This is a genomic window from Algoriphagus lacus, from assembly GCF_003583985.1.
GTDB lineage: Bacteria > Bacteroidota > Bacteroidia > Cytophagales > Cyclobacteriaceae > Algoriphagus > Algoriphagus lacus.
This window is the reverse complement of sequence record NZ_QXML01000003.1, coordinates 57,672-173,014: the sequence shown is the minus strand read 5'-3', so window position 1 is coordinate 173,014 and position 115,343 is coordinate 57,672. Positions and strand designations below refer to the sequence as shown.

At 44.0% G+C, this 115,343-nt stretch carries 102 protein-coding genes (1 of these 102 only partly in view); 50 read left to right on the top strand and 52 right to left on the bottom strand.

Translation table 11 applies throughout. The annotated features are described in order from the left end of the window. From D0X99_RS07855 to D0X99_RS07845, 3 genes are all read left to right on the top strand, one after another. Positions 1-427 carry the 3' portion of a DUF4252 domain-containing protein gene (locus tag D0X99_RS07855; protein WP_119477128.1) on the top strand. Its footprint begins 119 nt before the window's first position, so 427 of the gene's 546 nt are visible here — the last part of the coding sequence; the start codon falls outside the window, past its left edge; its stop codon occupies positions 425-427. Between the two features lie 56 nt (positions 428-483). After that, positions 484-963, top strand: a complete 480-nt coding sequence (locus D0X99_RS07850) for a DUF4252 domain-containing protein (protein ID WP_119477127.1) — start codon at positions 484-486, stop codon at positions 961-963. Between the two features lie 443 nt (positions 964-1,406). Then, on the top strand, positions 1,407-1,976 hold the full coding sequence (locus D0X99_RS07845; protein ID WP_147392205.1) for a hypothetical protein: 570 nt from the start codon (positions 1,407-1,409) through the stop codon (positions 1,974-1,976). An 82-nt stretch (positions 1,977-2,058) separates the two neighbouring features. Here D0X99_RS07845 and D0X99_RS07840 read toward each other — a convergent pair whose 3' ends face one another. From D0X99_RS07840 to D0X99_RS07830, 3 genes are all read right to left on the bottom strand, one after another. Beyond that, positions 2,059-3,045, bottom strand: coding sequence for an SAM-dependent methyltransferase (locus D0X99_RS07840; RefSeq protein ID WP_119477125.1), 987 nt, complete (start codon positions 3,043-3,045; stop codon positions 2,059-2,061). Positions 3,046-3,227: 182 nt separating this feature from the next. After that, positions 3,228-4,973: a M14 family metallopeptidase gene (locus D0X99_RS07835; RefSeq protein ID WP_119477124.1), complete on the bottom strand. Its 1,746-nt coding sequence runs from the start codon at positions 4,971-4,973 to the stop codon at positions 3,228-3,230. A gap of 3 nt (positions 4,974-4,976) precedes the next feature. Further along, positions 4,977-6,563 (bottom strand): M14 family metallopeptidase, encoded by a 1,587-nt coding sequence (locus D0X99_RS07830; RefSeq protein ID WP_119477123.1) that lies wholly within the window; start codon positions 6,561-6,563, stop codon positions 4,977-4,979. A gap of 330 nt (positions 6,564-6,893) precedes the next feature. Between D0X99_RS07830 and D0X99_RS07825 the strand changes: the two genes are divergently transcribed. From D0X99_RS07825 to D0X99_RS07810, 4 genes are all read left to right on the top strand, one after another. Continuing rightward, positions 6,894-7,721: a universal stress protein gene (locus D0X99_RS07825; protein ID WP_119477122.1), complete on the top strand. Its 828-nt coding sequence runs from the start codon at positions 6,894-6,896 to the stop codon at positions 7,719-7,721. 7 nt (positions 7,722-7,728) lie between these two features. Then, positions 7,729-8,976: a cation:proton antiporter gene (locus D0X99_RS07820; protein WP_119477121.1), complete on the top strand. Its 1,248-nt coding sequence runs from the start codon at positions 7,729-7,731 to the stop codon at positions 8,974-8,976. 137 nt (positions 8,977-9,113) lie between these two features. After that, positions 9,114-10,145, top strand: a complete 1,032-nt coding sequence (gene hemH / locus D0X99_RS07815; RefSeq protein WP_119477120.1) for a ferrochelatase — start codon at positions 9,114-9,116, stop codon at positions 10,143-10,145. A gap of 195 nt (positions 10,146-10,340) precedes the next feature. After that, entirely contained in the window at positions 10,341-11,507 is a 1,167-nt protein-coding gene (locus D0X99_RS07810; protein WP_119477332.1) for a CynX/NimT family MFS transporter, read from the top strand. A 239-nt stretch (positions 11,508-11,746) separates the two neighbouring features. Here the strand turns inward: D0X99_RS07810 and D0X99_RS20690 are convergent, their stop codons facing one another. Next, on the bottom strand, positions 11,747-15,838 hold the full coding sequence (locus D0X99_RS20690; protein WP_119477119.1) for a LamG-like jellyroll fold domain-containing protein: 4,092 nt from the start codon (positions 15,836-15,838) through the stop codon (positions 11,747-11,749). Positions 15,839-16,266: 428 nt separating this feature from the next. Here D0X99_RS20690 and D0X99_RS07800 point away from each other — a divergent pair, with 428 nt between their 5' ends. The 5 genes from D0X99_RS07800 to D0X99_RS07780 all read left to right on the top strand — a co-directional run bounded on the left by D0X99_RS07800 (position 16,267) and on the right by D0X99_RS07780 (position 22,632). Then, complete coding sequence (locus D0X99_RS07800) at positions 16,267-16,869, top strand: DUF2179 domain-containing protein (RefSeq protein WP_119477118.1); 603 nt, start codon at positions 16,267-16,269, stop codon at positions 16,867-16,869. Beyond that, the gene (locus tag D0X99_RS07795; protein ID WP_119477117.1) at positions 16,869-17,576 is read left to right on the top strand and encodes a tRNA1(Val) (adenine(37)-N6)-methyltransferase; all 708 of its coding nucleotides are present in this window, start codon (positions 16,869-16,871) and stop codon (positions 17,574-17,576) included. Before D0X99_RS07800 ends, D0X99_RS07795 begins: the two co-directional genes overlap by 1 nt. 116 nt (positions 17,577-17,692) lie before the next feature. Then, positions 17,693-19,153, top strand: a complete 1,461-nt coding sequence (locus D0X99_RS07790; RefSeq protein ID WP_119477116.1) for an IPT/TIG domain-containing protein — start codon at positions 17,693-17,695, stop codon at positions 19,151-19,153. Between the two features lie 10 nt (positions 19,154-19,163). After that, positions 19,164-21,566 (top strand): TonB-dependent receptor, encoded by a 2,403-nt coding sequence (locus tag D0X99_RS07785; RefSeq protein WP_119477331.1) that lies wholly within the window; start codon positions 19,164-19,166, stop codon positions 21,564-21,566. A 4-nt stretch (positions 21,567-21,570) separates the two neighbouring features. Beyond that, positions 21,571-22,632 carry a DUF4249 domain-containing protein gene (locus D0X99_RS07780; protein ID WP_119477330.1) on the top strand — a complete coding sequence of 354 codons (1,062 nt, stop codon included), beginning with the start codon at positions 21,571-21,573 and terminating at the stop codon, positions 22,630-22,632. Positions 22,633-22,704: 72 nt separating this feature from the next. On the opposite strand, the gene D0X99_RS07775 is transcribed toward D0X99_RS07780, so the two are convergent. Continuing rightward, positions 22,705-24,036, bottom strand: a complete 1,332-nt coding sequence (locus D0X99_RS07775; protein ID WP_119477115.1) for a saccharopine dehydrogenase C-terminal domain-containing protein — start codon at positions 24,034-24,036, stop codon at positions 22,705-22,707. Positions 24,037-24,155: 119 nt separating this feature from the next. Between D0X99_RS07775 and D0X99_RS07770 the strand changes: the two genes are divergently transcribed. The 4 genes from D0X99_RS07770 to D0X99_RS07755 all read left to right on the top strand — a co-directional run bounded on the left by D0X99_RS07770 (position 24,156) and on the right by D0X99_RS07755 (position 27,471). Next, positions 24,156-24,635 (top strand): cytidine deaminase, encoded by a 480-nt coding sequence (locus D0X99_RS07770; RefSeq protein ID WP_119477329.1) that lies wholly within the window; start codon positions 24,156-24,158, stop codon positions 24,633-24,635. A gap of 3 nt (positions 24,636-24,638) precedes the next feature. Then, on the top strand, positions 24,639-25,286 hold the full coding sequence (locus D0X99_RS07765) for an alpha/beta hydrolase (protein WP_119477114.1): 648 nt from the start codon (positions 24,639-24,641) through the stop codon (positions 25,284-25,286). A gap of 90 nt (positions 25,287-25,376) precedes the next feature. After that, the gene (locus tag D0X99_RS07760) at positions 25,377-25,814 is read left to right on the top strand and encodes a UPF0158 family protein (RefSeq protein ID WP_119477113.1); all 438 of its coding nucleotides are present in this window, start codon (positions 25,377-25,379) and stop codon (positions 25,812-25,814) included. A gap of 79 nt (positions 25,815-25,893) precedes the next feature. Next, the gene (locus D0X99_RS07755) at positions 25,894-27,471 is read left to right on the top strand and encodes a M1 family metallopeptidase (protein WP_119477112.1); all 1,578 of its coding nucleotides are present in this window, start codon (positions 25,894-25,896) and stop codon (positions 27,469-27,471) included. 116 nt (positions 27,472-27,587) lie between these two features. On the opposite strand, the gene metK is transcribed toward D0X99_RS07755, so the two are convergent. Continuing rightward, the gene (gene metK, locus D0X99_RS07750) at positions 27,588-28,841 is read right to left on the bottom strand and encodes a methionine adenosyltransferase (protein WP_119477111.1); all 1,254 of its coding nucleotides are present in this window, start codon (positions 28,839-28,841) and stop codon (positions 27,588-27,590) included. Between the two features lie 205 nt (positions 28,842-29,046). On the opposite strand from metK, the gene D0X99_RS07745 reads away from it, so the two are divergent. Beyond that, positions 29,047-30,705, top strand: a complete 1,659-nt coding sequence (locus D0X99_RS07745) for a hypothetical protein (RefSeq protein WP_119477110.1) — start codon at positions 29,047-29,049, stop codon at positions 30,703-30,705. Positions 30,706-30,740: 35 nt separating this feature from the next. Here D0X99_RS07745 and D0X99_RS07740 read toward each other — a convergent pair whose 3' ends face one another. The 12 genes from D0X99_RS07740 to bshA form a co-directional block, all read right to left on the bottom strand. After that, positions 30,741-31,322, bottom strand: a complete 582-nt coding sequence (locus D0X99_RS07740) for a precorrin-2 dehydrogenase/sirohydrochlorin ferrochelatase family protein (RefSeq protein ID WP_119477109.1) — start codon at positions 31,320-31,322, stop codon at positions 30,741-30,743. A 168-nt stretch (positions 31,323-31,490) separates the two neighbouring features. Beyond that, entirely contained in the window at positions 31,491-32,273 is a 783-nt protein-coding gene (cobA, locus tag D0X99_RS07735; protein ID WP_119477108.1) for a uroporphyrinogen-III C-methyltransferase, read from the bottom strand. Then, positions 32,270-34,369 carry a HEPN domain-containing protein gene (locus tag D0X99_RS07730; RefSeq protein ID WP_119477107.1) on the bottom strand — a complete coding sequence of 700 codons (2,100 nt, stop codon included), beginning with the start codon at positions 34,367-34,369 and terminating at the stop codon, positions 32,270-32,272. Before D0X99_RS07730 ends, cobA begins: the two co-directional genes overlap by 4 nt. 171 nt (positions 34,370-34,540) lie before the next feature. Continuing rightward, a complete protein-coding gene (locus tag D0X99_RS07725) occupies positions 34,541-35,800 on the bottom strand; it encodes a sulfate adenylyltransferase subunit 1 (RefSeq protein WP_119477106.1) in 1,260 nt (419 codons plus the stop codon). An 84-nt stretch (positions 35,801-35,884) separates the two neighbouring features. Beyond that, positions 35,885-36,781 carry a sulfate adenylyltransferase subunit CysD gene (gene cysD / locus D0X99_RS07720; RefSeq protein WP_119477105.1) on the bottom strand — a complete coding sequence of 299 codons (897 nt, stop codon included), beginning with the start codon at positions 36,779-36,781 and terminating at the stop codon, positions 35,885-35,887. Between the two features lie 203 nt (positions 36,782-36,984). Continuing rightward, positions 36,985-37,689, bottom strand: a complete 705-nt coding sequence (locus D0X99_RS07715) for a phosphoadenylyl-sulfate reductase (RefSeq protein WP_119477104.1) — start codon at positions 37,687-37,689, stop codon at positions 36,985-36,987. Next, positions 37,658-37,936: a DUF2061 domain-containing protein gene (locus D0X99_RS07710; RefSeq protein ID WP_119477103.1), complete on the bottom strand. Its 279-nt coding sequence runs from the start codon at positions 37,934-37,936 to the stop codon at positions 37,658-37,660. Before D0X99_RS07710 ends, D0X99_RS07715 begins: the two co-directional genes overlap by 32 nt. A gap of 74 nt (positions 37,937-38,010) precedes the next feature. Then, positions 38,011-38,427 (bottom strand): RrF2 family transcriptional regulator, encoded by a 417-nt coding sequence (locus D0X99_RS07705; protein ID WP_119477102.1) that lies wholly within the window; start codon positions 38,425-38,427, stop codon positions 38,011-38,013. Positions 38,428-38,550: 123 nt separating this feature from the next. Further along, on the bottom strand, positions 38,551-40,437 hold the full coding sequence (htpG, locus tag D0X99_RS07700; RefSeq protein WP_119477101.1) for a molecular chaperone HtpG: 1,887 nt from the start codon (positions 40,435-40,437) through the stop codon (positions 38,551-38,553). Positions 40,438-40,690: 253 nt separating this feature from the next. Continuing rightward, positions 40,691-41,515 (bottom strand): Rossmann-fold NAD(P)-binding domain-containing protein, encoded by an 825-nt coding sequence (locus D0X99_RS07695; RefSeq protein ID WP_119477100.1) that lies wholly within the window; start codon positions 41,513-41,515, stop codon positions 40,691-40,693. Between the two features lie 216 nt (positions 41,516-41,731). Further along, positions 41,732-42,358, bottom strand: a complete 627-nt coding sequence (locus D0X99_RS07690) for a sterol desaturase family protein (protein ID WP_119477099.1) — start codon at positions 42,356-42,358, stop codon at positions 41,732-41,734. Positions 42,359-42,483: 125 nt separating this feature from the next. Then, positions 42,484-43,620, bottom strand: coding sequence for an N-acetyl-alpha-D-glucosaminyl L-malate synthase BshA (bshA, locus tag D0X99_RS07685; RefSeq protein ID WP_119477098.1), 1,137 nt, complete (start codon positions 43,618-43,620; stop codon positions 42,484-42,486). Between the two features lie 174 nt (positions 43,621-43,794). Between bshA and D0X99_RS07680 the strand changes: the two genes are divergently transcribed. The 3 genes from D0X99_RS07680 to D0X99_RS07670 all read left to right on the top strand — a co-directional run bounded on the left by D0X99_RS07680 (position 43,795) and on the right by D0X99_RS07670 (position 48,073). Then, a complete protein-coding gene (locus D0X99_RS07680) occupies positions 43,795-45,129 on the top strand; it encodes a M24 family metallopeptidase (RefSeq protein WP_119477328.1) in 1,335 nt (444 codons plus the stop codon). A 291-nt stretch (positions 45,130-45,420) separates the two neighbouring features. Continuing rightward, complete coding sequence (locus D0X99_RS07675) at positions 45,421-46,584, top strand: AIR synthase related protein (protein WP_119477097.1); 1,164 nt, start codon at positions 45,421-45,423, stop codon at positions 46,582-46,584. Between the two features lie 157 nt (positions 46,585-46,741). Further along, positions 46,742-48,073 carry a neutral/alkaline non-lysosomal ceramidase N-terminal domain-containing protein gene (locus D0X99_RS07670; protein ID WP_119477096.1) on the top strand — a complete coding sequence of 444 codons (1,332 nt, stop codon included), beginning with the start codon at positions 46,742-46,744 and terminating at the stop codon, positions 48,071-48,073. Here D0X99_RS07670 and D0X99_RS07665 read toward each other — a convergent pair. Both D0X99_RS07665 and D0X99_RS07660 read right to left on the bottom strand, forming a co-directional pair. Then, entirely contained in the window at positions 48,070-48,681 is a 612-nt protein-coding gene (locus D0X99_RS07665; RefSeq protein WP_158587687.1) for a methyltransferase domain-containing protein, read from the bottom strand. The genes D0X99_RS07670 and D0X99_RS07665 overlap by 4 nt on opposite strands. Next, positions 48,660-49,496, bottom strand: coding sequence for a hypothetical protein (locus D0X99_RS07660; protein ID WP_119477094.1), 837 nt, complete (start codon positions 49,494-49,496; stop codon positions 48,660-48,662). The genes D0X99_RS07665 and D0X99_RS07660 overlap by 22 nt, the downstream gene beginning before the upstream one ends. A gap of 144 nt (positions 49,497-49,640) precedes the next feature. On the opposite strand from D0X99_RS07660, the gene D0X99_RS07655 reads away from it, so the two are divergent. Continuing rightward, positions 49,641-50,276: a GDSL-type esterase/lipase family protein gene (locus tag D0X99_RS07655; RefSeq protein WP_119477093.1), complete on the top strand. Its 636-nt coding sequence runs from the start codon at positions 49,641-49,643 to the stop codon at positions 50,274-50,276. Between the two features lie 126 nt (positions 50,277-50,402). Here D0X99_RS07655 and D0X99_RS07650 read toward each other — a convergent pair whose 3' ends face one another. The 9 genes from D0X99_RS07650 to D0X99_RS07610 form a co-directional block, all read right to left on the bottom strand. Next, entirely contained in the window at positions 50,403-50,939 is a 537-nt protein-coding gene (locus D0X99_RS07650) for a pyridoxamine 5'-phosphate oxidase family protein (RefSeq protein ID WP_119477092.1), read from the bottom strand. 103 nt (positions 50,940-51,042) lie between these two features. Further along, a complete protein-coding gene (gene atpG / locus D0X99_RS07645) occupies positions 51,043-51,915 on the bottom strand; it encodes an ATP synthase F1 subunit gamma (protein WP_119477091.1) in 873 nt (290 codons plus the stop codon). A 59-nt stretch (positions 51,916-51,974) separates the two neighbouring features. Then, the gene (gene atpA / locus D0X99_RS07640) at positions 51,975-53,552 is read right to left on the bottom strand and encodes a F0F1 ATP synthase subunit alpha (RefSeq protein WP_119477090.1); all 1,578 of its coding nucleotides are present in this window, start codon (positions 53,550-53,552) and stop codon (positions 51,975-51,977) included. Positions 53,553-53,575: 23 nt separating this feature from the next. Then, positions 53,576-54,139, bottom strand: a complete 564-nt coding sequence (gene atpH, locus D0X99_RS07635) for an ATP synthase F1 subunit delta (protein WP_119477089.1) — start codon at positions 54,137-54,139, stop codon at positions 53,576-53,578. A 6-nt stretch (positions 54,140-54,145) separates the two neighbouring features. Beyond that, positions 54,146-54,640: a F0F1 ATP synthase subunit B gene (locus D0X99_RS07630; protein ID WP_119477088.1), complete on the bottom strand. Its 495-nt coding sequence runs from the start codon at positions 54,638-54,640 to the stop codon at positions 54,146-54,148. 82 nt (positions 54,641-54,722) lie between these two features. Beyond that, complete coding sequence (gene atpE, locus D0X99_RS07625) at positions 54,723-54,980, bottom strand: ATP synthase F0 subunit C (protein ID WP_103924583.1); 258 nt, start codon at positions 54,978-54,980, stop codon at positions 54,723-54,725. 38 nt (positions 54,981-55,018) lie between these two features. Then, entirely contained in the window at positions 55,019-56,047 is a 1,029-nt protein-coding gene (atpB, locus tag D0X99_RS07620; protein ID WP_119477087.1) for a F0F1 ATP synthase subunit A, read from the bottom strand. Between the two features lie 19 nt (positions 56,048-56,066). After that, a complete protein-coding gene (locus D0X99_RS07615; RefSeq protein ID WP_119477086.1) occupies positions 56,067-56,450 on the bottom strand; it encodes a hypothetical protein in 384 nt (127 codons plus the stop codon). A 142-nt stretch (positions 56,451-56,592) separates the two neighbouring features. After that, positions 56,593-56,826 carry an AtpZ/AtpI family protein gene (locus tag D0X99_RS07610; RefSeq protein ID WP_119477085.1) on the bottom strand — a complete coding sequence of 78 codons (234 nt, stop codon included), beginning with the start codon at positions 56,824-56,826 and terminating at the stop codon, positions 56,593-56,595. Between the two features lie 133 nt (positions 56,827-56,959). Here D0X99_RS07610 and porW point away from each other — a divergent pair, with 133 nt between their 5' ends. The 3 genes from porW (at position 56,960) to uvrC (ending at position 63,766) form a co-directional block, all read left to right on the top strand. After that, positions 56,960-59,581, top strand: a complete 2,622-nt coding sequence (porW, locus tag D0X99_RS07605; protein ID WP_119477084.1) for a type IX secretion system periplasmic lipoprotein PorW/SprE — start codon at positions 56,960-56,962, stop codon at positions 59,579-59,581. Between the two features lie 6 nt (positions 59,582-59,587). Then, positions 59,588-61,891, top strand: coding sequence for a penicillin-binding protein 1A (locus tag D0X99_RS07600; RefSeq protein WP_119477083.1), 2,304 nt, complete (start codon positions 59,588-59,590; stop codon positions 61,889-61,891). A gap of 69 nt (positions 61,892-61,960) precedes the next feature. After that, a complete protein-coding gene (gene uvrC, locus D0X99_RS07595) occupies positions 61,961-63,766 on the top strand; it encodes an excinuclease ABC subunit UvrC (protein WP_119477082.1) in 1,806 nt (601 codons plus the stop codon). Between the two features lie 13 nt (positions 63,767-63,779). Here the strand turns inward: uvrC and porN are convergent, their stop codons facing one another. From porN to D0X99_RS07555, 8 genes are all read right to left on the bottom strand, one after another. Further along, on the bottom strand, positions 63,780-64,595 hold the full coding sequence (gene porN, locus D0X99_RS07590) for a type IX secretion system ring subunit PorN/GldN (protein WP_119477081.1): 816 nt from the start codon (positions 64,593-64,595) through the stop codon (positions 63,780-63,782). Positions 64,596-64,623: 28 nt separating this feature from the next. Continuing rightward, the gene (porM, locus tag D0X99_RS07585; protein WP_119477080.1) at positions 64,624-66,222 is read right to left on the bottom strand and encodes a type IX secretion system motor protein PorM/GldM; all 1,599 of its coding nucleotides are present in this window, start codon (positions 66,220-66,222) and stop codon (positions 64,624-64,626) included. A gap of 38 nt (positions 66,223-66,260) precedes the next feature. After that, complete coding sequence (gene porL, locus D0X99_RS07580) at positions 66,261-67,043, bottom strand: type IX secretion system motor protein PorL/GldL (RefSeq protein ID WP_119477079.1); 783 nt, start codon at positions 67,041-67,043, stop codon at positions 66,261-66,263. Between the two features lie 47 nt (positions 67,044-67,090). Next, positions 67,091-68,185, bottom strand: a complete 1,095-nt coding sequence (gene porK, locus D0X99_RS07575; protein ID WP_119477078.1) for a T9SS ring complex lipoprotein PorK/GldK — start codon at positions 68,183-68,185, stop codon at positions 67,091-67,093. Positions 68,186-68,352: 167 nt separating this feature from the next. Beyond that, positions 68,353-69,333 (bottom strand): PorP/SprF family type IX secretion system membrane protein, encoded by a 981-nt coding sequence (locus D0X99_RS07570; RefSeq protein WP_119477077.1) that lies wholly within the window; start codon positions 69,331-69,333, stop codon positions 68,353-68,355. A gap of 74 nt (positions 69,334-69,407) precedes the next feature. Then, on the bottom strand, positions 69,408-70,181 hold the full coding sequence (locus D0X99_RS07565) for a uroporphyrinogen-III synthase (protein WP_119477076.1): 774 nt from the start codon (positions 70,179-70,181) through the stop codon (positions 69,408-69,410). A gap of 33 nt (positions 70,182-70,214) precedes the next feature. Further along, entirely contained in the window at positions 70,215-71,324 is a 1,110-nt protein-coding gene (locus tag D0X99_RS07560; RefSeq protein ID WP_119477075.1) for a DUF4271 domain-containing protein, read from the bottom strand. A gap of 15 nt (positions 71,325-71,339) precedes the next feature. Continuing rightward, complete coding sequence (locus tag D0X99_RS07555; RefSeq protein WP_147392204.1) at positions 71,340-73,040, bottom strand: POTRA domain-containing protein; 1,701 nt, start codon at positions 73,038-73,040, stop codon at positions 71,340-71,342. 45 nt (positions 73,041-73,085) lie between these two features. On the opposite strand from D0X99_RS07555, the gene hemW reads away from it, so the two are divergent. The 7 genes from hemW (at position 73,086) to D0X99_RS07520 (ending at position 81,051) form a co-directional block, all read left to right on the top strand. Continuing rightward, complete coding sequence (gene hemW, locus D0X99_RS07550; protein WP_119477073.1) at positions 73,086-74,207, top strand: radical SAM family heme chaperone HemW; 1,122 nt, start codon at positions 73,086-73,088, stop codon at positions 74,205-74,207. Between the two features lie 93 nt (positions 74,208-74,300). Beyond that, positions 74,301-74,612, top strand: a complete 312-nt coding sequence (locus D0X99_RS07545; protein ID WP_119477072.1) for a DUF721 domain-containing protein — start codon at positions 74,301-74,303, stop codon at positions 74,610-74,612. Between the two features lie 96 nt (positions 74,613-74,708). Further along, complete coding sequence (locus D0X99_RS07540; RefSeq protein WP_119477071.1) at positions 74,709-76,781, top strand: GAF domain-containing SpoIIE family protein phosphatase; 2,073 nt, start codon at positions 74,709-74,711, stop codon at positions 76,779-76,781. Between the two features lie 27 nt (positions 76,782-76,808). Beyond that, the gene (locus D0X99_RS07535; RefSeq protein WP_119477070.1) at positions 76,809-77,141 is read left to right on the top strand and encodes an STAS domain-containing protein; all 333 of its coding nucleotides are present in this window, start codon (positions 76,809-76,811) and stop codon (positions 77,139-77,141) included. Position 77,142: 1 nt separating this feature from the next. After that, positions 77,143-77,556, top strand: coding sequence for an ATP-binding protein (locus D0X99_RS07530; RefSeq protein ID WP_119477069.1), 414 nt, complete (start codon positions 77,143-77,145; stop codon positions 77,554-77,556). A gap of 87 nt (positions 77,557-77,643) precedes the next feature. After that, positions 77,644-79,638 carry a foldase protein PrsA gene (locus tag D0X99_RS07525; protein WP_119477068.1) on the top strand — a complete coding sequence of 665 codons (1,995 nt, stop codon included), beginning with the start codon at positions 77,644-77,646 and terminating at the stop codon, positions 79,636-79,638. Positions 79,639-79,686: 48 nt separating this feature from the next. Then, positions 79,687-81,051: a peptidylprolyl isomerase gene (locus D0X99_RS07520; protein ID WP_119477067.1), complete on the top strand. Its 1,365-nt coding sequence runs from the start codon at positions 79,687-79,689 to the stop codon at positions 81,049-81,051. A gap of 58 nt (positions 81,052-81,109) precedes the next feature. On the opposite strand, the gene D0X99_RS07515 is transcribed toward D0X99_RS07520, so the two are convergent. Both D0X99_RS07515 and D0X99_RS07510 read right to left on the bottom strand, forming a co-directional pair. Continuing rightward, complete coding sequence (locus D0X99_RS07515) at positions 81,110-81,427, bottom strand: hypothetical protein (protein ID WP_119477066.1); 318 nt, start codon at positions 81,425-81,427, stop codon at positions 81,110-81,112. A 71-nt stretch (positions 81,428-81,498) separates the two neighbouring features. Then, positions 81,499-83,289 (bottom strand): ABC transporter ATP-binding protein, encoded by a 1,791-nt coding sequence (locus D0X99_RS07510; protein WP_119477327.1) that lies wholly within the window; start codon positions 83,287-83,289, stop codon positions 81,499-81,501. Between the two features lie 147 nt (positions 83,290-83,436). Here D0X99_RS07510 and D0X99_RS07505 point away from each other — a divergent pair, with 147 nt between their 5' ends. The 8 genes from D0X99_RS07505 (at position 83,437) to D0X99_RS07470 (ending at position 89,562) form a co-directional block, all read left to right on the top strand. Beyond that, positions 83,437-84,537: a Glu/Leu/Phe/Val dehydrogenase dimerization domain-containing protein gene (locus D0X99_RS07505; protein ID WP_119477065.1), complete on the top strand. Its 1,101-nt coding sequence runs from the start codon at positions 83,437-83,439 to the stop codon at positions 84,535-84,537. A gap of 118 nt (positions 84,538-84,655) precedes the next feature. Then, positions 84,656-85,840, top strand: coding sequence for a transcription antitermination factor NusB (gene nusB, locus D0X99_RS07500; protein WP_119477064.1), 1,185 nt, complete (start codon positions 84,656-84,658; stop codon positions 85,838-85,840). Between the two features lie 7 nt (positions 85,841-85,847). Then, positions 85,848-86,150, top strand: a complete 303-nt coding sequence (locus tag D0X99_RS07495) for a YtxH domain-containing protein (protein ID WP_119477063.1) — start codon at positions 85,848-85,850, stop codon at positions 86,148-86,150. Between the two features lies 1 nt (position 86,151). Further along, positions 86,152-86,688 (top strand): DUF1573 domain-containing protein, encoded by a 537-nt coding sequence (locus D0X99_RS07490; protein WP_119477062.1) that lies wholly within the window; start codon positions 86,152-86,154, stop codon positions 86,686-86,688. Positions 86,689-86,690: 2 nt separating this feature from the next. Then, positions 86,691-87,011 carry a preprotein translocase subunit YajC gene (gene yajC, locus D0X99_RS07485; protein ID WP_119477061.1) on the top strand — a complete coding sequence of 107 codons (321 nt, stop codon included), beginning with the start codon at positions 86,691-86,693 and terminating at the stop codon, positions 87,009-87,011. Positions 87,012-87,019: 8 nt separating this feature from the next. Beyond that, a complete protein-coding gene (locus D0X99_RS07480) occupies positions 87,020-87,985 on the top strand; it encodes a YbbR-like domain-containing protein (RefSeq protein WP_119477060.1) in 966 nt (321 codons plus the stop codon). Then, the gene (gene coaE / locus D0X99_RS07475; protein WP_119477059.1) at positions 87,978-88,589 is read left to right on the top strand and encodes a dephospho-CoA kinase; all 612 of its coding nucleotides are present in this window, start codon (positions 87,978-87,980) and stop codon (positions 88,587-88,589) included. Before D0X99_RS07480 ends, coaE begins: the two co-directional genes overlap by 8 nt. A gap of 79 nt (positions 88,590-88,668) precedes the next feature. Beyond that, entirely contained in the window at positions 88,669-89,562 is an 894-nt protein-coding gene (locus D0X99_RS07470; protein ID WP_119477058.1) for a bestrophin family protein, read from the top strand. 9 nt (positions 89,563-89,571) lie between these two features. On the opposite strand, the gene D0X99_RS07465 is transcribed toward D0X99_RS07470, so the two are convergent. The 3 genes from D0X99_RS07465 to D0X99_RS07455 all read right to left on the bottom strand — a co-directional run bounded on the left by D0X99_RS07465 (position 89,572) and on the right by D0X99_RS07455 (position 92,128). Further along, entirely contained in the window at positions 89,572-89,988 is a 417-nt protein-coding gene (locus tag D0X99_RS07465) for a nuclear transport factor 2 family protein (RefSeq protein WP_119477326.1), read from the bottom strand. A gap of 61 nt (positions 89,989-90,049) precedes the next feature. Next, positions 90,050-91,321 carry a serine--tRNA ligase gene (serS, locus tag D0X99_RS07460; protein ID WP_119477057.1) on the bottom strand — a complete coding sequence of 424 codons (1,272 nt, stop codon included), beginning with the start codon at positions 91,319-91,321 and terminating at the stop codon, positions 90,050-90,052. A gap of 36 nt (positions 91,322-91,357) precedes the next feature. Next, positions 91,358-92,128 carry a hypothetical protein gene (locus D0X99_RS07455; protein ID WP_119477056.1) on the bottom strand — a complete coding sequence of 257 codons (771 nt, stop codon included), beginning with the start codon at positions 92,126-92,128 and terminating at the stop codon, positions 91,358-91,360. 76 nt (positions 92,129-92,204) lie between these two features. Between D0X99_RS07455 and D0X99_RS07450 the strand changes: the two genes are divergently transcribed. The 10 genes from D0X99_RS07450 to trxA all read left to right on the top strand — a co-directional run bounded on the left by D0X99_RS07450 (position 92,205) and on the right by trxA (position 102,102). Then, entirely contained in the window at positions 92,205-93,182 is a 978-nt protein-coding gene (locus tag D0X99_RS07450; protein ID WP_119477055.1) for an isopenicillin N synthase family dioxygenase, read from the top strand. A 2-nt stretch (positions 93,183-93,184) separates the two neighbouring features. Beyond that, complete coding sequence (chrA, locus tag D0X99_RS07445; protein WP_119477054.1) at positions 93,185-94,384, top strand: chromate efflux transporter; 1,200 nt, start codon at positions 93,185-93,187, stop codon at positions 94,382-94,384. A gap of 81 nt (positions 94,385-94,465) precedes the next feature. Then, positions 94,466-95,131: a CBS domain-containing protein gene (locus tag D0X99_RS07440; protein ID WP_119477053.1), complete on the top strand. Its 666-nt coding sequence runs from the start codon at positions 94,466-94,468 to the stop codon at positions 95,129-95,131. Between the two features lie 3 nt (positions 95,132-95,134). After that, complete coding sequence (locus D0X99_RS07435; RefSeq protein ID WP_119477052.1) at positions 95,135-96,010, top strand: NAD kinase; 876 nt, start codon at positions 95,135-95,137, stop codon at positions 96,008-96,010. A 92-nt stretch (positions 96,011-96,102) separates the two neighbouring features. Beyond that, positions 96,103-96,864, top strand: a complete 762-nt coding sequence (porG, locus tag D0X99_RS07430) for a type IX secretion system protein PorG (protein WP_119477051.1) — start codon at positions 96,103-96,105, stop codon at positions 96,862-96,864. An 81-nt stretch (positions 96,865-96,945) separates the two neighbouring features. Further along, positions 96,946-97,683, top strand: a complete 738-nt coding sequence (locus D0X99_RS07425; RefSeq protein ID WP_119477050.1) for an isoprenyl transferase — start codon at positions 96,946-96,948, stop codon at positions 97,681-97,683. A 116-nt stretch (positions 97,684-97,799) separates the two neighbouring features. Further along, a complete protein-coding gene (locus D0X99_RS07420; protein WP_119477049.1) occupies positions 97,800-100,496 on the top strand; it encodes a BamA/OMP85 family outer membrane protein in 2,697 nt (898 codons plus the stop codon). Between the two features lie 90 nt (positions 100,497-100,586). Further along, positions 100,587-101,117, top strand: a complete 531-nt coding sequence (locus D0X99_RS07415) for an OmpH family outer membrane protein (protein WP_119477048.1) — start codon at positions 100,587-100,589, stop codon at positions 101,115-101,117. Between the two features lie 13 nt (positions 101,118-101,130). Continuing rightward, positions 101,131-101,688 carry an OmpH family outer membrane protein gene (locus D0X99_RS07410; protein ID WP_119477325.1) on the top strand — a complete coding sequence of 186 codons (558 nt, stop codon included), beginning with the start codon at positions 101,131-101,133 and terminating at the stop codon, positions 101,686-101,688. A 108-nt stretch (positions 101,689-101,796) separates the two neighbouring features. After that, positions 101,797-102,102 (top strand): thioredoxin, encoded by a 306-nt coding sequence (gene trxA / locus D0X99_RS07405; protein WP_119477047.1) that lies wholly within the window; start codon positions 101,797-101,799, stop codon positions 102,100-102,102. Positions 102,103-102,133: 31 nt separating this feature from the next. Here trxA and D0X99_RS20725 read toward each other — a convergent pair whose 3' ends face one another. The 7 genes from D0X99_RS20725 to accD all read right to left on the bottom strand — a co-directional run bounded on the left by D0X99_RS20725 (position 102,134) and on the right by accD (position 109,619). Beyond that, positions 102,134-103,861, bottom strand: coding sequence for a pseudouridine synthase (locus tag D0X99_RS20725; RefSeq protein ID WP_119477046.1), 1,728 nt, complete (start codon positions 103,859-103,861; stop codon positions 102,134-102,136). 266 nt (positions 103,862-104,127) lie between these two features. Further along, positions 104,128-104,940: an N-acetylmuramic acid 6-phosphate etherase gene (gene murQ / locus D0X99_RS07395; protein ID WP_119477045.1), complete on the bottom strand. Its 813-nt coding sequence runs from the start codon at positions 104,938-104,940 to the stop codon at positions 104,128-104,130. Positions 104,941-104,944: 4 nt separating this feature from the next. Continuing rightward, entirely contained in the window at positions 104,945-105,787 is an 843-nt protein-coding gene (locus D0X99_RS07390) for an N-acetylglucosamine kinase (protein ID WP_119477044.1), read from the bottom strand. A gap of 1 nt (position 105,788) precedes the next feature. Further along, positions 105,789-106,016, bottom strand: a complete 228-nt coding sequence (locus D0X99_RS07385) for a cytochrome b5 domain-containing protein (RefSeq protein WP_119477043.1) — start codon at positions 106,014-106,016, stop codon at positions 105,789-105,791. Positions 106,017-106,105: 89 nt separating this feature from the next. Next, on the bottom strand, positions 106,106-107,257 hold the full coding sequence (locus D0X99_RS07380) for a formimidoylglutamase (protein ID WP_119477042.1): 1,152 nt from the start codon (positions 107,255-107,257) through the stop codon (positions 106,106-106,108). A gap of 82 nt (positions 107,258-107,339) precedes the next feature. Next, positions 107,340-108,641: an NADH:ubiquinone reductase (Na(+)-transporting) subunit F gene (gene nqrF / locus D0X99_RS07375; RefSeq protein ID WP_119477041.1), complete on the bottom strand. Its 1,302-nt coding sequence runs from the start codon at positions 108,639-108,641 to the stop codon at positions 107,340-107,342. Between the two features lie 135 nt (positions 108,642-108,776). Further along, positions 108,777-109,619, bottom strand: coding sequence for an acetyl-CoA carboxylase, carboxyltransferase subunit beta (gene accD / locus D0X99_RS07370; RefSeq protein WP_119477040.1), 843 nt, complete (start codon positions 109,617-109,619; stop codon positions 108,777-108,779). A gap of 215 nt (positions 109,620-109,834) precedes the next feature. On the opposite strand from accD, the gene D0X99_RS07365 reads away from it, so the two are divergent. After that, the gene (locus D0X99_RS07365) at positions 109,835-111,466 is read left to right on the top strand and encodes a carbon starvation CstA family protein (RefSeq protein ID WP_119477039.1); all 1,632 of its coding nucleotides are present in this window, start codon (positions 109,835-109,837) and stop codon (positions 111,464-111,466) included. 1 nt (position 111,467) lies between these two features. Here D0X99_RS07365 and D0X99_RS07360 read toward each other — a convergent pair whose 3' ends face one another. From D0X99_RS07360 to D0X99_RS07350, 3 genes are all read right to left on the bottom strand, one after another. Next, the gene (locus D0X99_RS07360; protein ID WP_119477038.1) at positions 111,468-112,622 is read right to left on the bottom strand and encodes a DUF3179 domain-containing (seleno)protein; all 1,155 of its coding nucleotides are present in this window, start codon (positions 112,620-112,622) and stop codon (positions 111,468-111,470) included. 245 nt (positions 112,623-112,867) lie between these two features. Next, the gene (locus D0X99_RS07355) at positions 112,868-114,409 is read right to left on the bottom strand and encodes a phosphatase PAP2 family protein (RefSeq protein ID WP_119477037.1); all 1,542 of its coding nucleotides are present in this window, start codon (positions 114,407-114,409) and stop codon (positions 112,868-112,870) included. Between the two features lie 12 nt (positions 114,410-114,421). Next, positions 114,422-115,336, bottom strand: coding sequence for a transporter (locus D0X99_RS07350; protein ID WP_233553678.1), 915 nt, complete (start codon positions 115,334-115,336; stop codon positions 114,422-114,424). Positions 115,337-115,343: the final 7 nt, after the last annotated feature.

Here is a 115,343-nt window from a genome sequence, read left to right as displayed (position 1 = left end):
GGTCTACATCTCACCCAAAATGATGCAGATGGCTGGAGGTTTCCTGAAAAATAATGCAGAAGGAGACGCAGATGCAGAAGAACTTGGAAAACTGATTTCCAAAATCAAGGGTATCCGCATTCTTTCTTCTGAGGAAGTAGATGGGATGACCCTTTACCGCGAAGCCATGGGGACATTGAATAAAAACTCCTATGAAGAACTGATGGACGTCCAGGACAAAGGAACCAGCTTGAAGTTCATGGTTCGGGAAGAAGGTGGTTTGGTCAAGGAACTGACCATGGTTTCCGGCGACACCCAATCCTTTACACTCTTATCCATGATTGGAAACTTTACCTACGAGGACTTGAATATGCTTGCCGAAAAAACCGATATCCCAGGAATGGACCAATATGGAAAAGGATCGAAGGGACCCAAAGGACCGAAATAGAACTCTTTATCAACAGAAATTATATTTTGAAAACTAAACCTAAACCCATCCAACAAATGAATAAGCTCATTTTAACACTTACCTTTTTGGCCTTGGTCATCACTGCTCAGGCACAAAGCAAAAGCGTGGCAACACTTAAACAGAAGTATGAAGCCAACGAGGATTTTTTCAACCTTGAACTTGGAGGCAACTTTCTGGACTTTGCTGAAGGCTTCAATATAGACATTGATGAAGATGAATTGGAGACCGTGGCTAAATCAATCGAAAAATTGAATTTTTTTACCATTCCGGAAGACGCTGACAGTTATGCAGAATTCAAAGCGCTACAGAAAGGATTGGAAAAAGAGCGTTACGATCTGCTGATGGAAGCTTCCGAAGGCAAAGGGGGAGTTATGGTCTATTCTAAAGGCTCATTGGTAATTTCAGATTTGGTAATCTTGGTAGGAGATGAGGAAGAAGGTGACTTGATGGTGGTAGAACTAAAAGGAAAATTCGCTCAGGAAGCCGTAGCAAAGGCCACTGCCCAGATAAATTGAGAAATTAGATTTCAAATAATTCCTACAAAAGCCCGGTAGATCCGGGCTTTTTTGTTTGCAATCAAAAAAATTCCAATCTATTCTGAACTTCTACAATCGATTGCGAAACATGCAAAAATCAATTTCATGTAATCACATTTATAATATATTTCTCTGGTTATTAAAATTTTATTCTGCATTAAAGGGATTCCCCCTTACAAAATGAGTTTCGCAATCGATAACGGGCAGTAATTATATTATTTTCAATTATTCTTATTTTTATTACCGTTTTAAAAAATTTTTTAATGTTTTGTTAAAACTTTTGCAATTATGAATCCGTTATCTAGCTTTGTAGAGTAATTCGAATTGCATCGAAGACCCTGTAGCCCAAAATCGCCCCCTGGTGGAACTTGTCCATCCTGTGGTTACAACAAAATCAAAACCTATTTAAACCAACTAGTAAAATGAGAAAAATTATGTCCATGCTTTTTGTTGCAGGGATTGCAACAGGAGCGTTTGCTTACAACGATGAGAAGTCTGTGGAAATCAGACAAACTGAACCTGCTAAAGTAACAGTGGCCGTAGCTACTGCACCTCAGGGAACAGTGACCGTGAAGATTACCGATGCTGAAGACAGATTGGTCCTTCGTGACCGAATCACCAAGACGGAAGCATTTGCAAAACGATATGATCTAAATGCGCTTCCTGTAGGTGAGTATTCTATTGAGGTATCTGATGTGAATGGCACTTTGAGAACAGCAACTTTCAACACCGAAGAAAAAACCAAACCGGCTGTATTTTCAAGAGTAACCCAAATGGGCGAAAATCAATACCGACTGTTGGTGTCCAACTTGGAAGCGAAAGATGTAACTGTCCAAATCTATGATGGAGACAAACTGATCCACACTGAACTGGTAGACAATCCTCAGGGACTTCACAAAGTTTACACTATCGAAAAGCCAGGTTCTCCTGAGGCAATCAGCTTCAAAGTGACCACTTCAACTGGTTACGAGGCGTACGCTTCTGCCCGATAATTAAACCAACTAAGATCAAAAACCACTGCTGAGGCGCCTCGGCAGTGGTTTTGTTTTTTCATCTCAATCATGAATTTTTTTTTCAAATTTTCTCAAAAACCAATCGAGCATGCCCCATGATTTCCCGTTCGAAGCAAACCCGGTTGGGCCGGACTCTGAGGATGGAGAGTTGATGGCGAAATTCTTTATCCGTAATTAATTTTGGAATCAAAGAAGCGAACCATAAGTACTTTTTGAGATTGAATTTATAGAATCGCTTGGTCCATTCCCGGTTGGTCTTGATGTAATCAAGCCTTCCATCACTGTAAAAAGTGTTTTTGAAATATGGACTGGCAGTTCGGATGATGTGCTCGTGACCATAGGCAATCCACGAGTCGGGATTATGCTTGAGCAAAAGTGCAATGATGTAACTATCCGAATCCTTGGGGGAATTGATGTCGATTTCCTCAAAAGGGATCATGTTTTTTTCGAAGACCATGCTCTGCATGTAAAACTTCCCTCCCGGATTGAGCAGTTTAGACACATGTCTGAAGTAATCATCATAGACTTCATCCTGTTTTCCGTTCAGGTAATCCTTAACCGACGCGACATGCTCAAAACTTCCGAATGCGGTAATGGCATCAAATGTCCCAAAATCTTCAGGTTTGATAAATCGCGCGTCTTTGATGTAGGCAGTCAGGCCATTTTCCCTACAGGCTTTAACCTGACCATCGGATAGATTTACTCCGATTCCTTCCGCTCCGACCACATCTTTCAGGTATTTCAGCCAGCCACCCCATCCGCATCCCAAGTCCAGAACTTTGCTACCTTTTTTGATACCCAGTGATTTTGTCACAAACTCATGTTTTTTAACCTGAGCATCCTCGAGCGACAGGGTGTAGTCTCCGTTGTACATGGCATTGCTGAAAATGGCGTTTTCACCAAGGCTGGATCGGATGAATTTGTCAATGTTGGTATAAGTAAAGTCCATTTCCTTTTTCTTATTCCATTCCTGACCTTCACGTTCACTGAGACTGGAACCTTGCCAGGTCCCGGCTACAGTTCCTTGTTCCAATACTTCTTTTTCCATGGGGATGTTTTTTAGGTTAAATTTTTCTAGGCAGAAATAATATCCTGAAAATCAAGACTTTTTATAATTTACCTATTCTGTTTTTAATAAAAAACACCTAACTGAAAATGGAGTCTTTCTATGATATAGGACATAAAAAAGCCCCGAATTTCCCCGGGGCTTTCCTGTTTTTAATTAAATCCTTACTTCTTCCAGCTGGCCTTACCGCCTTTGGCGGAATCCACTGTGATGCTGTAATTGGAAGTTGAAGAAACAATCCAGCGAACTTTTACCGAACTCATACCGGGAATATTTTCTACTGCAATCTTCTCCGGCGAGGACTTTTGCTCTTTGAATTTTTTCATATCCTCATCTTCAACTACAAATCCCGCGACCACTTTGGCCCCCGAAATAGTCACGTAGTCAGGCCGCTCGATTTTGTATTTGAGGTCCTGGCTGGCATGAGTAGGCATCATTCGCTCATTGAAAATCGTAGCGGTAATGGCTTTGAGGCCACCACCCAAATCTTCTTCTTTCACATCCATCACCGAAAGCTTTGGAGTATGGTAAGCATGATAGATGGTGAAGGCTGCATTGCGATGGGCATCCTGCTCCAGCAAGAATCCAGGATGGGCGCGTCCAAAGGTTTTCTTGAACCCTCCAATCTCAATCGTACCAAACTGCGGATGCTTGTATTCCTTCCAGTTGACAAAGGCATCTCCGAGTGTCAACAACTGGTCCACCTTGAGTTGCTCTTCCTGATTGCCTCTCCCAGCTTCTTTGTTGAAATAAAGGTAAGAGACCATCAATTCATTGGAATACGTGAAGATGCCACGGTTACCGTAGAACCAGTCCAACTCCCCTCCAAACACCGAATACAAATCTTTGTAAACGGTCAGGTAACGATAGCCAGGAATCATTTCCTCCCCTTTTTTTCCGATAGCATCATAAATTCGGATGTCATTTTGGTTGTAGGTATTCACATCTTCCTCAGCTCCTGGACCCCGAAGGATCATCCCGCCTGAGTTGTGAAAACTCTGAGCACCGGCGATGTTCGGATGCTTCATGACAAACTCCATCACCGAGCGGTTTTCCGGCAGGGTAAAAGGATACTTCATAGCACCTCGTTGGATATAATCCGGCTGCCAGTTCCATCCCCAGTCACGGTTAGGGTCATAATAACCAATTCCATCGTCATTGACTTCTCCGTCGCCGTCGTTGTCCGTGCCTTCCTGACCGAGCATTTCATATTCTCCGACTTGATCAGGTCCCACTTGAATCAATCTGCGAGGATCCAGGGGATCCTTGATAAATCGCCCTGTTGGAGACTTTCGGATCATCATGGTGATGTGGCCATCACCATCCAGGTCATCCATTCGGTCCTCCCCGTTTTGACCATCCCCGTCATTGTCCAAAACCAGCATACCGGATCTGGGACTGTTTGCGGTGTTTGGTTCTTTGAAGAAATTATTTCTTGCGTCAGGATTAATAGTAGGTGTGATGTAGAAGGTCTTGTCTTTCAGCAACTGCTTGACAAATTCATTGTCAGCATACATTTCAGTAAGATACCAGGCCACATAAAGGGAAAACTCACCACCCTGGATTTCATTGGAATGGATGTTTCCATCGATCCACATGGCAGGCTTTTCGGTGTCCTTTCCGGTGGAAAAATCCGTAATCGTCAGCGTGAGGATATCCCTTCCTTCGACGGACTTCCCGATGGATTCCACCTTGGCCAAATTCGGATGCGCAGCGGCAATCTTTTTCATCCAGTCCCAAAGACCTTCTGAACTGTAATATCGATTCCAGGCAATTTCCACTTTAGGTTTGTGCGGGGTACCAATTGCCCGGAAGTAATTTTCCTGTTGGGCATTGGAGGTAAACGAACCCAGACTTAACGTTCCCAAAGCCAGGGCCACCATCATATGTTTCATTTTCATCGTCTTCATGGCTTAGAGTTTTACAGTTTGAGTGGCAAAACCAGTGTGAGCGGCGCCTGCTTTGATTGTTACAGTGCCGGTACCGCGAATAATCCAGCTGAGGGTGGTTTTTTCAAAAGCACCCATGGAATCGACCAGTTTGATCTTGTCTCCGGAGACAATCTTTTCTGCTGTGGCATCCATGTCAATTCGCACTTTTCTAAGCCAACGGGACCGAGCACCCATTTCCGAATGTGTCGGTAGTGGGGAATTGTTGAAGAGATCCACGGTCACCCGGGTCAATCCATTTCCCAAGGACTCTGTCTTCAGGTTATGGAATTCAAGTTTGGGCTGCATTTCGGCTAGCTTCAAAATGAAATCGGTGTGTTCTTTGGCAATTTCTCCCACTTTTTCATAAGCTGGGTTGACCATCACAAAAGGTTTAACACCCCCTACTTCCACTTTCTGATTAGGGAAATCCGGATGCTTCACTTCAGTCCAAGGCACAAATGAATTCCATCCCAAGGAATCTGCCCAAGCCAGGTAATTGGCTTCCGCGTTGGTTTTTCCCTTGAACTCAGGAGTCCAATAGCCAGGAGTGCTGAAACTCAATCGGGCAAAATGGAAATAAGCCCACTGGAAAAAGTCTCCGTCTGTACCCTGATTGGTTTGCTGAAACGCCTTCTGGCTTACAGTCTTGTTATACAAGTCGGAAACCATCGCATTGATGGCTTGGTCTTTTTCCAAAATGGAAGTAACCACCCTCTTTTTGGCATCACCCGCATTGTATTTCAATGGAGCGCTGAGGTTGTTTGCAGGAGAAAAGGTGACAAAAGCAAAAATATTCCACTGCTCAAACAGGTAGTCCAACATCGCACGGCTTTCCTTTTGAGACACAGCGATATCACCTGCCAAGGGCTCAAAAACAGGGAATTTGTAGGTCAGGGATTTGTTGAAAGCAATGCCTTCCTTCAGATCCTCTGCAAACTTCCCGTCCTTGTCATCATCCTTGCTTTCTTTGAAAACCCGGTATTTTCCAGCTTCCCCTTTGGAGCGGTCAGCTTTGACCAAGATTCGTTCGTCTTCTTTGGAAACAGTCCAATCACCCATCGGATCTTCCACCCGCATCCAGGTGATCATCCCATCGCTGTTCAGATCAGAGTAGCCATTATCACCGGGAGTACCGTCCCGGTCATGATCCATAGGCACGGCATTCCCGCGACGCTCATATTTCAGGGCAGCATGGTATTGCTCATAGGCATCCGGAGACATGTTGGGAAAAATGTAGAACGTGGTCTTGTCGAGGACAGCCGCGTTTTCAGCCACCAGCTTTTCCGCAAACTGAAGCGCCAACTCGACGCTTAGCACATGGAAGCCCTCCACTCCACCGACTACAGCGATTGCTGGTTTTTGATCTTTGGCTCCGGTGCCCACTTTGAGCACCCAGATGTCCTTGCCTCCTTCGGTTTTGGTGAGGGATTTGAGCTCCACGGATGCATTGCTTCCCAGTTTTTGGAGCCTTTGATTGACCTGACTGAGTGTGGGATAATCAGATTGGGCGAAGACATCGCTCCAAATCAGACTTCCTAGCATCAGCCCGGTGAGTAGGTGTTTTTTCATGTGGGTATAATTGATTTTAATTGGTCATATAGCCGGTCCTGTTGCGATAGCAATCGGGATCGGGACAATCTCAAAAGATTGCATCATACTGGTGTGTGACGTTTTCGTCATGCTCGATTTCATAGATCAGTTTATCTGTTTCTTTTCTGAAGAAAGTGTCAAAATCGGATGGAAGTTTAGGGAAAAATACCCAATAATCTTCGCTTGATTTTTGGGTAAAAGGAATGGCCAAATCAACGGATTTCTGATGGGATAAATGGCATTTGGATCAAATTGGGTTGGCCGTTTGCCAAAAATTGGCGTATTTGAGCCTGACTAGCCTCTATTTCCATGTACCAAAAAATTGCCCTTGCGATCGCTTTTTCCCCCAGAATGGAAGCACTCATAGCCGAAACCAAGCGTTTGATCGGTTTATTTGGCGCCGAACTTTTGTTGATTCATGTCGGGGAAAAAACCTCTGAACTTGAGGATAAGCTGAATGTCATCCTCGATGCCCATGGACTAAATGGGCCAAAAACGTCAGTGATCTGGAAAGAAGGTAAACCAGCCAAAATGATCATCAAAACCTGCGAAGAGGAAAAGGTGGATCTTCTGGTTTTGGGGGCATTGAAAAAGGAAGGTCTACTCACCTATTACATCGGCTCGGTAGCCAGAAAAGTGATCCGAAAGATCAAGTGCTCTGTGCTAACGCTGATTGAGCCGCAGATCTCGGCCACGACATTTTCCCAGGTAGTCATCAACGGTACTCAGCTCGATGAAACTCCTCACGTGATTTCAGAAAGCCTGAAATTCTGCCGGGCCTTGGGAGTAACTCAGCTTCACATACTCAACGAAATCCGGCTCTATGGACTTCAAATGGCTACAGCGGGAGAAGGCTCTGAGGACGAAGTGGCCCTAACCCGAAGGAAATTGGTGCAGGAAGAAATCAAATACGTCCAGGAAATCCTGGATGGTCTGGACCAAAGCGGACTCAAAATCAACATCAAGGTTACCGCAGGAAAATGGGCTGTGGAGCTCGTTCGGTACTGCGAAACCATTCAGGCAGACCTGTTGATCATGGGAGATCAGCGGGCATACACGTTTATAGACCGCCTGTTTCCCCATGATTTGGAAGAGATTCTCGCCGAGCTGCCTTGTAATCTGCTAATCGTCAAATAAAAAAAAGATGGAAAAACTCACACACAACGAGGTAGTGACGCTTTTGCTTCAATTGGCGACCATGCTGGTTTTAGCGCGGGTGTTTTCTGAAATCGCTCAGAAATTCAAGCAACCGGCTGTAGTCGGAGAAATCATGGCCGGGATACTTTTGGGGCCCACCATTTTAGGCAGCTTCTTTCCCGAAATATTTGAATTCCTGTTCAAATCCCATCCGATGAGCAATATTGCTCTGGCTGGATATACGCAAGTAGCAGTAGTCTTATTGCTTTTTATTGCAGGTCTGGAAGTGGAACTTCACTTGGTCCTTTCTCAGGGAAGAAGAGCATTAAACATCAGCTTTTTTGGACTGGTAATTCCATTCGCATTTGGCTTCATTGCGCCATTCTACTTTGCAGAGTTCTTTGGGTTTTCCGAGGGAAGCAAATTGCTCTTTTCACTTTTCATGGGCACAGCCATGGCCATCAGCGCCCTGCCCGTGATAGTGCGCACGTTGATGGATCTCAATCTTTTCAAAAGCAGGATGGGGATGATGATAGTATCAGCCGCCATGGTGGACGACATTATAGGCTGGATGATTTTCTCCATCATTCTTAGCTTCATGGGAAAAGAGTCCGGTACTATTGGACTGGGATATACCATTTTGCTCACCGTAGGCTTTGCAGCATTTATGATTACGGTCGGAAAATCACTCATCAACCGAGTCCTTCCTTGGATCAATAAGCGACTGGCTTGGCCGGGCGGACTGATCTCACTTTCCCTTTCAGCTTGTTTTCTGGCCGCAGCCTTTACCGAGTTTATCGGAATCCATGCCATTTTTGGTGCTTTTATCATCGGTGTGGCAATTGGAGATTCCGAACACATGACCGAGCGGGCCAAGGAAATTATCCATCAATTTGTCAACAATATTTTTGCCCCGGTATTCTTTGTCTCCATCGGGCTCAAAGTCAACTTCTTCACCAATTTTGATCCGCTCCTAGTCTTGGTGGTTATCATAGTTGCCTATGCAGGCAAAGTGATTGGCTGTGGATTTGGGGCGATGAGAGGGGGCTTGGAACGAGGAGAAGCTTTGGCAATTGGGTTTGGAATGAATGCCCGCGGTGCTATGGAAATCATCCTTGGTCTGATTGCATTGGAAAACGGATTGATCACCGAAAAGCTCTTTGTCGCCTTGGTAGTAATGGCTTTGGTCACCTCCATGACCTCCGGTCCACTGATGAAATGGGCTCTAAAACTGAAAACAAGCAAGTCTGAATAAACCAAATAATCCCGGTCAGTCCGGGATTTTTGTTTTACTCCAAGTAGCTGCTCCTATTCGACTTAGAAAACTTCAATCGGAGAAATTAAACAAAGCGCCTATTTTTGGGCTTTCCAAAGGAAATTTGAATTCAATCCATGGCTAAGAATAAAGCAAAAATCGGCGTCTTGTTAGTTAATCTGGGCACTCCGGACAGCACCAAAACCGGTGACGTACGGAAGTATCTCCGGGAGTTTTTGATGGACGGACGTGTGATCGATTTCCCGTTTATTCCCAGATGGATGTTGGTCAATCTTATCATCGCACCTTTTCGTGCTCCCAAATCTGCCGGGGAGTACCGGAAATTGTGGACGGATCGGGGATCTCCCCTGCTTTTTCATACCGAAGATCTGAAAGAGAAACTGATCCAAAAGCTTGATCCGGAAAAGTACCTTGTCGCCATGGCGATGCGCTATCAGAATCCAAGCATTGAGAAAGGCTTGAAAGAACTGATGGATGCCAAGGTCAAAAAGATCATTGTTCTGCCGCTTTTCCCACAGTATGCCTCCGCCACCAACGGCTCGGTGATGGATCGGGTAATGGAAATCGCCCGCACTTGGCAGATTATTCCTGAGATTACCTTTATCAGCAATTACGTGGATCATCCTCTTTTTCTGGAGGCCTGGGCCGAACTCGGTCGGGAAGCCATGCAAAAGCATGAGTATGACAAGTACCTGTTTTCCTACCACGGGCTTCCGGAACGGCAAATAAGAAAAGGCAGCGTGGAAGGCTATTGTCAGCTTGGCGCCTGCTGCAATAAATACGGCCTAAAAAACCAGTTTTGCTACAGGGCGCAATGTTTTCAGACCACCCGCTTGGTGGCTGAAAAATTAGGATTGCCGGAGGATAAAGTCGTGACTTGCTTCCAATCTCGCTTGGGTAAGGATCCCTGGATCAAGCCCTATACCGAGGACATGATAAAGGACTTGGCCAAAGAAGGCGTGAAAAAAGTGCTGGTGTTCTCCCCTGCTTTTGTGGCAGACTGCCTGGAGACTACCGTGGAAGTGGGTGAAGAATACAAAGAGCAATTTGAAGAGCTCGGTGGGGAGCACTGGGACTTGGTTCCAAGCTTGAACTCCAATGATACTTGGGTGGATTGCGTGAAGGACTTGGTTGAGTCGAGGGCGTGATTTGACTTTACTTCATGATTCATCATTCGGTGTTGGATATTCGATATTAATCTCTTGAAATGGATGAGTTACGATTTTTGATTTACGAAGCCTCCTTGAACTTCATACGCTAACTCAATGGGTTTACCCTTAGGAAAAAGCTTAGAGGTTCAGGAAAAGGTCGTAAATCGTAAATCAAAATTCAAAAATCCTTTGATGTCCAAATCTTCCAATCAAACTCTTCTGATCCTCGGCGTCATCCTGATTTCGATCAATCTCAGGACTTCGATCGCCTCGGTAGGGCCTTTGATCCCGTTTATTCGGGAAGATCTGGGGATTTCCAATGGACTGGCGGGATTTCTCACCACCCTTTCGCTGATTACTTTTGCCATTTTCTCCCTTTTTGCTCCATCCATTGGTAAAAAACTAGGGCACGGAAAAGCGATTTTCCTTGGAATTCTGATCCTATCGATAGGTTTAATCCTGCGAGTTTTGGGGGGAATCAGTCTGCTTTTCATCGGAACTGCCCTTACAGGCATCGGTATTGTCACCGCCAACGTGCTGATGATTCCGTTCTTCAAAGCGCGTCTTCCGGAAAAAATCGGTTTGATGACCGCTTTGCTGTCAACAGGAATGTCCCTTTTCGCAGCGATAGCTTCGGGAATCAGTGTTCCTCTTGCAGTCGACCTGGGTTTGGGATGGAGAGGCTCATTGGCTTCCTGGATTGTGCTGATGGTTCTGGCTTTGGTGGTCTGGATTCCGCAATTGAGGCCTCATTCCTCAGGTTTTCAGGCCGAACTCCTTCCTGCCAAAAATGTCTGGAAATCCAAATTGGCATGGCAGGTCACCCTGTTTATGGGAGCTCAATCTGTGATGTATTTCACCATGGTTACCTGGCTTCCCGACATGCTGATTGCGCGGGGAATGAGTCCGGTCAATGCCGGGATTGCCTTATCTTATATGCAACTGATTTCCCTGATCGGGACTTTTTTTGCCCCTAACCTATTGATCCGTCTTCGACACCAATCCGGTGTCATCCTCATCGTGGGGATCGGATATTTCGTCGGATATTCGGCACTGTTCGTTCATCAGGAGCTTGTGACTTTTGCAGCACTTACCATAATTGGCATCGGAAGCGGAGCAAGCTTAAGTATTGCATACACGTTGATTTCTCTTCGCTCGGCAGAAGATTTGACCACCGCCAAACTTTCGGGGATGGTTCAATCCGCTGGCTACGTTTTGGCTGCATTGGGGCCTTTGGTGTTCGGCATTTCACTTGACCTATTTGACAATTGGAATATTCTGATCTGGTTTTTGCTAGCCATGTCGGTTCAATTTGTCGCGTTTGGCCTTCCTGCTGGCCGGGACAAAAAGATCATGTGACTTCCCCCTTCCAGACCAATCGCATCACTTTAGCGTACGGGGAACCTATATTTCAAGGACCAAAACGGAATCTTTTATCCGGGTTAATGAGATCAACTCCTAGTACGGACTCAAATCTGGAATATTTCTTAGGCCAAACTAAAATCAATTCCAACATCGGCTTTTTCTCTTCCCCCATCGATAGACAAAAAAAAAGACTGTTTCAGGTTTGAAACAGTCTTTACAAACTCAAAAACTGATCAGAAATCCAAGGTCGAAAGATTCATTTGGGCATTGTCCCAATTAGCTACAGTCACAATCAAGTCATGATTTGTTGGAAGTTGAATCGAAGAACTGGTAGTGATCGGATTATTTGTTACCCGGTCCACTGAGAAGGCCTTTACCTGAACATTTTTCAGGGTAGACCTATTTCCCAAACGGAGGATGCTCAAATCGGGACTGACCGTAATATCCGTTTCCGCATCCGGACCTCCCCCAATTCCGCTAAAGGAAAGGGATCGGACCTGATTGTCCACAAATCTGGAGAAAGTCAAAGTGAATTGTTTCTCCACCTGAGGAGTGAACCGAATCAGGCTCGCATCGGAATTGACCATCAGTGTATCCACCTGTCCAGGCTGAGTATCTACTTCCTCCACACGGATTGTTGTTCCATCAGGCATGATGCTGTTGAAAGAGTATTTTCCTGTGCCGTTTCCTACAATCTTTCTCGTGTAGTTGCGGTTGAGAGGCAGCAGGTATGCGCCTTTCACTAGATAACATGGGTGAGAATCCGGTACTTCGCTGAATATTTTATCATTGAATGTTCCTACCCGCAGTCCATTTTCATCTATTATTTCCAGATCTGCAGGACTCAGAAGAAAATCCAGAATAAAGCTAGTCAAACCAAAAGGACCACTGAAGGGAAGGTCATGGTCAGCAATCAGGTAATCTCCGTTGCTCATTACTCCAAGGGTAATGTTGTCTTCACTTCGGAATTGGGCCGTGTCATCTCCATTGAAATAATCAAAGTGAAGCGTACTGCCGATTAGCTTAAATTTCATCCTGCAGTTGGGATTGTCAGCCCTGTTGCAATCCCAACAATACAACTCCACTCCATCCAAGCTTGAAATGGTGGTGGTACCCATAGGATTCAATTGGGGACCGGGATGCCCTTCGGGATACACAAATCGGTAGGGCATGATGCAATGGGAGGAGCTGAGTCCATCCATGTACCCGGCATCCCAAATTGCTCCTGAAGGAATGAAAAACAACAACGGTGCATTATGCCTATCGCAGCCCGTCATGAAAATCCGCTCAATCGCTCTGGCAGTCTTTTCCACTCTTGAAATCCCTTCCCGGCTTTGATCGTGGAAATGAATCAAACTTTCCCGGCTGAGTAGTCGGCCGTGAATAGCTGTAAGCATTTGATGAATACTGGCTTTGGACGTGGTGATCGCATTGGTTTCGCCTTTCCAAAGTTTATCGGCGACCACACTAGCCAAGGAAGTACAAAATCCAGTGGCAAGACCTCCATTGGCTTCCCCCTTAAGGAAGTGCTCATAAAAGAGGTAAAATGCACCGGTAAGGACCGGATGTCCAAATACTGGATCCAACAACTCATGCCAAACCTCTGCCGCTCCGAAAGTGTCCTCAAAAGTGCCCCAAGAAGGAATACCGTCTGTGAAATTGTCGAAAGGCAAATTGTGAACCCCATAGGTAAAGGGGATTTCGAGAATTCGAGGTTTGGTCGCTGTTCTGGAATTGCTAATTAGTCCATCTGGATTTCTGACCTGAATGGACACACTCCCTCCTGCAGAACCTGTACCATTTGTTCCAGGCATTATAAAGCGGATCCGTGTTTGGGAAATAAATGTTCCGGGAACGGCTTTTCCATCTACGATTACAGAAGCCCCGTTAAGGAATGCTTTACCGGTAATCTCCACAGTAGCCATGGGGGGAAGTACAGCAGGAAGATTATCAAGTTGGGGTTTCACCCGGATGAGAAGTCTGTTACTTTCTGTGTTATCAAAGGCTCTTCGGAGAAAAATCGATTTCTGGCCTCCTGAAATATTGGATGGAATGGTTACTGAAATACTTTCGTCCGCATTGATGGTAGGCACCAAGGTAATCCCTCCTTCTATAATCACCCGGTCGTTGTTGGCAAATCTACTTCCTCTTATGGTGATGGAATTACCCGGGAAAATCTCCACAGGATTGAGTTCGGTAATAAAAGGTCGGGTCAGCAAATCATTCCATGCATCCTCACTAAACTGAAAAAACTCATTGGAAGCATCAATACCTCCTCGGGTTCCATCGGGACCCACTGCCCCTGGCTGGCCTTGGGCACCGTTGGAGCCATTTCTTGCATCCCTGCAGACCTCCCCATTACCGCTTCTTCCGCCTCTTCCTCCGAGTCCACCATTACCTCCAGGCCCACCTCTTCCGGCCCGCCCCCCTTCATTTTTTATTCTGAAAGCATTGGCCGTAACTGTTTGGGCAAGGGTTCCATCCAACACTCCGATGGTGATTTTACCGCCGTTACCACCATTTCCCCCTCTTCCGCCGTTTCCCCCTCTTCCGCCATCTCCGCCGTCCCCTCCGTCTCCAGGGTCAGACACACAGTGTTTTCCAAAAAACCAGGCCCATTTCCCACCTTCTCCATCGGCCCCATCTCCTCCGCGCCCTCCTTTCTGACCTCTTCCTCCAATTATTCCGTCCTCTCCATTGATATCGATCTTAGGAATATTGGTAAGGTTTTTTACCCAGATTTCAAGTTCAGGTGCATTCAGTCCGTTTGCGCCACCTATACCTACGGATCCTGACCGGGCATCTTCACCGTTCAGCCCGTGCCTGTTATTCCCATTGGTTCGGATTCCCGACCAGCCCCTTCCGTCCAGAGATGGATCATCGAGTCGAGGCGGAGTAGAGCCTCCCGGTCTTTTCCAGGTAATTTCTGCATTGGGACCACAGATGATCTGCTCTGCAATGATGATCAGTTTTTCAACATTTGCCTCAATGCTTAGCCTGATATTGGTGAGGTCAAGGACGCCTGCGATGATGACCGATTGGTTTACAGGAAGGGTAGTCAGAGACATCACCCTGGTCTGGTTGGTCAAGGTGGGCCAACTTTTTGGGCTTTTACTCATCAATCGGCTTGCTATCTCCGGATCCTTGACCGTGAGTTTCTTCGCATCCAATAGAACCGAGGCATTTATCGGCTGGGAAACCCGGCTTGCCTCTATCGTTGGGCTGGAGGCAATGACTTCTTTGGGTATTCTGACTCCAGTCCTAATATCCGTGGTAAATGCATCCAGCCTAGTTCCCAAAGTGCGGTTGGTCAACAGAATGCTGCCTGTGGTTCTTGGTGTGGCTGTGGTGGTCGTCGGAGTTGTCGGAGTTTCCTTTTTGAGAGAAGAAAGAATCAGAGGACTGCTGTTTCTGTTTGGTAGGAATTTTGCCAAATGAACCTTTTTATCAGCCGGCTTCATTTTTACAAAATCCTTTGCAATCAATCCCCAATTCACTCCCAGATTGTCATTTTTTCTGGATGCTATCATCACCTTACCTCTGGTGATGCTGGTAGGGGCGGCTATTCTCAATTGATCCAAGTCACTGAGTTTTTCAACTCCCACCGCATTCATGATGTCTTTGATGGGAAGTAGCCGAGCATGACTTTCATCCATGCTCGGGACTACTCTTACCTTGGCCCTGGCTCCGATTTTTAATTGGATCGCTTTTTCCAATATTAAAGCATCCTTGGCCCTTTTTTGAATTTCCAAACCTGAAATTGCCCCATTTTTTATCTGAATTTCGGAAAGCAATCCCTCAAATTGGAATGCTCTCCCATCCATCCCGGCACCCGCTTTAAATCCTAAATTACCAACTGGAACCAACTTGCCTGGAATATCTTTGGAAGCCACTACTTTATCATCAAGTTCAAGAGTATTGGTGCCAGTGGAAGAGCGGGAAAATCTTACATGAACTTCCTTGTTCTGAGGCAAAGGATTCGGGGAGGTGATCACTTGCCAACCTGCAGAAGTATGCACACTCCCGTTTATATTACCGAGATTATCCAGAAAAACTGCCGCAGGAGGAGATTGAGATTCGAGGATATTTTGTCGCGTACCACCGATTTTTTTTGGCTGGATCACTGCCTCCAATGTGAATGAATCCGATTTTTCCAAGACTGGGATTTTCCCGATGTCTATAAATCCTTTTTTGACCTGAAATTCATTTTCACGGGGAGTTTGCTGAATTTCCCCCACCAACTTTACTGGGTTTCCAGTCTCGGCTCCATCAAACAATTCATTGTTTTCCGAGCGCAAATAGAAAACTGTTTTCGATTTAAACATGGCATTTTGGTTTATATGAGTAAAAAATCAATTGATTCTGAAAAACTTAATCCTTGGACTTTATCGAACCGGAACGAAATTTCCTTAACTGGATAAATCTTAAAATTTATCTAAAAGTGGGCTTCCTATTTTTGACTAAACACTCAATCGCGAAATGAAAACCTTGTTTTCTGCGATTGCAATTACCAACCTCAAAGAATAAAAAGTCAAAAAACATAGAACCTACCGAAAACTTGAAGAATGTAGGAATATTATTTTATAAAATCAAAAAATAGCTATAATATTTATTTTTCATTAAAATATTTACATTTTTTTATATTTAAACTACATTTTTTAACCTGTCGCAAGAGGATTTTAGAAAGCATCGGACCTATTCCACCCCCATACCAAAGAAAAGGAGTATTTTTGCCCAAGCTTTTGAATGACTCATGCAAGACCTGTTTAATTCCCTGGGAATCTCTGACAACCTCCTCAATTACGTACTGATGCCTTTGCTGATTTTCGTAGCTAGGATTGGAGACGTGTCGATCAATACCCTTCGGATCATGTTCATGATGAACGGGAAAAAGAACATCGTACCCATTTTGGGATTTTTCGAGGCCATGATTTGGCTGTTGGCGATCGGCCAGATTTTCCAGAATGTCAACAATCCCCTCTCCTACATTGCTTATGCCGGCGGATTCGCCACAGGAACCTACGTGGGGATGACTTTGGATGAAAAGCTGGCCTTAGGAAGGGTTCTGGTCCGTGTAATTACACCACAGCCACTTCCAGAGCTGCTTGAGTTTATGAAGGAAAAAAACTACCGATTCACCAACGTGGGAGGTGAGGGTCGATTTGGAAAAGTCAACCTGCTCTTCACAGTCATGAAGCGGGAAGTACTTAAAGAATTCATCGAGAAAGTAAAAGAGGTAGATGAAAAGGCCTTTTACACCATCGAAAGTGTGAAGCGGGTATCCGAAGAGGAACTGAACGTGATGGAGGACCGTGTCGGTTTCCGCTCCCGTTTCTTCAGCAGAGCCCGTACCTAATGGGCAATTCCTGGTTTCAGTTTCAGCAATTCCGGATTCATCAGGATCGCTGTGCGATGAAAATCAGCACAGATGCGATTCTTTTGGGCACCTTGACTTTGGCAGAAAAACCTACAACAATTCTTGATGTCGGCACGGGCACTGGAGTGATAGCGCTCATGATGGCTCAGCGATTTCCCAATTCCTCTGTAACCGCCATAGAAATCGACGAAGATGCTGCCGAGCAGGCTGTGGAGAATTTTAGTGAAAGCAGATTTTCGGAGCGACTTTCCTTATTTCAGGGAAGATTCCAGGATTTTCCGGAACAGCCTCAATTTGATTTGATCGTCAGTAATCCTCCTTTTTTTCCGGACCATCTCAAATCTTCCGATTCCAAACGCAACAAAGCACTTCACACCGACGAGATGCCATTTTCGGAATTGATTGAAAAAACCGGAAAGTTGCTTTCTCCACATGGATCATTTTGGGTGATTTTACCTCCTAGACAGATGCAGGATTTTGAAAGTCTGGCCGAAAAGTCCGGGCTTTTTCCTTTCCAAAAGGCGCGGGTAAAAGACTCACCCAGCAAACCGGTGTATCGGGAAATCAGTGGATTTTCTTTTGCAAAAAGGCTGATGGAGGAAATCGAAATCACCCTGAAAGATGAAAGCGGCTATTACACCGAGACATATTCCAACCTGCTTTCCGGATTTTTATTGGGGTATTGAGGGAACCCAGTTCAAAAACGTTTTGATTTTTGTTAAATAAACCCTGTACTGATTTTGACAGGTTGACTTAATACCTGTTTTTTCTATTTTTGACCCCTATCAACTACCACTATTACATGCGAAAACTACTGTCATTGAGCATATTTCTGGTGCTTTTGACTGGATGGGCCTGCACCCAGGAGGAAGATGTCACTACTGTAGTAGTGACTGAAGAGGTGATTTTTGTGAGCGGTGATAAGGTCCGCATGTTAGGACGCCTCATCACCAATCAGCCCATTTCCGCATCGGATCACGGATTTTATCTATCCACCAATGAAAACTTTTCCTCTCCGATCGTCATTTCTTTGGGAGTAAAAGAAAGCGCGGGGAGATTTATCGGAGAAACTACCGGGCTACAGATCAATCAACCTTATTTCGCAAAAGCCTTTGTGGAAGTGAACGGAGTGGAAATCTTCGGTGAAGTACTGGAACTAACCACGCTCAATCCGATAATCGAATCCTTTAGCCCTACATTTTCCATACCCGGGAGCGAAATGATCATCCAGGGCAGAAATTTTCCCCAAGGAACCAAGGTTTTCTTCGGAACTCAAGAAGCCACAATCCTCGAAAACGTTTTTGAAACTCGTCTAAGGGTCAGAATCCCCAATCCTTCCGGCCAGGTCGTAGTGCCCATCCGGGTTCAGATTCAGGATCGGGTTTTGGAATTCAGTCAAAAATTTGAGTACCGATCCGGAAAATTCACCTTGGTGGGCCAGTTTCCCGAAGGAAGACGGATCTATGAAAATGTCTTTTTCCAAAATCAGGATGGCCTGTTTGCCGGATTGGGAATTTCCAGATTGGCAGGATATTTTCCGGGTTTCCAGCGATTCAATCCCCAATCCGGAACCTGGACGGCTGTCAATTTCCCAGGAACTCCGGTAGAAGGAGCCTTCGCAACTTCCGGTTATTTGGGTGGAGGAGGAATTGAAGTAGATCGGGATGTTTTTACCTACAGCAGGGAATTTTGGAAAATTAACGGAAGTACTTTTGAACCCCTTCCTGATCTTCCTTTCGACAGTTTCAGATCTTTGGCTTTTGAATTGGATGGGCAACTTTTTCTCGCAGGAGGTACTGGCATAGGAACCCGTGGAATCAGAAAGTACAATTCTGCCACCAAGGCTTGGGCCTTGCTGGGCAGCACTCCCCTAGATATAGACTATAGTCTTGCCTACTTTATCTACCAAAACAAGGTCTACTTCATTGCACAGGATCGAACTATTTGGGAGTACAGCCCACAGTCTGACAGCTGGAGAGTCTTTACATCTTATCCGGGGCAACTGGAAAACGGTTTTGGAATGGCTCAGGTCATTGGAGACAAGGTTTACATCGGACTCTATCGTCGCACCGATCAGCTTTGGGAACTTGACCTGAAGACTCTCAATTGGAAAACCAAAAACAACATCCCTGGATTGCCACAGAGTGTGAATATCGGATATTATACCTTCAATGGACAGATTTACATCCTCAGAGCCGCTGAGGTTTCTGTTTCGGGAAATCTCCCGATGGAACTTTATCGATTTGATCCCGATGGAATTTAATCTTAAGCCTATGAAAAAATTTTTACTCTTAATCCTTCTCCTCTCAGGGCAGTTGGCTTTGGCACAGACTACCACACCCGAGAAACGAGAAGTCGTGGGCCGGGATATCGGGCAGCTTAAAGGGATTAAAATCTCCGGCCGGATCATTGACGAAATAACGGGTGAAGCATTGGTCGGCGCCACCATCACAGTTCCTGAGTTGAATATCAACCGGATTACCGACAACAACGGAGCATTTGAATTGGTCCTGGACCGTGCAGAGTACAACCTGCAGTTTCGGTACGTGGGCTATGAAACCATCGAATATCCCATCACAGCGGTAGGCGACGGGAGAATTTCCATCCGGATGATACAGGAGGATTTTGAATTGGATGACGTGGTCATTTATGGAAGTGATCCGGAGAAAAACATCAGGTCAACTGACATGGGGGCGATCACCCTGAGCATGAACACGATGAAGGAATTGCCTCCTTTCATGGGAGAAATCGACATCGTACGGTCTCTTGCAACCCTTCCTGGTGTGAGCCAAGTGGGAGAAGCTTCCTCCGGCCTGAACGTCCGTGGTGGCGGGGTAGACCAAAACCTGATTCAGTTTGCCGGAGCGCCGATTTACAATCCATCCCACATGTTTGGCTTGTTTACCGCATTCAATGCCGACGTGGTCAATGACGTGACACTGTACAAAGCAGTCGTCCCATCCCGATTTGGGGGTAGAAGCTCCGCGATTTTGGATATTTTACCCAAAGCTGGAGGTCTGGATAAATGGGGAGGAGACCTTATGCTTAGTAATTTTTCGGGGAAACTTTCCCTGAACGGCCCTTTGATCAAAGACAAAGTGTCGATTCTTGGAGGCTTTAGGATTTCCTACATCAACTGGTTTCTCAATTCGCTCAGTAACCCGACGCTCAAAAATTCCCAGGCTAACTTCTATGATGGCAACTTGGTGATCAATGCGCCGATTTCAGACAAAAATGAATTCACCTACAGCTATTACACCAGCTACGATGATTTTGCATTTTCATCTGACACCACTATTTCCTGGAGGAACACCGCTCATTCAGTCCAGTGGAAAAGTCAACTCAGCTCAAAACTGAGCCTGGAGGCCTTGGGCTTTTATTCCTTGTATAATTATGGGATTTTCAACCAAAGTGGAATCAACGATTTTGACATCAATTCAGACATCAAGGATTTGGGAGGAAAAGTATTCCTGGGCTACAACCTGAGCGAGACCAATAAAATTGTCTTTGGAGGGGAGTATAAGCAAGTCCAGATCCAGCCCGGTGAATTGACTCCCGCTGGAGCCAATGAGGAAATTTTGCCCAAAAAAGTCCAAGACGAAGCCGGAAGGGAATCGGCAGTACACTTTCAGCATGAGTTTGAACTCGGAGAGAAGTTCGGCTTTTCCTATGGCCTTCGATATGACATGTACCAATACCTCGGACCTCGGGTAGTCCGGCAATATGCAGAAAACGAACCCATCTCCGACGGAAGTGCCATAGGTGAAACGGCTTATGGAGAAGGAGAAGTGATCCAAACCTACGATGGACTTGGGCCCAGAGCTTCCTTCCGGTACTCATTCAACAAAGCCAGTTCGATCAAACTGGGCTACAACAAAATGTATCAGTTCATCCACCTGATCTCCAACACGGCTACCATTGCCCCATCGGACGTGTGGAAACTGAGTGACAACTTCCTTGAACCCCAGATCGCCGATCAATACTCCTTGGGTTTTTACAACAACTTCAAGGGCAACATCTTTGAAACCTCCATCGAGGTCTATTACAAGGACCTTCAGAATGTGGTCGAGTACAAAGACGGCGCAAACCTAATTCTTCAAAATCACATCGAAACCGAGCTGATTCCTGCGGAAGGACAGTCCTATGGGGTAGAGCTTTATGTGAAGAAAAACCTGGGAAGACTGACCGGGTGGGTGTCTTATACCTATTCCAGAGCACTTCGCAGAGTGATCACTGCGTATGAAGAAGAAAACATCAACGATGGAGAATGGTATGCTTCCAACTTTGACAAGCCGCATGACCTGACTTTAATCGGGAATTACAAGGTCAGTACCAATACCTCCATTTCAGCCACGTTTGCCTATAGTACCGGAAGGCCAATAACTTTCCCTGAGGCGAAGTTTGATTTTTCTGGTAATAACCTGGCCTACTTCGATGCCCGAAATCAACAACGTCTGCCGGATTTTCACCGCCTAGACTTTGCAGTCAATTTCAAATTTGACGGAAAAGGGAAGTTCTTCGAGGGAAATTGGACCTTTTCATTACTGAATGTGTACGGGAGAAAAAATCCATTCTCCATTTACTTTGACGATGCGGAAGGATCACCTCCACAAGCCCTCCGATTGGCCCTTTTGGGCGTGCCTCTTCCCAGCTTGAGTTATGCCCTTAAATTTTGACACGATGCTGAAAAGACTGATCTATATTTTACTGCTCTTCCCCATGGCCTGCATCGATCCCTATGAAGTAGATGTACCGGAGGGTCAACAGCTATTGACTGTGGAGGGACTTATCCATACCGGACCGGGACCACATGCGATTTCTCTTACCAGAAGTGACACGTACGGAAGTGCCTTTGAAGGACTAATCCGGCCTGTTTCTGGAGCGACTGTGGTGGTACGTGACAATGAAGGACGGATTACCTTTTTGGAAGAGGGAGCTCAAGCACGGGGTACTTATTTTACTCCCGCGGGTTTTAGGGCTGAAATAGGAAAAAGCTACACACTTCAAATTCAGACAGTTGAAGGAAAGGTCTATACATCACTTCCTGAACGCGTTGAGTCTGTTCCTGAAATTGAAAACGTTGCGATCAATACAATTACAATCCCCGTGGAGGGACAGGAAATTCCTAGATCAGGCGTCCAACTAGTCGCAGAAATCAACGATCCTGCCGACCAAAACAACTTCTATTTTTGGCGAAACAGCCCTGCGACTTACATCTTTGAGACCCGCCCGGATCTATTTACCATTCGTCCGTCGGATTCAAATCCAAATAGAACTCCGGCACCTAAGGCCTGCTGTGCTACTTGCTACCGAACTGAAATATCAAGAAACCAAAGCATCTTCATCGCACAGGACGACAATTTCAATGGTCTTTCCACCCGAATTCCGGCGGCATTCATCGAGGATGATGGATTTAGATTTGTAAATAAATATCGGGTAGACCTGAAGCAATATTCAGTTTCTAAGGAAGCCTACCGATTTCTCCGCTTAGTCAAGCAACAGGCAGAGATCAGCGGGTCGATCTTTGATCCCCCTCCCGCTACCATCCGAGGAAACATGATCAGTTTGGATAATCCTGACGAAGTGGTTTTGGGCTATTTTATGGCGGCCGGTGAATCTTCCAAGAGAGTTTACATTGACAAGTCAGATCTGACTTTCCGCCAAAATCGGGCAATTGTCCCAGATGATTGCAGGGTAATCCCCGGGACTACGGTAGACGTTCCTGCTGACTGGAATCCCTGATTTTTGAACTTGGAAACAAAAAAAGTACAGCCTCTTGAGACTGTACTTTTTTTGTGTGGTCATACCAGGAAATTAAGTCCACTGAGTTTCTTCATGGAATCGGATTCCCCACTGCTCCAGTTCGGTCAATATGGGTTCGTAGATTTCCGGCAAAACAGGCACATAAAGTCCCTGAAGCTTGATTTTCCGTTCCATGAAAAGATCCACTGCAATTGCCAAAGGCAAGCCGACCGTCTTGGCCATGGCGGTGTACACAGAATCTTTCCCAAAACTCACTAAGCTGGAAGTCACCTTTTTCAACCCTTGGGCCGTTTTGATTTCAAATAAATGTTGCATCACAATCATGTCGTTGTCATCTGGATTTAAGGCCCAGTCCTTTTCCAAAATAGACTGAAGAATCTCAGCTGGGCTTCCCTTGGTTTTTGGTAAAATCCGGTTTTCAAAAAATCCCAACCACTGGATCTTTTCAAATGTCGGAAAATCCAAATCCGGAACTAATTGGGCGAGTTTTTCTTCCACACTAAGTTGCTCATGCCAAGGAAGGAACGCGTTCAAAAACTGCCGGAAAGTCGTGTTTTCGGGTAATTCCATGTGAAAAGAATCATCCGTAATTCCCAGTTGAACAAAAACATCCCAAGCACTGCAAAATCCAGCCCGACGGAGAGTTCCACGTAGCATTGTCGGAATATTTTCGAGCCCGTAAACTTGACGGTAGCTCAGGGAGTCCCGATTGGGATAGCCATCAAAATCCCCCAAGCCAGGAAAGTGAACGGTCTCCAGCCGTCGGAAAAGCTGGTGATAGGGCACATACTTCAACTCTCCTTTTTCGATGTATTTGGAAGTGCCCTGCCCAGCCAGCACCACATTTCTGGGATTCCAGGTGAACTTGTATTTCCAGGGATTGTCCTCGCTCTCAGGAGCCAAAAGTCCTCCACAGTAAGATTTGAATGCCACAATTTCCTCGCCCTTTAACTTGGCCTCGTGGATAATTTTCATGGCCGACATATGGTCGATCCCTGGATCCAAACCACATTCATTCAGGAAAAATAGCCCTTTATATTCTATTTCAGCCTTCATTTTTCGCAGTCCATCAGTTTCATAGGAAGCCGTAAAAAAGTGTTTGCCTAACTCCAGGCAATCACCGGCTATTACCGGATGCATAAAAGCTGGGAGCATGGAGACGACCACATCAGCTTGGGAAATGAGACTCTTTCTTTTCTCAGGATTTCCAGAGTCCAGTTGCTCGGCATGAGTTCCCGGCCTGCCTTTAAGCTTAGCACTTGCAGCAGAAAGGTCCAAGTCTGCCAAAATCAGTTTCCTCGATTTTTTTTCGCAGGAGTCTGCCAAGAAATCAATCAAATAGGTGGATGATTTGCCCGCTCCCAGGATTAAAATAGTCTTCATTACAATGGGTTTACTTGTCTAAATTGGGAATAATTTTTTGCGGAAAAAGCCTTTCCAGCAGGAATTAAGGAACAATTCCTTACTTTGATCGTTAGGATTTGCCCAAGCCAATTTTTACTGTGAAAAAAATAAGTTTTAAGACGGAAATCGAGGAGTTAAAACCCGAAGAATTAGACCATATCGAGCAGGAGCTCATTTCAAGAGCACAAGCTATTTCCAAAATTGCCTATGCCCCCTACTCAGGATTTCATGTCGGAGCAGCTGTATTGCTTGAAAATGGAGAAGTCCTGCAGTCCTCGAATCAGGAAAATGTAAGCTTCCCCACAGGAGTATGCGCTGAGCGGCTGGTTCTTGGCTACGCCGGAGCAAATTATCCCGACAAAGCCCCGGTCATGTTGGCCATTGTAGCGCAGCGTGCAGGTGAAGAAATCTGGGCAAATGTGTCGCCCTGTGGCGTATGCAGACAGACCATCAATGAGGTTGAGAATCGGTTTTCCAAGCCCATTACGATGTTGATCCTTTGTAGCAATGGGAACGTGATGAGGATCAAGGGCATTTCGGATCTGTTGCCCTTGAAGTTTGACAACCTGAACAGCTAACCTGTGAAAAAATCCATCCGGTTTGATTACGAGGCACATTATTCCCTTTCTCACGAACCAACTTTTCAGGAGAAAGAAATCTGGCTCGTACTACACGGATACGGGCAATTGGCTGAGTTCTTCCTCCGGAAGTTCGGTCGGTTTTACTCTACCGACAGGCTGCTTATCGCTCCGGAAGGGACGAATTACACGTATTTGGAGGGTTTTCAAGGAAGAGTAGGTGCCAATTGGATGACTCGTCATGAGCGGGAAACCGCCATTGAAAACAACCATCGGTTTCTTGATTCCCTTTTGGATTCAGTCTTGTCAGGCTATGTGACGCCACCACCTATCCATGTATTGGGTTTTTCCCAGGGAGCGGCCACTGCAGCCCGATGGGCAAGCAGGTGGAAAGAGGAAATCCGGACTTTAGTACTCTGGGCCGGAGGTTTTGCCCTGGATCTAAGTCTGGAAAATACAAGAACGAAATTTCAAAACACCACTGTTATTCTTGCCTTGGGAGACCGGGATGAAATGATCACTGCTGAGAGTATTCAGAAACAGGAAGAGTTGATTGTTCAGCTTAAAAAAGAGGTAATCCGAGTTTCGTATTCAGGCGGGCATGAATTAGACTCCGATGTTTTGGAAAAAATCATAAATCATCAGCTTTGAGGCTATTTTTTGGCCTTGGGATTGCTATGTTTCAAACAAATTGTTGAAATTTCACCTTTCATTATTTTTAAAAAATCTTGAAACCCATCCATGCTTTCGCTTACTGAAAAAGAGGTAGATCACATTGCTACCCAATTACTTAAAGGAATGGTCTGCTTCTACCAGTTGGACAAGAAGAAGATTCACCAAATGCCGGACGATGAAGACTACTTCAATTACGACCTGACACAAGAGGAAGAAGACATTCTGGACGAAATCGAAGAAGATCCGGACAATTTTGCGGAGTTTACCAAAATGGAGGCACCGCAGGAGCATCAAATGATGCAGGACTTCATCGACCGAAAGGTGAAAGAACGAAATTTAGCCGAAGATTTAGTCAATGCACTAAGCAAACCCAAAGCTGCGACTGGATTCAAGTTTTTGATTGAAGACTCCAAATACAAAAACGACTGGATCGAATACCGAAAAGGGAAATACCAAGACTGGGTAAAAGAGCAGGTCGACTCCTTCAACTATTCTGAAGACTGACATTTAAACCGCCTCCGGGCGGTTTTTTAGTTCTTTCCCGATCTGGATCTCGCCCATTCTTTTTCTTACCTTTTATCCTATGATCAAAACATTATTATCCGGATTGCTTTTTCTAATCCTTTGCCAGAATGCAATTTCTCAAAATTGGGATTGGGGCGGACCCATCGATCCGCTTCAGAGGAAATTCAAGGTGCTGCATTACCGACTGGAACTGGAACTCCTACCTGAAAGCCAATCCATTCAAGGTTCCAATACCGTTTCTTTTTCTGCAAACGAAAAACTAGATACCCTCCGGCTCAATCTGATCGATGAATACAAGGTGGAAAAAGTCCTGATGGATGGAAAAGAAGTTCAGTTTTCCCATCAAAACGATATGCTGGATATCATTCCCATTGACTGTACTTGTCATCAGGTGCAGGTTTTTTATGGGGGGAAAACTCCCATCGCACAAAATCCCCCTTGGACTGGAGGATTTACCTGGGAAATAGACCAACTCGGCAACCATTGGATGGGATTTTCGGATCAGGGCGAAGGCTCAAAGATCTTTATGCCTGCGCTGGACCATCCTTCCAGCGAACCAAGTGAGGGAGTTGATGTACTTATCACTGCACCCAAACCCTACTTTGTCGCCTCCAATGGGCGCCTGATCGAAGCCGAAGAAAAAGGTGAAAAAATCACTTACCATTGGTCGACCAATTACCCAATCAATGTGTACAACATCAACTTTACAATGGGGATTTTCCAGGAAGAAAGGCTGGATTTCAGATCAGTTTCAGGAAAAACCATCCCGATGCACGTTTGGGTACTTCAGGAAAATCGGGCAAAAGCCAAGGATCTGCTTGAAATTTTAAAAGTCAGCACCGAAACCCAAGAAAAGTATTTTGGTCCATTCCCTTTTCCGGAAGACAAGATAGCCGTGGTGGAAACTCCCTATCTCGGGATGGAGCATCAGACCATCAATGCCTATGGGAATAATTTCCAGTACATACCCATGGGAGAAGTCAAGTACGATTGGTTGCTGCATCACGAACTTGGGCACGAATGGTTTGGAAACAAGGTGTCCGTGGGCGATTGGGCTGACATGTGGATTCATGAGGGATTGACTGCCTACGGGGATTGGCTCTTTTACTGGGAGCATGGAGGACCGGATGCCTATTTTGCCAAGGTCAAGTCGGAAGCCAAAAATATTCCTCATGCGAAGCCGGTTGTCAGTCCTCTAAATTCAACTGAGGAACAAGCTTATCATCCGGAGATCTACACCAAGGGGGCAATGGTCATCCATTCGCTTCGCGGAGTCTTGGGAGATGAGTTGTTTTTTCCGGCTATCAAAGCCTTTGTCATGGATGAGCGATTCACTTATCAGAATCGGGTTACCACCAAGGATTTCACTGATTTTGTCCAAAGCTATACCCAAAAAGACTTAAAGGGATTTTTTGACTTATATCTCTACACTACTTCCATCCCTAAATTGAAAGTGAGCAAAAAAGGAAAAGAGGGATATATGATTTCTCTTCAGGGAATTGAGTTTGAAATTCCAGTAGAGATAGAGACATCAGAAGGAATTCAAAAAATCACAGTGGGAAAAAAAGCAGTCGAAGTCAAAAGCCAGACCGTTCCAGTCGTTGACCCAAACGGTTGGCTGATGCTGGAGAAATGAAGTAAAAGATCTCAGGTATTTGGTCCTCCACTATGAAAAAGACCTGCCTGATTATTAAATCCCGGCAGGTCTCCACTAAAACGAAAAACCCCGAATTTCTTCGGGGTTTTCATTTTTTATAGTCCAAATGCTTCTTTCACCTTGTCCACAAAATCCAGCTTTTCCCACGTGAAAAGCTCGACTTCCTTGGTCACTGCCTCGCGGTACGGAGAATAGAAGGTCTTATTTACTACTTCATTTTTTCTGCCCATGTGTCCATAAGCGGCAGTTTCTTCATAGATAGGATTTCTCAGCTTCAAGCGCTGCTCGATGGCATACGGACGCATGTCAAAGATGGCTTCCACTTTCTTGGCAATCTCTCCGTCAGAAAGTCCAACTTTGGAGGTACCATAAGTATTGATGTAGATCCCCATTGGTTTGGCCACACCGATCGCGTATGAAACCTGCACAAGAATTTCGTCAGCCACACCTGCGGCAACCATATTTTTGGCGATGTGTCGGGTAGCATATGCGGCAGATCGGTCGACTTTTGAAGGATCCTTTCCGGAGAAAGCGCCACCACCGTGAGCACCCTTACCACCGTAGGTATCCACGATGATTTTTCGGCCAGTCAAACCGGTATCTCCATGAGGGCCACCGATCACAAACTTGCCGGTCGGGTTGATGTGGTAGGTAATCTGATCAGTGAACAGTTTCTGTAGCTCTGGCTTCAATTTAGCCTTCACTCTAGGAATCAAAATATTGATGATGTCGGACTTGATTTTTGCCAGCATGGCTTCCTCGGCATCGAAATCGTCGTGTTGGGTAGAAACTACAATCGCATCGATTCGCTGAGGCACATTGTCGTCACTGTATTCGATCGTCACTTGAGACTTGGAGTCCGGACGGAGGTATTTGATTTCCTTATTTTCCCTTCTCAAATCCGCCAGTTCACGGAGGATCATGTGCGAAAGATCCAAAGCCAAAGGCATGTAATTTTCGGTTTCGTTGGTGGCATAGCCAAACATCATTCCTTGATCGCCGGCACCTTGCTCCTCCGGATTTTTTCTTTCCACACCTTGGTTGATATCCGCTGATTGCTCGTGAATGGCAGAAAGTACCCCACAGGAATTACCTTCAAACATGTATTCACTCTTGGTATAGCCGATGCGGTTGATCACGTCTCGGGCAATCTTCTGCACGTCAAGGTAAATGTCAGATTTCACCTCACCGGCCAAGACTACCTGTCCTGTGGTCACGAGGGTTTCGCAAGCAACTTTGGAATTAGGATCGAAGGCCAAAAAATTATCAATCAGCGCGTCGGAGATTTGGTCAGCGATTTTGTCAGGATGACCCTCAGACACTGACTCTGAGGTGAATAAATATGCCATAATTTTAAATAATTGATGCGTTTTTCAAAGGTGCCCAAAATTACAGGAACTGGGGGAAATAAAAAACCGGATCGAAGTCCAAGCTCCATTTTCTAGGTCAGCCTTCATTCATATCCTTTGGGGAAAACTGGATTTCGATCCCCTTTTTCAATTGGATAATGAAATCCGAGAGACTATCTTTCATTTACCTCTTTTGTACTCATTCATGCGAACGCTCTACTCTTCCTTACTGATTTTGTCCCTTGGCCTAGTGCTTAGCTGCCAAGGCCCTTCGAGCACACCACCGACTGATTCCAAGACGCCGGCTACTCATAACGACTTGGTTGCGCTTTTCAAGGAATGGCGGACTTTCGAAAACCCTCCCTTATTGGAAGGTGCCCCGGACTACCGAAAGGGTACTTTTGACCAGCGAATGCCCCAATTCAAAGCGATTCAAAATAAACTCCTTAGTATGGATACCACGGGTTGGACCATTGCCGAACAGGTGGATTGGAGGATTGTTTGGGCGGAAATGAATGGCTTTGATTTCAATTACCGAGTGCTTAAACCCTGGGAACGGGATCCTGCATTTTACAACTCCATTTGGATGGAGCGAAGCGATGTCCCGGCACATGAAGGGCCAACGCATCATGGAGTGACGGAAGTTTGGCAGTTTTCATTCCCTTTGGATGATCAATCGAAGCAGCGGTTTTTAGAAAAAATCCAACTAATCACTCCACTGAATTCCCAAGCAAAAGAAAATCTGATTGGAAATGCCAAAGAACTCTGGGCCGCCGGAATCCCTACAATCCGCCAGCAAGTCGAGGACTTAAAAAAGCTTTTGGATTTTCCAGGAGTGGGAGAAGATCCATCCTTGACCCAGGCTATCCAATCAGCCATCACCTCCACTGAAGATCTTGTAAACTGGCTGGAGGCGGAAGCCCCCAAAAAGTCCGAACCTTCCGGCATTGGAAAGGAAAATTACACCTGGTACCAGCAAAATGTTCACTTGGTACCACTGACCTGGGAAGATGAGGTAATGATTCTCAAACGTGAACTTGCCCGGGCGTGGGCCTCCTTGAAATTGGAGGAACACCAAAACCGGAATTTGCCTCCTCTATCCGAAGCCAATACTCCGGAAGAATTTGAAAAGTTGACAGAGGAATCCATTCAGGAATTGATGGCCTTTCTTCGAAATCAGGAAATTCTAACTGTAAAGGATTATTTTGAACCTGCACTGAGAGAACACCGCGGGAATTTTATTCCAAAAGAAAAGAGGAACTTCTTTACCATTGGGATGCATTTTGATCCACTTCCCTTGTATTCTCATTTTTACCATTGGTTTGAGTTGGCTATCATGGACAATGAACCGCATGCCAGCCCAATCCGAAAAGGACCTTTGCTTTACAATATTTTTGACTCCAGAAATGAGGGCACGGCTACTGCTGTTGAGGAGATGTTTATGGATGCAGGGCTTTACCAAAATTCTCCGCGATCCCGGGAAATTGTCTACATCATGATCGCTCAAAGGGCAGCTAGAGGATTGGGTTCACTCTATGCCCAAGCCAACGAGATGACCATGGTCGAAGCAGGTGGCATTCATTCAAATTACACACCTAGAGGTTGGATGAAAACGGAAAAAGAACTTCTGCTTTTTGAGCAGCATTTGTACATGCGCCAACCGGGCTACGGCTCGAGTTACATCACCGGGAAGCATCTACTTGAAAATGCACTGGCTGATTTTGCCCGGACCAAAGAAGAAAAAGGAGAAGAATTCAAACTGAGGGAGTTTTTCGATCAACTGAATGGGATCGGTGGAATTCCGATTTCCCTTGGGCATTGGGAAATGACCGGGATAAATCCCTTACCAAAGGTGGATAAGTAGACCGAACAAGGAAGAAAAATCACATTTTAACTCCTTCAACTCTCCGTTTTTCTAACCAGCTCCTCCGTGATCTCATTCATGGCCTTCACCTTGTACTCAAAGTCTCCCTTGAGGGTAGCCCTATATGCGTTTAGATTTTCGAGCAAGTCATCGATCTCTTCTGGCAGCACTTCTTCAAGCAATTGCCGAAGTCGCTTGGCAGTAGTGGGAGACTTGCCGTTGGTAGAAATCGCAATTTTCAAGTTGCCTTTGGTCACAATGCCACCAAGGTAAAAATCACACAGTTCAGGGGTGTCGGCCACATTTACCAATAAAAAGCGTTCCTTGGACTCATCGCGGATTTGCCGATTGACTGGTTTGTTGTCCGTGGCAGCGATGACGATGTGCTTTCCTCCCAAATACTTTTCATGGTAAACATCCTCTATAAGAGTGACGGTTTCTTTTCCTTCTGCCAATTCCAAAAATTCAGGACGGAACATTTTTGAAACGACTGTCACCTGAGCTCTGGGACTGGACTTTAGCAGAAATTCCAGCTTTTCCGTAGCCACAAATCCTCCCCCGACCAGAAGGACGTTGAGTTCGTGGACTTTGAGGAAAATGGGATAGAGATGGTTCATAATGGACTTAAGACTTTGGATTCAATTGAAGAAAAGAGGTACCGGATATTGTCCCTACTTTGGAGAATCCGCTTTAGAGCAAAGTAAATGGTGTTATTTGGCGAAATTTACCTGAAGCTTATTCACTACCAACTGCCACTGGAAACTGCCCACTGGGATTGTGACTGCCTACTTCGACTGTAAACTGACCACTGAAACTGCCTCCCTATACACCTCTGCCAATCGAACACTTTCCCTGACGACCTCTCCAACAATGATAATCGCCGGAGCTTCAACTTGGTTTTCAACAGCTTTTTGCTCGATGTCATGGATAAACCCGGCGGTAATTTTCTCCTCCCGGGTAGTTCCGCTTTGGATGACGGCAATGGGAAGATTTTCCTTTCCTGCCTTACGGTATGTTTCAGTTATTTCTCCCAGCTTTTTGGTTCCCATCAAAATCACGACAGTTGCCGTAGATTGAGCTGCCAAACCCAAATCACGGGAAAGCTCGCCAGCTGTGGTCGTTCCTGTGACCACCCAAAAACTCTCGGAAACCCCTCTTTTGGTCACCGGAATTCCTGCACTGCCTGGAACTGCAATCGCTGATGTAATACCCGGAACCACCGCCGTGGGAATCCCAAAGGTCTCGATGTACTCGATTTCTTCCGCCCCCCGCCCAAAGACAAAGGGATCTCCTCCTTTCAGCCTGACCACGTGCCCATGCCTTTTGGCAAGGCTCACGCAAAGTTGGTTGGTGTCTTCCTGCGGGGTACTGTGCTTTCCTACTCGCTTTCCCACAAAGATCTTCAGTGCAGTTGCGGGAGCATGTTTAAGCAAAACAGGGTCTATTAATGCATCATAAAGAACTACGTCAGCGGTGTTCAGTGCTAGCACAGCTTTCAGAGTGATCAATTCGGGATCACCGGGGCCGGCCCCAACAAGGGTAACTTTCGGGTTGATGGTCGTTCTCATGCCTCGACCTCCTCTTCCCGATACGTTTTCAAAAGGCTATAAACCCCCATGGCTTGCTTGGCGTAGGCCTTTGCAAATTCCTCTGTCGGCTCATGCTGATTGATCTGATAGACTTTTTCGGCAAAAGTTCCGTCCAATTGGATTTTGCCGGTTTCCACAAATTTCTCGTCGAACAGGCTGATGATATTCGCATAGCTGTTGGTACTGACATCCTCGCTAAGCAAAAGTGCCTTGGCGGCATTGATCAATCCGGCATAGTGATGGTAGATGCTATCTGACCAGCGACCTTGCTCCAGCGCTTCCTTTCCAAGATCGAGTTTTTCCAAAGCCTCCAAAAGCAAGGTAGCGACCAAGTCGATGACTACACCGGCACATTCACCCACACCCACAGCCACTTCATAGGCTTCCTGATGACCCCAGTCCACGGAATCGGATGCTGTCACCGTAGAGGCATCGCTCAGTTCTTTCAACAGTTCATAGAAATACATCTGCCCCTGCTGATCGTAGTAGCTAAGGAAGTCATTACCTCCTGCATTTTTCTCAAAGTCATCCAACAAAATGCGCAAAGCCTGTGGCCCCCGACGACTTGGTACTTTGGTTACTTTATCTGCAAATCTGCCGTTGCCATCTCCGAGATTCCCGCCACCTAACAGCACTTGAAGCGCAGGAATGACGGTTTTTCCAGCTTTCATCGACATGCCCTGAAAACCAATGTGCGCCATGTTATGCTGCCCGCAGGCATTCATGCATCCGGAGATTTTAATGACCAGATCCCGATTTTGCAGGTATTGTGGGTATTCGTTTAGAATTACTTTTTCCAGCTCCTCGGCTATCCCGGTGGAACTTGCAATTCCCAGATTGCAGGTATCTGTGCCCGGACAGGCTGTGATATCGCCTAAGGTGTTGTAACCTCTTTGGCTAAGTCCAATCTTTTGTAACTCCTGATAGAAAAACGGCACCAAATCGGCACGTACATCCCGAATAAGGAAATTTTGACGAAGAGTAAAGCGAACCTCATTATTGGCATATTTTTCCACCAAGTCTGCCAATGCTCTTGCCTGATCGATGTAAAAATCGCCAAGCGGGACTTTCACTCCTACTGAGACAAAGCCGGCCTGTTTCTGAGGCAGGACATTGGTTAGTTTCCACAGTTCAAAATCCAGCCCAGGCTTTTTTTCAAGACTGGGACTTTCCGGATTGGGAAGGGTTTTACCGGATTCATAATCCTCAAATTCCAATGGAAAGCTTGAAAACGGAAGGGCTTTTTTCTCTTTTTCCACCAATTCCAAAAAAGCATCCAGACCAATCTCCTTGACCAAAAATTTCATCCGGGCCTTATTTCTTCGAGCCCGCTCTCCGTGTCGGTCAAAGATTCGGAGCACCGCTTCGGTGAAAGGGATGAGTTGGTCTGTCTCCAAAAACTCGGTGATCAAATCCGCATGTCGGGGTTGTGAACCCAAGCCTCCTCCCAAGAGGACCTTGAATCCACGGACCTGCTTGCCGTCGATTTCTTTGAGTTTTGGGATAAAACCCAAGTCATGCAAATAGCTCAACGCCGTATCTTCATCTGAAGAGGAAAAGGACATCTTAAACTTACGTCCCATCTCCTGGCAAACTGGATTTCTCAAAAAGTAGCGAAATGTGGCATCCGCATAAGGCGTGACATCAAAAGGCTCATTCGGATCAATTCCTGCCAGTTCTGATGCCGTCACATTTCGAACGGTATTGCCGCAAGCCTCACGAAGGGTCACATCGTCACGCTCCAATTCTGCCCAAAGCTGTGGCGTCCGATCCAAACTTACGTAGTGGATCTGGATATCCTGACGGGTGGTTATATGCAATCGGCCGGTGGAATATTCCTCCGAGACTTTGCAAATCCTACGCAACTGGGGTGCTGTGACTCGTCCGTAAGGCAATTTGATCCGAATCATTTGCACCCCTGGCTGCCGCTGCCCGTAAACCCCGCGTGCAAGGCGCAGGCTTCTGAATTTTTCTTCGTCGATCTTTCCCTCCCGGAAAAGGGCAATTTTGCGCTCCAATTCAAGAATATCTTTCTCTACTATCGGATTCTCAAGTTCGGTTCGAAAGCTTTGCATAATGTGAAAATTTTTCCCTATAGGAATAATAGGTTTAAGGTTATGAGAAAAAGCCAAGACCGTGGTCAGGGCTGGTTATTTAGGTTCTATGTTCAGCGTTCGATATTCGGTATTAAAAAAAATTGAACATCGAAGTCTTTTGTCTAGCGTCTTGTTTTTTAAGACTAGCTTCTACTCGATAAATCCCACCGACACCGTATCAAAACTCCCCTCGTCGATCAGGATAAATGCTCCGTTTGACTTGGATTGATGATAGGAATCGAAGTGGATCGGTTTGCTCAATCGAAAATGAACCCGGCCAATGTCATTGAGCTTCAGTTGATCGGTTTCCTCTGTTCCGGAAAAGTCCGTGTGAATTCGGGATTCAATCTGATCCACTTTAGCCAACACTCGGTTGATCCCATGTTGCAGAATATATTTCCCACCCACTTTCAGCGCTTTGCTGTTGACTTGGCAAACCGTGGCTGAAATTGATTTTTCGCTTTTAGGCGCTTCACCGGTTTTCACAATCATATCCCCTCGGCTGCAATCCACCTCATCCGTCAAAGTCAGGACGATGGACGAACCTGGAGCGGCACTTTCCAATTCCTGATCAAAGAAATGAATGCTTTTGATGGTAGACTCATTTCCGGAAGGCAGCACAGTAACCCGGTCGCCGACATTGAGCTTATTTCCATAAAGTTTCCCGGAGAATCCTCTAAAATCATGGAAAGCTTCCGTCTTGGGACGGATCACCAACTGTATCGGAAATCTCGCTGCAGTGCTTTCCTGCAAATCTTCCGGCTCCAAGACTTCCAGATGATCCAATAGCGTATTTCCAACATACCAAGGCATGTGTTCGGACTTTCGGGTCACATTTTCCCCTTTCAAAGCAGAGACAGGAATGAAGGTAATCTGGTCCTCCCGAAAGTTGCTTTTTGCCACTAATGCATCAAAGTCAGACTTAATTTTGAGGTAAACATCTTCCTCATAGCCTACCAAATCCATTTTGTTGATGGCGACGACCACATGGGAAATCCGCAGCAGATTGCTGATGAAAAAGTGACGATAGGTCTGTTCGATCACTCCTTTTCGGGCATCGATCAGGATAACTGCAACCTGGGAAGTCGAGGCACCGGTCACCATGTTTCGCGTGTATTCCACATGACCCGGAGTATCCGCTACGATAAAGTTGGTTTTGTCTGTATTGAAATAAATGTGCGCGACATCAATGGTGATTCCTTGCTCTCGCTCAGCGACCAATCCATCAGTTGCCAGCGAAAAGTCAAGGTAATCGTACCCGCGCTGCTTACTGCTTCGCTCGATGGCTTCGATTTTGTCGGTGGTCAGGGAATGTGTATCGTATAGCAAGCGACCGATGAGGGTGCTTTTACCATCATCCACCGAACCAGCGGTGGCGATTTTGATGAGTTTTCTGCCTTGTATGTCCATAGTTTAATTCTTTGTCAACGGTCGACAGCCCACAGTCCACGACCAAATCCTTAAATCGTACTTCGAATTTCGTACCTCTTACTTTTAGAAATATCCCACTTTCTTCCTTGTCTCCATTGCGGCTTCGGACCGCTTGTCGTCAATTCGTGCCCCACGCTCGGAGATGGTAGACTGTCGGATTTCCGACACTACTTCATCTAATGAAACCGCCTCAGACAGAACAGCCGCGGTACAAGTCATATCGCCTACTGTTCGGAATCTGACCATTCGCTCTACCACTTCTTCGTGAGCTTCACGGAAGACATGTTCATTGGCAGTCCAAATCATTCCATCGCGGAAGAAGACTTCACGCTTGTGCGCAAAATAGATGCTCGGAATGGCGATGTTTTCGGTTCGGATGTATTCCCAAACGTCAAGTTCGGTCCAGTTGGAAATAGGGAATACGCGGACGTTTTGACCCACATGGATTTTCCCATTGAGCATGTCAAATAGCTCCGGACGCTGATTTTTCTCATCCCACTGCCCGAAGTCATCCCGAACGGAAAACACCCGCTCCTTGGCTCGGGCTTTTTCTTCATCCCGTCTTGCGCCACCGATGCAGGCGTCAAACTTAAACTCCTCGATTGCATCCAATAGCGTAGTAGTTTGAAGAGTATTTCGGCTGGCATAGCGGCCTCGCTCCTCTCGGACTTTGCCCTGATCGATGGAATCCTGGACATTGCGCACAATGAGTTCCAGGCCCAGTTCCTTTACCAGCCAATCCCTAAACTCAATGGTCTCTGGGAAATTGTGACCGGTGTCAACGTGAAGCAGGGGAAAAGGGATTTTAGCCGGAAAAAAGGCCTTTTGGGCCAAGCGAACCAAAGTGATCGAATCTTTACCTCCTGAGAAAAGTAGCACCGGTCGCTCAAACTGAGCCGCTACTTCCCGCAGGATTTGAATGGATTCAGCTTCCTTGGGGTTTGGTATGAATAGGTTCATAGGAATTACGATTTTTGATTTACGATTTACGCGGTCTTCGATATTCGACTTTCAGCGTTCATCATTCGTTATTTCATTCTTTGTTTAATTATCAGACCCAAAGGTTGACAGGGTAACTTTCAATCTTCCAATTTTTCAATGTCAAATTTCGAATTCTGAATATCGAACGGCGAAGTTTACTGCCAACTGCACATTGCCAACTGCTATCTGGCATGCAGCCCACACTCCTTTTTCGAGTCTTCCCACCACCAGCGGCCAGCACGGGCGTCTTCACCAGGAAGAATCGCACGGGTACAAGGCGCACAACCAATGCTCACAAATCCCTGATCATGAAGCGGATTATATGGGATCTTATGCTCCTCGATGTAGGCAATCATTTCTTCAAAAGTCCAATCCAACAGGGGATTATATTTGATGATTTGGTTGGCTTCATCCCATTCGATTCGCTTCATCGCACTGCGGTTGGTACTTTGCTCGGCACGTAGACCGGTGACCCAAACTTCATTTCCAGCCAAGGCTCGCTTTAGAGGCTCCACCTTTCGGACAAAGCAGCAGGATTTGCGATTTTCAACTGATTCGTAGAAACCGTTGATTCCGATATTAGATACCAACTTTTCCACCGAGGCAGTTTCCGGATAATAGACCTTGATGCGGGTTTTGTATTTGCTTTCCGTACGGGCAAGAAGTTCCAGCGTCTCCGGAAAAAGCCTCCCCGTATCCAGAGAAAAGATTTGAACCGGGAGATTTTGTGAAGCGATCAGCTGCGTAATTACCTGATCTTCCTGACCCAAAGAGGTAGAAAACACCGTTTTCCCAGGGAAAAGAGTTGCTATCAAAGCCAACCCTTCGCCCGGACTTAGGTCATTTACCTGAGATTCAAGATCGAACAAGTTCAGTTTCTGGCTCATTGATTTTTTCTTTAGTTACATTCTCCCAAACCCGCTCATGCAGGTAATAAAGCAGGATCTTGGATACAACCTCCACCGAACCGATGGACACAGCCATCACCAATTGACCAGTGACCAGGTAGGAAATGACGATGGTGTCAATCGTTCCCACTATCCTCCAGGAGATGGACTTGAGCAAGCTTTTGGCATTGCTGTCTTTCCCCGGCTTGGAGGAGAAAAGTTTTTTGGTGAATTGGTCTAAAATCATGAAGGTATTTACGGCTAGGAAAAACAAAAGTATGTAAACCCTATAATTTTTATAGACTTTATTAGAAAAAAATTTTATTCTCCGTCGAGAACATCCTGTAATGACTTGTTTTCCAGTATTTTGAGTGTCTCGTCTCGTACTTGGGCCATCACTTTATTAATGCCGCAGTGAGACTCATCTTTGCATTCGGCACAGGGTTCATAATAATTGAGACTGACACAAGGGAGAAGGGCAATCGGTCCATCCAAAAGTCGTATGACCTTAGATAGTGCAATGTCCTTAGGTTCTTTAATTAGGTAATAGCCCCCACCTTTCCCCTTTTTGCTGCCTAGGTAGCCAGCCTTGCGGAGCTCAAGCAGGATGTTTTCGAGGAACTTATGTGAAATCCCATATTCCTCAGCAATATCATGGATCAATACTGTCTTATTCTCCCGGTGCTTACCGAGATAGGTCAGGGCATGCAAGGCGTACTTGGTCTTTTTGGAAAGCATGATCAAAAATACTGGATTTTGGGAAATAGCCTAGTACGACAGTGGGCAAAGAAAAATCCCCGACCAATAGCCGGGGATTCGTTCAACTCTCGAGGTATTATTAAGCGTCGAAGGTCAACCTGATTAAATCATCTCCACACTTCGCTTCACAAAAGCGGTCAGATCCTTGCCGGTCAGCAAGCCCTGAGACAACAAGGCCAAGTCAAATGCCTGCTTGGCAAGTTTCATTTGGGCTTCTTCGCCTTCGGCTTTGAGAATCTTGTCAACCACAGGGTGGTTGCCGTTGATTGCGACTTTGTAGCTATCCGGCAAGCTGCCGTAGAAGCTCATCGGTCCGCCGCCGGTCTGTGCCATATCCTTCATGCGGCGCATCCACTCCTCCATAGTGATGGTCACCGGCATTTCTTCCGGACTCAAGCCTTCGATTTCCACGCTGTAGTTCTTATTGTTGATCGCCTTTTCGAAGAGTTCCTTTACGGACTTGCTCTGATCTTCGGTCAAAAGGTTTGCGTAGGTGGAGTCTTTTTGGATGAGTTTTTCCACCACGTCAGCATCCACCCGCTTCAGTTGGGTTTTCTCCAACTTCGTTTCGATATGCTGGATAAAGTGGCTGTCGATCGGAGAGTCAAGCACCAGCACATCGTAATCCTTTTTATTGGCCGAGTCGATAAAGCTGTCCTGCTTGTTGAGATCGGTGGAATAGAGGAAAATGGTCTGGTCATTTTTGTCCGTTTGGATGGCCTTTACCTTTTCACGGTACTCATCCAAAGTAAAGTATTCGTTTTTGGTGTTTTTGAGCAAGGTGAATTCCTTGCCCTTTTCGTAGAATTTCTCCTCGGAGATCATGCCATACTTCACAAACAGACCGATGTCGTTCCACTTTTCTTCGTAGGCTTTTCGGTCCTTTTTGAAGAGTTCGGACAGCTTGTCGGCTACCTTTTTGGTGATGTAGTTGTTGATTTTCTTCACATTACTGTCCGCCTGCAAGAAGCTTCGGGACACGTTCAAAGGAATATCCGGAGAATCAATCACTCCATGCAGGAGCATCAGGAATTCCGGCACGATGTCCTTGACCTCGTCGGTAATAAACACCTGACGGCTGAATAGCTTGATCTTATTGCGCTGAAGTTCGAATTCGTTTTTGACTTTCGGGAAGTATAGGACCCCGGTCAGGTTAAAAGGATAGTCCACATTGAGGTGAATCCAGAAAAGCGGATCCTCACTCATGGGATAGAGACTTTTGTAGAAAGCCAAATAATCCTCGTCCTTGAGATCGTTAGGGGATTTGGTCCAGATTGGGGAGGTGGTGTTAATGATATTGTCCACTTCCACGGACTTCCACTTTTTGTTTCCTTTATCATCGACGCCATCTTCTACTGATTCGCTTTTGGTGCCAAACTTGATCGGAACAGGCAGGAACTTGCAGTATTTGTCCAGGATGCCCTGAAGCTTCCACTTATCTAGAAATTCTTCGGAATCCTCATTGATGTAAAGAATTACGTCTGTTCCGCGGGTCTTCTTTTTGCCTTTTTTGATTTCAAACTCGGTGCTGCCGTCGCAAGTCCAGATGGCGGGTTCCGCCCCAGCCTGATAGGAAAGGGTGTGGATTTCCACGTTTTTGGCCACCATAAAGGCGGAGTAGAAGCCCAAGCCAAACTTTCCGATGATCTCATTGGCGTCTTTGGCATCCTTGAATTTCTCCACAAATTCCGTCGCACCGGAAAACGCAATCTGATTAATGTACTTTTTGATCTCATCGGCGGTCATACCAAGACCTTTGTCGGAGATGGTAATGGTCTTCTTTTTCTCATCAAAGGCCACCTCAACAGTGATGTCGCCGAGTTCACCGGTATACTGACCTAAAGTGGCCAGTCGCTTGATTTTCTGCGTAGCGTCTACTGCGTTGGAGACGAGTTCCCGAAGGAAAATCTCATGGTCAGAATAGAGGAATTTCTTGATAATCGGGAAAATGTTCTCGGTATGAATCGAGATCGTGCCTTTTTCCTGCATGGGTATAAATCGGTTTAGTTGAACACAAAATTTGACAAGAGGGTCTTATCAATGCCTGTTCCAAGAGTGAAAAAGTGACAAGATGACACTTTTGAGTTGGCAGGAAGCAGTCTCAGTTGGCAGTTCTTAGGCGTAGATCAAGAATTTTTATCTTGTCGTCTTTCCGTCTTGGCGAGACTTTTTTTTCTCGCTAAGGAGCAAAATCGCGAAGGTTTTTCTCATTTCCTTTTAGAAAAAAGAATCTGCCTAAAAGCTAGGAATCATACAAAAACCCCAAAGGATCAGGGAACTCAAATTCAAACCCTGTCCTCAAAATCTTGCAGGAATCGATCAATCGGTCGTTGCCTTCGGGTTCGTTTTGATAGCTGATAGGTGGCGCAATATTGAGATCGGAAGCATTTTTTTCATAGACTTCCCTTCGCAGCGGATGGATCGGAGCAACCCCATTGAATGTCTCATTCCAAAGTTCTTTATCGATCACCCATCCCAGCAACCGAACTGCATCTTGACGGTGGATAAAATTGACTCGTGTATGCCCTGCCACATGTTCTTTTCCTGAAAAATACTTCCCCGGAATCCGATCCTCTCCCATTAATCCTCCAAAACGAACAATTGTCAACTCAAACTCCCTCCCTTCGTCCATCAGTTGCTCGGCCTGCAGGAGGGTTTGATTTCCAGTATTTTCAAAGGTCAGCAAAAAATTCTCCCCATATTTTTCTCCAGTGGGAGCCTCGGGATATATCCCGGTGCTTGAAACAAAAATCACCTTCCTGACCGGGGAATGGTCAATCAGACTTCGGAGATATTTGAGTTGTTCGAGGTGAAACCCTCCATTTCCGCTACGAGTCCGAGGAGGGATATTGACCACCAGGATTTCGGATTGAAAGAGGGCATTGAATCCCAGACCTTCTGGATATGGATTGAGGGAAAAGCGGATGGCATTGATTCCTTTTGCCCGAATCTTTTCCTGCTTTTCGCCAGAAGTCGTGGAGCCCTGAACTTGAAGGCCTTTTCCCATTAGGTGAAAAGCCAATGGCTCACCTATCCAACCTAGACCGATGATGGATACTGTTTTCATGGTTTTTTCGCTATGGCCACGTAGCCGTCAATCTAGTTATTGGTTATTAAGCTAAAGGGTCTTTATTCGATAATCGGCGTTTTTAAGTATCGAATGTCAAACACTGAATCTTGAATTTCGAAGGATTTATAAAAAATCCATTTTCAAGAATTCTTAGTGTCATTGAGTCTTAAAGGCAAAAATGAAACAAAAAACCTCCCCAAAGGGAGGCTTGTTTCAGTCTTTTTTCGGCATAGTTCCCATCAGGAAGTCCCACAACGGAGAACTTACACCAAACGAAGTTTCCGGATCTTTGTAATGATGAATCGCATGATTTACCCAAAGCACTTTAAAGAAATTCTTTGGTGGATTGTATGCATGCACGATGTAATGAACTCCCAAATAGGCTGTGTAGCCCAATAAAAATCCTGGGAGAAAATAAAGGGCATAGTCTCCCATGATCAGATTGAATACCAAATAAAAGATTGCTGCATACGCGGCACTCACAAATGGAGGCATAGCCAAACGGTCCTTGTCTTTAGGATAATCATGGTGCACCCCGTGAACGGTATATTGCAATTTGTCTTTTGCGGGTGTATTTGGCTCCATGTGGAAAAAATGCTTGTGCATCATGTATTCCACAAAAGTAAAGGCAAATAAACCCAAAAGAAGAACCAGAATCCCTACGCCCAATCCAATCTCAGTGGAGGTGACAGCGTAATAAAAGGATACTGAGGAAATTACCAAAAACATGGTAATCGGAACCATGATGTGGGTTCTGGAAATTTTCTCCAAAATAGGATTAGAAAACATCTTGGCAGAACCGAAATTGTCGGGCTTATCCAATCTTCCAATCTTTTTCATAGCTGTTCTAGTTGGTTAATAAAGCAAATGAATGAAACTACCGTTCATAGCCTAAACTCTGCCGCAAAGGTAAGGTTTTTGAGTCTCGTGTAAACTTTTTAAAAAATGATTTACATCAACAATTTTCAAACCTCGCTGAGAGTAGCAGCAATTGTTTTCTCGTAGTAAGCTACATATTGAGGCAAAATCTGATCGATGTCAAACTCTTTTGCCCTAGCTAAAGCCCGCTCCTTGAACCCGGGAAGATTTTCATCCGCCAAAATAATCCTGGCCTTGGCAGTCATATCTTCCACATCTCCAACTTTACAAACAAAGCCTGTCACTCCGTCCAAATTCAACTCAGGAATTCCCCCTGCATCGGAAGATAAGACCGGCACCTCACAGGCCATGGCCTCCAACGCCGCCAAGCCGAAACTTTCTTTTTCAGAAGGCATCAAAAACAAATCAGCAACGGAAAGCACTTCTTCCACTGCCTCTAGTTTTCCTAGAAAACGCACATCATCACAAGTGCCTAAGGTGCGGCACAGACGCTCCATCCGGTCACGCTCCGGTCCATCTCCCACCAATAGTAATTTGGCAGGCATAGTTTTTCTTACTTCATAAAATACGTGAATCACATCCTCCACACGCTTTACTTTTCGGAAATTGGAAGTATGTACGAGCAGTTTTTCGCCATGAGGACAAATGGCCATTTTAAAATGCTCCTTTCGTTGCCTTTTAAAACGCTCCAAATCGATGAAATTAGGGATCACCTGGATGTCTCTTTTGATGTCAAAATATTCATATGTTTCCCTCTTAAGGTCCTCAGAAACTGCAGTAACTCCATCGGACTGATTGATGGAGAAGGTCACCACCGGTTCATAACTTGGATCCTTGCCTACCAGCGTAATGTCAGTACCATGTAGGGTAGTTACAACCGGAATTTGAATTCCTTCAGTTTTCAAAATCTGCTTAGCCATGTAAGCAGCAGAAGCATGAGGGATGGCGTAGTGCACGTGAAGCAAATCCAACTTTTCATATTTTACCACGCTCACCATTTTACTGGCCAGGGCAAGTTCATACGGTGCGAACTCGAAAAGTGGGTAACTCTTGATATCCACTTCATGGTAAAACAAATTTTCACTGAAAAAATCCAGCCTCATGGGCTGCTTGTAGGTGATGAAGTGAACCTCATGGCCGACTTTCGCGAGACCTTTACCAAGTTCTGTGGCTACCACACCACTGCCCCCAAATGTGGGGTAACAGACTATTCCTATTTTCATTTGATACCGAGGATCGGTTTATGGGACTGGCTTTCTAACACGCTTTACTCCTTCTTTTGTTCAAAATAAGTTTTTTTTATGACCGCTTCGCTGAATGCTAAACTGTTGCATTTTGACAAGTCGATTTTTCCGTCAAAAAATCCTGATTATTTTTCCGATGAATTCAATCTGATCATGAAAAAAACACTGTTCTTTTTTTCCCTTTTAGGAATTTTCTGGGCTTGTCAGCCTGCTGAAAAAGCCGAACCAACCCTAGAGAAAATTGACCCGGCGACCCTTTGGGGAGAAAATCCCTGGCCTGAAATCCGCAAAAAACGGATTAATCAACTACTCCCCGAAGCTCTTAAAAATGCCAATGTGGATGTTTGGCTGGTTCTCTGCCGGGAAAATTACAACGATCCCATCGCGACCCATGTCGGTGGAGAAAATGCGAGCGGAACCGCCGCGTTTCTTTTTTACAACGACGAGAGCGGCTTTCACTCTTTGGTCTTTTCCCCGGATGGAGAAGCAACGGCATTGGACGATCTCGACATCCACGAGAAAGTGGAACGGGTCCCTCGTGGAGAATCTGCTCTGCAAAAAGCTGTGGAATTTATCAAGTCAAAGGGATTTCAAAACATCGCGATCAACAGTTCGGCCAGCAATGAAATGGCAGATGGTCTAACCCACAGTCAGCACCAGGAATTAGCCAGTCTGATGGGGTCGGATGTCAAGAAGTTGATTTCCTCTGATGAACTGGTGTATGAGTGGCTTTCGATCAAGCTTCCTGAGGAAGTTGAAATCCTAAAAAAAGCAGCCCAATTAGCTTCAGACTTTCAGCATGAAGCTTATGCGATGATAGAACCAGGCAAAACCACAGATGCGGATGTAGCGAAATTCCTCAAAGCAAAAATGGCCGAATACGGAGTGACCGATGCTTGGCACCCCGACCAAAATCCAAATGTAAATTCAGGTCCCGACCGAGGCCATTCTCATGCCACGGATAAAGTCATCCAACCTGGCGATGTAATTCAGACCGATTTTGGAGTGAAACTGTACGGAATCTGGGTAAGCGACATCCAGCGATTTTCTTATGTCCTAAAAGACGGAGAAACTGAAGCACCTGCCGAAATTCTTAAATATTGGGAAAACGGAAAAGCCGGAAGCCGCGCTGCCTTGGGTGCCATGAAGCCTGGAGTAAAAGGAGAAGATGTCGACCGGGCTCAGCGTGACCTCATGGATGCCAACGGATCATTGTATGTGCCTTGGAGTACCGGTCACCCTGTCGGATATGTGGCGCATGATGTGGGACCAAACTTAGGGGGAGCAAGACTTCCACAGCCAAGACCTGCCGCCCAGAAATTGTTGAAAAAAGGGATGGTCTTTGCCTTTGACGGGTTTCACTGCTGGAAGCAGCCAGATGGCACCGAGAAAACCATTTCTGTAGAAGAAATGGCCGTGGTTACCGACACCAGTGCCGAATACCTCATCACCCCACAGGAGGAACTGATTTTGGTAGGAAAGAAGTAATAACGTCAGGAAACTAAAGATAAAGAAGGCTGGGCAACCCGCCTTTTTTATTTTATTTGGACGATCTACGACTCATTAAGGGAATTTTACTTTTCGAGGACTCTCAAAGTGTTGAAATCCTCAACTTAAAAATGTGTGGAAATCCAGGCAATCTGTAAGCTAAAAAAGCCTTGATTCCTGTGGCTTAAGTCTAAGGCCTATCAAAATCCTCTCCTTCTACAATTTTAAAATATTTCAATCTTCCAATTTTCCAATTGGCTACCTTTGCCCTAACCAAATCCTTCACCCGCTATGAACGAGCGCTACATGCAGCGCGGTGTTTCCGCCTCCAAAGAAGACGTCCACAACGCGATTTCCAAGCTGGATAAAGGTCTTTTCCCAAAAGCCTTCTGCAAAATCGTAGAAGATACGCTGGGCAACGATCCGGAATTCTGCAACATCATGCATGCAGACGGTGCCGGCACCAAATCCTCCTTGGCCTACCTGTATTGGAAAGAAACCGGTGACTTGAGCGTGTGGAAAGGGATTGCTCAGGATGCCATCATCATGAATACCGACGACCTGCTTTGCGTAGGAGCGATCAACAATATCCTGGTTTCCTCTACGATCGGAAGAAATAAGAATCTTGTTCCCGGTGAGGTCATTTCTGCGATCATTCAAGGAACGGAGGAAGTGCTCCAAATGCTTCGTGACAATGGAGTCAATGTGGTGCTTACCGGAGGAGAAACTGCCGATGTGGGAGATTTGGTACGCACGATCATAGTGGACAGCACGGTAACTTGCCGCATGCGTCGGGACGAAGTCGTTTCCAATGATAAAATTCAAGCAGGAGATGTAATCGTGGGCCTTTCATCCTTTGGTCAGGCTAATTATGAAACCGAATATAACGGTGGAATGGGCAGCAATGGTCTGACTTCTGCCCGACATGATGTGTTCAACAAGGTTCTGAAAACCAAATACCCGGAAAGTTTCGATCCGGCAGTTCCTGACAACTTGGTGTACACCGGAAAATACAATCTTACCGACCCTGCCCCCGGTGCTCCGGTCAATATGGGCAAGTTGGTGCTTTCTCCTACCCGAACCTACGCCCCGATTATGGTGGACGTGTTGAATTACATGCGTCCAAACATCCACGGTTTGGTTCATTGCAGCGGAGGTGCCCAAACTAAAGTGCTTCACTTTGTGGACAATGTCCATGTGATCAAAGACAACTTGTTTGAAACTCCGCCTTTGTTCCGCATTATTCAGGAAGAAAGCGGAACAGACTGGAATGAAATGTACAAGGTCTTCAACATGGGCCACCGAATGGAGGTCTATCTTGACGAGCGCTATGCCGAGGAGATCATAGACATTGCCGAATCCTATGGAGTAGAGGCCCAAATCATCGGACGAGTTGAGCCACATGAGGGCAAAAAAGTAACGATTCAGAGTTCGTACGGAACATTTGAGTATTGATAAAACTACCCTCTTGAGGGGAATTCGAAATCCAGCATTCTGAGCACGATGGTTGACATTTTGTAATCGATTTTAAGTAAAAAGTTATTGGTTATTGAGTTATTGGTTTAATGTTCAAAACTCCGTCGTAAATCGTAATTCATAAATCTTAAATCCCTTGCCTCGTTTTTTAAAAATTATCATCTGGATTCTCGGAGTTGCAATTCTAATCGGAGTCGCTACAATCACCACAGTAGATCGATCTCCGATTGCTGAACAGGACTTTTACCGAGAGACTTTCGAACAGTTAGAAAAAACACCTTGGCAGGGCTCTGAGGGTGATGTTTGGCTGGCGGGTTGGGGAAAAGCAAACGTAACGCCCGACAAACCGGTGGACTTGGTGGGCTATGCACCACGAGGACCCTATGAATTTGTCCAGGACAGCAGCTTCATTAAAGCCATTACCCTGAGCAACGGCAAAAGTCGGGTTTCCTGGCTTAATTTTGAGTTGCTAATAGTTCATCCTGCTTTAGCCAAAGCAGTGGAAGAGGGAGTGAAAAATGCCGGAATTGAAACCGATCAACTCTTGTTTACCGCTACCCACACCCACTCCGGATTGGGAGGCTACATGCCTGGTCCGATGGGCGAATTGGCCTTTGGCGGTTATGAGCAAAAAGTGGTTGATCTGCTGGTGGAGAAAAGCATCGAAGCCCTGAAAAGTGCCATTACAACACAGGATACTGTTTCGCTCAGCTATCGCAAAGTCGATGCTGGAATGTTTGTCGCCAACCGCTTTGTCAAAGACGGACCCTATGACCCTTATGTACGCCAACTGATTTTAACCAAAAAAGACGGCAAAAAAGCCACCTTTTTCACCTACTCTGCCCATGCTACCTGTCTCAGTTCCAAGTTTAAGGGATTGTCTGGTGATTACCCCAAGTACCTGACCCGGGCATTGGAAACAAGGGACTATGAATTTGCCCTCTTTGCAGCTGGCACTGTCGGAAGTCACCGTCCGCTTTCTCCCGGAAATACACCAGAGAAAGTGCAGGAGTATGCAGCAAGTCTCGACTCTGCCATTTGGCTTAGAATGACCCAATTTGCCACACTCAATTCCCCAAGAATCCTCCAATCCCGATTGGATATAGGCCTTCGAGAGCCGCACCTGCGGATTTCGGATAACCTTCGGATTCGTCCTTGGCTGTTCAACTACCTATTGGGTGAGACCAATCCGCACTTGGATATCACCCAAGTTGGCAATTTGCTATTGATCACTTCAAGCGGCGAACTTTCCGGAGTTTTCTATGAATCCTGGGAAAAATTAGCACAGGAAAAGGGACTAAATCTCATCGTGACGACCTTCAACGGAGGCTACATTGGCTACATTACTCCCGACGAATTGTATGACGAACACTACCACGAAGTACGTGAAACCAACTGGTACGGACAGGGAAATGGGCAGTACTTTGATCAACTCATCCAAGCGTTGATCGAAAAATCATCCAACTAAGCAAGCACCCACATTTGGGTACGAATCCATCGGTTTTCCCAGCTTTTTTCATCCACTTTCCGATAGCCTGTCTTTTGAAAAAAGGACTCGTAATCCGGCAGGTCCATGCGCGAATGAGACGTGACCAACCTGAAAAAGAGAATCATCAGCCTGAGTATTGTTTTTTGAAGAAAAGCTGTTGGAGGAAAAAAATCGCTGAATACCACCTTACCGCTTGGATTGAGATTTTCCCTTAGCTGGAGTAACAACTTTTCTAGTTGCTCATCCGACAGCGTATCCAGGACAAACGGGAGAAAAATGAAATCTGCTTTTCTCTTCGATTGAAACTCCCCCAATTGAAACTTCAACTTGCTTCCTGACAGATGCTTTTTAGCCAGTTTGAGCATGGCCGGTGACTTTTCCCAAAATTCCCCGAGGAGGTTTTCCTCCAAGCCTACATACGATTTCCCATCTCCCCCACCGATAATCATAATCGATTTCTCTACAATTGATTCCAAAAATGCACGATTGGCTTCCTTCAACACATTCCCGAAAACCAGATTCGAAAGCCAGGAATAATATCGTGCAATCCTACCATAGGCATCCTTCATAGGAACAGCAATAGCCAAGGAATCAGAAAAGCCGCCTCCATTCGAATTCGCTTTTCACTTGAGCTGAGTTTGGAATTGAAAAAGTTCAGGTAATGAACGAGACTCATCAGCAGGACTATACAGGAAAATGCCCGATAAAAGGAAGGCAAAAGAATAAATCCCGCCAAACTCAAAAAGATCAGTCCAAAGGCCAAGCGTCGTATCAATTCCAGCAGTTTTTGGGGTGGAATCGCCTGCGCAGCTGATACAAACCCTGCTGACTGATCCTGCTTTCGATCCAAAAAGGAAAGCATCAGGAGATTGAGAAAAGCCAAAAACAGATAGGCCCCGAAAAAGGCATAAACCTCCCAAATCCGATCCACGGCCTCGGCCCGAAGGAAGGGCATCCAGGAAATCCCCAACACGTAATAGACCGAGATGCTGAGTTCCTTCAGCCAACTCAACGCAGCTCCGGCTTTCCAGATCAAAAACCTGCTCAAAACAATAAAACCGGCCAAAATCCCGCTCAGCAACAGTTCGCGTCCTAACCCAAAAACCCAATAGGCTCCAACACTTCCCAACAGGACCGAAAGAAAAAGTGCCAAGGACAAGACCCTTCCGGAATCCCGGTGTATTTGATGCCGGGGAGAAAGATCCACCCCTTTCCTACGGGCATCCAGGAGATGGTCTAACGTATATATACTCCAAACAGCCAATCCAAGCAAGCCATAAATCCCCCACTCCAATCGAACATGCAGGAGCTCACTAAAAAACAACATCCCTGCCATAGCCCCAAAGACTACATCGATCGAAAGCCATGAAATGTATTGACTGAATTTTTGGAGGAACTTCATCGGATAAAAATAGAGTCCACAGCTGATAGACCACAGTCAACAGCAGATTTCTATTCAACTTTTTCTATTTTGAGCAAAAATAACCCCCAATTATTCCTAAATGGCTGTCGACGGTGAACCAAAGACAGTTGACCAAAAAGGCGTATGAAAAAACTTTCCCTCCTCCTCGCTGCATTTTTAGTAACTGTGTTCTCCTTTGCCCAAAGCCCTATCAAGGTCGCCTTTGTCGGCAACAGCATCACCCAAGGTCCCGGCAGGGACAATCCCGACTCATATCCCCTGCAGGTGGGAGCCTTGTTGGGCGATGCCTATGATGTCAAAAACTTTGGAGTCAGCGGCCGAACGCTTCTGAAAAAGGGCGATTTCCCGTATTGGAACGAACCTCAATTTCAGCAGGTAAAGGACTTTCAGCCTGATGTGATAGTCATTAAGCTCGGCACTAACGACTCGAAGCCTCAAAACTGGGCTCATAAGGCGGATTTTGTGAAAGACTACTTAGATCTAATTGCTGAGTTTCGGGCAAATATGCCTAAGGACGGCAAGGTCTATGTGATCATTCCGGTACCGGTCACCCGAGTTAACTTCGGCATCAACCCCGAGGTGATGAACAACGAACAACGACTCATGCTGATGGAGATCATCCAAAAGTCCGGTGCAGAGATGATTGACCTATACACTCCGCTGATGGACAAGCCCGAACTCCTTCCCGACGGGGTCCACCCCAACACGGAAGGCCTAAGCATCATGGCCAGGGTGGTGGCGAGACGGATTCGGCTGTGATTTTGGATTGGAAAAACCAGCCATCTGAAGCTGATTTGAGAATAAAAAAACTGGAATATGCCGTGGTGAGTGGAAACGCTCACCATGACTTTTTTATCCCTTTTGGCATCGAGTTATACAACCTGCCTAAATCCCTGTTTCGAAACCATCCAGACTTCGCACATTCTTTTCTTGCCAGTAGGCATAGATGCCTTCTTCGCCTTGTTTGGCCGACCAGGAATTGAGCGTTTCCCGCTCTTCCTTAAAGTCCATAAATGGCACTGCAAAACCACAAGATGTCTGAACCAAATCCACCGCCATTTCAATGATTTGCCTTGCTCCAGCATTGGCCGGAAACAGGCCAATGTATCGCGCATACTCTGAATCTCTGCGATGGAAAATTGTAGCAGTACCATACAACCTAAGGATCAAGGGCTTTCCTTCAAAGGCACAAAATAGAATGGTCATGCGGTTGTTTTTCAAGACATGTGCCGCGGTTTCATTTCCGCTGCCTGTCAAGTTGAGCCAGACAATCTTATTCGCATCAAGTACCCGAAAGGAATCCGTTCCCTTGGGCGACACATTCACTCTGCCCTCTTCCGCAGCGGTACCGACGAAGAAGACCTTTTGCATGCCAATAAATTCCTGAAGCTCAGGCGTGATGGATTCGAGTTTCTTTCCCATAGGATTTAAATTTCGTTTAGCCCAAAGTAAGGTAGTTTCCTAAACCAAAAACAAAAAAACCACAGCCTTTGGAGCTGTGGTTCTACTTTGTGATCTATTGTGATTATTTACCACCTAAAGCTTCAGCACCGGCAACGATCTCGAGGATTTCGTTGGTAATGGCTGCCTGCCGGGTACGGTTGTACATTAACTTCAGTTCTTTCAGCAAGTCACCGGCGTTTTCGGTTGCCTTATCCATCGCAGTCATTCGGGCACCATGCTCGGAAGCGTTGCTTTCCAAAATAGCCTTGTAAAACTGTACTCTCAACGCCTTTGGAACCAATTCCTCGATGATGTATTCACGCGAAGGCTCAAGAATGTAGTCAGTCTCAGTTTTTCCAACTTCAGTAGACTCAGCAGGAGACATCGGCAAAAACTGCTCGGTGCGGATAATCTGAGTGGCTACGTTTTTGAATTCATTGAACACCAAAAACACCTGATCAAACTCACCCGCCACAAAAGCATCCATGGCATGGTTTGCCGCTACACGAATAGCATCGATTGATAAATCATGAAACAGAGTAGAATACTGATCGATCAGGGAATATTTTGTCTTTCTGTAGTATTCAAAAGACTTTTTGCCAATCGGCATAATGGTCACGTCAACTCCGGTAAACTGCTCCCTGATAGCCAAATTGGTTGCCTTAATGACATTGGTATTGAAAGCACCGCAAAGACCTTTATCAGAAGTAACCGGAACCAAAAGCACCTTTTTCACTTCACGCTTTTGGGCGTAAACAAGATCAGTCGCACCTTCGGATGCAGCAGATACATTGTTCAGAATAGTAGTCAACTTCTGAGAGAACGGACGCATCTGAATGATTTTGTCCTGTGCTCTTCTCAGCTTGGCGGCGGACACCATTTTCATGGCCTTGGTGATCTGCTGTGTGGAGATTACCGAGTTGATCCTTTGCTTTACTTCCTTAAGGTTAGCCATCAGTGATTGCTTTGTACTTATAGAAATCCGGTGAGGTCACCCTCACCGGGTATTTTCAATTATTTACCGTATTTAGGAGCAAGTTCAGCAGCTGCAGTTGCAAGAATTTTTCCTGCACCGTCTACATCACCTTTCAAAATCAACTGCAATGCTTCCGGATAAGTGGAATCAAGCAACTGATAGAATTCCTTCTCAAACGCTCTTGCTTTCTCAACAGGAACGCTGTCCATCAATCCTCGGGTAGAAGCGTAGATGATCGCTACCTGATGTGCCACTGATACCGGCGCATACTGTGGCTGCTTCAGGATTTCCTGGTTACGACGACCTCTTTCGATGGTGCGCTTGGTCGAAGCATCCAAATCAGAACCGAACTTTGCAAAAGCTTCCAATTCACGGAACTGAGCCTGATCAAGCTTCAAGGTACCGGCTACTTTCTTCATGGATTTAATTTGCGCGTTACCACCTACTCGGGATACGGAGATACCTACGTTGATTGCAGGACGGATACCGGAGTTAAACAGGTTGGTTTCCAAGAAGATCTGACCGTCAGTAATGGAGATTACGTTAGTCGGAATATAAGCAGACACGTCACCGGCCTGAGTTTCGATAATCGGAAGTGCTGTCAAAGAACCGCCGCCTTTTACCAACGGACGGATTGAATCAGGAAGATCATTCATCTGCTGCGCGATCGCATCAGACTTGTTGATTTTCGCAGCTCTTTCCAACAATCTGGAGTGCAAATAGAATACGTCACCTGGATAAGCTTCACGTCCTGGAGGTCTTCTCAACAACAAAGAAACCTCACGGTACGCTACTGCCTGCTTGGAAAGGTCATCATAAACCACCAAGGCAGGACGTCCGGTGTCACGGAAAAATTCACCGATCGCAGCACCTGCGAAAGGAGCGAAAAACTGCATTGGCGCAGGGTCAGAAGCCGGTGCGGCAACGATTACGGTATAAGGAAGTGCTCCGCCTTTTTCCAAAGCAGAAACGATACCTGCCACAGTAGAAGCTTTCTGTCCGATAGCTACGTAGATACAGAAAACAGGCTCGCCTTTCTCGTAAAATTCTTTTTGATTGATGATCGCGTCGATCACAACAGCAGTCTTTCCAGTCTGACGGTCACCGATAACCAATTCACGCTGACCACGTCCGATTGGAATCATGGCATCGATAGACTTGATACCGGTCTGAAGCGGTTCGTTTACTGGCTGACGGTAGATTACACCTGGTGCTTTACGCTCCAAAGGCATTTCATACATTGGACCGGAGATAGGACCTTTACCGTCGATTGGATTACCTAAGGTATCAACCACTCTACCAAGCATGCCTTCCCCCACTTGAATGGAAGCAATTTTCTTGGTTCTCTTAACGGTATCACCCTCTTTGATCTCTTTGGAATCACCAAACAATACGGCACCTACGTTGTCCTCTTCCAAGTTAAGTACCATCGCCTTCATTCCGTTGTCGAATTCGAGCAATTCACCGGCTTGGGCTTTGGAAAGTCCATAGATTCGGGCTACTCCGTCCCCTACTTGGAGGACTGTACCTACTTCTTCGAGTTCGGCTGCAGTTCTGACACCCGCGAGCTGTTCTCTCAGGATTGCCGAAACTTCATCAGGTCTTACTTCTGCCATGTTATCGTCTATTAATGCTTTTTTTAGATTTTACTTTCGTAATGGTTTTCAGAAAACTGAACGCGCAAAGCTCTCAATTTACTGCTTAGAGACTCGTCAAGCTGACGGTCATTTACTTTTAGAATAAATCCACCTATCAAATCAGGATTAATTTTTTCAGAAAGCTTTACTTCTTTCATTCCGGAGATTTCTAGAACAATCCTTGAAAATTCAGCCCTAAGTGCATCATTCAAAGGAAAAGTGGTAGTTACCTCAGCAACTTGAATGTGATTATGCATCTGATATTGAACCTGAAATTCTCTGGCAATGTCAGCCAATACTAATTCTCTGTTTTTGCGACAGATAATTTCAAAGAATGACATGGTTGCCTCAGTTGCCCCTCTTTCTTGATAAAGAGCCTTCAAAATCTTCAGCTTTTTGTCAGAACTGATGATGGGATTCTTCATCGCAAGTTCCAAGTCTCTGTTAGACCTGGCCATCTTGGCCAAGTGAAGGAAGTCCTGATAGACTTCTTCCAATTGACCTCTTTCAATGGCCAATTCCATCAAAGATTTGGCATAAGCGTATGCAACTCTATGATTTGACATGAGGACTTAGTTAAGCTTAATATCTTTTACGAATTCGTCTACGAGTGCTTTTTGTGCCTTTTCGTCTGACAAAGTTCTTCTCAATAATTTCTCCGTTACTTCAAGGGTAAGAATAGCCACTTGGTTTTTAACCTCAGTAAGCGCTGCCCTTTTTTCCGTTTCGATTACCGCTTTAGCATTTTCAATCTGTTGAGCAGCAACTTTAGAAGCTTCGATTTTGGCGTCTTCAATCATCTTTACAGAAGCCTCTTGGGCTTTTTTCAAAATGGTATCACGCTCCAGACGCGCCTCCGCTAGCAGTTTTTCATTATCTGCTTTCAGATTAGCCATTTCATTTCGGGCTGATTCGGCAGCCTTCAAAGCATTTTCGATGCTGCTTTCACGCTCTTCCAATGCGGCAAGCATAGGCTTCCACGCAAACTTGATCAGAATAAAAAGCAAACCAAGGAAGCCGAAAAGCTGCCAGAAAATAAGACCGGAACCTGGGGTTATTAAATCCATGGATAGATATGGTTTATTTCAGATTGTTCAATAGAAAATAAAGAAAAGGGAAAGGCCTAGCGCCAATCCCTTTCCATTGTTTTTAGCTGATGCCCGCGATGTTAAGCGCGATCAACAAGCAAATTACTGCTGCGAACAAGGAAACCACCTCGATCAAAGCGGCAATGATCAACATTGCACCCTGAATCTTACCGGCAGCTTCAGGCTGACGAGCAATAGATTCCATTGCCTGACCACCGATACGACCGATACCAAGTCCTGCGCCAATCGCAACAATACCAGCACCGATACCAGCTCCCATAAGAGCGAAACCAGCGGACAACAAGATAGACATTAACATAAGAGTTAGATTTATAAATTGAACAAAGAAATTTCTAATTAATGGTGATCATCATGTGCATGTTCTGCCACAGCCCCACCAATGTACATAGCTGTAAACAGCGTAAATACATAGGCCTGAATCGTGGCTACTAGCAATTCAATGATATTGATAAAGGTCACCATGATCGTACTTACAATTCCAATGGTGTACGACTCGAAAATGAAACCTAAAGCAATAAATCCAAGGATTACAATGTGCCCGGCAGTGATCGCCACAAATAGACGGACCATCAAGGCAAATGGCTTGGTAAACAAACCGATAATCTCCACTGGCACAATGATCAGCAACATGGGAATTGGAACTCCAGGAGTAGCGAAAACGTGCTTCCAGTAATCTTTATTTCCACTGACATTGGTAATGATGAACGTCAAAACTGCCAAAGTCAAGGTCACTGCAATATTTCCGGTCATGTTGGCCGCACCAGGCAAAAGTCCAAGAAGGTTACCAAACCAAATAAACAGGAATAGAGTAATCAAATAAGGAACGTACTTCTTGTATTTCGGACCGATTGATTTGTGGGCAATTTCATCACGCACAAAAATCACAATAGGCTCTATGATCGCTGCAGCACCTTTAGGAGCTACGGCTCCGTTCTTTTTGTAATGAGATGCTGCTGATAAAGAAACATAGGCCACTATGAAGATCACAAGGAACATCATCACCACATTTTTGGTAATGGAAAACTCCGTAAAGCTTGCTCCGTCTACTCTACCAAGGTGATCATGGTCGTCGATGAAGTAACCTTCATGGGCGTATTCCTTTCCAAATGCATGAGTTTCATGATTTTGGAAATCGGTAGACATAAAAAATTCCAATCCACGGTCCGCAGAATAGACAATGACTGGAAGCGGAAGCGTAACGTGTGTATGTCCGATCGTAGCAAAGTGCCACTCATGGGAATCCACAACGTGATGCATGATAAAGCTAGTCTTGTCTTCCTCTGATCCAGCTGCGAAAGTGGGGCTGGAAAAACCCAGCAAAAACGCTGATAATAAAAGACTTAGGGCCAATAGTTTGCGCGTCATCAACTCTTCTTTTTGAGGGCTACTTCGAAATCGGCCGCAAGTTAGACAGAAAGGCGTAGATATCAAAAACTAAGTAAAACAAAAAAACTATAAAGAAATCCGCGATAAACAGAATAATATTCTCCATTCCTGGCCAAACCTCCAATCCTATAAAGACTAAGGAGGCAATGAATCTAAGAATCATTGCCAAAACCATGATTTGAAAAAAATTATCCGGTAAAGTTTTCAGTAAAAATGAGTTGAGCAAACTGATCAAAAAAGATAAAATCGCCATGAACCCCACAATCTCCCAGATTTTGGAATGAATTATTACCGGAAAAACCAATTGTAGGATAAAAACCAAAAGAACCAGGGCAACAGTAGCCAGAAGGAAACGGATATGAATGTTTTTAGGAAGGCTCATTATCAAATTTTTGCCCAAAAGTACCTGATTTTTTTACTCATCGGGTTGAGTCTTTCAGCCTTAAAATTCGAAAATGCCAAAGAATGAGTAAACTGACCTGACAATGCCATGACAGAAGCTATGGACTGTTGTCTGTTGATCTTTATTTATCCCGCTTCATGGAAATCCAAAGCTGATAAAAGGCAACAAAGACCGAAAAAAAGCAAAAGACCAGAATCCAAACGGGAAACTTCATATCTGAACGCTGCTGAAGCCACCAACCGAAATAGGTACCGGCACCTATAATTCCAAACAACTGGAATGATAGCCCAATGTATTTGACAAAGACTGGGGGACCTGTGTCTTCGTCCTTCTTTTTGACCTTTTGATCATCCATACAAAGTGAAATTATCTAAAATATTAAGGAGAGACTACTTCAAATCGGGGTTTTGGTACGATTTGGGATTTGGAAGCGTTCGGTAAGTAAGGTAAAAAGTCTATTTTGGTACTGAAATTGGGTAAATTCTGAAATGAGAAGATTTTCCGGACTGGCTGTAGTCATATTTATTTTTATCGGGGCCTGTTCCTCTGAGCGAAACACCTTTACCAATAGGGCTTTTCACAACCTCACCTCTCATTTCAATGCCTATTATCTGGCTGATTCCAAAATAAAGGATGTAGAGAACCAGGTCAAAACCAATTACAAGGAAGATTTCACCCAAGTTTTGCCCGTATTTATCCCGATCGACTCAGCCACGATTCAGCAGAACAAAGAAAAGTTGGACTCTGCCCGGGAACTTTCCTCCAAAGCCATCGACTGGCACCGAATATCCAAATGGGTAGATGACAGCTATTACCTTTTGGGGAAAATAGACTACCTCCAAGCGCACCAAGATGATGCACAAAATGCATTTAAGTATGTTAACAGCACAAGCAAAGACAAGGACCTCCGTCATCAGGCCCTCATCAGCCTTCTACAACTTTATGTGGATCGGGGGGAATATGAAAATGCAAACTTCACGATCGATTACCTCTCCAAGGAAACTGAGATCAGTGATCCAAACCGATATACGTTATTCCGCACTTTAGCCTATTATTATGAATCCCGGTCTGATCAAAATGGAGTGATAGGTGCGCTGGACAGGGCGGTGGAATATGCAGAAGATAAAAAAGAGGAGTCCCGGATTAATTTCATTCTGGCACAGCGGTATCAGCGGGAGGGACTGGATGCTCTGGCTTATGATTATTACCGAAGATCCTTGGACGGCAATCCTCCTTATGAACAAAGTTTTTTCGCGACGCTCTATGCCCAACAGGTAGCCGAACTTAATGCGTCAAAGGATCTGAAAAGGGTAAGAAATTATTATGATGACCTATATAAAGACCCAAAAAATAAAGATCTAAAAGATGTGGTGATTTATGAGCGGGCACTTTTTGAAGAAAAACAAGGCGACATCCCCCTAACACTTGACTTACTTCATCAGGCAGCAAAAGAACCCGGAACCAATCCAAGGCTGAAAGGATACATTTACCAAAAATTGGCTGAATTGAACCTGAGTGAATTCAAGGACTTTCGTGCTACAAAATATTACCTTGATAGCGCACTCACCTTTATAAAGGAAGACGATCCGGTAGCCCTTGCGATTCAAGAACAAAAAGCCACCCTTGATCAATACGTTTTTCATGTGGAGCGAATTCAGCTAAACGATAGTTTGCTGAAGGTAGCTGAAATGGGCCCAGAGGCGCAGATCATGATCGCGCAAAACTTCATAGAGGCAGAAGAAGAAAGGCTTGTCAAAGAAGCCCAGGAAAAATCGCAACCCAAAACCACTAATATTTTTGACAACCTTCTTGCTTTCAGCGGTAAGGATTCCGGTTCAAGTTTTTACTTTGACAATGGTGCAGCCATGCAGCAAGGCGCCATTGAGTTCAACCGAGTTTGGGGTAACCGCCCACTTCAGGATAATTGGAGAAGAAGATCTGCGATTTTTCAAACTTCTACACAGCCCGAGCCCACTCAGGGAGGTAGAGATTCTTTGGCTTCGGGTGAAAATCCAATTTTAGCCGGTTTGCCAACATTGGAAAGTTTGCTGGCGAAAATCCCTAATACTCCTGAGCAATTGGATCAAACCAACTCTCAACTGGAAGAATCCTATTTCGAGTTGGGTAAACTTCTCTATTTTGATCTGGAAGAAACTGATCAAAGCATTGAAAATCTGGAAACGCTGATCATCAGGTACCCCAACACCATCAAAAAACCGGAAGCTTACTACCTTCTTTATCTTGGACAGAAAGACACAGGAGGCAATTTTGAGCAGTATGTGGGAAGATTGAATCGGGAATATCCGGAATCGCAGTACACCTTCTCCGTAAACAATCCTGACGCTGCTTCAGGTAATTTGGCCTATGTGGAATCTTCAAAGAGATACGAAGAAGCGTACAATGCTTATTATGCAGGAGAGTATCAGAAGACCCGACAATTGGTCAAGTCTACACTGGAGGAATTCCCGCTTACAAGGAACACCGAAAAATTGCTTTTGCTCGACATCATGGTTACCGGAAAGATTGAAAGCCGTGAACGATTCAAAGAACGGCTGGAAACATTTATCCAAAATACCAAGGATGAGTCACTGGTCAGTTTGGCAAGGAATATGCTCCGTCCCTTATTAAGTACCGAAGAATTAGCTGCATTGGCCCCAAAGGATAGTGTGAATGTGGATTCAACGCTTGTCAATGCAAATCTTGAAACTGAAAATCAGGGAAAAGAAATTCCGGCAGGCTCCCCATATAAGGTTAACGAATCCCAAACGCATATCTTTGTGATCGCATTGAGTCCTTCCGAATCAGAGACAGCAAAAAACCTTCTGGGTGATTTGGAGAATTTTCACTCCAAAAACTTCCCAAATGCACGGCTTCGTACCGGCAACATGAATATGAATCAGGAAAATGCGATTTTCATCATTAGTCCTTTCTCCAATTCAGAAAAAGCCAAAGAATATTACCTGAAATTTTCAGAGGAATTCAAGTCCGAAGGTTTACCTGAGGAGATAAAAAGAAATGCCTTCTTTATTTCGATTGAAAATTTCCAGATCCTTAATAAAACCAAAAACATGGAAGAATATCGCACATTCTTCCGCAGCTTGTATCAGTAAAAATCTATGTCCAAAACTGCCAAACCCACCATACCTGATTGGGCCGGTAAAACCATAAAATATCTCTGGATTGCGTTTTTCGGGGGTCTTGTTTTCTTCATCCTATTTGTTTGGATGGTCAGCATCAATTTCCTCGGATTGTTTGGGACTTTGCCGGATTTTAAAACTTTGGAGAACCCAGAAAGTGAACTTGCATCTGAACTCTATTCTGCGGACGGTGTCCTTTTGGGAACCTACTTTCGGGAAAACCGAAGTCCTGTAAAATACGAGGAGCTCTCCCCGAATCTGGTCAATGCATTGATTTCGACAGAGGACGTTCGATTTGAAAGCCACTCAGGAATTGATCTGATCGCCATGATGCGTGTTTTTGTCAAGTCAATTTTGCTCGGACAGGATGCCGGAGGTGGATCAACCCTCAGCCAACAAACCGCCAAAAACCTCTTTAAAACCCGTACAGATGCCAGTCAAGGCGTGTTAAGTTCTATTCCTGGATTGAGAATGTTAATTATCAAAACCAAGGAATGGATAGTAGCAACTCAGTTGGAAAAAGCTTACACAAAAAATGAGATTCTAACTCTGTATTTGAATACCTCTGAATTCGGCTCCAACGCTTATGGAATTAAGACCGCAGCCAGCACTTTTTTCAATAAAACTCCTGCAGAACTGAACGTTCAGGAATCAGCTGTATTGGTGGGCTTATTTAAAGCGCCAACTTATTATAGCCCAGTTTTTAACCCTGAAAATTCCCTTCGAAGAAGAAATACTGTTTTGTACCAAATGGTTAAAAACGACGCGCTAACAGAAGATGAATATGATTCGATAGCTGCTTTACCAATTGAATTGGATTATAGGGTACAAAACCAAAATCAAGGCTCTGCAACCTATTTCAGGGAAATTGTAAAGGCTGACTTGCTCAAATGGACCAAGGAAAACTTAAAATCGGACGGTTCATCATATGATTTGTTTGGAGATGGATTGAAAATCTATGTGACCATCGACAGCCGAATGCAGCGCTATGCAGAAGAAGCAGTCGCTGAACATATGTCTGAATTACAAAAAGCATTCTTCAAAGAAATGGGTACTAGAGATCCTTGGATTGATGAAAACTGGCAAGTGATCCCAAATTTTATTGAAGATGCAGTCCGGAGGACAGAAGCCTATAGATTGCTAAAAACTCGATATGGGAATGATACAGATTCCATCAATCTAAAGCTGAACGAGAAGAAGCGGATGAAGGTATTTTCTTGGGAAGGAGAAAAAGACACCCTAATGAGTACCATGGATTCCCTGAAGTATTACAAAAAATTCCTACAGGCAGGATTCATGAGTATGGATCCACACACCGGCCATATCAAGGCTTGGGTTGGTGGAATGGACCACAAGTACTTCAAATTTGACCACGTAAAGCAAGGGAAGCGGCAGCCTGGTTCAACTTTCAAGCCTTTTGTCTATGCCGCTGCGATCGAAAACGGATACAGTCCTTGTTATTCTGTGATTGACCAACCGGTGGAAGTATACATCCCCGGTCAACCGGCATGGAGTCCATCAAATGCTGACGGAAAATTCAGCTATGAAAAAATGACCATCCGAAAAGCGATGGCCCAATCCGTCAATTCAGTGACTGCCTATATGATGAAAAAGCTCAGTCCAAAAATTGTCATTGAGACGGCTCGAAGACTTGGGATTACTAGCGATTTGGAGGAAGTACCCTCTTTGGCACTTGGAGTGAATGACGTTTCGGTGTATGAAATGGTTGGTGCCTTTGGCACTTTTGTAAATAAAGGCGAACACACCACACCGTATTACATCGATCGGATCGAAGACAAAAACGGGAATGTAATTCAACAATTCACCCCGAAAAAGAAACCGGCGATGAGTGAGGAACATGCTTACTTGATGACCTACATGTTGAGAGGGGGATTTGAAGAAGAAGACGGAACTAGCCAAGGAGTGCCTTGGACTCTCAGAGAAGGAAATGAACTCGGAGGAAAGACAGGAACTACTCAGAATGCTTCAGACGGCTGGTACATGGGAATAAGCAAGGATTTGGTTTCCGGCACTTGGGTTGGTGGCGATGACCGGGCGATTCACTTCCGCTCTTGGACAGCAGGTCAGGGTTCAAGAACTGCACGACCGATTTGGGTGAAGTTTATGAGCAAAGTCTACGCGGACCAAAGTCTTGGAATCACCAAAGGCTCATTTCCAAGACCAGAGAGACCCCTGAGCATCGAAATTGACTGTGATAAATATGAACAAGACAGTCAAAAGTTTGCAGACTTCGATTACGATGCGAAAAAGAATGACTTCTGACCTCAGCAAAATAATTATCATCTAAAGAAAAAACAGCCTGATTCCCGGGCTGTTTTTTAATTTTATCCCATGCAGTCTTCATCATTTCTTCCGGAAGAACACCATTCATTACCCGATCAACCGGGAGTATACAAATATTTTAATTCCGAAAATGAACTGATTTACGTCGGTAAAGCCAAAAGTCTAAAAAAAAGGGTCGGGAGCTATTTCAATAAAAACACAGGTGTAAATCTCAAAACCCGACGCATGGTAAAGGAGATATGCCGGATCGAAATTACACTAGTCGACAGCGAATTGGATGCGTTGCTTTTGGAAAACAATCTGATCAAAAAGACACAACCACGTTATAATATTTTACTGAGGGATGATAAGACCTATCCTTATCTTCTAGTGACCAAAGAAAATTTTCCAAGGATTTTCCCCACCCGGAAGATGATTCCCAAACGGGGGACTTATTTTGGTCCTTTTGCCAGCGTCAAAGCAATGAATAATGTCCTTGACCTGATCCGGGAACTTTTCACAATTCGGACTTGCAACCTGGATCTTTCACCCTACAAAATAGATGAAGGCAAATACAAAGTTTGTCTGGAATACCACATCGGCAACTGTCAGGGACCATGTGTAGGACATCAACGGGAATCAGCTTACCTGAAAGACCTTGAACATGCCAAACACATCCTGAAAGGTAATTTAGGAGTAGCTAAAACCTACTTCAAACAGGAAATGCAGGCTTTTGCAGAAAACCTTGAGTTTGAAAAAGCTCATAAAATGAAAGAAAAGCTGGATCTGCTGGAAAAATATCAGGCAAAGTCTCTTGTCACCAGCCCAACAATAAACAATCTGGACGTATGCACCTTGGTCTCAGATGAAAAAACAGCCTACGTCAATTACATGAGGGTGAAAAACGGGGCAATGATTACTTCAAAAAATGTCGAGTTGAAAAAACGCCTGGATGAAAATGACGAGGAACTTTTGATTACTGCTTTGGTCAGATTACAGGACCAATTTCAAAGCGATGCAGAGGAAATCCTGATCAATATAGAACCGGAAAATCCTATCGAGGGCCTTAACCTATCTGTACCCAAAATAGGGGACAAAAAGAAACTCATAGAATTATCCCTTAAAAATGCACTTTACTACAAGAAGGAAAAGGCATTATTACAAGGACTGAACGAGGATAAAAAAGATCGGGTAATCCGAAAACTCCAGCAAGACCTTTCCCTTCAAGAAATACCAGATCATATTGAATGTTTCGACAATTCAAACATTCAAGGAACCAGTCCTGTGGCCAGTATGGTCTGCTTTTTGAACGGAAAACCTGCTATTAAAGAATACCGGCATTTCCATATTAAAACTGTGGAAGGACCAAATGATTTTGCCAGTATGAAGGAAATAGTCACACGTAGGTACAGTCGATTAATTGAAGAAGGCAAACCGTTTCCAAAGCTTATAGTCATAGACGGTGGAAAAGGGCAGCTGTCATCAGCAATTGAAGCGCTCCAGGAACTTGGAGTTTATGGAAAAATGCCCATCATAGGAATAGCAAAAAGACTTGAAGAAATTTACTTTCCAGGGGATTCTTATCCGGTTCATATCGACAAAAAGTCCGAAAGCCTCAAATTACTTCAGCGTATCCGGGATGAAGCACACCGGTTTGCAATTACTTTTCACCGGAAAGTCAGAAGCAAAAATGCCTTTGGAACCCAATTGACTGGGATACCAGGGATCGGAGAAAACACAGCTGATAAACTCCTAAAACACTTTAAATCAGTGAAAAATATAAAATCCGCCACGGAGAGTCAGTTGACGGAGGTAATTGGATCGAGTCGTACAAAGGCACTTTTGGAATGGTTGGAAAAAAATAAAGGGGCCTAAGCCCCTTTTATTTTTACCATTCCCAGAGGGAGTTTTCGAATTCAAGTAATTTGTATTCAAATGCCAACGAATTGAGGTACGCCTGCATCTCAGGACTCGGGTGATCCGCATCCACCAAATCCGCTATCAATGCTTCATCCGGATTTGTGAATCTTCGAACAACAGACCTAAATAACCTTGACTCGAAAGCTTCATCATAAGTCAAACTTTTTGAGATGTTTTGAAAATTGATCCATCTGGCATCGGGATGATTTTTGAAATAATTCACGAAATCCTTGTACCTGATGAATGCGATAGACTTCTGACCGGCGTTTGCATTCGTTTGTGAAGGCATTACCAATTCCACGTATTTTATATCAAACACTAAGTCAGAGTGATGTCTGTCAAATACAAAGTCTTCTCTAAAATCCAAATAGTACAATTGCTTTACGAAAATAGAATCACCATTTGCAGAGATCCAGAAATTATCCTGAAACTCTGCTATAGAAAGAGGTTTGGTGAAGTCAGCATCAGCAAATACTTCCAATGCATTTTCATCTACAACAGCTTTATAAATGTGATTTATAATGCCATTAGCCTTGTTGTCACCTGAGCCATAAAGTGAAAGATTGTATTTCTCTCTCAGGTCAATTCTTCTCCACACCGAGATTTGATACATCTTATCATCCTCACGGATTCTTTTGGCTGAATTAATGGTGTCCATCGCGAACTGTCGGTCTCCGAAACCTGAGGGATTGACACTGGTGGCAACCTGTGCATTAGCACTTACCGAAGCAAGTCCAGAAGCAATAAGAATTACCAAGAAGATGTGTTGCACAAATCGTTTCATAACTTTTCGTATTTACTTCAAACTCCAATTATTTAATTGGAATTCGTATAATTTCTCTTTGCTCAGAGTTGATTTTATTGCCTCTGAAGTTTGTACGGGTAACCTGCGTGACTCTGATTACGATGTCATCGCCTGGACGGGCACTCTCGAGAAGTGATCTCATACCTGAACCAATAGGAACAGTAGCTCTTGGAACTTCACTTCTCAAAAGGATCAATTCACCACCAGTTACATCAAAATTAGAGTCTTTGGACATTGTGCGTGCGAACGTAGGTTCTGGCAGAGCTACAACCTTCAACCCATTCAATGTATTCAATGCTTGAGCTTGACTCAAATCCAGTTGCTGACCATTTCCACCAAGCGCACGGATAGTTGGAGCTGGAACTGGCTTAATATCAAACGCAACATCTCCGATTTTATTTCCGCCACTGCTCACACCAATTGTAACCTTTCCAGATGCTCCGGGAATTACGGTTACTTGTCCAGGCTTATTCCCTTTAATAGACTGACCATTACTGATAGCAAATTCTGGAGAATAAGTATTGCCCAAGGCAGGAACTTCTATCATCAATTCGTTGGCACAATCAGCATAAAGTTGTTGTACAACTTCGGAAGAAACCTTAATAATTGGCTGGGCAACGAAGTATTCATATTCCACAGGGATTACTTGGTCTTCACCACCAACATTGGTGATAATTTCACCCTTCAACAACTGACGCGAAAGTCCTTTGTCATCATAGCTTCCGGCAGGTGGAACAGTAAATTCAACTTTACCAAACCCGTTTTCAACAGGAACTGATCGACCTCCCAAAGTCATTGTAGGCGCCGCAGAAGAAGAGGCTGAAGCAATAAACATGTCGCCTTGGAACTTAGTGCCTGCAGCTACTACATTAGAAACAGCAGCTATTTTTCCTTCAAGAATATCGGCTTTGAAATAGAAAGAGCCAATGGAAGAAGTAATAACACCTAAAGCCTCACTCTCAATATTTAAAACTTCATTTTGATATTGAGAAATAAGGGCTATTACAGCACCAACGGGAGACTTCACAAAGTTCAGATTCACAAAACTTTTGTTTCTAGCCTCTCGGTCATTGGCAAAAAGTTCGATATCCTTAGCATCTCTGGCAATTGGTTGGAATGTCAAGTCATTAATTCCAATGCCTTTCATAATGTTGGAAATCTGAGTGGGATAGGCATTAAGCTTTTCCTTAAGTTCTTCCCCCTTTCCATTGTTTGCAAACATATTACCAGGGACTTCAGTGTTCTTTAATGCCGCATTAATGAAGTTACCTTCTTCATTTTTGGCATTTGCCTGAACAATCAATTCCTGCTTAAGCTCCTCGAGATAGGTAAAAATTTCCTTCGTAGCATTCCTTACTTCCTGAGAAGCTGCAACCTTAGGGACATCCCTTGGATTATTTCCCTGTTCCTCAACAGTCGCTTTGATCGAATTGACTGTAAACTCATTTTTTGAAATGTAATTTCTGGAAGTTCGCTCCATCCCATCATTGATGAGGACGAACTTTTGGAGAATCTGATTACTTACCTGGAGGGCCAAAAGGGCCGTCAAAACCAGGTACATCATCCCGATCATCCGCTGTCTAGGTGTTTCTTTAGCTCCTGCCATCTTTCTAGCTTTCGGTTATTTAGATGTTTGGGTAAAAATTAACCTTTCATAGCGGATAGCATTCCACCATAGATTTTGTTGAGAGAACTTACATTTTGATTCAACTTAGCCAACTCATTTTTGAAAGCCTCAGTTTCTTTTCCAGCTTCCGTCAAACCTTGCATTGCTGCGGTCATGTTGCTGTAGAACTTATTTAATGTCTTCACGTGGCTATTAGCATCCTGAAGTTCCATTTCGTACACAGCATTGAGGGCTGACAAGTTTTTGGTTACTGTTTGAACTTGAGCATGATATGCTTTTGCATCTTGGGAAGCGGCAGACATTTCAGTCAAAGCTGCAGCAGTTTTACCATATGATACATTCATATCAGCCAAAGTTTTTGCAGCTGATTTTACGTTAGTGGCGTATTCATTGGTCGCAACAGCCGCGTCAGATAGATTACCCATCTTTTCTGCTGATGTAGCTAAGTTTTGCATACCCTTCCCAAGACTCTCGATCAATTCTGGGCCAATTTTGGCTTTCGTAAGCATGTCATCCAATTTGGCAGAAACATCGTCACCTTTAGATTTTTTTGGCGCCCCTTCGGCTAGCTCAGGATAAATTTTGCTCCAGTCCATTTCCTCATGTCTTGGCTCAAAAGAGGACAAAAAGAAAATGATAGCCTCTGTGGTCAAACCTACCCCGATCATGATATTGGCACCTTGCCAATCGAGGATCTTGAACATCGCACCGAGGATTACGACTGCGGCACCAATACCATAGATTTTTGGCATTATGTCGCCGTAAAACTTTGTTTTAAAAGAGTTGCTGTTGCTAGCCATTTTGATAATTGTGAATTAAGGTTTAGGTTTTTCTTTTTAAAAGTGGTTTATCGTCTTGATCTCTTGGTGGATTTAACATCCATTGAGCCTGATCTACCAATAAAGGTCATTGCTGTGCGGAATCCGATATGAGCTTGAGCGACCTCCTGATATTCATAGGTTCGAGTTGAAGTTTCTAAATAATGAGCTATATCTTTCCAGCTTCCACCTCTTACAATTTTTCTTGGCTCATTTGGATCATCATAAACTGGATCCAAATCCCAAGTATCAACTCTGGAAGTTGTTTTGTAAGCATCCAATACCCATTCAGCAACATTGCCTGACATGTTATACAAACCAAATCCATTTGGAGCAAACACATCAACAGGTGCTGAATAGGCAAACCCATCATCAATGTAATTTCCTCTACCGGGTTTAAAGTTTGCCATCAGACAACCTCTTTTGTTTTTGAGGTAAGGACCTCCCCAAGGATATTTTGCTACGTCCTTTCCACCTTTTGCTGCATATTCCCATTCTGCTTCTGTAGGAAGTCGAAAGGCAGGTACGTCAAACTCAGCCTCATCATTTGCTCTAAGGTGGTAAGTTCTCCATTCACAGTATTTCTGAGCTTGGTCCCATGAGATTCCCACGACAGGATAGTTGTCAAAAGCTGGGTGATCAAAATAGAATTCCATTAATGGATCACCATAATGGTATGAAAAACTTGTTGACCAGACAGTTGTATCAGGTCTCAGTTCATCGTAATTGAATGTAGGAGGTTCTTTGAGTGTAGTTGGTGTTCCAGTAGCTAACTCTCCGTTTTTTACAGCTTCCAAAAACTGTCTGTATTTGTTATTGGACACTTCATATTTATCCATAAAAAATTCAGAAATAGTAATCTGCTTGTTCATTGAGGACTGAGTGTAAGCGATATCCTCGTCAGATTGTCCCATCCAAAATGTTCCCGCTTTTACAGGAACCATATCGATAGGCAGGTTCTGTGACCAGCTTGCTCTTTTAGCCACACCGGTTACTTCACCTCTTCTATTTGCCTTGTCACTCGCCGACCCCTTCTTATTAAAAAGACCGCAACTAGGTAAAAGTGTTGCGATGGCCAAGCCCAAAGTAATTGGCACTAAGCGGAGTTTCATTTTTTTATACATAAATGACGTTTTTGGAATCATCAAATTTTTGCCCAAGCTAAAACCATCTCGGAAGCGAAATTTAGCTGAATTAGGCGCAATAATGCAAATAACCTGCCAATTTTAAACCTTTTTGTAAACCAATCGTAGACCACAGGATTTAAGGATTTTATCCAAGAATAAATTGGCTAAAATCTATACCTAGGGGTTCTCTGAATAACCCGCTCAACTTCCCGACTTACCGTAGGAAGAACATATCTAAGCATTAGTTCATGGCTAGTTGGAGATTTAGCTTCCAATCCTCCAACCACCAAATCAAATGCATAGCCCAGTTTTAAGGAATTGTCCCTTAACAAACTGTACCCAAGAATAAATGAGACTGATTCTTCTCCTCTATAGGCAATTCCACCATTGATTTTATTTTGATGTGTTGCCATAACGCTCACATCGTATGAAAAATTATTGAACGAGACCGTTTTAATCAGGAGACTTGGCTCAATTCTCAACTGGCCTATTGGACGAACCCGATAACCGAATAGTATATAAGAATGATTCTTTAATTGATTTGCATAGGAAGCATCACCGAAATCAAAAGAAGGCTGAGTTAGATGTTTTGTGCTTAAACCCAAATAATACTTTCCTCTGTCATAAAGAATGCCAGCACCAAAATCAACAGCCATTTGACTTTCTTTTCCTGATTGGGGTAAGTTTGGTTCGGGATTGACTACAATTATCTCCCCGTAATCCAACGAACTTGAAAACATACCCAGGTATCCTCCAAAACTTAAGGTTGCGCGATTTATTTTTTTCTGGTAGCTGCCTTGAAGGTTAATTTCCAAATTTCCTGTAGCACCGATTTGATCATTCACAATTGTAAGGCCATAACCAATATTTTTGGCATCCAACCTTCCCTCTGCTGTAATTAATTGAGTCACTGGGGCACCTCCCTGCCCGGAACTGGTGGTGTAATTAGCCCATTGGGAACGATGGAGTGCTGAAAATCTATAACCACTCTCCTTTCCCGCAAAAGCAGGATTATAATACATGCCATTGAACATGTACTGAGTAAATTGCGCGTCTTGTTGGGCCTGAATATATCCTGTGATAAAAAACAGAATTCCTAAAAATCCAAGCTTCAAAAAGTTATCCAATCGGCTTTTGATAGTCATTTGGCAATGGTTTCTCCAATTTTAAACTAGTGTATGAATTTAAACTGAAAAACCACAGAAAATGATTCTAAGAATTACAAATTATTGGCCTTTTTGATATAAAGTTCCAAAGCACCGGTCATACTTGGCGCATTAGGCATAGGCGCTTCAATATCCAATATTAATCCCATATCTCGGACTGCTTGGGCGGTGGTAGGACCAAAGGCTGCGATCCTAGTATTTCCTTGTACAAAGTCGGGGAAATTCTGTTTCAAAGATTTGATCCCAGACGGACTGAAAAAAGCCAGGATATCATACTTCACATCCGCTAAATCAGAAAGATCAGCAGCGACAGTGTGATATATAATGGCCTCTGTAAAAGATATGCCGTGCTTTTCCATGTAACCCGGGATATCATCCTTTCGGATATCAGAACAAGGAAAAAGGTATTTTTCGTTTTTATGCTTCTTGAAATAATCAAAAAGATCCTCTGCTGCTTTTTGACCAACAAAAAGCTTACGCTTTCGAATCACGATGTATTTTTGCAGATAATGCGCTGTTTGGTCTGAGATGCAAAAATACTTCATTTCAGCAGGCATTTCGATCTTAAATTCTTTGCAAATAGCAAAGAAATGATCTATGGCATTTCGGCTAGTAAAAATAATAGCCGTATGCTTCAGGATGTCAATTTTCTGCTTTCGGAATTCTTTTGGAGGAACTGGTTCAACCTTAATAAACTGCCGGAAGTCAATTTTCAGCTTATACTTTTCCGCCAAGAGCAGATATGGAGAATTTGCGTCGGTAGGTTTAGGCTGGGAAACTAGGATACTCTTTACGGGCTTAAAGCGATCTTTTGGAGCTGCACTCATGCTAGTTTTTTCCTTTATTTTAGTTCAAAAACGTCATTGACCTAGAACCATAATCCATTTTGCAAGGATTAGAAAAGGTACTAATTCCGCGATGCAAAGGTAAGTAAATAAATGGTATTTCTTAAAACTCAGCCTACTCATCATTATTAGGAACAAACCCACCACCCCCAGGATATAAAACCAGAAGAATCCTGCGATCAAAATCCCAAATACGGACTCTAAAGCGGCGAAATTATTCGCAACAAAGTAGGCTCCGATCAAAATCACCACTGTAATCCCAAAAACAATCAACCGAAGTAGGTAAAAAAAATGGGAAAATTCCGCCTTGCCTAAATCAAACAAATACGAAACAACCCGGATTCCAATAAACTTCATAATCGTCAGGATGGTAATAATGAACGATCCCACAAGCCAAATCATCAGTAAAGCTGAAAAATCCAATCCAATCCATGTCTCCAACCATTCTCTCCGATAAATTACCAATCCCGTAACAGCACCTTGGGAAATCATCATCCCAACAATCAAAATGTAGAAAATAATGTCAAAAGAGAAGAATTTCTGCAGGTTACCACTGTCGGAAAAATCTTCCGCGCTGATAACTGACAAGGGCTGAACCATCACTGCAAGTAAATATGGGTAGGCAAGTTTATATAATGCCACGAAAAAGAGGATAATAAACAAAGCCGAAAAATAGAAATCCCTGACTGGTTGAGGGATAAAACGAAATTTTAACGCACTTTCAACTGCTCCAGAGGCCAATTCCTGATCATTAATCCTAGACAATACTTTTCGTATGCTGGTATTAAAAGACTCCAAATTGGAACTAACTACCGTAAAAGTTGCCTTCTCAGTTCCAAATTCCGAACGAAATTCACTTGTGGACTTGTAGAAAACGGTATCACCGGAAGTTAATTGCCAGAGCCTACCATTCACAAAAACTGTAGACTTGGATGGAAGCTTTATCCTGAGTTCGGACTCTGGAAATGAAACCAAGTCCACTTCTAACTCAACCTGATTATTACTTTCCAACCACGATTCCTCCTTGGCTGATTTCCATTGCCCATCATAATTTTCCAATACCTGAGCGTTGATACCCAAGCTCAGGAAAACAAAAAAAAGGAAGAGCAATCGAATTTTTAACATATTTCTGTTCAACCTCTAAAACCTGGCCAGATACCCAAAATGAATTCTGGAATAGGAAAAAGACAATGGCTGGGAGTTCGATTTTCCCAACGCGAATACAAAACTGAATAATCCTCCGTCAGTGTCCAAATTGATTCCAGTTCCAAATGAAAAGGGATGATCAATTTTTTCAGCTTCAAAAGGATTTTCGACCAACCCCATATCCGTAAAAACGATCAAAAAAGAGTTTTCATCAAAAAACAAACGCTGCTCAACATTCAGGTATGCATAGCTTTTCGCAAAAAAATTCTTCTCGTTAAAGCCGCGGATACTTTTTAACCCTCCTAGCCGATATAGTTCATTCAAAAACAGATTTTGATTCTGGAGAAACCCTCCCACTCCTCTTAGCCACATCCCCCAGGCTGGTTTCAAGAAAATGTGCTTTTCGGCTGAAAAACTTCCCTGATATTGAGGTGAAGATTCCTCAAGCCCTTGGTACAATTCTTCCGGAATCCCGGTGTTCTGAATAATTCGCTTGTTACCCAGTGAAAATTGCCCCTTGATTCGCCCTCCTCTCCGTGGTGAAACAGGAGAATTAAGCGTATTCCAGTCCATTCCTATTCCGTATTGGTTCCAGCGATAATCGATCGCTGCGGGCAAAATTTCCTCCGATTGAAGGTCTTCCTGAGAAATCAAATCGCCGGCCTGCCTTCTGGTGAAAAAATTAAGATACCCATCATCTGAAATCCGATATCCAAAATCCAGTTCAAATGTTCGGTTGACAAAACTTGAATCTTGCTTGAGCAACGAAAATCCCGCTTTCAGATCCAATGGCGATCGGAACACAAAAGACTCTTTTCCATTGATTTCAAGGGATTGAGATTGGATATTGAGTCGTTGCCAGTTCACCGAAAAATCGCGCCCTTTGCCCCCCAAATGGTAAAGTTGGAGGTCGACTTCTCCTGTAATCAACATTTTACCCGGTTCGTTTTCATTGGGCAAAAGCCCGATAACCCCGTCAAATACATTTACTCTTCGGTCACGAACCGTGAAAACAGGCTTAGCTTGCTGTGTTTGAAAGGATAGCTGGGGAACTTCCGTCAAGGTAAAATAAGCTGACCTGCGGAAGGTCTGAGTTGCCTTTTCAAGATCTTTTTGGGAAAATGGCTCTCCCGGGACAAGGCCGGAAAGCTGCTGAAGATAGCGCTCTGATGTTTTTGTTTCACCTGCAATTTCCAAACTGTCCCAGGTAATTCTCGGCCCCGAACTGAAATCCATCACTCCGGAAATCAAACTTCCTCGAATCTGTAGGCTATCCAAGGCTAATTCTGCGAATGGGTAACCTTGGTTTTCTGCCAGTTCCAATACTTTTTGCGACCAAATGAACGGCTCCTGATAGTTTAGCCCTGGCTTACCCAATTCTTTCAGATAATCAGTAGGGACATTTCCGGCATTTATCTCGCTCCAGCGAAAGAGCGGGCCAGGCTTCCAAATCAAAAAAAGAGTGTCTGCTTTTTTTTCCTCCAAAAAGAATCCTTCCAAAAAGCCTTCCTTTTGAAAAGCCCCTGAGACTGAGTCAGCAAATTTTCTTGCTTTAGTTTCTTCTGAAAACTCCCGAATAGCCTGACTTTTTGAATTTGGACTTTGCGTCCACCCCACCCTGAAAACCAGCTGGCTCTGACACATAGCCTGTGCAAAAGTAAACCAGAGAAAAACCGTCAAAAATCGCGACTTCAAGGTGCAATCCGGGATTGATTATATTCGCAAGTTAATCGAATTCACTTGGCAGGCATCTACATCCATATTCCATTTTGCAGGCAAGCTTGCCATTATTGTGACTTTCACTTCAGCACCAATCTGAGCCGAATGGATCAACTGGTATTGGCAATCGGTAAAGAAATAGAGCTTCGGAAGGATTATTTATCAGGTCAGACAATCGAAAGCGTCTATTTCGGAGGAGGCACACCTTCTTTACTTTCGGAAAAACAACTTTATTTTTTGTTGGAAAAAGTCAATAAAACATTTTCCTCTGACTGGAAAGAGGTCACGTTGGAAGCTAATCCGGACGATCTTTCATCCGAAAATCTGATGAGCTGGAAAAAAGCCGGAATCGATCGCCTGAGCTTGGGAATTCAAAGTTTTCAGGAGGAAGTCCTGCGTTTCTACAACCGCGCACATTCCGCATTAGAAGCCAAGGAGGCAATTTCTAGGGGCCGGGATGCAGGATTTGAAAAATTCTCGATTGATCTGATTTATGGATTTCCTCATCCGGATCATTCCCTATGGAAAAAAGATTTGGAAGAGGCCATTCGACAAAATCCAGGGCACATCTCAGCTTATTCCCTAACTATGGAACCTAAAACAGCTTTAGGCAAATGGACTGAAAAAGGCCGATTTCAGCCTGCTGAAGAAGATTTTGTGGCAGAGGAGTTTGAATGGCTACAAGTTCAGGCTGAAAAAGCAGGATATGTCCAATATGAGATATCCAATTTTGGAAAACCCGGACAATTTGCATTACACAACACAAACTACTGGAAAGGTGTCCCCTATCTTGGACTTGGACCGAGTGCTCACTCCTTTGATGGAAAAAACCGAGGTTTCAATCCTGCCACAAACCCCGGCTACCTCAAATCCCTGGAGTCTGACCAAATCCCCTTTGAAACAGAGTCTAGCTCGCTTGATGATCAAATCAATGACCGGATTCTGACCGGATTACGGACGATCTGGGGACTTTCCCCGGCTGAATTGGCGACTGATTTTGGATTGGACATTCTCCTCGCCAAAAGAAATGAGATTGAGAAATTAGAAAGTCAGGATTGGCTGAGATGGGATGGCAATACCTTATCTTTGACAAAGAGGGGAATGTTATTGGCTGACAGTATCGCTGCCGAACTTTTCTTTTGAATCTTGAACTCGTGTGTCCGAAAACACCCTCTATTAGAATATTTATTTACAATTCGAGATTCTATCCGCCTTTAAAAAACAGCTTGTAATCACATGAAAAACGACTCCTATCCGGGAAGAAAGAAAGAAGCTGCACCTCTTGAGGCCGCATTCAATGAGCTCCTGAAAGCATATAGGCTGGAAGACAAATTCAAGGAAAAACTCCTGATAAGTTCCTGGGGCGAAATAGTTGGACGGACCATTTCAGATCGGACTACCTCTGTTTTTATCAAAGACAAAAAGCTTTTTGTGAAACTGAGCTCAGGCCCTATCAAAAAAGAACTGATGCTAAACAGATCCAAAGTCTTGGTTTTGATTGAAGAAAAAGTTGGAAAAGGTGTGGTGGAAGAATTGGTATGTCTGTAATCAGTTCTTGACAATTTTTAACAGGACAAAGCTGCTTGAACGGATCTGTTGTAATCAGGATTAGTTCCGTTTCAGTATAATTGCGAAAGCATTCCGATGGTCAAACTTCCCGCTATCCATATCGGCAAACTCAGTCTCCTCCTCTCCATATTGGTGTGGCTGGCCTTGCTGTTTGTGGATTTGGTCAGGCTTTTCGGAATAATCAATGAAATGGATTCGGGTATTTCCGACGAAATTACCTGGATCCTGGAGATCCTGTTTTTTTTCACCCTTTATGGGTTTTACAGCTATTCAATTGGCAAAAATATTCAAAGTGATTTCCTGAACCTGCTTTGGCGTGCCGCTTCCACAGGTATTTTCGCAAGTGGAGTTGCCTTATTGATTGAGCTCTTCTATTTGTCCATGGGAGAAAGCAAACTCGCATCGGAACCTTTTCTCAAAAATTTCTTCTACCACGTCAACTTTGCCCTAACGGCCGTTTTTTTGATTTCATCTGCGCTGCTTTGGAAGCACCTGATTCTTTATCAGAAAAACAAACCAGTCGTCAAACAATGGCAAGCGTTTGAATTTGCCATGCTGGGATCGATGTTTTTTGTCTTTTTCAATAAAAACAATTTCGATTACAGCTTCCTATTTGGTATGGTCATCCTTCTGGTGATTTCAGCGGTGTTGTCCGGCAATTTGAAGTGGATTCCTTACCTGACTTTCAAGGAAAAGTGGAAATCATTGCTTTTTCTATTTATTATTCTGATCTGCACCGGCTATCTATTCCGGCGGCTTTTGGCATACAGTGAGGCAGAAACCTACCAAGTCAACCTGACCGACAACTTGTTTTTGGTTGCACTTTTTGGATTCATTTTTATATATGCGCTTTTCAGCTTTTTAGTAACCCTCTTCAATCTCCCCACTTCCTCTGTTTTTGAACAAAAGCTTACTGAAGCGATCAATTTCCAGCGGCTGAGCCAGTCCATCCAACCTGAGGAAAATGAAGAACAGGTGTTGGATATTCTCCTGGACAGCTGCATGAGTGCTTCCTATTCTGATGGTGCTTGGATCGAAATGAACCCCGAAGAACAGGTGGTAGGGATCAACCAATTGAGGTTCCTGGATGAGCCTACTAAACAAGAGCTTTGGGAATTGATAAAAAATCAAAAGTCAGCAACCGATTGGAACTCGGAAAACAGCCCGGAACTCCTTCAACCTGTACCGCTCAAACTTGAGCACCCTCGTTACGAATCCGCGCTTTTGGTTCCTTTGGTAATCAATAAGTCTACGATTGGACGAATGGTCCTCTTCAAAGAAGTCCGCGACGGATTCAACAAGGAAATGGTGAACATCATTTCCACTTTTGTCCGTCAGGCTTGCATTGCGGTCGAAAATCACCGCCTGCTTAATCAAGCTATTCAAAATGAACGATACCAGGAAGAACTGAAAATCGCCCAACGGGTACAAAAAGCCTTGCTCCCTGCGAAATTGGACCATCCCGACAGTTTTGAGATTTGCGCTTATTCCAATGCTGCCGATGAGGTGGGGGGTGATTATTACGACACCTATAAATTGGATGAAAACCGGTATGTACTCATCATAGGGGACGTATCGGGAAAGGGAACCTCTGCGGCATTTCACATGTCCCAGATGAAGGGAGTATTTCACAGCCTAATCCAGCTCAACCTTAGTCCTGCTCAATTTATGATCAAAGCAAATTCAGCCTTGAGCAAATGCCTGGAAAGGAACCATTTTATAACTGCCTCCATTTTTCTGATCAATATTGCAGAGCAAAAAATCTGTCATTCCCGAGCCGGTCACGTACCCACTTTATTTTACCAAGCCAAGGAAGCAAAATCGGAGTTTATGCTCTTCGATGGACTCGGTTTGGGAATTTTAAGAAACAAGCAGTATGAAAATCACGTTCAGGAAAGAACCTTTACCTATGAGGCTGGAGATATTCTGGTTTTGATCACGGATGGAATCGTAGAAGCAAAAAACCAAAAGGGACACCAATTTGGATTTGAACGCATCCGCAGTCTAGTAGAAATTCACCACACCAAAAGTCCACGTGAGATCCAAAACCATTTAATTGATTCCCTTCATGCCTTTGTAGGTGGAGACGGGATGATTGACGATGACTATTCCATGATGGTGGTCAAATTTCAAAGTATATCCTCTTAAAACCATTTAATAAAGAACACGTAAGTCATGCTTCGTCTGGAAAAAACAAAAGAAAATAACTACGATATCCTAAGTATCACCGGGGAAGTGGATGCGAGCAACTCTGTAATTCTTGATGAGGCGATCCAAGAACTCATTGCAGGAGGAAGCAAGTTCATCTTAATCGACGGCAAAAATCTTGAATATATTTCTTCAGCGGGATTGGGGGTATTTATGTCTTATCTCGAAGATTTTCAGGAGCAGGGTATTAATCTAAAGATTTGTGAGTTGACGCCCCGGGTGTATGAGGTGTTCAAAATTCTTGGTTTGGATCAATTGATCCCGATTTATCAGGACAAAACGATGGCATTTGCCGGTTGAAATGAAGCATAGACTTAATCTTTCTTGTCAAACCTCCGCTCTTTCTGAACTTAGAGCTTTTTTGCAGCAAGCGCTGCACAAAGCCTCTCTTTCTGAAATTGAAAAACACCAGGTCACACTGGCAGTTGAGGAAGTCTGTGCCAACCTGATTATCCATTCTCACGGTTGTAATCCCCAAGACCTCATACATTTGGAGGTAAAGGATTCTTCTGAAAAATTGATTTTTGAAATTTCCGACCATGGAGAGGCATTCAATATTTTGGAATATGAAGTCCCTGACCTCAAAAAAGTCATGGTAGAAAAACGCAAAGGAGGCTTAGGCATCATTTTGGTTAAGAAGATCATGGATGAAATCGAATTTGAATCCAAAAACGGCACAAACACCTGCCGTCTGATCAAATGGTTCCGATCCTAATTTTGGTTAAATGCCTAGCCTGGCAGGCTTTCTCCTTGAATTACTGATAAATTTGTAACATTGCATTGTAAATCGGCTATCCAGTTCATGAATCACCGAACCATTTCGGCATTTGTAGTTTTCCTTCAGTTTGCTTTTCTGATCACAGTATGCACTTCGGCCACAGCGCAGGATTCAAATGAAATCCTTCTGACCGTAGGTGGAAAGGCCGTGGAAAAAGATGAATTGGTTTATCTGATCTCCAAAGGCAAAGGGACTGAGACTGGGACTTCGGGTGTCAGCAGAGAAGAGTTTGAAGAAAACCTGAACTTGTTCATCAACTATAAGCTAAAAGTCAGGGAAGCTGAAGCCAAAGGACTGGACAAAACAGAGGAGTTTGCCAAAGAATTCGAGTCATTCAAAGAAACGCTCATTTCCCCTTATTTAATCAAAAATTCACTGGAGGAAGGGGAGCTTAGGAAAGCTTATGCCCGCATGCAGGAAGTGGTGAGAGCAAGCCATATTTTGTTTCAATTTCCTCCAAATGCCAGCACGGAAGACAGTTTGATCGTCTTGAAGATGGCTTTGAAAGTCAAAGGAGAAATCGAAAACGGGGGAAACATTAATGAACTTGCCGTTCAATACTCTGACGACCCATCAGCAAAAGTCAACAAAGGTGACTTAGGATATTTTACCAGCCTCCAAATGGTCCAGCCGTTTGAAGATGCCGCTTTCACACTGCAAGTAGGGCAAGTATCAGATCCCGTATTGACCAATTTTGGTTACCATATCATCCAGGTAAAGGATCGCCAGCCTAATCCAGGACAGGTCCGGGTCTCTCATATTTTGGTGCGTTTTGATCCTCTTGACCCTACTCAGGAAGAAAATGCTCGAAGAAAAATCTCTGATATCTATGCAGAAATTCAGAAAGAGAATACCGTTTGGGAGGACATCGTAAAAACCTACTCTGAGGATCCCGGCACCAGCGAACGTGGAGGACTTCTTCCTTGGTTTGGAGTCGGAAGTATGATTCCGGAGTTTGAGTTGGCCTCCTTTTCTTTGACTGAAATCGGCGAAGTTTCTCCTCCTCTAAAAACCCAATATGGATACCACATCTTGAGATTGGAGGATAAAAAACCCATTGATTCCTTTGAGGAAATGGAAGAGAGTATCCGCTCCAGAATCCTAAGAGACTCCCGATCCGGCATGATTCAATCCCAAGTGGTCGCCATTCAAAAGGCACGTTATGGCTTTAAAGAAGATGAAACCTCGGTATTGAATCTTGGCAAAAACTTGAATTCTGTTTCCAAGGTGGATTTTAGAGGTGCTTTGACCAGCCAATCCTTAGAGGATGCTCCCCTTTTTACACTTCAGGGAAAATCCTATTTGGCCTCAGATCTAGCTAACTATATGGCTTCCCAAGAAATCAGTCCCAAAGTAAATGGAGGGACATTTGATTTCTGGTATGAGCGATTTGTAGCGGAAACTCTTTCCCAAGTTGAGGAAATTGACCTGGAAACTAACAACAGGGAATATCAAATGCTTCTCAAAGAGTATCGTGATGGAATTTTGCTTTTCTCTTTGATGAATCAGGAAGTCTGGCAAAAAGGAATCTCTGATTCACTTGGACAGGTGGAATTTTATCGGAAAAACATCTCAAAGTATCAGTGGAAAAATCGAATTGAGGCTTTCCTCGTGAAAGTTCTGGACAAAACTCAGTTGGAAAATGCGAGAAAAACCCTTCAGGGCAATGGCTACAATAAGTCAATGATGGAAAGCTTTGAAAGCAATTACAAAGCAAATAATCCGCTGGCATTTCAGACAGAGTCAGGTGTTTTTGAATACGCTGATCATCCGGTTCTTTCCAAAATCAATCCTGAACTTCCCTATCAGGAAATTGAAGCAGACGGAGCCTTATACTTGATCATTTTGGGTCAGAAATTCCCTGCCGAACCTAGAAAATTTGAAGAATCAAGAGGATTGGTCATTCGAGATTATCAGGAATACCTAGACAAAGCGCTGACAGATTCTCTTAAAGCAAAGTATCCCATCCAGATCAACCCTCAGGTAAAAGAGGAAGCTTTTCTGGCTCTGAATCAATAAAGTAACCATGATCCCCCTTCATCTGGGGAAATAAGATCAAACAACATCATGAAATTTCTAAACCGACTTATTCTCAGCCTTTTTGGAGCAATGGCTCTGAGTCAAACCATTGCTCAGGAAACCCCTCCTACCGGACAGGTTTTGGATAAAATTGTCGCAAAAGTTGACAACAATATTGTCTTGGAATCAGAAGTCCAACAAACCTACATCGAGGCGATTGCACAAGCTCAACAGGGAATGGCTACTCCTGACCGATGTGAAGTATTTGAGAGTCTCCTGATCAACAAGCTTATGGTAGCCAAAGCGGAGATTGATTCGGTAATGGTTACTGATGCAGAGGTAATGCTCCAAGTAGATAATCGATTCAACCAAGTCATGCAGCAATTCGGTGGGGACGAAAATATGCTAGTCCAAGTCTATGGAAAAACCTCCGAGCAGCTAAAAGGTGAAATCGAAGATGTGATTCGGGAGCAGATGATCGTCACAAAAATGAGAAGCAAAATCACTGAAGGGGTGACTGTCTCACCTGCAGACGTAAGATCGTTTTTCAACAGTATTCCACAGGATTCCTTGCCGTTCTTTTCGGCTGAGGTCACTGTCGGTCAGATTGTTAAGAAGCCCCAAGTCAATCCTAAAGTAAGAGATGAAATCCTTAAACAACTCCGCCAGTTCAAACAGGATATTTTGGATGGAAAGGCAGACTTTGCCGAGCTAGCTAAAAAGTATTCAGAAGACCCGGGTTCAGGAGCTCAGGGAGGAGATTTAGGGTTCTTCCGAAGAGGCGAATTAGCTCCTGAATATGAAGCAACTTCGCTTGGATTAAGACAAGGGGAAATCAGTGATCCTGTGGAGACCCAGTTTGGTTTTCACATGATTCAATTGCTAGAGATCAAAGGAAATACCTACAATACCAGACACATTCTGCGAATTCCAAAAGCGTCGGAAGAAGATATTCTCCTAGCCGAACGCTATCTCGACAGTCTAAAACGGGAAATCCAACTGGGAAAAATCGAGTTTGCCAAAGCTGCAAAAGAATACTCCGAGGACAGAAGTACCTCTGATAACGGCGGTTTTTTCACCGATCCGGCAAACAACTCCAACAGATTGACTCTTAGAACATTGGAAGATCCGGTTCTTTACTTCACTTTGGACAGTATGCAAGTTGGGTCAATCACCAAGCCAATTCGATTTGAAGACCCACGAGAAGGAACCAAAGTCAGAATCCTATTCTACAAAGCCAAGTATCCAGCTCACAGGGCCAATCTGGAGGATGATTATGAAAAAATGAAAGCTGCTGCCCTCCGTCGAAAAGAAGATGAATTGCTCGGCAAGTGGTTTGTCACAGCTAAAGAAGATGTCTTCATCGACATTGATCCCGCTTACGATCGCTGCAATGTGCTTCAGGAAAAATAAAAAGATCCCCAATCATTGAGTTGATTGGGGATCTTCAATTTTAAGATTCAAGATACTTTTACTTCTTTCCAAAAATCGCTTTTAAAGCCAGTCCAAACTGTTTCAACCCTTCTTTGGCAAATCCTTTGGACTCTTCCAATTTAGGTTCCAACTCATCTTTCTTCTGTTTGAACTCACGCTCAAGCAGCTCTTTACCTTTGCGAAGTTCTTCCTCCAGCGTCGTTTTGTTTTCTTTCAGGTCCTTGATTTTTTGCTCGATATCGTCTTTGACGTCAGCACTAGCATCAGCACCTTTTCTAATCAGTTCTTCGATTTTCACTCCTATTTCCTGAAGTACTTCTTCGATCTCCTGGGTAGTTGACTTGTTGTTTTCCATAACTAAAAGTGATTGGTAAGATGGTCTAACAAGTTAATCAAAAAGCTGAAAATCAGGGACTATTTTCCAGATCAACCTTCAATTGACTCACTGCTTTGAGTCTGCTTTTCAAATAATTCGGCATATACGCCCTTTTTGCTCATCAGGGATTCGTGATTTCCGCGTTCGATGATTTTTCCATCATGCAGGACAATGATATGGTCAGCAAGCTTGGCTGAAGAGACCCGATGGGAAATGATCACTGAAGTACGATTCTCCATTATCCTCTTCAGGGCTGATAAAATGGAATTTTCAGTTTTTGTATCGACTGCCGAAAGACAGTCATCCAAGATTAATATTTTTGGTTCCTTAGCAATTGCCCTTGCAATGGAAACACGCTGCTTTTGCCCACCCGAAAGCGTAATTCCCCGCTCCCCAAGCATTGTCTCAAAGCCTTTAGGGAAATCAATGATATTTTGAAAAACATCGGCATCTTTTGCCGCCTTTTCAATCAAGGCTTGGTCTGCATGGTCCAACCCAAAGGCAATGTTGTTGGATATCGTGTCTGAAAAAAGGAAAACATCCTGAGGGACAAAACCCATTTGCCTCCTCAGGTCTGAAATGTTGTACCTGCGAATGTCTTTCCCATCAATCTCAATAAACCCCGAAGTGGGGTCATACATCCTCATAAGAAGATTGGCAATAGTTGACTTTCCTGAACCTGTCGTACCAATAATTCCCAAGGTCTCTCCTGCTTTGATTTTGAAGGAAATGTGATCCAAAGCTTTGATCCCCGAATCCGGATAAACAAAAGTCAGATCTTTGACCTCAATATCACCTTCGATTTCCGCCTTCAGATTTTCTGTGCTTACAATGTCATTTTGGATATCGAGAAATTCATTGATCCGGGTTTGGGAAGCCGCAGCCCGCTGTACAATGCTGGTCACCCATCCCAAAGAAGTTACCGGCCAAGTCAAAATATTGACATACAAGATGAACTCTGCGATCACTCCATAGCCAATTTCCCCCTGAATAACCATTAACCCGCCTGCATAAACAGTAATAATGGTGGAGATCCCTACCAATGCCATGATCAATGGGAAAAACAATGCATTCACCCGAGTCAATTCGATGGACTTGTGCTTATACTCCTCACTTGCCTTGGTAAATTCCCTTGCCGAATCCTCTTCCCTAACAAACGCTTTCAATACCCGAATCCCTGAAAATGCCTCCTGAACGAAGGTGCTGAGTTCGGAAAGGCTTTTTTGAATCTTCTCTGACCTTTCATTAATGAGGTTATTGACAAAATAAATACTCACCGAAAGGATTGGAAGTGGCAACAGGGAATATAAAGTCAATTCTGGGTTGACCGAAATCATGTAAAAAATGACCAATGGAAATAGAATCAGCAAGTTAAGCCCATACATGATGGCAGGACCTAAATACATCCTAACACGGCTCACGTCTTCTGAAATCCGAGCCATGAGATCTCCGGTGCTATTTTTGCGATAGAAGCTTAGGGGAAGATTTTGGTAATGCTCAAAAATCTCATTCTTCATGTCATACTCCACTTTTCGGGACATGATAATGATGGTTTGCCTGATCAGAAAAAGGAAGAATCCTCTCAATAAAGCCATCACCAAAATGAGAATTCCGAAAACAAACACGAAATCGAGGAAATTTTCTCTGGCGAATTCTCCCAATCCTCCTTTCATCAATGGCCGATAAAGAGAAAAACTCTCAACCACATAATCTATGGCAATTCTGACCAGCTGGGCGGGAATAATTACGAAGATGTTGGAGATGACCGTAAATATGATTCCCAACAGCAATAAACCCTTGTATTTGTATAAATACTTATTGATTCTCCAAAGTGGCTTCACCAAATAAAAACTTTAAAATCGAGGATAAACTTGTAGAAACTTCGGATACATTTCCTTTGTTGGCTGATAAAAGTATTTAATTTTGTATCAGCCTTTTTTCCGAAGGCAAGAACCCAAATATAACACATTCTAAAAAGCTAAGTTCACATGTTAGAGATTAATGCTACCGAAACCCTCCAAGAGGGATCCATCTTCGGCCAAATCACCACCATGGATCACGAGCAGCTCGTGATATGTCATGACCAGGCCACAGGCCTCAAAGCGCTCATTGGAATTCATAATACTGTACTTGGGCCTGCATTGGGTGGCACACGCATGTGGCCTTACGCGACTGAGCAGGAGGCTATTACCGATGTACTTCGCCTTTCCCGCGGAATGACTTTTAAAAATGCCCTCGCCGGACTCAATTTGGGAGGTGGAAAAGCGGTGATCATTGGAGATCCAAAACTGAAAAATGAGGCTTTCCTGAGAAGGTTCGGAAGGTTTGTTGAAAGCCTTGGTGGTCGCTATGTAACTGCAGAGGATGTCAACATGAAGACTTCTGACATGGAATACATCGCGATGGAAACCCGTCACGTGACCGGTCTTCCACAAATAAAAGGCGGCGCCGGAGATCCTTCTCCAGTTACTGCGTTTGGGGTTTATATGGGCATGAAAGCTGCCGCGAAAAAAGCATTTGGTTCAGATTCGTTGCATGGTAAGAAAATTGGTGTTCAGGGAGTAGGACAGGTCGGAAAATACCTCATCGACTACTTGGTCAAAGAAGGTGCTGAGATCCTAATCACGGATATTTTCGAGGACAAACTGAAAGAAGTAGCCAGAGCCACCGGCGCTACGGTGGTAGATCCAAATGTGATCTATGATATACCTATGGACATCTACGCTCCATGTGCATTGGGCGCAACGATCAATGATGAGACTATTGACAGATTGAAATGTGCTGTGATAGCCGGTGGAGCAAACAACCAGTTGAAAAACGAAACTAAGCACGGCAAAATCCTGATGGAAAAAGGCATCATCTATGCACCTGATTTCCTGATCAATGCGGGAGGGGTGATCAATGTTGGCGCTGAATACTACGGAGATTACCATCAAGAGCTGGTTTTTGCGCAGACTGAAAAAATCTATGACACCTGCCTAAACATCCTCGAAAAGTCTGAAAAAGAAAATATTCCTGCTCAGCAAGCGGCAATTGATGCTGCAAAAGCCCGGATTGAGGCTATCGGAAGAGTTAAACTTTCCTTCTGAAAATTGAATTTTCAATATTCCAAACCACCGGAGGTCGGCCTCCGGTGGTTTTTTTGTCCATAGACGACTGGGTATACCCCATCCAAATTCCCTATATTTGCAGCTCTTTAATGAATTTATGCTAAACAGAAGAATCCTCAGAGTCAAGGCATTTCAGAATCTTTATGCTTATGAACAATGCAAAGGATCTAATCTAAACATTGCCAAAGACTTCATTCGGGAGTCTTTTTTGCCCGACCTCAACAGCATGGAAGTGCAGGATAAAGCTGCGCTCAACCGTGACGCCGAGGAGGCAATCAAACTTTTTGACCAAAATCTTGAAAATGAAAGTCTGCTGAAATCTTCGGATGCAAAGCCAAAAATCAAACAGGTTGTTCTGGAAGCATTGAAGCAGTATCGAAATTCCAATGAAAAAGACCGTCAGTTCATGTTGAAAAACATGATCATTTCGGCGGAAAGAATCCCCCAACTGTATCTTTTGGCTATCGAACTGCTACAGGCATTTGCCAAACATGTCGAAAAAGAGCTGGAGCGAAAGAAAAAACTCGCAGGAGAAAATCCGGTCGCTTTCGGAAATGAGCTTAACCTAGCCAACAACCAAGTCCTAAAAAATCTCCGTGAATCACAGGCCTATCGGGCTGCCATTGCGAGAAACAATGTGAATTTGGATGACATCGAGCTGGAAATCAAGGAATGGTTTAGGGACTATATCAAAACTTCCGAAACCTATCAAGAGTACCTCAAAATCTCCAGTCCTACCCTGGAACAGGATTTTGAGGCAGCTGATGATTTATTGAAAAAAGTCATTTTCAAAAATGAGGTAATCCTCAATTTCTTTTCAGAAAAGGATCTGAACTGGACAGAAAACAAATCTGTAGTCAGAAGCCTTGCCTCCAAAGTACTTAAGAATTCCTCTACCATGGATGAATCGGCTTTGGATTACCTACCCGAAATCGCCATGAACTGGGAAGAGGATAAGGAGTTTTTTCAAAATATATTTAACTTCACCATCCAAAATGATTCATTGAGTAAGGCGTTAATCGCTCAAAAGACCAAAAATTGGGACATTGACCGATTAGCTTATACCGATAAAATCATAATTTCAATGGCTATCGCAGAGATGAAGCACTTTCCCAGTATTCCTGTCAAGGTGAGCATCAACGAGTACATTGATATTTCCAAAACCTACAGCACCCCAAAAAGCAAACAGTTTGTCAATGGTTTGCTGGATGTTTTGGCAAAAGAATTAACCGACAACGGCCAAATCCGTAAGAGTGGTCGAGGACTTTTAGACAATAAATAAGACAACTATGAGCAAGAGTACTAACACTTTATTGGCATTTGCAGTCGGCGCAGGAGTTGGCGCTGTTTTAGGCATTCTGTTTGCCCCGGATACAGGAGCAAACACTCGGGACAAACTCTCTTTCAAACTTTCCAAGTATAAAAAAGAGTTGGAAGATCTGATCAATGAACTCGTGGAAGGCAAAGAACTTCACCTCAACGAAGCAAAGACTGAGGGAAAGCGAGTTATTTCCGAAGCAAAAAACAAAGCAGAAAACCTGCTTCATGATGTGAATAAATTAATCGATCAAATAAACCAAGGTAAAAATTAACATGAAAATCAAACTGCTTAGCGCTTTCGCATTGGCTTTGGTTTTGGCAAGCTCATGTGGTCAGAAAAATGATCAGGAGGCTAAAATCCAGGCTCTGGAGGAAAAAATTGCCCAGCTTGAAAACCAAAACACTGCTGTCACTCCAGTTAACGCTCAGACTACCACCACCGCAGACCCAAGCACATTAGGTCAATTCCAGTTTACAGAAATGGAATATGACTTTGGAAACATCAACGAAGGTCAGGTAATCGAGCACGTGTTTAACTTCACCAACAACGGACAGGCTCCGCTTGTAATTTCCAACATTACTGCTTCCTGCGGATGTACCAGCCCTGAGTGGACCAAAACTCCTGTAAATCCAGGTGAGTCAGGATTTGTTAAAGTTGTATTTAACTCAACAGCAAAATCAGGTGCGCAAGCTCCTACTGTTACCATCCAGGCAAACACCAACCCAACTGTGACCCGTCTGAGAATGAAGGGTTCGGTAACTCCTAAATTGGCTGGTGCTGCGGCTCCTGCTGGTCCATTGAAGCGATAATCATGATTATTACAATCTTAGCGCAAGCTGCTGCAGGCGGCGGAGGTATTCTTGGTCAGGTATTTCTCTTTGGCTCAATCATTTTGATTATGTATTTCTTCATGATCAGACCGCAGCAGAAGAAGCAGAAAGAAACCAAGAAATTCATCGAGGAAATTAAAAAAGGAGATGATGTCGTGACCATCGGCGGACTCCACGGAAAAGTGTACAGCGTAGACGGAGATACCGTGCAGTTGGAACTTGACCGGGGACTTAAAGTTAAAGTCGAAAAATCTGCCATCTCCTTGGATTTTACCAAAAGGTCAACTCCAACAACCAAATAAATTGAGCTTTGCCGGACACTAAAAAGTCCTCAAGAAGGATTTCTTCAAAAAGACTCTCTAATCTGAAAGTGGTAGTCCTCTGCATTGCAGCGGCTACCACTTTTTGGATTTTAAACGCCCTGAACAAGGACAATTACACTACGATTGTGGATTATCCGATCACTTGGGAGTACAATCAGGAAGATTACGTTGCAGTAAAGCCACTTCCAAAAAGCGTCCAAATCCAGATCTCAGGCAATGGATGGGATTTACTTAGAAAGTATTTCAAGCTCAATGAGCCTCCTTTTGTGATTTACTTAGCCGAGCCTGCTGCCAAAAATTTCATCCTGACTTCGGACCTCAAAAGACCTTTGGGGGAATTCATTACTCCCACCCTTTTGGAAGGGCTTTTGGAAGATTCGATCTCTTATCAAATCGATAAGATTGAGACTCGAAAGGTAAAGCCAGTGCTGGATTCTGCAGGATATTCTTTAGCAAAAAACACTGAAATTGAAGGCGAAATTGACTTTTCACCTAAACAGATCACCATTACCGGTCCTACTTCCCTGCTAGACCTATACAATGATGGATTCCCAGTTTTGTTGAATGAAAATCGGATCGATGAAAATTTCAGTTCATCGGTTAATCTGTCAGTTGGAGAAAATCTCGAACCATTGATTCAACTCCAGGAGAAATCAGTCCAAGTCAGTTTTTCAGTGGTCAAATTTCTTCAGGGGAATAAGCGATTAAAGGTCAAAAAAATCAATTTCCCCAGAACTGTTACTTTGGAAAACGAAGAGATTACTCCAATGATTACCTACTTGGTGGATGAACGAAAAGTGGCTGAACTGAAGGACATGGAGTTTGAGGCAATTCTGGACTATGGGAAAAGAAATAGAGAAGATAGCACCCTAGCTATTGTCGTAAAGCCAAACCCCAAATACATTAAAGAAATCAAGGTTGAGCCGGCCCTAGTTAAGCTGAAATATGAGTAATCCTAAACCGCTATGGGTTGGAATCACCGGGGGTATTGGGTCCGGAAAATCTACCGTTTGCCATTTTTTCAAACTGCTCGGCATCCCGGTTTATTCTGCCGATGACCGTGCCAAATGGCTAATGGTTAACGATCCGGATTTGAAAGAGAAAATTATCTCAACCTTTGGAGAAGAAAGCTACTTAAGCGATGGTACTGTTAACAGAGCCTTCTTGGCAGAAAAAGTTTTTTCGGACCCCGAACAAGTAAAAAAAATCAATTCTCTGGTCCATCCTTCTGTAGGAAAAGATTTCAAAACTTGGGCTGAAAAGCAAACCTCACCCTATCTACTCAAAGAAGCTGCATTGCTTTTTGAAACAGGAGCTGCAAAAGAACTTGATTATGTAATCAATGTGAGTTCCCCGCTAAAAATCCGAGTGGCCAGAGTACTCATGCGCGATCCGCACCGAAGTGAAGCACAAGTCAACCACATTATCAACCAGCAGATGCCCGATGAGGAAAAAAGCGAACGGTCGGATTTTGTAATCAAAAACTCTGAAAACAAACTTATCATCCCTCAAATCCTGGAAATTCATAAAAAGCTCTGTGATTCAAAACAGACGTGATCTTATCTATAGCATCCAGTGAGATCAGGGATTGGATTTATAAGAAAAATGGAATGCCGAGAGGAAAACCCCTCAACAAATGAAGGTATATAACACCAAGGACTGGGCACAATTTGTCTTTCTGATATCCAAGTCAGATACCCTTTTTAAACTGGCTCCCTTGATTTTCTTTATGCTGCTTTATTCGCTTGGGGTTGCCTATGTAGAAATCCACTATTTCAAAGTTTCGGATGAAAGTTGGGTCAAAAACCTGCCCCAAATGCACGGTTTGCTCAGCTTTGTAATTTCGATGTTACTCGTTTTTCGCACCAATACCGCTTACGACAGATGGTGGGAAGGAAGAAAACTATGGGGTCAATTGGTCAATAACAGCAGAAACTTAGCTATCAAAATGGCCGGAATCCTTGACCCAACCGATGAAGAAAACCGGAGATTTTTCAGGCGCTCCATTCCCATTTATGCTTTTTCGCTAAAGGACCACCTTCAGTCCAAAAAAACCGAGTACAGTCTTCAGGATGATCATTTAATTGAAGAAAATTACCTAGCTGCCTCCGTAGTTAGTGATAAACATGTGCCAAACCAGATCGCTAAACTACTTTTTGGCAAGATCAACGCCTTGTATAAAACCGGACAAATAACCGGAGATCAGCTGATTGTCCTCAATGGAGAAATCACAGCATTGACAGATATATGTGGAGGCTGTGAGCGAATAAAAAATACTCCGATCCCATACAGTTACAGCTCCTTCATTAAGAAGTTCATCATGCTCTATACCCTTTCATTACCGATTGGGTATGCCTACATGCTCGGCTATTTTGCAGCACCTATTGTAGCATTTGTTTTTTACGTGCTGGCTTCGCTCGAATTAATCGCTGAGGAAATCGAGGAGCCTTTTGGAATGGACGAAAATGACCTTCCCATGGAGAAAATGTCGGAGAATATTCAGCGACAGGTGGAAGAGATTTTAATCTGATTCAAGCAGTTACCGCTTCCTCTCGTACCAAGTCTTGTGGACGATTTTCCACTTTCCTTCCACTTTTAAAAGAGTCAGAAAGTCGTAGTAGTAAATCCCGGGCCAAAAAAGTTCGGTTTCCACCAATGCGGTGTAACCCTCTATTCGGATAGCTTTGATCGAATTCTGAAATTGGGAAGGATCACGGGGAGCACCAGAAGCAGTCCCGCTAGCCCAAGTTTCAAAAGGGGTCACAGTAAAATTTTCGCCTCGGTATCCGATCAACTTCGCCTCGGGGTGGAATGCTTCGTCAAGCTTAGTCCGATCTCTTTGGATCATCCCATCAAAGTAAAGATTGATCGTTTGAGTGATGGCCTCCATCTCGCTCTGCTGCGCAAAGCTGAGGATCGGCATCAACAGAAGTAAAAACAGAAATAACTTTTTCATAGAAAGGAAAGGAGCTAAAAAAACCGTTGATGAAGTCATCAACGGTTCAAGATTTATTGATTTAGATCGAGTCAAAGCCCAAATACCGGTGCAGTACTTTTGGCATTCGGATCCCATCGGGAGTTTGGTTGTTCTCAAGAATGGCAGCTACAATTCTAGGTAATGCCAAAGCGCTACCATTTAATGAATGTGCAAGTTGGGTTTTCTTGTCGTCGCCTTTGAAACGCAATTTCAAGCGGTTGGTCTGGTAGGTTTCAAAGTTGGACACCGAACTTACTTCCAACCAACGCTCCTGAGCTGCAGAAAACACTTCCATATCATAAGTCAATGCAGAAGTAAAGCCCATGTCGCCTCCGCAGAGTCTAAGCACTCGATAGGGCAATTCCAACTTTTGAAGCAAGCCTTGCACATAGCTGCTCATGCTTTCCAACGTTTCGTAAGACTTGTCCGGATGGGTTATCTGTACGATTTCAACTTTATCAAACTGATGCAGTCTGTTCAAGCCCCGGACATGTGCTCCCCAACTACCTGCCTCTCTTCGGAAGCAAGGAGTATAACCGACATTTCGAATCGGCAGACTTTCTTCAGTCACAATCACATCCCGATAAAGGTTGGTAATTGGTACCTCAGCAGTAGGAATAAGGTATAGCTGATCCGCTGACGCAAAATACATTTGGCCTTCCTTATCAGGCAGCTGGCCTGTCCCATATCCGGAATCCTCATTGACCAAAATCGGTGGCTGAACTTCCGTATATCCGGCAGCCAATGCCTCATCCAGGAAGAAATTAATCAATGCACGCTGAAGTCTTGCACCTTTTCCTTTATAGACTGGAAATCCAGCACCGGTGATTTTCACTCCAAGGTCAAAGTCAATGATGTCGTATTTCTTGATCAGTTCCCAATGTGGAAGTTTATCAGCATGCAAGGAAGGGATTTCACCCTGTTGAAGTACAATTTCATTATCCTCAGCAGATTTGCCTGTAGGAACTGAGGCATGAGGAACATTTGGTATGGTATAAAGTAAGGCCTTAAGGTCCTCTTCTACTTTGGTGTATTGGTCCTCCAATTCTTTTATCTGTTCCTTGATTTGAGCCGTGCGCTCACGGATGGCAGACGCTTCAGCAGCTTTGCCTTCTTTCATGAGTTGGCCGATTTGTTTGGAAATCGAATTTGCTTCAGCCTGAAACTGATCCCGCTGAGTCTGGGTGGACTTTCTCAAATCATCCAAAGCGATGACTTGGTCAAGAATAGATGCTGCGTTTGCAATATTTCGCTTTTGCAGACCGGCTAAAGAAACGGCGTAGTTTTCCCGGATTTGATTAACTAAAAGCATGAATAAATCATTGAATTGGAGTCCAAAGATAAGGACTTATCGCACATAGACGGTCTTGGTAATTGTAGAGAACGGACCTTCAAGCTCCTTACCGTCACTCCGCACCAATTTGACCCGGACCTGATAGTCACCCTTTGGAAGATTGCTAACCCGGATAGGCTGCATGTGGTCTATTTCATAGGCAAAGTCATTGACTTTGATTTGCACCTTCAGACCATCGAGTTTCATATCTCCTCCCAACACTAAAAAGTCTATCACCAATTCATCTCCCAGGGTTAGAATCTGGGCATTTCTAGGGGAATTCAGCGCCAAGTACGGCTCTCCCGAATATGGAAATGGTCTGGATTCACCTACCAAAAAGTCCCGATCTACATAATTGCCAAAATTTTTCAAAGCCAGGCCTTCTTCATCAACCAGATAACCAACCACACGGTAAGTTCCCACAGTTAGTTCTCTTTGGAAAATAGGGGAAAAGAATCCCACAGGATCCCCTCCATTAAGAATCAAAAAAAGCCGGGGACTTTCTGAAACGCCCTCTTCAAAAGAAAAATTCTTGATATTGAACTCAAATGGCACTTTTCCTGGGCGAAAAACCTGGTTACCTAACGGGGTATAAAGTTCCAGAATTGCGTCAGGATAACTGGAAGAATCTTCATATTGGTAAAAAGTAACCTTTGGAAGCAATCTGTTAGTGTCAAGGGAATCACCAGTTTGGTTCAGCACCGACTCATTGATTTTTCTTTTGTCCTCAGCACAAGAATAAAGAAGCAAACCAAATAAAATTGGGCAAATGAGGATTTTCTTCATGGGGCAACCCGGATTGAGTCTAAAGATATTTATTTTTGAAGAATTACATTGGTGCTTAAACTAAACATTTGACTAAATGGACATCCTATTTGATGAAATTCCAAGTTTGGATCTGGCTGATTTCACTGCCGGTACAGCTGAGCAAAAAAAAGCCTTCGTGAAGAAATTGGGGGAAGCCTATCAAAATATCGGCTTTGTGGCGATCAAAAACCATGGACTTTCTAAGGATCTTCAAGATCGATTGTACAACTCTATCAAGGCCTTTTTTGCTTTACCCGATGAGGTAAAAGCCAAGTATGAAAAGCCTGAAATAGGTTATCAGCGTGGTTACACCGGGAAAGGAAAGGAACACGCGAAAGGAAGAAACACTGGAGACCTGAAGGAATTTTACCATGTGGGTCAGGAGCTGGCACTAATTCCTGATTCTGATACTGTAAAAACCGAATATCCTGAAAACCTCTGGCCAACCGAAGTCTCCGGTTTCAAGAATGATGCTATTGAGGCTTTTCAAACGCTTGAGAATGCCGGAAAAGCAATGCTTCGCGCCATAGCACTTAATCTCGAACTTCCTGAGGATTACTTTGAGGATAAAGTCGCTTATGGTAATTCGATCCTCAGACAAATTCATTACTTCCCTATTGAAAATCCCGACGAGGTTCCTGCCGATGCGGTGCGCGCAGCCGAGCACGGAGACATCAACCTGATCACCCTCCTGATGGGCGCAAGTGCAGACGGACTTCAAGTTTTGAGAAAAGATGGAAAGTGGATCCCAATTACTGCATTGCCAGACCAATTGGTGGTCAATGTGGGCGATATGCTGGAAAGACTAACCAATAAAAAACTCAAATCCACCATCCATCGGGTAGTCAATCCTCCCAGAGAATTGATGCACACCAGCCGATATTCCATCCCGTTCTTCATGCATCCAAGGTCTGAAATGGATTTGACCTGTTTGGAGAATTGCATTGACGAAAAAAATCCCAAGCAGTTTACTGATGCTACTGCAGGGGAGTTTTTGGAAGAAAGACTCCGTGAACTAGGTCTTAGAAAATAAGGATGTCGGTCCGGACTGTCCGATATTATGTTTTCCTAAAGGATATCCTGTTCCTTTCGCTGACAGCATTTGGTGGTCCCCAGGCTTTCCTGGCTATGCTATTGGATCGTATGGTGAAAAACCGGGCCTATATCACAGAAGAGGAACTCTGGGAGCTCAATGCATTATGCAATATCCTCCCGGGTCCCTCTTCTACTCAGTTGATTTCTGCAATTGGATTTAGAGTCGGAGGTCCAAATCTGGCGTATTTGGCACTTTTTGTTTGGATTCTCCCGGCCACTTTGATAATGACTGGGACAGCCATTTTGATTGACTTTTTACAGGAAAATACACCTGGAGCACTCAATTTCGCCAGATTCATCCAACCCATGGCCATCGGGTTTATCATTTTTGCGGCTCAAAAGACCATCACCAAAATGGTTAAAAGTACAGAAGCAATGATCCTAATGCTGATTTCCGCATTCGTATCATTCTTTTACAGTTCTCCTTACATTTTTCCTGTGATGCTCCTTTTGGGAGGATTAAGCACCTCGATCAAATACAAAAACCAGCCAAAAGTGGAGGAGGAAAAAGCCTTGGTCATTAAATGGTCCAACTTTTACCTATGGGCTGGAGTATTAGTGCTTGCCGCTGTGGCAGGCGCTATCACCAAATTCCAGCCCATTCTACTTTTTGAGAATTTCTACCGAAACGGAAGCTTGATCTTTGGAGGAGGTCAGGTACTCGTTCCTTACCTATACACCGAATTTGTTGATTTTAAGCATTTCCTTACCTCTGAAGAATTTCTAACCGGGTATGCAATATCCCAAGGTATTCCCGGGCCGACTTTTTCGATTTCTTCGTATGTCGGTGCCCTCTCTATGAGAGAATTCGGACTTTCAGGATTTGTGATGGGGGGCCTGATAGCCGCAGCAGGAATTTTTCTTCCTGGAATTTTCCTCATTTTCTTTGTCATCCGATTTTGGGATCAGTTGAAACTTTACCGACCTGTCAGGGCAGCCTTGGAGGGGATAAATGCGGTTTCATGCGGAATGTTGATTGCAGCGGCATACTTACTGTTTGAACCCTTGGAAGCCAATGCCATTCACATCATCTTTATCCTAGGAACTTATTTTTTGCTCCAGTTCACCAAGATTTCCTCCCCCGTCATCATCCTGGCTGGGATCGTTTTGGGGATTTTTGCCAGTTACTTTCTTAGCTAAAATGCTTTAAAAAGCCCCAAAACGAACAAGATTAGTCTCAAAAGCGTTTTGAGTTGTGAATTCATTTCCTAACTTTCTCTTATGCAAGCCTACGAGTTCATCAACAGTCTAATTCCACCCCTAAAGCTCACGGATCGAGCGGGGATGGCCTTGGCTTGGATGGAGGAAATTCGTACCGACTCTCTTCCCGTTACAGACCAAGGGAGGTTCCTTGGATTCATAGGAGATGAGGTCATTTTTGAAATTAACAATCCAGACCAGTTGATTGGGTCAATAGAATTGGAGTCTGGAGCTTGTTGGGTTTACTCTGATAAACACATCTATGATGTGCTGAGGGTAGCCTCAGAGAATCAATCCAATCTGGTGGCTGTTTTGGACAGAGAAAATACCTATATCGGTGTGGTGACCATGGAAGATGCAATTGCTGCATTTGCAGATAGCCTTTCGATCAAATCTCAGGGAAGTGTGCTAATCCTTTCAATGAATATGACGGATTACCATCTTTCAGAAATCTCCCGGTTAGTTGAATCTGAAAACACCAAAATTCTGAGTTCTTTCATCACAAGTGATCCCTTAGATGACAACAAAATCAAGCTTACACTTAAGCTTGACAAGCCTGACCTGCGGCATGTGAAAGCTACCCTCGAGCGATTCGGATATCGAGTGATTGATCATTACCAAGAGGAGACAGGCATCAGCAGTGAAGAGGACCGAATCGGTAACTTGCTGAGATTTTTAGATATTTGAGGCATGAAAATCGCCTTGCACGGCCTTGCATTAAAGGCTGAATACTTTTCAGATATTGAAAATCTGTTTCGGGAACTTACCAAACATCAAATCGAAATCCTTGTAACAGAGCCCTTGGACCGGGCTTTGAAGTTGGCGGGAAATACCACTCTTACTTATTGGGTAATTGAAAATCAACATGATCTCCAGTCGGTGGATTTTTTGATTTCCATAGGAGGAGACGGCACTTTGCTTGACGCAGTCAGCTTGATTGGCAGCAAAGAAATTCCAATTCTAGGCCTAAATACAGGGAGATTAGGATTTTTGGCGACTGTAGCTACAGATAGCATCAGCGATGCCATTGACCATTTGGCAGGAGGCAATTTCCAAATAGAATCCAGGGCTTTGATTTCACTTCAAAGCAGCAAGAAACTATTCAATGGGATCAATTTCGCATTGAATGAATTTACCATTCACAAAAGAGACACCTCTTCGATGATTACGGTCCATACCTATATCGACGGAAAGTACCTCAATTCTTACTGGGCAGACGGACTGATCGTGTCAACACCTACAGGTTCCACGGGATATTCCCTGAGTTGCGGAGGTCCTTTGATTACTCCTGGTGCTAAAAACTTTGTCATCACCCCGGTAAGTCCACATAACCTTAACGTCCGCCCCATTATTGTTTCTGACGAGAGTGAGATCAGTTTTGAGATTGAGGGAAGGACCGAAAAGTTTCTGATTTCACTGGACTCAAGGTCCACATCGATTTCATCGGATGTAAAACTGAGTGTCAGGAAAGAGCGGTTTTCGGCAAAATTGGTCAAATTGCCACACTATCATTTCTTTGATACTTTAAGACAAAAATTGAATTGGGGTTTTGACATGAGAAACTGAAAAAGCACCCTGATTATAGCTTAACAATTATTAACCCGAGAAATACGAAAGGGCGTTTTTTAAACGTTTGGTACTTCATAACTTGCATCATCTTGAAAAAGGTCAATTTTAAGATTATCAGATACTTACTTGTTTTTTTGTTTGCTTGGATCGGATCTTTTATCCCAGTAAATGCCCAAAAATACGAGATGGGTGGAGGCTTAGGAGTAACAGCCTATTCCGGTGATATCATCCGAAAAATTGACCCGGGGCAAGCAAGCCTCCAAGGTACGTTGTTTGGCAAGAGAAATTTTGACAATGTGTGGAGCCTTCGGGTAGGTCTCAATTTGGCTCAAGTAAATGCTGCTGACAGCATCAAGCCGATAGATGAACTAGCCAGGGTAAGAGATGCAAGGTTTAGAGCAGGAATTATTGAATTTTCAGCGGTAATGGAATTCAATTTTCTAGATTTTCTTAGAAATGACTCTGAATTCCGATTTTCACCTTATGCTTTCTTTGGATTGGGGTACTCATACTTTCTAGCCAGAGGAAATACTTGGGCGTACTTACCATCCTCAGATTATGATTTTGGTTCTGTCGTAATTCCATTTGGCGGAGGGGTGAAATACCGATTGAATGATCGATGGACTTTGGCTGCAGAGCTTGGGTTTAGACCTACTACGACCGACTATCTGGACAAGATCGACAGTACGCTGCCTGCTATCCCAAGATACCAGCCTCCAGTAGATCCTTCAACCGGCCAAATCCCTCCTTATGGAATCAATTTTGGTAACCCAAATGACAAGGATTGGTATTACTTCCTAGGCCTAACTGTAAGCTATACTTTTGCCAATGTACGGTGCTATGCCTATTAATTAATTGAGCCCTAGGGCTGATTATTGAAAAAGAAATAGCATTTTTGTACCTCCAAAAAAGTAGGTAGCCAAGCCATTGGAATGAAGGAAAAACTAGACCTAACCAAAATCCCCAGACATATTGCAATCATCATGGACGGCAATGGCCGTTGGGCTAAAAAGAAAGGCGCCATGAGAATCTTCGGTCACAGACATGCCATTCAAGCTGTCAAAGATGCGATCGAAGGAGCAGATAATCTGGGGGTGAAATACCTCACTCTTTTTTCATTTTCCACCGAAAACTGGTCTCGTCCTCAGGATGAAGTAAAGGCTCTCATGGAGCTTTTGGTGAAAACAATCATCGACGAAATCTCGCTGATGATGAAAAACAACATTCGTCTGGAGGTAATTGGTGATATTGAAAGCCTTCCCAAATCAGCCTATGAAAAGCTGATGGAAGCTAGAAAGGTCACTGCTGCCAATACTGGACTTACGGTAATTCTGGCCCTGAGCTATAGTGGACAGTGGGAAATTACCCAAGCAACCAAACGCATTGCTCAAAAAATCTCCGAAGGGAAATTAAAACCTGAGGATATTACTCAACAAACTTTCGCAGATCATTTGGATACGGCAGGCATTCCTGACCCCGAACTGATGATCCGCACCAGTGGAGAGTATCGAATCAGTAATTTTCTGCTATGGCAGCTGGCCTACACGGAGTTGTATTTCACTCCTGTTCTTTGGCCAGATTTCAGGACAGAACACCTTTATGCCGCAGTGGAGGACTATCAAAAACGAGAAAGAAGATTCGGCAAGACCGGTGAGCAAGTAAATCTTTAATAATTGATGAAATCGAGCATGACACTCGCCATTTCAGTAATGAGAAATGGACCGATCGCTATCGGGAGACTGTCATACGAGATTCCATATGGCCTAATAGGTCAAATTATAAGCATATGAAAAGAAGTTTATTAATTCTGTTTTGTTTGATATGGTCTGTTTCGGCTATTGCTCAGATTCGTCTGGGTCAAAGCCGCTATGCATCCACAAGACCAGTCAACATTCTGGAACTGAATTATTCCAAACCCCAGAAATTCAGAATTGCAGAAATCAAAGCGGTGGGCTTGTCCACCCTGGATGAAGTCGCTATTATTTCACTTTCAGGATTGAAAGTGGACGACCGGATCGATGTGCCTGGTGATGCAATTTCCAATGCCCTTAAAAAACTCTGGGGACAGGGCATCATTGGTGATGTAAAGATTTTGGTAACCAAAATCGAGGGAGATGATATCTATCTCTTGCTCGACCTCACTGAGCGACCTAGATTCTCAAGAGTGGAGTTTACCGGAATCAGCAAAACCCAAGAGGGAGAATTGCGGGACAAAGTCAATATCCGAGGAAGAGTAGTTAGAGATGACGTACTCAATACCGCCAAAAGAAACATTGAAAAGTATTACCTGGATAAAGGTTTTTTGAATACCGAGGTTAAAATCTTCCAGGATAGAGACACAACTCTACCAAACAGCGTAAAGCTCCGGTTTGAAATCAATCCGAATTCCAAAGTTAAGATCAATGAAATCCAATTCTATGGAAATGAGGAAGTGTCTGATGGTGCCTTAAAAGGCAAAATGAAGAAAACCAAGGAGCATGCGCGGGTTTCGGTGTTTAAGGATGTTTATTCCAGAATCACTGATGCAGACCCAGCAAGCATCAAAAACTCCGTATTCCACACCGATACCGCTTCAACAGAAGAGGTGATAACCTACATCAACAAGAATTTCAAACTCAACTTTTTCAACGGGTCCAAATACATTCCAAAAGAATACCGAACCGACAAGGATAATGTAATCAACCTCTACAACAGCAGAGGATTTAGAGACGCTAAGATTCTCGATGACTCCGTTTACAGTTTTACCGACGATAAGATCAACATCGACATCGATGTAGAAGAAGGAAGAAAATACTACTACCGAAACATCACATTTACCGGAAACTACATCCACCCAAGCTCGGTCCTTTTAGCAAAGCTGGGAATTCAAAAAGGGGATGTCTATGACAAGGAGAAACTGGATAAGCGTCTAAATTATGACCCCCAAAAGGGCGATGATGTGAGTTCACTTTACCAAGACAATGGCTATCTGTTCTTTAGCATTGAACCTGTGGAAGTCAACGTAACGGGAGATTCCATCGACTTGGAAATGAGGATCTTTGAAGGCCCTCAGGTCACCGTGAACAGTGTAAGTATAAAAGGCAATGAGCGGACTTCTGACCACGTGGTCATGCGTGAGATTCGAATTCTTCCCGGACAAAAATTCAATAGAAGTGCCTTAGTTAGAACGATTCGGGAGCTTTCCACTTTAGGATACTTTGACCCTGAAAAAATCAACCCGGACTTAAGACCAAACTTCGAAGCCGCAACTGTGGATATCACATTTGAACTGGAAGAAAGACCTAATGACCAAATCGAACTTTCAGGTGGATGGGGAGGATTTTACGGGTTCGTAGGTACAGTAGGCTTGGTGTTCAATAACTTCTCAGTCAAAAATATCGGGGACTTTAGTAAATGGGATCCCCTACCGGTTGGCGACGGACAAAAACTGTCTTTGAGAGTCCAAGCTAACGGCCAAACTTTCCAAAACTATTCACTCTCCTTGACTGAGCCATGGTTTGGAGGTAAAAAACCAAACGCCCTAAGCTTCTCTTTTAACCACTCGGTACAAAGACAAGTCGATTTTTATAATCAGGCAAATTTCGGAAACGAACTGGGCTTCTTTAAAATCACCGGTGTAACAATTGGACTAGCCAAACGGGTTACCTGGCCGGATGATTATTTCAGCATCAGTAATTCCCTACAATTCCAGAATTACGAATTCGATGAATTCGGTACCTCATTTGGTCTGAGCTATCCAACAGGAACTTCAAAAAGTATCACTTGGAATACAACCATTGCCAGAAACAACGTAGACAATACCATCTATCCGAGATTGGGATCAAACATTATGTTGGCGATGAATTTAACGCCTCCCTATACCTCACTCAATCCAAATATCGATGCCGAATCTCCGGACCAGGAGAAATACCAATGGCTTGAGTACCACAAATGGATGTTTGATGCCTCATTCTACACCCCACTCCTTGGGTCCACCAAGTGGGTAGCCAGTGCCCGGGCACACATGGGCTTCCTTGGATCTTATGGTGACAAAATTGGTATCATTCCTCTGGAGCGATTCGTAATGGGTGGTGATGGTATGACCTTCAACAACTTTGCCCTAGGACAGGAAATCATAGGTCTCCGCGGTTACGAAAACCAATCCATTACTCCTGGACGTGCAACTCGAGGCACAGCTAATCCTGATCCTTATGGTGGAGTGGTTTACAATAAGTACGTGATGGAACTTCGATTCCTTGTTTCTCCTAACCCTTCCGCTACCATTTTCCTTCTTGCATTTGCTGAAGCCGGTAATAACTGGGGATCCTACAAGGACTTCAATCCGTATGATCTGAAAAAATCAGCCGGTATGGGCGCACGTATTTTCATGCCTGCATTTGGACTTCTGGGAGTAGATTGGGGTTACGGATTTGATCCTATTCCTGGCACATTGCAAAAAAGCGGACCACAATTCCACTTTACAATTGGGCAGCAGTTCAGATAATCTTGAAATCAGTAGTTCGTTTAGTTAATTTATGCAAAAATAGAAGTTGAGCTTCTGGCCTTCTTAGACTACTGAAAACAAGGGAGAGACATGAATAAATCACTGAAAATTGTACTTTTGCTGCTCATTCTGCTTCAGGCAGGCCCTTTGGCAGCTCAAAAGTTTGGATACATCGATTCGGAGTACATCCTGAACAAGCATCCTGACTATAAAGTGATCCAAGACGAGCTACTCAAGCTGAGCACAGAATGGAAGAAAGAGGCACAAAGTTTGGACCAAGAGATCAAAGAACTTTACACTCAGCTCAAGGCAGAGGAAGTATTATTGACAGAAGAAATGTACCAGCAGAGGCTGGCCGAAATCAAAGCAAAGGAAAAAGCCTCCCAGGAATTCAACAGCAGAATTTTTGGTATTGAAGGACAGTATTACCAGAAGCAGGCAGAACTGCTTCAACCCCTTCAATCCAAAATTTACGATGCTATTGAGCGGGTTTCGAGAAGGAATAACCTGGCAGTTTTGTTTGACAAGGCCGCAGGTCCCTCTGCTATAATTTACACTGACCCAAGACATGACTATTCAGAGTTTGTCCTGGAAGAATTAGGAATTGAAGAAAACAATTAAATACAAACACAAAATGATGAAAGTAAAAGTTATCCTATCGGCAGTAGCGATGCTATTCGTAGGATTTGCAGCACAAGCCCAGGAAATCAAAATCGGCTATACAAGTGTCGAATTTATCATGGACCTTATGCCGGAAATGGAACAAATCGGAGCGGATATCCAGGATTATCAAACCCAGCTTCAGACAAACATTCAAACCAAAGGAGCTGACTTCCAAAGACAGGTACAGGCTTATCAGCAAGCAGCCCCAACCATGACCGAAGAGGCAAGAGCTGCGAAAGAGGCGGAGTTGCAAAAACTTCAGGGAGACCTTCAGAAATATGAGCAAGATGCTCAGATCTCCTATCAGCGTAAACTCCAGGAATTGCTTGAACCGGTACAGTCAAAAGTGGTAAATGCCATCAATGCAGTTGCCGCAGAAAACAATTACACTCACATCTTCGCAGAAACTGCCGGTCAGTCCCCAATCCTGCTTTACACCAAAGAAGAAGATAAATTCACAGAATTGGTTTTGGCAAAGCTAGGTCTGAAAATGCCAACTCCTCCGGCAGGAGCTCCAAGCGGAAATTAATTTTAATAGTCTAATTAAATCCCAAAGGCTGTCTTTCTTTAAAAGGCAGCCTTTGTTTTGTTAAGAAGTTCAGTGTTCCAAAGCAAACTTTGAACTTAACCTCAACCAATGCCAATGAAAAACCCAAAGGACATCATTTCGCAAAGTCAAGAGGCTGTATTGGTGGATTTCTATGCCGACTGGTGTGGTCCTTGTCAGACCATGAATCCGATATTGGAAGAATCACTTCTTGAGCTTGGGGGCAAAATCAAACTTCTCAAGTTGAATGTGGACAAACATCCGCAGCTGTCACAGCAATTTGCAGTCCGGTCGATTCCCCATTACATTCTTTTCAAGCGGGGTAAAATCCTCTGGCGCAAAGGTGGAATTATTACCAAACGGGATTTGATCCAACAGCTTAAAGGTTTTATATAAAAAAAGGCTCCATCGGAGCCTTTTTGAATTCTTAAGTGAAGTATTTTAATCGAATCACTTCCTGTTCGGTTAGGAACCGATAATGTCCCCGCTTCAGGTCCTTTTTATCCAAGCCGGCATACATAACTCGATCCAGCGCTATCACTTCGTAACCCAAATGGGCAAAAAGCCTTCTAACGATTCTGTTTCTTCCGATGTGTATTTCCAACCCCAAGATCGTTCGGTCTTTTGACAGCACCTGCATATCATCCACTTTAACATCTCCATCTTCAAGTGTAAGCCCTTCACGAATTTCCTCTTCATGACGTTGAGTCAAAGGCTTGTCAAGGGTTACCTGATAGATCTTTTTGACTTCATTGGAAGGATGAGAAAGTTTAGCCGTGAGCTCTCCGTCATTGGTGAAAAGCAAAAGACCAGTAGTATTCCTATCCAATCTTCCAACTGGGAAAATCCGCTCCTCACAGGCATTCTCGACCAACTTCATCACCGTCTTACGCTCCATGGGATCATCAGTAGTGGTAATGAAATCCTTTGGCTTATTCAAAAGCACATACACGGGCTTTTCGGGATTGATCCTTTTTCCCTGGTAGATCACTCGGTCCGATTTTTTGACTTTGTATCCCATCTCTGTGATGACTTGCCCATTTACTGTGATAAGTCCTTGGGTGATCAGATCATCTGCTTCTCTTCGGCTACAAATACCTGAATTTGCAATGTATTTATTCAATCGAAGGAGATCGGTTTCTTCCTTGCCTTTGGTCTTTCTGGCTGGCAAAGCGTCAAAGTTATAATCCGGTCTATCGGGATTCAATTCCTGACGATTCGGTCTATTTTTACCAAAACCTCTTTTTTCTACCGGCTTGTCCTCAGAGAATTGGCGGGATTCAGGTCCGAAAACGGGCTTTTCATCTCGACCTCTTCCTTTGTAGACCAGCCTTTCGCCAGAATCATTGGATTTTTTATGATCGGAGAAATCCTTTTTAAAGGATGGTTTTTCAGATCTTGATTCGGAATCTTTCCCAAACTTTCTGCTTCCTGAATCTTCTTTTTTGAATCGGTCAGATTTATCTCCAAAAGTCTTTTTTTGGAAATCAGACCCTTCTCTCTTTTCGAATTTTTTCCCGGAAAAATCATCCTTCTTAAAGCGCTCGGATTTGTCACCAAATGATTTCTTTGGAAATTCAGAGCTATCTCTTCGCTCAAACTTCTTTTCGGAAAAGCCTTCTTTATTGAAACGATCAGGCTTATCCCCATATGATTTCTTAGAAAAATCTGATCCTTCTCTGCGCTCGAACTTTTTCCCTGAAGCATCATCCTTTTTGAATCGATCGGATTTTTCACCGAAGGATTTTTTTGGGTATGCGGAATCTTCTCTTTTTTCAAATTTCTTTTGAAACCCTTCTCCCTTGTCATAACGCTTGTCTCCGAATGACTTTTTTTCCGAATCACCAGAGCCAAATCGCTTTCCAAAAGCAGGTTTGCCAAAGCTCTTTTCCTCAGACTTGAAGAATTTTCCTTTTGGCTTGTCACCAAAGGACCGCTTAGAATCAGAACTGAAGTCTGATTTTTTATCAAAGGAAGGTTTGCCAAAACTGTCGTCTTTCTTGCCGAAAGACTTTCCTTTTGGATTAAATTTTCCTTCTCCTTTTTCGAAACGAGGACCTTTTGATGAAAAATCTGATTTGCCGGATGACTTTGGAGAACCGGAATCTTTTCGCTCGTCGTTAAAAAATGGTTTTCTAGGATTGTTCTTTTTCATGTTTTTGCAGCAGTCACTGCTGTAGTTATGAGGTGAATAATAAGCAGCTGAAATCTGGCAAGTCGAATAGGTGATACACTGATACGAATATTCAACTTGCGAGTTTATCCCGGATCAAGCTTCCATGTGACAGACAGGTTCGGGACAGGTCATGTGTTCTTTGAAAATCAAATTATAAACACATGAATTTCAAACGCTTAATCGGGTTGCAAAGATACAGTCAAAGTCATGAATTATCCTCATGCCCTTCGAAATATTCCTAATGATCAAGGCTTGTTTTTGTAATAATATTCTGTTGCCTGTCGCACAGAACCTTGGGTTAACAATAATTCATTGGAAGTTTGGTAGTCAAGGCCTGTAGCCTCCATGATCATTTTGGTTCCTCGATCCACCAATTTTGCGTTGGAAAGCTGCATGTCCACCATTTTATTTCCTTTGACCCGGCCGAGTTTGATCATGACCGTTGTCGAAATCATATTGAGAACCAGCTTTTGTGCCGTTCCGGATTTCATTCGAGTACTGCCCGTCACAAACTCCGGACCTACAACCACCTCAATCGGATATTCCACTGCTTTGGCAAGAGGGGATTCCGGGTTACAAGTAATACACCCAGTCAAAAGTCCCTTTTCCCGGGCCATTTTCACGCCACCGATTACATAGGGGGTCGACCCGGATGCTGCAATTCCAATGACTGTATCCAATTCAGAAAATCCATAGCTTTGAATGTCCTTCCAAGCCATTTCAGGATCATCTTCAGCATTTTCAACCGCCTTTCGAATAGCTGCATCTCCTCCGGCTATCAAACCAATCACCCAATCATGCGGAACACCGTAGGTAGGGGGACACTCGGAGGCATCCAATATCCCCAATCTTCCGCTCGTTCCTGCACCGATGTAAAATAATCTACCCCCTTCCGCCATTCTAGGGACGATCTGATCTACCAATGCTGCAATTGCCGGTATCTTTTCTTTGACCGCAGGGGCCACTTTATGGTCCTCCGCGTTAATATTGAGAAGGAGTTCGGCGACTCCCATTTTTTCCAAATTCTCGTAATGCGAGCTACTTTCGGTTACTTTCATTTATTCAAAGGAGTTCCTGGTGATAAAGGGTAAGGCCTGCGATCGGACTTTCAATGATAATATTGACTGTAATTCCGGTGTCAGCGGCTGCTTTTCTCAGAATGTCACTGTTGAAATACGCGATTGATCCGACAAAATTTACCGGCTTATTTCGATAGTCATCGTATTTACAAACGTGCTTGGCAAAGAAATCTTTGAAGGAATTGTAAAATAGCCCATAACAATACGGATCAGATTTATTTTCCGAGATAAACCGACAAAAACTTGCCATATATCTGCTGGGAAAAGGTTGGCGGTATACGTGATCCTGAATGATGTTTTGGGTAATGTGAAACCGCTCAATCGCGGATTCCCGGATCTTTTCAGGCATTTCCTCATGAATAAAATCAGTCAGAAACTTCCTTCCCACATAACATCCTCCCCCTTCGTCTCCCAAAATGTAGCCGGCAGCCGGACGGGTGGCGATGATGGATGAACCGTCGTAATCACAACTGTTGGATCCGGTACCGAGAATACAGGCGATTCCTGGTTTATGCCCACAAGTAGCCCTAGCAGCAGCAGAAAGATCATGGTCCACATGGATCGTTGCTTTGGAAAAAATGGTTCTCAATGCCTGACTAACCTCTGCTTTCCGATCCGGGGCAGAGCAGCCAGCTCCGTAATAATAAATCTCCTCGATTTCATGTTCCAGATTGACCAAAAAATCATGGCGCATTTGAATGGCCATTTCTTCAGCAGTCATGTAATAGGGATTGAAACCTACTCCGCGGTGTTGGCTGATTCTTCCATCCCGGTGAATTACTCTCCAGTCTGTCTTACTGGTGCCGCTGTCTGCAATTAATATCATACTATGCTAGTTGGCCAATTGCCTGAAATTTTTCAAAAACTTTTTCTGAGTGAGGAGCGTCTTCCAATTCTTCGGTCAGGTCCTGACCCGCCCAATGCTCGTAGTGCTTGCCGTTTTTCCAAAGTCGGGAACTACTGACATCATAGATTATCCCACGAAAGGCCACCCAAATCTCAGGTTTATCCTGCCCATTTCTTAATGCCAACTGCTGCCTGGTATAGGTTTTCAAATGATTATAAGTGCTTATCAATTGCCATTTGGAATCTCATATGTTTCATTACATCAAGCAGTGGACTTGATGTTTCCTCAATGAATTAATCAATAAAGTTTGATCTGAGCATTGATCCAACGTTCTGGTATTTCTCCTTTTTGAGCAAGCTGATAGTCGGAATAACTGCAAGGAACAGTACTGACCCGATCATATCGACTGGTCTCATTATGGGGAATTTCCATCCACCACTTCCCACTTCTCTTGCTTTTGTAAAACACCAAGGTATTGGGCTTGGTATCCAATGAAACCGTGTATTTGATATAGTCTGCGCTTTTGAAGGATAGACTGTCTTTTCTCGAATAAAATCCCTCAATAAAATACCAAATCATCACAGCGGCGATTTTTGCAGTCTTGTTGTTGGCATCATCGAAATAAGGGTCGTAACCATAGATTCCAATCGAGCTGAGTTTTTCATTCATCCCTGCAAACCAACAAATCTGACACGCCTCTTCCCCGCTCAAACCGAATGGTTGAGCGTCAACAGCTCCGGGAGCATCGGCAGACTGGATTGAACTCAAATCAAAACTCAGTAAGTCTGCATCCCGAATCAGGGGTTCAGTCTCCTTGAAATGGTCTCTCACCTGACCTAGACGGACATGGTCAAAGTACAACTTCTCCATCACATTGATCAACGTTGGATCCACCAGAAAACTTTGGTAAGCCAAATGGGTGTAGGAAAACAGGAAGTTTGGTTGGTGAAGTACAATCTCCTGGGTATGCCGATCGTCCTCAGGTCCGGATTCTTCCATATCCACTTTGGCATCGATGGTAACCAGACTGATCAGCTTCTTCATCTTCTGGTAGGACAAATATTGCCCATAATCCAGATCATGTGATCCGCCAAAATAGATCGGTAATATCTGCTGCTTCATCAGGAAATCCCCAACCTGACGAAGATTTTGATAAGTGTCATTGAGCGTTGCTCCTGATACCAGATCACCCAAATCCACTATACGGTAGGGAACCAAACCTTTCTTCAGATCATAGAGTTTCTCCCGAATTTCAGAACTTCCGCGCTCGATACTTTCGGACTTTTTGGCTCCACGGTTCTCTTTGATACCTACCAGTGCGATTTGAATTCCTTTGAGATCGGGGAAATTTTCTCCATGAACCTGAATTTGTCTAAAGAAGGAATTTTCAGTGTAATTTTTCTCAAGAAGGAAATCTGCTACAGGATCAAAAAAGGTTTGAATATTCATAATGTGATGATGTGTTCTTAAAAATAATCAAAAATGGCACTATACTAAAAAATCCCGCCGAAGCGGGATCTTTTGTTATTTTTTATCCTCCGAAGTCGTCAAATCGGATATTTTCTTTAGGAATACCCATATCATCAAGCAACTTGAGTACTGCTGCGTTCATCAAAGGAGGACCGCAGAGGTAGTATTCAATTTCATCTGGCTCAGGGTGATTCTTCAGGTAATTTTCAAAAAGAACCTGGTGGATGAATCCAATATAACCGTCTCCCTCGTCATCAAGAGCCTTCTTGACCTTCCAGTTATCCTCCGGAAGTGGTTCGGAAAGACCTATGTAGAACTTAAAGTTTGGAAAGTCTTTTTCGATGTTTCTGAAATGAGGGACATAGAATAGTTCTTTCTTAGAACGTCCACCATACCAGTAAGATACTTTTCTATGCGTCTTTTCGGTATGGAACAGGTGGAAAATCTGAGCCCTTAGAGGAGCCATACCCGCTCCACCCCCGATGTAGATCATTTCTCTTTCGGTAGGATTGATGTGGAACTCACCATAAGGACCTGAGATAGTTACTTTATCACCTGGCTTTCTGGAGAAAACATAAGAGGAACAAACTCCAGGATTGACATCCATCCATCTGTTGTTTGCTCGATCCCAAGGAGGAGTAGCAATACGGATGGTCAACATGACAATGTTTCCTTCAGCAGGGTGATTGGCCATGGAATACGCTCTGAAAAGCGGTTCGTCATTTTTCATCACCAAGCTCCACAAACCAAATTTGTCCCAATCACTCTTGTACACATCCGCTGGGTGACCCAACTCCGGATGCGGAGTAATATCCATGTCCTTAAACTTCACAGTAATCGCAGGCACATCAACCTGAATGTATCCACCAGCTTCAAAATGAAGCGTTTCACCCTCAGGCAACTTCACTTTAAATTCTTTGATAAAAGTGGAAACGTTATAATTAGAGATAACCTCGCATTCCCATTTCTTGATTCCGAATATTTCTTCAGGAACGCGGATTTTCATATCCTGCTTCACTTTTACTTGGCAGGCCAATCTCACATGTCCTTGCTGTTCAGCACGGCTGAGGTGCCCTACTTCGGTAGGAAGTACATCTCCTCCTCCCTCTTCGACTACGCACTTACACATAGCGCAAGTACCACCTCCACCGCAGGCAGAGGGAAGAAAAATTTTCTGATTGCTCAAAGTTGACAACAAACTTGATCCTGCAGATGCAACGACCGGATTGCTATCATCACCATTGATGACAATCTTAACATCTCCGGAATTGACCAGCTTGGACTGGGCAAAGAGGAGAATAAATACCAGTAGCAGGATAATCACCGTGAATGCTACTATAGAGGTAATAATTACAGAACCCATGAAATTTTGGTTTTACTTTTTCGTAGGAATTGAACCCATTTTTGGGCGCACAAATATATTTATTAATCTATAAAGCCGACTAAATAAGGCTACAAATTTGGCCTGAATTACAGATTGATTTGATTTGTTAACTGATTAATTGTTCAGGAGGTTTAGCAAAGTGGTCAATCTTGCTTTCAACTGTCTCCGATCGATGATGAAATCAAGAAATCCGTGTTCCAACACAAACTCTGAACTTTGAAATCCTTTAGGCAAATCCTTTCCAATGGTCTCACGGATAACTCTTGGGCCGGCAAAACCGATTAAAGCTCCCGGCTCTGCGATATTAAAATCCCCAAGCATGGCGTAAGATGCAGTGACCCCGCCGGTGGTTGGATCAGTCAAAAGTGAAATGTAAGGAATAGCAGCCTGGTCAAGCAAAGCCAGTTTTGCGGAAGTCTTTGCCATTTGCATCAGGGAAAAACCCGCCTCCATCATTCGTGCACCGCCCGATTTGGAGATCATAAGGAACGGAACTTTATTTTTGAGCGAAAAATCAATCGCTCTGGAGATTTTTTCACCCACTACAGATCCCATTGATCCCCCAATAAAATTGAAATCCATACAAGCGACTACTATTTCCAACCCGTTCATTTTTCCATGAGCAGTGCGTACTGCATCATTTAACTCGGTTTTCTTAATAGTAGCATCGATCCTGGAAGAGTACGGTTTAGTATCGACAAACTTCAGTGGGTCTCCGGACTTCATATTTGCGTCCAGCTCGGTGAATTTATTGTTGTCAAAAAGGATTTCGAAGTACTCTTTGGATCCGATTTTAACATGAAAATCATCGTCAGGGCAGACGTAGGAGTTGCTTTTGAGCTCCCGGGTATGAATAATGTTACCGTTTGGAGTCTTAAACCAAAGCCCATCGGGGGCATCTTTTTTCTCTGCGGTAGAGGTCTTGATGCCTTTGTCAGTTCTTTTAAACCAAGCCATATGGAGTTGTTAGGTCGTTATTTTGACAAGTCAAAGGTCACAAATTTAGACCGAATCTCCATTAAATAAAATCCATTTACCATTCCGTTGCTAATCAGGTATTTGGACGCTTCATCAGAAAGCATTTTTTCCGAAGTAGATTTTTACATTATTTTGAAAGTCGTTTCAGAAACCAGATTTTCTGAAACTCAATTCTCAAATCACCCAAATAAACCATGAGTCTTGCTCTCCTACTCCTGATTTCTGCCATTATTTTGTTTGCAGCTTACCGCTTCTACGGAAACTTTGTTTACAAAAAATTTGGCTTGGATGACACCCGAAAGGCACCCTCACACTTATTACGGGATGGTGTGGATTATGAACCAAGCAAGCCAATAGTGGTTTTGGGACACCATTTCGCTTCGATTGCCGGTGCAGGTCCGATAGTCGGGCCGATCATTGCGGTTACTTTTGGATGGATTCCTGCTGTAATCTGGATTTTGGTGGGTGGAATTTTCTTTGGGGCAGTACATGATCTGGGAAGTATGGCGGCCTCCTTAAGGACTGAAGGCAAATCCATCGGTGTGATCATTCGAAACCAGATGGGGGTAAAAGGCAAACAGCTTTTTATCCTGTTTAGCTTCTCCACTCTGATCTTGGTCATCGGGGTATTTTCTGACATTATTGCCAAGACCTTTATTGCAAATCCAGGAGTAGGCTCGGCCTCCATTCTATTTATTTTCCTTGCAGTCGCATTTGGGTACGCCAACAAAATGGTGGGAAGCAAAAGTCTTCCTTTCGTTATTTTAACCGTTGTGGGAGTAATTCTGATGTATTATTTCGTATACCTCGGCACCCAGCTTCCAATCAACCTAAGTTACAATTCCTGGATATTGATCCTTTTGGGATATGCCTTCCTGGCTTCTGTGACTCCTGTTTCTTTGCTGCTTCAACCCAGAGATTATCTAAACAGCTACTTACTCTATGGGATGATGATCGCGGCAGTGGCCGGTGTGATAGTAGCCAATCCACAAATTGAAATGACCAATGAAATCCAAGCCTCAAGTGAAAGTCTGGGGTATGTTTTCCCGGTATTGTTTGTAACAGTGGCCTGTGGGGCAATTAGTGGATTTCACTCGTTAGTAGCTTCAGGTACCACCTCCAAGCAATTGGATAAGGAAAGCGATGCCAAGATTGTGGGATTCGGGGGCATGCTGATTGAGTCTTTCCTAGCCATAATTTCTGTAGGAGCGGTAGTCATTTTATCCCGCACGGAATATTTTGAACGGTTGACAGCTGAAGGTCCAGTGGCCTTGTTTAGTACAGGTCTTGGAGGGATGATTTCTTCTTTGGGAATTTCTGAACCCTTTGCCATAGGTTTTGTAGCGCTTACGGTATCTGCATTTGCATTGACTACGCTCGATACCTGCACCCGTCTGGCCAGATTTACCTTGCAGGAGTATTTCGAAGATATGCCTCAACCTGCCGCACAGGTTGTTGCCAAAAACCGCTACATCTCAACCACTGTGGTCGTTATCCTATCCATTTTGTTGTTGGCTTCCGGAGAATTCAACACCCTTTGGCCAATTTTTGGGTCAGCTAATCAACTCCTTGCAGCCTTGGCTCTTTTGACTATCGCTGTTTGGCTGATTAAGCGAAACATCAATGCCACCTTTGTGACCATCCCGATGTTTTTCATGTTTACAGTGACCTTGGCTTCCCTTGGCCTTTTTGCCTGGAAAAACTTTCAGGAACAAGGCTATGTGCTGGCAATCATTGCGGCTTTGCTGTTTGCCTTGGCTATCGCATTGATTTTGTTAGCCATAAAAAGTCTAAAAAGTGAGGTCAAAGAAACGGCCAAAGCCTAATCTATTTGAGATTTGGTCCAACTGTCTCCGGATGGAAAGTCCTCCAGCTGTGCCAAAACTCCTGGTAAGCTTTAAGACGTTTCAGATCTGATTGATTTGGTTTTAGGGATTTTCCAGTGAAGGAATAAGCCGCTGAATCCAAGTAAAGTGTGTCCCCTTTCCATAGGTGGGTCTTGGTGTCCGAGGGAATCTCGAAAGCGACAAAACTCTGGGTATCCTTGTTCAAGAGAATCAAAATGTCCTGATCCCCTACCCGATCACGGATTGATTCCGTTTCCAAAAGCATGTTCCAGTCATACGCCTTGGCCCCAGCTTTCAAATCAACCCCGATCACCCAGGATTTTTCATTCCAGGAAAACGGGTCCGTTCCAGTCAATTTGCTTTCACTTTTTCCTTTTTCAAACTTCCCAAGGGTATCGTATTTCGATAGGAAATTTGGATTGGCGGCCATGATTGTCCCTTGAGGATAGGCCTTAAAAAAAGCTCCAGCAGTCAATTGGATAGACTCAATTTCATCCAGCTTTTTGCCTTTAAATTCCCCTGTGATCGCTTCTCCCGTGGCTTGCTGCCACCAACTTCCGGTCCCCAAATCCTCAAACATGGCGTTGAAATGATCCATGCCGACCAATCGGAACTGCTCGGGTTTGCCCTCGACAAAGGGTAAGAAAACTCTCCCTGTGCGACAAACTGAACAATAGGTAACCATTACTGGCTTGCCGGCCAAAGTATCCCTGACTTGATGGTGATAGACTAGGTATCTGATCGGATAGGCTTTTGCCTCTCCCTTATTTTCAATCGCAACGACCAGCGTACTGTCACTTTCCTCAAATGATTCCCGAGTATGAAAGCTGAGTTGCTTGGGTTCTTTGAACATGGCATCCGCAGCCATTTTCAAGTTGAAAATGGCGGTCATTCCCAACGTGGTCAACAAACATAGAACAGGAACCCATTTCCGCTTCTTGGAAATCGCAGACGGAGTGCCTACAAGTATCAAAATCAGCGAGGCTATCCGAAACATCCATCGATAGGAATGGAGGAAGTAGGCAAAATCAATGGAATCCCATTGCTGACTTCCCGGGAAAGGCATAATGAAGTAAATCTTCAAAAACTCAAACAACACCAAGGCACCTAAACCGAGGTAAAACAGAATTTTCATTTGATGATTGGGTCTGTGGGAAAATGAAACTGAATAGACCCCTTACCGGAGTTCTAAATCCCCGATTAAGGATGAGAAATCCATTTCAGCTGAAATCGGACAAAAGAAGCAAGCCCAAAATAACAATGACTTTAAGCTTCACCGAAAATAAACGCATCTCGATCCAACCAATGTTGGCGCCGATATACACTACCCGGCGCCAATACTGAAAGGAACGGATTCCTATTAATAGGAATCGATTACTGCTAGTCTACCTGATCCAATTTGGCCTTGGCTACAGAATAAGCTCCAACGGCTTTTCCTTGTTCCAAGCCCACTTCAGCATCAAAGCGATAGTGTATTCCCCCATAAATGCGGGACATTGCGGCCTCTTCTGCCCACTTTCTAAACTGCGTGGCTTCTAAAGGAAAGAAGTGAGAAAGCACTTCAGCTGCAGCCGAGGAGAATGTACTGTGACCCGAGGTATACGCCGGGAAATTAGGTGTTCCCAAAATGGTCTTGAATCCCGGAATCGTCTGAATCGGACGCGGATAATGGTAATAGTACTTCGCATCCCAACAGCTGATACCGGCATCCACAATTGCCATATTCATGTAGGCAAAAATCCTAGCGGTACGAACAGGGCTCAATCTGTATTTGACTACAGTCTCCTTTGCAAATCGGTTCCAATGTCCGGGAGGAGTGTACGTATTCAACCCATCATTCCAAAAATTAGCGATGCTACGTTCTTTGGCCGTCATGTTTTTTGCATAGCGCTTCAATTCCTCAGCATCTTCATTGAATTGGGGACTGCCGGGAGCAGGAGGCGGTCCAGGACGGACTTCTTCTACTGTTGGCACGTTCCACATTTTAACCCTCCCAAACAGCGGAGTTAAACCTACCGGTCGCTGAGGGGTTTCCTGATTTTCCCAATACCAGCCAAAACGGGCAATAGCTGCATTTTTTATTGAATCCGACTTGACTTTATTCGTCTGGGCATTTCTCATTCCATCCGTAGCTGCGCGGGCTAGTGCTTTTTTGGAAACCTCAGTCCCAATCAGCTTTCCTGCCTCCACATCACTGCTGACGTTGATCCCCGCAATCACTAAAGACTCCAAATGTTCTTCGGCCATTTTTGCAAGGTATTCCTTCTCCAAGGGGAACATCGCTGTCAAAATATCACGAGAAGTAATTGCGACCACTGCTCCATCTGAGGGATAAGATTTTAATCCGTTCTCCGAATAAGCGGATTTGATCTGGGCATCCAACTCATAGGGAGCGGGACGTCCATATTTTTCCTTGTAATGCCAAGCCATAATCAACCCGTCGTATTGGGCCACGCTTAGGTAGGCGAGCATACGGCTGGTATATGGAGGATGGGAATACGGAAATAAGGGATATTGATCCGGTTTGGTAGGATCAGGGGCGGGATAGGTTCCATCCGGATTTGGAGCAGGAATAAGATTGTATTTGGTAGCAAGCTCCAGGGCTATTTCATTCCAACGAAGCAAGGGATTGTTCGTCCAGTATTCCACAGCCTCTTTTTGGGCTGCAGATGCATTTTGGATTTTTGATTTTGCATCCGCCAACTCCTGATTCAGGGCCGGCGAGCCAACGGCGGCAGGCTGAGGGATCGCTACCTGCTCATTATTGGTAAAAAGAACCAGGTTCCACTCCCCTGCGTCCACATCCAACTCTACAAATTCATACCCTGTGAATTCATATTCAGTCGGCAAATCTTCCATGCAGGAATAACTCAGCGTGCCGAGAGTGATCACGGCAAGTATATATCGTAATTGATTTTTCATGGTGTTGTTGGTTTAAAAAGCATTGAATTGATAAGTCAATCCGAGGCCATATCCTGAGAATTGGCCCATGTTTCTGCCTGAAAACATATGATTGTAATACCCGAGTACTCCAAGACCTTTTACATTTTTGAAATAATACTGGGCAAATCCCTCCACTCGGTCAAAGTCGACTTTGTTGGTGGGTTGAGGAGAATTGTAGATTCGGATATCGTCTCCGGATGCACATCGAAGTGCTGTCAGGCTGGCCTCCACCCGAAGTCTTTTTTCCAAAAACCAGGAACCCAAAGCCACCTGACCATGAACTGCATCAGGGACGTCCATTGTAAACGTGTAGAATGCATCATCCTGGTAATAAAAATCCCGCTCAGCTTCGGTAGTACCCCTGTGCAAATACGATGCAGATGCTCTTAGGTAGGGTCCTTTTTCCAATTCGTATTGACCAATCGCTCTCAGTCCCAATTCATTGGCACCAAAGCCCAAACTAAAAGGCAAATAATCGGATAGGTAATTTGAAGCTGGTGTACTGAAGCTTAGGTTAGAAAAAACCATGAGCTTACCCTTACCCAAAGTTTGATCAACTAGTTGGGCTTTAAGAGATATACTAAAATCCTGAATTCCTTCCACTCCAGCCAGTTGTCCACCAGTGGCGGAGGTTTTCACATAAGGAAGGCTGACGATTATATTGACCTTGTCCGATATACCGCCAACGATCATCGGCATGATTGATTTTCGGGAAAACGTGCCCACGTTGGCATTTGTGCGGAGGTAAGTTCCCTCCCAATACTGATCCCATCTGGCGTCCTCATAAACCACTGCAACGCAGATTTCGCCCTTTTTCATCATCAGACCGTCCAACGGAGTCTGCGCAGTGGATAATTGTAATATTCCCCAGCTTGCAAGAAACAAGCCCAGGAATCTTGATTTCAAGTTCATA

Excerpts from the sequence above, each read along its gene's own strand:
- D0X99_RS07435 (WP_119477052.1), top strand. The coding sequence starts at position 95,135 with ATGAAAATCGCCTTGCACGGCCTTGCATTAAAGGCTGAATACTTTTCA.
- D0X99_RS07760 (WP_119477113.1), top strand. The coding sequence starts at position 25,377 with ATGCTTTCGCTTACTGAAAAAGAGGTAGATCACATTGCTACCCAATTA.
- hemH (WP_119477120.1), top strand. The coding sequence starts at position 9,114 with ATGGCTAAGAATAAAGCAAAAATCGGCGTCTTGTTAGTTAATCTGGGC.
- D0X99_RS07530 (WP_119477069.1), top strand. The coding sequence starts at position 77,143 with ATGAAGCATAGACTTAATCTTTCTTGTCAAACCTCCGCTCTTTCTGAA.
- htpG (WP_119477101.1), bottom strand. The coding sequence starts at position 40,437 with ATGCAGGAAAAAGGCACGATCTCGATTCATACCGAGAACATTTTCCCG.
- D0X99_RS07390 (WP_119477044.1), bottom strand. The coding sequence starts at position 105,787 with ATGATATTAATTGCAGACAGCGGCACCAGTAAGACAGACTGGAGAGTA.
- atpH (WP_119477089.1), bottom strand. The coding sequence starts at position 54,139 with ATGTCAAATCATAGAGTTGCATACGCTTATGCCAAATCTTTGATGGAA.
- D0X99_RS07790 (WP_119477116.1), top strand. The coding sequence starts at position 17,693 with ATGCGAAAACTACTGTCATTGAGCATATTTCTGGTGCTTTTGACTGGA.
- D0X99_RS07415 (WP_119477048.1), top strand. The coding sequence starts at position 100,587 with ATGAATAAATCACTGAAAATTGTACTTTTGCTGCTCATTCTGCTTCAG.
- porM (WP_119477080.1), bottom strand. The coding sequence starts at position 66,222 with ATGGCAGGAGCTAAAGAAACACCTAGACAGCGGATGATCGGGATGATG.
- D0X99_RS07690 (WP_119477099.1), bottom strand. The coding sequence starts at position 42,358 with ATGAAAAAGATTGGAAGATTGGATAAGCCCGACAATTTCGGTTCTGCC.
- D0X99_RS07755 (WP_119477112.1), top strand. The coding sequence starts at position 25,894 with ATGATCAAAACATTATTATCCGGATTGCTTTTTCTAATCCTTTGCCAG.
- D0X99_RS07740 (WP_119477109.1), bottom strand. The coding sequence starts at position 31,322 with ATGAACCATCTCTATCCCATTTTCCTCAAAGTCCACGAACTCAACGTC.
- chrA (WP_119477054.1), top strand. The coding sequence starts at position 93,185 with ATGTCGGTCCGGACTGTCCGATATTATGTTTTCCTAAAGGATATCCTG.
- D0X99_RS07360 (WP_119477038.1), bottom strand. The coding sequence starts at position 112,622 with ATGAAAATTCTGTTTTACCTCGGTTTAGGTGCCTTGGTGTTGTTTGAG.
- D0X99_RS07560 (WP_119477075.1), bottom strand. The coding sequence starts at position 71,324 with ATGTTAAAAATTCGATTGCTCTTCCTTTTTTTTGTTTTCCTGAGCTTG.
- uvrC (WP_119477082.1), top strand. The coding sequence starts at position 61,961 with ATGCAGTCTTCATCATTTCTTCCGGAAGAACACCATTCATTACCCGAT.
- D0X99_RS07655 (WP_119477093.1), top strand. The coding sequence starts at position 49,641 with ATGAAAAAACTTTCCCTCCTCCTCGCTGCATTTTTAGTAACTGTGTTC.
- D0X99_RS07800 (WP_119477118.1), top strand. The coding sequence starts at position 16,267 with ATGCAAGACCTGTTTAATTCCCTGGGAATCTCTGACAACCTCCTCAAT.
- D0X99_RS07505 (WP_119477065.1), top strand. The coding sequence starts at position 83,437 with ATGTTAGAGATTAATGCTACCGAAACCCTCCAAGAGGGATCCATCTTC.
- D0X99_RS07565 (WP_119477076.1), bottom strand. The coding sequence starts at position 70,181 with ATGAGTGCAGCTCCAAAAGATCGCTTTAAGCCCGTAAAGAGTATCCTA.
- D0X99_RS07715 (WP_119477104.1), bottom strand. The coding sequence starts at position 37,689 with ATGAGCCAGAAACTGAACTTGTTCGATCTTGAATCTCAGGTAAATGAC.
- D0X99_RS07515 (WP_119477066.1), bottom strand. The coding sequence starts at position 81,427 with ATGGAAAACAACAAGTCAACTACCCAGGAGATCGAAGAAGTACTTCAG.
- bshA (WP_119477098.1), bottom strand. The coding sequence starts at position 43,620 with ATGAAAATAGGAATAGTCTGTTACCCCACATTTGGGGGCAGTGGTGTG.
- D0X99_RS07615 (WP_119477086.1), bottom strand. The coding sequence starts at position 56,450 with ATGAGCCTTCCTAAAAACATTCATATCCGTTTCCTTCTGGCTACTGTT.
- atpB (WP_119477087.1), bottom strand. The coding sequence starts at position 56,047 with ATGACGCGCAAACTATTGGCCCTAAGTCTTTTATTATCAGCGTTTTTG.
- D0X99_RS07845 (WP_147392205.1), top strand. The coding sequence starts at position 1,407 with ATGAGAAAAATTATGTCCATGCTTTTTGTTGCAGGGATTGCAACAGGA.
- D0X99_RS07710 (WP_119477103.1), bottom strand. The coding sequence starts at position 37,936 with ATGATTTTAGACCAATTCACCAAAAAACTTTTCTCCTCCAAGCCGGGG.
- D0X99_RS07600 (WP_119477083.1), top strand. The coding sequence starts at position 59,588 with ATGTCCAAAACTGCCAAACCCACCATACCTGATTGGGCCGGTAAAACC.
- D0X99_RS07840 (WP_119477125.1), bottom strand. The coding sequence starts at position 3,045 with ATGGAAAAAGAAGTATTGGAACAAGGAACTGTAGCCGGGACCTGGCAA.
- D0X99_RS20690 (WP_119477119.1), bottom strand. The coding sequence starts at position 15,838 with ATGTTTAAATCGAAAACAGTTTTCTATTTGCGCTCGGAAAACAATGAA.
- D0X99_RS07535 (WP_119477070.1), top strand. The coding sequence starts at position 76,809 with ATGCTTCGTCTGGAAAAAACAAAAGAAAATAACTACGATATCCTAAGT.
- metK (WP_119477111.1), bottom strand. The coding sequence starts at position 28,841 with ATGGCATATTTATTCACCTCAGAGTCAGTGTCTGAGGGTCATCCTGAC.
- D0X99_RS07420 (WP_119477049.1), top strand. The coding sequence starts at position 97,800 with ATGAAAAGAAGTTTATTAATTCTGTTTTGTTTGATATGGTCTGTTTCG.
- accD (WP_119477040.1), bottom strand. The coding sequence starts at position 109,619 with ATGGCTTGGTTTAAAAGAACTGACAAAGGCATCAAGACCTCTACCGCA.
- D0X99_RS07730 (WP_119477107.1), bottom strand. The coding sequence starts at position 34,369 with ATGCAAAGCTTTCGAACCGAACTTGAGAATCCGATAGTAGAGAAAGAT.
- serS (WP_119477057.1), bottom strand. The coding sequence starts at position 91,321 with ATGCTTTTAGTTAATCAAATCCGGGAAAACTACGCCGTTTCTTTAGCC.
- porN (WP_119477081.1), bottom strand. The coding sequence starts at position 64,595 with ATGAAACGATTTGTGCAACACATCTTCTTGGTAATTCTTATTGCTTCT.
- D0X99_RS07570 (WP_119477077.1), bottom strand. The coding sequence starts at position 69,333 with ATGACTATCAAAAGCCGATTGGATAACTTTTTGAAGCTTGGATTTTTA.
- D0X99_RS07495 (WP_119477063.1), top strand. The coding sequence starts at position 85,848 with ATGAGCAAGAGTACTAACACTTTATTGGCATTTGCAGTCGGCGCAGGA.
- D0X99_RS07425 (WP_119477050.1), top strand. The coding sequence starts at position 96,946 with ATGAAGGAAAAACTAGACCTAACCAAAATCCCCAGACATATTGCAATC.
- porK (WP_119477078.1), bottom strand. The coding sequence starts at position 68,185 with ATGTATAAAAAAATGAAACTCCGCTTAGTGCCAATTACTTTGGGCTTG.
- porL (WP_119477079.1), bottom strand. The coding sequence starts at position 67,043 with ATGGCTAGCAACAGCAACTCTTTTAAAACAAAGTTTTACGGCGACATA.
- D0X99_RS07780 (WP_119477330.1), top strand. The coding sequence starts at position 21,571 with ATGCTGAAAAGACTGATCTATATTTTACTGCTCTTCCCCATGGCCTGC.
- murQ (WP_119477045.1), bottom strand. The coding sequence starts at position 104,940 with ATGAAAGTAACCGAAAGTAGCTCGCATTACGAGAATTTGGAAAAAATG.
- nusB (WP_119477064.1), top strand. The coding sequence starts at position 84,656 with ATGCTAAACAGAAGAATCCTCAGAGTCAAGGCATTTCAGAATCTTTAT.
- D0X99_RS07725 (WP_119477106.1), bottom strand. The coding sequence starts at position 35,800 with ATGGACATACAAGGCAGAAAACTCATCAAAATCGCCACCGCTGGTTCG.
- D0X99_RS20725 (WP_119477046.1), bottom strand. The coding sequence starts at position 103,861 with ATGAAAAAGAACAATCCTAGAAAACCATTTTTTAACGACGAGCGAAAA.
- D0X99_RS07675 (WP_119477097.1), top strand. The coding sequence starts at position 45,421 with ATGAACGAGCGCTACATGCAGCGCGGTGTTTCCGCCTCCAAAGAAGAC.
- D0X99_RS07660 (WP_119477094.1), bottom strand. The coding sequence starts at position 49,496 with ATGAAGTTCCTCCAAAAATTCAGTCAATACATTTCATGGCTTTCGATC.
- coaE (WP_119477059.1), top strand. The coding sequence starts at position 87,978 with ATGAGTAATCCTAAACCGCTATGGGTTGGAATCACCGGGGGTATTGGG.
- porW (WP_119477084.1), top strand. The coding sequence starts at position 56,960 with ATGAGAAGATTTTCCGGACTGGCTGTAGTCATATTTATTTTTATCGGG.
- atpE (WP_103924583.1), bottom strand. The coding sequence starts at position 54,980 with ATGTTAATGTCTATCTTGTTGTCCGCTGGTTTCGCTCTTATGGGAGCT.
- D0X99_RS07850 (WP_119477127.1), top strand. The coding sequence starts at position 484 with ATGAATAAGCTCATTTTAACACTTACCTTTTTGGCCTTGGTCATCACT.
- D0X99_RS07810 (WP_119477332.1), top strand. The coding sequence starts at position 10,341 with ATGTCCAAATCTTCCAATCAAACTCTTCTGATCCTCGGCGTCATCCTG.
- nqrF (WP_119477041.1), bottom strand. The coding sequence starts at position 108,641 with ATGGGTTCTGTAATTATTACCTCTATAGTAGCATTCACGGTGATTATC.
- D0X99_RS07450 (WP_119477055.1), top strand. The coding sequence starts at position 92,205 with ATGGACATCCTATTTGATGAAATTCCAAGTTTGGATCTGGCTGATTTC.
- D0X99_RS07820 (WP_119477121.1), top strand. The coding sequence starts at position 7,729 with ATGGAAAAACTCACACACAACGAGGTAGTGACGCTTTTGCTTCAATTG.
- D0X99_RS07470 (WP_119477058.1), top strand. The coding sequence starts at position 88,669 with ATGAAGGTATATAACACCAAGGACTGGGCACAATTTGTCTTTCTGATA.
- yajC (WP_119477061.1), top strand. The coding sequence starts at position 86,691 with ATGATTATTACAATCTTAGCGCAAGCTGCTGCAGGCGGCGGAGGTATT.
- atpG (WP_119477091.1), bottom strand. The coding sequence starts at position 51,915 with ATGGCTAACCTTAAGGAAGTAAAGCAAAGGATCAACTCGGTAATCTCC.
- D0X99_RS07380 (WP_119477042.1), bottom strand. The coding sequence starts at position 107,257 with ATGAATATTCAAACCTTTTTTGATCCTGTAGCAGATTTCCTTCTTGAG.
- D0X99_RS07795 (WP_119477117.1), top strand. The coding sequence starts at position 16,869 with ATGGGCAATTCCTGGTTTCAGTTTCAGCAATTCCGGATTCATCAGGAT.
- D0X99_RS07525 (WP_119477068.1), top strand. The coding sequence starts at position 77,644 with ATGAATCACCGAACCATTTCGGCATTTGTAGTTTTCCTTCAGTTTGCT.
- trxA (WP_119477047.1), top strand. The coding sequence starts at position 101,797 with ATGCCAATGAAAAACCCAAAGGACATCATTTCGCAAAGTCAAGAGGCT.
- D0X99_RS07440 (WP_119477053.1), top strand. The coding sequence starts at position 94,466 with ATGCAAGCCTACGAGTTCATCAACAGTCTAATTCCACCCCTAAAGCTC.
- D0X99_RS07520 (WP_119477067.1), top strand. The coding sequence starts at position 79,687 with ATGAAATTTCTAAACCGACTTATTCTCAGCCTTTTTGGAGCAATGGCT.
- D0X99_RS07545 (WP_119477072.1), top strand. The coding sequence starts at position 74,301 with ATGAAAAACGACTCCTATCCGGGAAGAAAGAAAGAAGCTGCACCTCTT.
- D0X99_RS07630 (WP_119477088.1), bottom strand. The coding sequence starts at position 54,640 with ATGGATTTAATAACCCCAGGTTCCGGTCTTATTTTCTGGCAGCTTTTC.
- D0X99_RS07825 (WP_119477122.1), top strand. The coding sequence starts at position 6,894 with ATGTACCAAAAAATTGCCCTTGCGATCGCTTTTTCCCCCAGAATGGAA.
- D0X99_RS07680 (WP_119477328.1), top strand. The coding sequence starts at position 43,795 with ATGAAAAAAACACTGTTCTTTTTTTCCCTTTTAGGAATTTTCTGGGCT.
- D0X99_RS07785 (WP_119477331.1), top strand. The coding sequence starts at position 19,164 with ATGAAAAAATTTTTACTCTTAATCCTTCTCCTCTCAGGGCAGTTGGCT.
- D0X99_RS07650 (WP_119477092.1), bottom strand. The coding sequence starts at position 50,939 with ATGGGAAAGAAACTCGAATCCATCACGCCTGAGCTTCAGGAATTTATT.
- D0X99_RS07355 (WP_119477037.1), bottom strand. The coding sequence starts at position 114,409 with ATGAAAAATCAATTACGATATATACTTGCCGTGATCACTCTCGGCACG.
- D0X99_RS07610 (WP_119477085.1), bottom strand. The coding sequence starts at position 56,826 with ATGGATGATCAAAAGGTCAAAAAGAAGGACGAAGACACAGGTCCCCCA.
- cysD (WP_119477105.1), bottom strand. The coding sequence starts at position 36,781 with ATGAACCTATTCATACCAAACCCCAAGGAAGCTGAATCCATTCAAATC.
- D0X99_RS07695 (WP_119477100.1), bottom strand. The coding sequence starts at position 41,515 with ATGAAAACAGTATCCATCATCGGTCTAGGTTGGATAGGTGAGCCATTG.
- D0X99_RS07465 (WP_119477326.1), bottom strand. The coding sequence starts at position 89,988 with ATGAAAAAGTTATTTCTGTTTTTACTTCTGTTGATGCCGATCCTCAGC.
- D0X99_RS07365 (WP_119477039.1), top strand. The coding sequence starts at position 109,835 with ATGAGTCTTGCTCTCCTACTCCTGATTTCTGCCATTATTTTGTTTGCA.
- D0X99_RS07540 (WP_119477071.1), top strand. The coding sequence starts at position 74,709 with ATGGTCAAACTTCCCGCTATCCATATCGGCAAACTCAGTCTCCTCCTC.
- D0X99_RS07705 (WP_119477102.1), bottom strand. The coding sequence starts at position 38,427 with ATGCTTTCCAAAAAGACCAAGTACGCCTTGCATGCCCTGACCTATCTC.
- cobA (WP_119477108.1), bottom strand. The coding sequence starts at position 32,273 with ATGAGAACGACCATCAACCCGAAAGTTACCCTTGTTGGGGCCGGCCCC.
- D0X99_RS07745 (WP_119477110.1), top strand. The coding sequence starts at position 29,047 with ATGCGAACGCTCTACTCTTCCTTACTGATTTTGTCCCTTGGCCTAGTG.
- D0X99_RS07455 (WP_119477056.1), bottom strand. The coding sequence starts at position 92,128 with ATGAAGAAAATCCTCATTTGCCCAATTTTATTTGGTTTGCTTCTTTAT.
- D0X99_RS07830 (WP_119477123.1), bottom strand. The coding sequence starts at position 6,563 with ATGAAAAAACACCTACTCACCGGGCTGATGCTAGGAAGTCTGATTTGG.
- D0X99_RS07775 (WP_119477115.1), bottom strand. The coding sequence starts at position 24,036 with ATGAAGACTATTTTAATCCTGGGAGCGGGCAAATCATCCACCTATTTG.
- D0X99_RS07410 (WP_119477325.1), top strand. The coding sequence starts at position 101,131 with ATGATGAAAGTAAAAGTTATCCTATCGGCAGTAGCGATGCTATTCGTA.
- D0X99_RS07835 (WP_119477124.1), bottom strand. The coding sequence starts at position 4,973 with ATGAAGACGATGAAAATGAAACATATGATGGTGGCCCTGGCTTTGGGA.
- D0X99_RS07490 (WP_119477062.1), top strand. The coding sequence starts at position 86,152 with ATGAAAATCAAACTGCTTAGCGCTTTCGCATTGGCTTTGGTTTTGGCA.
- atpA (WP_119477090.1), bottom strand. The coding sequence starts at position 53,552 with ATGGCAGAAGTAAGACCTGATGAAGTTTCGGCAATCCTGAGAGAACAG.